The organism is Burkholderia sp. MSMB1835 (genome assembly GCF_001526365.1).
GTDB lineage: Bacteria > Pseudomonadota > Gammaproteobacteria > Burkholderiales > Burkholderiaceae > Burkholderia.
This window is the reverse complement of the sequence record NZ_LOYP01000052.1, coordinates 1-115,343: the sequence shown is the minus strand read 5'-3', so window position 1 is coordinate 115,343 and position 115,343 is coordinate 1. Positions and strand designations below refer to the sequence as shown.

Below are 115,343 nucleotides of genomic sequence, written 5' to 3'. Positions count from 1 at the left end.
GCCGCCCATCTGCGACAGCGTGGCCGGCGACAGCGCATCGCCGCCGGACAGCTGGCTCGCGGCCTGCTGCGCTTGCCCGGCCGCCCCCGTCAGCCCCATCGCCGACGCGAGCGACGACTGGCCGTTCAGCACCTGCTGGTTCGCACCGACATAGGCCTGCAGCAACTGAGCGACACCGCCCTGCGCAGGCGCCGCCTGCTGCTGCCCGCCGCCGAGCAGCGACGCGCCGATCGACTGCAGGTCGAGCTGCGCGTGCGCGGCGCCGCTCACCAGGATGCCGAACGCGATGCCTGCCGAGGCCAGATGCCGGCCCGTCGCGCGAATGTGCTTCATGTGTTTCCCTCGTGCCGAATTGTCGAGGCGATATTGTCGAAGCGCGTCGCGCGCCGCCGCAACGACTGAAACACATCGAAACGAAATCGGGCCGCGCCGCCGCTTGCAATTCGGCGGCCGACAGACCCCGTCGCGCACATTCCCGTGCGGTTGCCGCGCGATGCCGCGCACGTCCCGCGATTCTTTCTCCGGTTGCGTCAATGGATGCCGGCTCCGGCCTGCGCCGGCGACGCGACGCAATGCATTCGCCACGCGCTTCGCGTCGAGCGATGCAAACGAAACGGGCAGCCTGCTGCCGCCCGTCGTCGTCCGTCGCCGCCCGTTTCGTCGTCCGTTTCGTCGCCCGTTTCGTCGCCCGTTTCGCCGCCCGGCTTACCGGCTGCCTGCCGGCCGCGGTATTACGCTGCCATCCACGCCGGCACTCGCCGGGCCACCCAGTCGGCCGCCTGCTCGTAGCCGCGCGCAAGCTGCAGCACGGCGAGATCGGCGCGCGGACGACCGATCAGTTGCATCCCCATCGGCAAGCCCGCGTCGTTGAAACCGACCGGCACGTTGATCACCGGGCAGCCGGCCAACGTCCACGGCACGACCGTTTCCATCCAGCGGTGATAGGTGTCCATCGCGCGGCCCGCGATCTCCTTCGGCCAGCGCTGGTCGACGTCGAACGGGAAGACCTGCGCGGTCGGCGCCGCGATGAAGTCGTAACGGTCGAAGAAGCTCAGCACCGCCTGATGCCACGCGGTCCGTTCGACACTCGCGTCGAACACCGCCGCGCCCTGCATCGCGAGCAGCCCCTCGACCTCGTAGATCGCCTCGGGCTTCAGCAGCGCGCGGCGCGCCGGGTCGCGATAGTGCGCGAGCAGCCCGCCGCCCGACAACAGGTGCCGGTGCGCGAGCCACAGGCGCCAGATCCGGTCGGGCGCGAACGCCGGCAGCGCCGCATCGACGTCGCAGCCGATCTCACGCAGCGTCGCCAGCCCATGCTCGCACTGCGCGAGCACGCCGGCCTCGGTCGCGAGATAGCCGTTCCAGTCGCCGACCCACGCGACGCGCTTGCCGCGCAGATCCGCGTCGAGCGGCTGCGCGAACGCCGCCGGATCGTCCGCGAGCGACAGCGGATCGTTGCGATCGTAGCCGGCCTGGATCGCGAGCAGTTGCGCGACGTCGCCGACCGTGCGGCCCATCGGCCCTTCGATGCCGAGCTGCTGCATGAACACGTCGACGCCCGGCCAACGCGGCACGCGGCCCTGCGACGGACGGAAGCCGTAGATGTTGCAGAACGCCGCCGGATTACGCAGCGAACCGCCGAAATCGCTGCCGTCCGCCACCGGCAGCATCCGCGACGCGAGCGCCGCCGCCGTGCCGCCGCTGCTGCCGCCCGCGCTCCTGGTCAGGTCGTACGGGTTGCGCGTCGCGCCGTAGACTTCGTTGAACGTGTGCGAACCGAGCCCGAACTCGGGCGTATTGGTCTTGCCGATGAAGATCGCGCCGGCCGCGCGCATCCGCGCGACGCCGACGGAGTCCGCCTGCGGCACGTTCTCGCGGAAGATCGGCGAACCGTAGGTCGTGCGCAGCCCCTTCGTCATCGCCAGATCCTTCGGCGCTTGCGGCATCCCGTGCAGCCAGCCGCGGTACTCGCCGCGCGCCAGCTCCGCGTCCTTTTCCGCGGCTTCCGCCAGCAGCGCATCGCGCTCGCGCAGCGCGACGATCGCGTTGACCGCGCCATTCACACGCTCGATGTGGTCGAGATACGCCCGCATCGTCTCGACGCACGAAACCGCCTTGCCGCGGATCGCCGACGCGAGCTCGCCGGCCGACAGGCGCACGATCGGATCGACGGAAATGGAAGCGGGAGCGAGAAACTGCGGGGCGCCGTGCGGCATGCGGGTCTCCTGTGAGGCGGTATCGGATGGCGCGCCGCCGGGCGGCGGCCGACGCTCTACTCTACGCGACGCGCCCCGGACGACCTTCGATATTTTGCGGCGCAATTCATTGCGGATCCGACTGAATCGCGCTCGCGGCGAGAGTCCGCACCGGCCGGCCGGGGCCGACGCTATCGCTCGCTGCCGTTTATGCGCATAAACTTAAATTTCTTATATTTTTAATTGGTGCGTCACGGGACTGCGTGCGTTAACGACATTTTTATGCGGCCGGCCGATCTCTTTAGATCGTTTCGTCCGGCCGCCCGCTACGCTGGAAGCACTTCGTTTCCGGGTTCATCGTCCATGCTCAAGCTGCTGGTTCCGGTCGGCCATTCGCCGCGCTCGCTTCAGGCCGTTCGGCACGCGACGTTTCTGTATCGCGAGCGCTGCGCGTCGGAGGTCGTGCTGATCAACGTGCAGGCACCGCTCGAATCGACGCGGCTCGAAGCCTATTACCCGCTGTCGCGGTTGCGCGCGATCGAGACACGATTCGCGACCGACGATCTCGCGATGGCCGAGCGGCTCCTGCGCGATGCGGACGTGAAATACAGCGTCGTGATGAAGGTCGGGCCGGTAGCCGATACGATCGCGGCCACGGCAGCCGAAACCGGGTGCGACGAGATCGTCGTGACCGTGCCGGGACGCGATCCGCTGCACGCGTTGATGTCGGTGTTTCGGCGCAGCGTGACGGCCCGGCTGTTGCGGATTTCGAATGTGCCGGTGACGGCGGTGCAATGACGGGAACGGCGCGTCACGCGTGCGCATCGTGCGCGCGCGGTCGCGCGGCGCTCACTCGATGACCTTGCGCCAGAACACGAAATAGGCGGCTGCCGAAGACGCCAGCAGCAGGATGGCCCACATCGGAGCAAGACTGATCAGGACGGATGAGACGTTCAACATTTGGATTCCTCACTATTTCGACAGCGATCTTCAACACCTGCCTGCTTGCCGGCCCCGACGCGTCGACCCGCGTCAGGTTCCGTCAAATCATGCATCCATGCTATCGCTTTGAACGGCCGTGCGACCGCCGCCGCCGGCCCGCACCCTGACATTCGTCAAACTCGCGCGCATTGCCCGCCCCTCGCACGGCGACGGAAAAACAGGACAGGATCGTCCTGCCTCGCCGCCGCTTTCAGCAGACGTTTACCGGGGGAAGCCCCAAGTGCTTCGTCGAACGTGTCCGCGTTACGCTTGAGCAACGAGGAGACGAACCATGAGACGAGCCGTACATATCGCCGTTTTCGCCCTGCTGGCCTATCTCATCGGCGATCGCGCGATCCTGCACGCGCAGGGCCGCGACGCCAGCCCGCTCGCGTGCGAGCAAGGCGCCGCGCAGGTGAGGGCCGATGCGCTCGGTCGCGGCTTCGGCGAAACCGCCGCCGGCAGCCAGAGCGAGGCCTTCATGTCGGGCTGCCTGGTGACGGGACGGAGCGACCAGGACGTCGCGATGGCCGCCCGCTGACGCGTATCATCCGGCGGCGAGCCGGCTACGCCCGACGTCGCGAGCACGGGCGTCGGTTCGCGCTGCGTGCCCCACTGCCCCGATACGGACGTCACCGTCCACCTTCCCTGCCCCGTTAGCCCCGACATGACCGATCCGAACACCGCGTTGATCCAGCGCTTCTACACGGCCTTCCAGCAGCGCGACATCGACGCGATGCTCGCGTGCTATGCCGACGACGTCGTCTTCAGCGATCCCGCATTCGGCGAACTGCGCGGCGAACTCGCGCACGACATGTGGCGGATGCTGGTCGCACGGGCGCAGAAATTCTCGCTGACGTTCGGCGAAGTCGCCGCGGACGACCAGGCCGGGCGCGCGACGTGGAGCGCGCACTACCGGTTCGCCGCGACCGGACGGAGGGTGGTCAACCGGATCGACGCGCGTTTCCGGTTTCGCGACGGACGCATCGTCGAACATCGCGACCATTTCGACCTGTGGCGCTGGGCCCGTCAGGCGCTCGGGATGAAAGGCGCCCTGCTCGGCTGGACGCCTTTCATGCAGCACGCGATCCGCGCGCAGGCACGAAAAAATCTCGACGCGTATCGCGCCAAACGGACATGAACCACGGCCGCTCCGCTACGGCTTCATCGTCGCGTTGATCAGGTCGTAAGCCATGTCCGGCACCACGCCGTCCGGGTTCTCGAGGCCGTTCTGGCGATACCAGCTTTCATCGGCCTCCGGATGCGGGCCGGCCAGGCCGACGCGCCCATTGCCGTAGCGGTACGTGGCGGCCGCAATGTCCTTGTTCGGGTAGATCGCCAGCACGATCCCGCCGGAGCCGAGCGGCGCGACCGGGAGCCGCGCGCCGTCCTGATAGTAGATCCAGCGTTTTTTCCCGCGCCAGACGACCGGCGTCACCGTATCGGCGATGCCGTGAAGCGTCGAGCCCGGCCGGTCGACCTCGGAGTCGATATCGCCGGCAACCAGGCCGAAACCCTGCGTGCCGGCCAGGTAGGCGCCCATGCATAGTCCGAGATATCGGCCGCCGTTCGCTACGTAATGCCGCACGGCCGTGATGGCGGATCGGCCGATGCTGGCTGCCGCGCCGGGAATATCCTGCCCGCCGCCGGGCTGCACATAGAGCGACGCACCGGCCAGCGCGGCGGGCGTGATCTTGAGCTTTTCCGCCGGCCCCACGTAGATCACACGGAACCGGTAGTCCGATTCCCGCAGGCGTCTGGCGATGGTTTCGGGGCACCCGTCGCACGCGGCAGGCCCGCGATAGACCAGCGCGACCGGCTGGCTCGCCGCGTCGCGCGCCGCGTTGCGCGCTGGGTCGCCGGGCGTGGCCGCGTGAACGGCCGGCGACGCGACAAGCGCCACCATCAGGAAAATCGCGTCTCTCGAGCGCATGTCGTGGATCGCCGGAGTCAAGGAAATCGCTGCCGCCCGGGCCGATTCGACAGGCGCGCGACCGCTTCCGCCTGCCGTTCCGACACCCGATTGCACGTTGCATGACAGCGAGCGTAGCGGCCCGAACGCGCCCCGTGTGTACCGTTTCCTGCGGGCTTGTGCAGATATGTGCGACATCGGGACCTGAACCGACACCCGGCACCCGGCCGCCCGGCCGCACCCGACAAGGCCGGCTCCCGCCATGCAACCACGCCTTCGGTGTTTCACACCGCCAACTCTTATATAAGACATAAGACATTTGACGTTCCACCCCGTTGAGATTAGAATTCCGCTCAAAGCAGTGCCTGGAATCGCCCCGGAGTGCCGGCAAGGCCTTCCCCTCAAACGCAATATCAGCAGGTCTCCCCATGCTTGAAAACTTTCGTGCTCACGTGGCCGCCCGCGCCGCGCTCGGTATTCCTCCCCTGCCGCTGACGGCTCAGCAGACCGCCGAACTGGTCGAATTGCTGACGAACCCGCCCGCCGGCGAAGAGCAGACGCTGCTCGAGCTGATCACCCATCGCGTGCCCGCCGGCGTCGACGAAGCCGCCCGCGTGAAGGCCGGCTTCCTGGCCGCCGTGGCCAAGGGCGAGACCGCCTGCCCGCTGATCTCGCGCGAACGCGCGACCGAACTCCTCGGCACGATGCTCGGCGGCTACAACATCCAGCCGCTGATCGAGCTGCTGTCCGACGAATCCGTCGCCGCGGTGGCCGCCGACGCGCTGAAGAAAACCCTGCTGATGTTCGACCAGTTCCATGACGTGAAGGAACTCGCCGACAAGGGCAACGCGCACGCAAAGGCCGTGCTGCAGAGCTGGGCCGACGCCGAATGGTTCACGAGCCGTCCGGAAGTGCCGGAAAGCCTGACCATCACCGTGTTCAAGGTCACGGGCGAAACCAACACCGACGACCTGTCGCCGGCGCCGGACGCCACCACCCGCCCCGACATCCCGATGCACGCGCTGGCGATGCTGAAGAACGCACGTCCCGGCATCACGCCGGAAGAAGACGGCAAGCGCGGGCCGGTCAAGTTCATCGAATCGCTGAAGGAAAAGGGTCACCTGGTCGCGTACGTGGGCGACGTGGTCGGCACCGGCTCCTCGCGCAAGTCGGCCACCAACTCGGTGCTGTGGTTCACCGGCGAAGACATCCCGTTCGTCCCGAACAAGCGCTTCGGCGGCGTATGCCTCGGCGGCAAGATCGCCCCGATCTTCTACAACACGATGGAAGACGCCGGCGCGCTGCCGATCGAGCTCGACGTGTCGCAAATGAACATGGGCGACGTGGTCGAACTGCGCCCGTACGAAGGCAAGGCGCTGAAGGACGGCAAGGTCATCGCCGAATTCCAGGTGAAGTCCGACGTGCTGTTCGACGAAGTGCGCGCCGGCGGCCGCATTCCGCTGATCATCGGCCGCGGCCTGACCGCGAAGGCGCGTGAAGCGCTCGGCCTCGCGCCGTCGACGCTGTTCCGCCTGCCGCACCAGCCGGCCGACAGCGGCAAGGGCTTCTCGCTCGCGCAGAAGATGGTCGGCCGCGCGTGCGGTCTGCCGGAAGGCCAGGGCGTGCGCCCGGGCACGTACTGCGAACCGAAGATGACCTCGGTCGGCTCGCAGGACACCACGGGCCCGATGACCCGCGACGAACTGAAGGACCTCGCCTGCCTCGGCTTCTCGGCCGATCTCGTGATGCAGTCGTTCTGCCATACCGCCGCGTATCCGAAGCCGGTCGACGTGAAGACGCACCAGACGCTGCCGAACTTCATCAGCACGCGCGGCGGCATCGCGCTGCGCCCGGGCGACGGCGTGATCCACTCGTGGCTGAACCGCATGCTGCTGCCCGACACCGTCGGCACCGGCGGCGATTCGCACACGCGCTTCCCGATCGGCATCAGCTTCCCGGCAGGCTCGGGCCTCGTCGCGTTCGCGGCCGCCACCGGCACGATGCCGCTGGACATGCCGGAATCGGTGCTGGTCCGCTTCAAGGGCAAGATGCAGCCGGGCGTCACGCTGCGCGACCTTGTCAACGCGATTCCGCTGTACGCGATCAAGCAAGGCATGCTGACGGTCGCCAAGCAAGGCAAGAAGAACATCTTCTCGGGTCGCATTCTCGAAATCGAAGGCCTCCCCGACCTGAAGGTCGAGCAAGCGTTCGAGCTGTCGGATGCGTCCGCCGAGCGTTCGGCCGCCGGTTGCACGGTGCGCCTGAACAAGGAACCGATCATCGAGTACCTGAACAGCAACATCACGCTGCTCAAGTGGATGATCGCGCAGGGCTACCAGGATCCGCGCAGCCTGCAGCGCCGCATCGCGGCGATGGAACAGTGGCTGGCCGACCCGCAACTGCTCGCGCCGGATGCCGACGCCGAATACGCGGCCGTCATCGAGATCGACCTCGCCGACATCCACGAGCCGATCGTCGCGTGCCCGAACGATCCGGACGACGTGAAGACGCTGTCGGACGTCGCTGGCGCGAAGATCGACGAAGTGTTCATCGGCTCGTGCATGACCAACATCGGTCACTTCCGTGCCGCGTCGAAGCTGCTGGAAGGCAAGCGCGACATTCCGGTCAAGCTGTGGGTCGCGCCGCCGACCAAGATGGACCAGAAGCAGCTGACGGAAGAAGGTCACTACGGCGTGTTCGGCACGGCCGGCGCCCGCACCGAAATGCCGGGCTGCTCGCTGTGCATGGGCAACCAGGCACAGGTGCGCGAAGGCGCGACGGTGATGTCGACGTCGACCCGCAACTTCCCGAACCGCCTCGGCAAGAACACGAACGTGTACCTCGGCTCGGCGGAACTGGCGGCGATCTGCTCGCGTCTGGGCAAGATCCCGACCAAGGAAGAGTACATGGCCGACATGGGTGTGCTCACCGCCAACGGCGACAAGATCTACCAGTACATGAACTTCGACCAGATCGAAGACTTCAAGGAAGTGGCCGACACCGTGCAGCTGTAAGCACGCAGTCGGGCTGCGGCGGGTGGTCGACGTCGCAGCGCACCGAAAGGCGCCGCGGGCCGACAGGCCGCGGCGCTTTTTTTCATGGATGGCGTCTTGCGCAACGAGCGATAACCGGAAGCGCATCGATGACCGGCGATGCTAGCGCCGCGTCGCGACAGTCATGCGCCGCCGTCCGGCTCGCGACGGATCACCAGTTCGTTGAAGCCCGTGCCCGCATCGAACTCGCGCGAGAAGCGATGCGCGGGCAGCAGCGCGAGCAGGATCTCGGCCGTCGTGCGCACCACGCAGCCGCTCGCCACGTGGCCGCCCATCACGCGGCCGTCCGCGTCCGAGACCGACATATGCAGATGCGCGCCGTCCGGCGATACGGAGCCGGCCAGCGTCAGGATTTCGAGGTCGCCGCGCAGCTCGGTCGGTCGATCGACGCCGGCGAAGCGCAGCTGCGCGACGCTCAGGCTGCCGATGCCCTGGATCACGAAGGCCGCGTGCGCGTCATGCTGGTGGAGCGCTGCCTCGATAGCGCCGCGCAGATCGTCGCCGGGGGAAAGGCGCAAAGGATGGGCTTGCATGGTCAATACCTGCGTTCGGGCCGTGGATTCGGCCAAGGGTACGTTCGGGCGCGAAATCCGGCAAGTCGGCCACTTACGCACCGCGATCGCTCGCCAGCAACCCGTACAGCGCACTGTCCGACACTTCGTCGCCGACGATCCAGCGCTCGCGCAACACCCCTTCCCGGACGAAGCCGAGCCGTTCGAGCAACCGCGCCGACGCGACGTTGCGCGGATCGATATCGGCCTCGATCCGGTTCAGCCGCAGCGTGCCGAAGGCATGATCGATCAACGCCGACGCCGCTTCGCGCATGTATCCGCCGCGCCAGAACGCGCGCCGCAGGCAAAAGCCGATCTCGGCGCGCCGGCATTGCGCGTTCGCCTGGAACAGCACGCACTCGCCGAGCGCTTCGCCGGTTTCCCGCAGTTCGAGCACGCAGACGAGGCTCTCCCCGCTCGCGGACATCTGCACGTTGCGCGCGACGCGCGCCTCGGCCTGCTCGATTGCCGTCATCGGCGAGAACGAGAAATAGCGCATCGCTTGCGCATCGGACCAGATCTCGAAGAAGGTCGGTGCGTCGGCGTCGCGAAGCGGCCGCAGCACGAGGCGGGACGTATTCAGCGTGACGGGTTCGAACAGGGGCATGGCAGCGGTCTGACGAAAATCGGGACCGTGAATTAGAACACGCGAACCGTGCGCCAACCAGCGCGCCCGCTGCCGCGCCCGACATGGAACGGCCGACGGCCGTGAAACAAAAGGCCCGGGCAACGTCTCCCGGGCCTGAGCACTTCGTCCATGACTGCCGGTCACGCTTACGCCTCGAGCGCCTCCAGCACCTTCCCTTTCGTCTCGATCCCGACGAAGTGCACGGTCAGCGCCGCGATCAGCGGCACCACGGCGATCAGATAGAACGCCGGCGCGAGGTTCCCGCCGATGATCGCATGCGGCACGACCATCGGCGCGACGAACGACGCGATCTTCAGCCACGCGCTGCCGAGCCCGCAGCCCGACGCGCGGATGCTCGTCGGATACTGCTCGGGCGTATAGACGTACGCGGTGATGAACCCCGACGCCATCAGCCCGAGCGACAGCGAACAGAAGACCGCGACCACATACACCGACGACGCGTGATAGATGCCGGCGAGCGCCAGCGACAGCGCGCACAGCACGAACGACCACACGATCACCGGCTTGCGGCCGAGCTTGTCGACCAGCAGCGCGGAGGCCAGCGAGCCGAGCACGCCCATCACCGAGCCGATCACCGCGAGGTTCAGCGCGAGCTGCAGCGGCGCGTGATAGAAGTTCTTGTAGATCGTCGGCAGCCACGTGGACAGCCCGTACTGGATGAACCCGCAGGTCGCCCACAGCGTCGCCACCGCGAGCGTGCGCTTGCGATACGCGGCGCTGAACAGGTCGGTCATCCTGCGCTTCGGATGCTGGCGCACCATCTCGTCGAACGCGGCCGCCTGCGTGACCGGCGGCAGCTCGCCGCGCACCGATCCTTCGAACACGCCGACCGCGCGCCCGGCTTCCGCGAGCCGCCCGCGCGACGCGAGCCAGCGCGGCGATTCCGGCACGAGGCGCGTGAGCACGAGCGACAGGATCACCGGCAGCCCGCCGACGAAGTACATGATTTCCCAGCCGAAGCGCGGCACGAGCCACGCGCCGAGCGCCATCGACACGAGCAGGCCGATCGGGAACACGATCTCGTACAGCAGCACGAAGCGGCCGCGGCCATGCGCGCGCGTGATTTCGTTGATGTACGTGGCCGCGACCGGCAATTCGCCGCCGAGCCCGAGCCCCTGCAGGATCCGCAGCAGCACGAACACCTCGAACGTCGGCGCGAAGCCACACGCGATACTCGTGATGCCGATCACGGCCGAGCTCCACGCGATGGCTTTCACGCGGCCATGTTTTTCCGCGAGCGCGGGAAACAGGAATGCGCCGATCAGCTGGCCGATCGCGCCGGACGCGATCAGCATGCCGATCTGCGTCGGCGACAGCCCCCATTTGTGAATCAGCAGCGGCAGCGTCGCCGCGATCGTGATCACGTCGAAGCCGTCGAAAAACGTCGCGGTGCCGATCAGCACGCGTGCGCGGATCTGCATCGCGTTGGCCGGAAGCCGCTCGAGCCGGGCGATGATCGCGCCGGGCGTGGAGGCGGCAGCTTCCATCGTGGCCCTGCCGGCCACGACGTTGTCGAAAGTGCTCATGCGGGGTGTCTCCTGGGTCTCTTTCCGGTTGGGCCGGTCAGGCAAGCGCTTGGGTCGTGTCTGCCAGGGCTTCCGTATCCACTGCCCGGCCCTGGTTCATCCACTTGCGCGCGAGCTTCAGCTCGCGTGCGTTGTTCACGGCGATGACACCTCTCACATGTCCGTCGCCCACGAAAAACAGCGTCGCGCGACGCGCGGCGAGATCGCCGCGCACGACGAGCTGCGCATCGGCCGGCAGATCGCCGAGGATCTGCAGGTTCACGTCGTACTGATCGGACCAGAACCACGGAATCTCCGCGTACGGTTCGCGCACGCCGAGCACGGCTTTCGCGGCCGCGATCGCCTGGTTCTGCGCGTTCGCCCACGATTCGAGCCGCACGCGCCGCTTCAGCCAGCCGTTGTGATGGTTCGCGACGTCGCCGCACGCGAAGATCGCGGGGTCGCTGGTCGCGCCGTATTCGTCGACGACGATGCCGTCGTCGATCGCGAGCCCCGCGTCGCTCGCCAGCGACGCATTCAGCGCGAGGCCGATGCCGGCCACCGCGAAATCGGCGTCGATCGTCGTGCCGTCGGCGAGCGTCGCGCGCACCTTCGATGCGTCGCCGGGCTGCGCATCGAGCGATTCAAGCGCCGCGCCAAGTCGCACGTCGACGCCGTTCGAACGATGCAGGTCGAGCAGGAAGTCGGACACGATCTGCGGCACCGAACGCCCGCACAGCCGCGGCGCGCCTTCGACCACGACGGCGTCGACGCCGAGCTTGCGCGCGGTCGCCGCGACTTCGAGGCCGATCCAGCCGCCGCCGATCACGAGCACGCGCCGGCTCGCCCGCAGCTTCTCGCCGAGCGCGGCGGCTTCGTCGAGCGTGCGCAGGTAATGCAGGTTCGGCGTGTTGACGAGCGCAGCGGGCAAGCGGCGCGACGTGCCGCCGGTCGCGATCACGAGCCGGTCGTATTCGATCTCGCGGCCGCTTTCGGTCTTCACCACGCGGCGCGCGCGGTCGATCGACGCCGCGCGCTCCGGCTGCCATGCCTCGACGTTCAGCGCGTCGAATTCGTCCGGGCGCACGACGCGCACGGTCTCGATGTCGGCGTCGCCGGCCAGCACGGCCTTCGACAGCGGCGGGCGCTCGTACGGCAGGTGCGGCTCGTCGGCGATCATCACGAGACGGCCCGCATACCCTTGCGCGCGCAACGTCTTCAACACCCAGCCGGCAGCCTGGCCGCCGCCGATCACGACGACCGTGCCCGGCGCGGCCCGCGCGGGCGTATTCGCTTCGGTCATGATTTGCGCTCCGTCATGAACTTGCCTTCCGGCGCCTTCGCGTTCTTCTGCCGGCGCGTGTTGCCGTCCAGGCCGCCGTCGACGGCCCACTCGGCGAACACGGTCGGCCCCGGTTCGAATTCGCGCGGTTGCCAGTCGGGCGTCAGCACGTCTTCGTCCGCGTAGTACTCGATCAGCGCACCGGCCGGATTCTGGAAGTACCAGAAGTACGCGGACGACACCGGGTGACGCCCCGGGCCGAGCTGCGTTTCCCAGCCGCAGCGGTCGATGTGCATGCCGCCGCCGAATACTTCGTGGATGTCGCGCACGGTGAATGCGACGTGGTTCAGGCCGCGTTTGCCGTTCGGCAGCGCGAGCAGGAACAGGTCGTGATGGCCGCCGTGCGGTGCGCAGCGCATGAACGCACCGCGGCCCGGATAACGGTCCGACGTCTCGAAGCCGAGCAACTCGTGATAGAACCTTTCCTGCGCGTCGAGGCAGTTCGTGAAGAACACGACATGCCCGACCTCGACCGGCTCTGCACGCGCATAGATCGGGCTCGGCTGGTCCACGCGCAGCGTCCGGCCCCAGACGTTCGACGGCGAGCCCGCGATGTCGAGTGCGCGCTTGCGCGTGACTTCGATGCGGATCGCCATTCCGTTCGGGTCGATGCAGCCGAGCGCATCGTCCTGCGCGTAATAGCCGGGCTGGCCGGCCAGCTTGGTGCGCAGTGCGTCGAGTTCGCCCTGCGTCGCGACGCCCCACGTGACTTCCCGCAGCGTCGGGCCTGCTTCGAACGCGGGCGGCAGCGACGGATCGTCGGCTTTCACGACCAGCACGGTGCAACCGTTCAGCGTCTCGAAGCGCGCACGCGTGTCGTCGTGCGCGACTTCCTTCAGCCCCCAGTCGGCGAAAAAGCGCCGGCAGGTGGCGAGGTCGTCGACGCCGTACGTGATCTGCTCGATTCCCAAAATGCTCATTGCGTCATTCCCCTTCGCTCAGTTCGCCCACGGCAGCGGCGCGTCGTTCAAGCCCCAGTAGAGGCTCTTCTGCTGCATGTATTCGCGGATGCCGAGACGCCCCTTCTCGCGTCCCATCCCGCTCTCCTTCCAGCCCGAGAACGGCGTGGAGATCGAGAACAGCTTGTACGTGTTGATCCAGACGGTGCCCGTCTCCAGCGCGCGCGCGATGCGCCATGCGCGCTTGTAGTCGCGCGTCCAGATGCCGGCCGCGAGCCCGAATACACTGTCGTTCGCCTGTGCGATCAACGACGCTTCGTCGTCGAACGGCATCGCGACCAGCACCGGCCCGAAGATTTCCTCCTGGCAGATGCGCGCGCTGTTCGGCAAGCCTTCGAGAATCGTCGGCTGATAGAAGAAGCCGTTCTCGCGCCCGTCGCCCGCCGGCCGCTCGCCGCCGCACAGCAGACGGCCGCCTTCTTCCAGCCCGAGCGCCACGTAGCGTTCGACCGATTCGCGATGCTTCGCGGTGATCAGCGGGCCCATCTGCGTGTCGGGCCGCGTCGGGTCGCCCACGCGCAGCTTGCGTGCACCGGCCACCAGGCGCTTCATGAATTCGTCGTATATCGCGTGCTGCACGAACAGTCGCGAACCGGCGATGCACGCTTCGCCCGACGAACTGAAGATGCCGTACAGCACGCCGTTGACCGCGTGGTCGAGATCGGCGTCATCGCACACGATCGTCGGCGACTTGCCGCCGAGTTCGAGCGACACCGGCATCAGCTTCTCGGCCGCGATGCGCGCGATGCCGCGGCCCACTTCGGTGCCGCCGGTAAACGACACCTTCTTCACGAGCGGATGACGCACGAGCACGTCGCCGATCACCGAGCCCTTGCCCGGCAGCACGCTCAGCACGCCCTTCGGCACGCCGGCTTCCTCGCAGATGCGCGCCAGCGCGAGCGAGACGAGCGGCGTGACCTCGGCCGGCTTGAGCACCACCGCGTTGCCGCCGGCCAGCGCCGGCGCGAGCTTCTGCGCGTCGGACGCAATCGGCGAATTCCACGGGGTGATCGCCGCGATCACGCCGATCGGCTCGTACACGCTCATCGTCAGGTAGTCGCCGCGCGACGGCGTCAGCTCCTCGTCGAGCGTTTCGAGGCACGCCGCGAAATAGCGGAACGTGTTCGCGGCGCTGGCCACCAGCACGCGCGTCTCGCCGATCGGCTTGCCGTTGTCGCGGCGCTGCAGGTGCGCGAGCGCCTCGTGGCGCTGCATGATGAGATCCGCGATGCGGTACAGCACCTGCGCGCGCTGGTGCGGCTTCAGCCCGGCCCAGTCGGCGCGGCGCCATGCGGCGTCGGCCGCCACGACGGCGTCGGCCGCGTCTTCCGCGTTCGCCGTCGATACTTCCATGTTCAGCGACTGGTCGGCCGGATAGATGCTCGCGTAAGGCGCTCCGCGGCCGCGCCGCCACTCGCCGCCGATCAGGATGTCGCCGTCGGGTACGAGGCTCGTATCGAAAGGAGTCATGTCACAAGTCCCACAAATCTGTCTCTGCACATCCGCCCTCGCCGTGGCGCGGGCGGACGCTCGATGGTCCGGTCAGATCACGCAGCGGGCCGCGCGGTTGCGCAGCGCACGAATCGCGCTGTATGCCGTCAGCGCGGACGTCTTCGGGTTGTCCGGCAGCGGCTTGCCGCTCATTTCCAGCGACATCTCGCCGAATGCGCCGCGCGCGGTGATGCGGTGCACGTTGCGCGCGACCGCCGGATCGGCGATCAGGCGCACGTGCGTCGCGTCGAGGCCGAGGCCCGCGAGCGCGACCGTCGCCGCGACGTTCGCGTTCTTCGGGTACAGCCGCGCGGCGTCGCGCGCGGTGCCTTCGAAGATCACCTTTTCCTCGGTCATCGCGCGCAGGTCGCACAGCTCCTCGGCCGGCGTGCCGAGCCAGCCGAGCGGCGGCTTGCGGCCGACGTACAGCACGTCGTCGAGGCCGCCCTGCTTCGCGGACGCCAGCGCGTCGATGCCGCCGATCGCGCCGGACAGCAGCGTCACCGTCGTGCCGCCTTCGTCGGCCGCTTGCGACAGCGCGTCGAGCAGCGCGAGATCGGACAGCGCGCCGATCGACGCGACCGCGCAGTCGGTGCCGGCCTTCAGCAGCGGCACGACGTGATCGACGAGCGCGCTGTGGCCCGCGCATTCGAGCGCGAACTCGGGGCGGCGGGCCAGTGCGTCGACCGACGACACGACCTCCACCGCGCCGCCGAGCGCGTCCTGCACCGCCGCGCGCTGGTGTTCCGGCACGATCACGTGCGCGACGCGCAGCGACGCATCGTGCTCGACCGCGTGGTACACGGCCGCGCCGATCGCGCCGAAGCCGATCATCGCGACGTCGACGGGGGCATGCGCCCGCTGTTGCCCGTTACGCATACTGGCGCTCCGTCGGCGCTTCCTTCTTCACCGGCGGGCCCGCGAATGCCGACGCGAACGAGCCGACCGACAGCATGTCGACCTCGACCATCACCGGCCCTTCCTTCGCGAGCCCTTCGCGCACGATCGCTTCGGCCTGGTCGAGCGACGTGATCCGGTAGTGCGTGAGGCCGAAGCTCGCGCAGAACTGCGCGAAATCGGGCTGGTGCAGTTGCACGAAGCAGCGGCGGCCGCCGTAGTGCGCGTCCTGGATGTTGCGGATCACGCCGTAGCACTGGTCGTTCATCAGCACGATCATCACGTTCGCGTTTTCCTGCACGGCCGTGACGAGCTCGCCGACGTTGACCATCAGGCCGCCGTCGCCGACGAGGCAGACCGTCTTCGCCGCGGCGCCCGCGAGCGCGGCACCGATGCCCATCTGGATGCCCTGGCCGATGCCGCCGCCGAGCGCATGCACGCCCGAGCGCGGCTCGAAGATCTTCAGCAGGCGGTTGCCCCACGTGCTGTTCGAGATCGTCACGTCGCGCACCCAGTTGTAGTCGCGGCCGACGGCGGCCTGCAGCGTGTCGACGAGCTTCTTGTACGGCCCGAGGCCCTTCGTCACGTCGGCCACTGCCGCCTCGCGGGCCGCCGCGAGATCGGCCGCGAATTGCGGATCGACCGACAGGCGGCCTTCGAGGCGATCGGCCAGCTCGGCCAGCACGCGCTTCGAATCGCCGTGCACGAACAACGCGTTGCGGTAGCCGCGGTTGTCGGCGAGCGCATCGGCGTCGATACGGAACAGCGGCTGCGGCAGCGCGAGCTTGTACTTCAGCGTTTCGTTGCCGCGCAGGCGCGAGCCGACCACGACGAGCGCGTCGCAGGTCTTGTAGAACGCTTCGACCGACGCGTGCACGTTGAACGCGCCGAGCGTCGCCGGATGATCCTCGGGCAGCACGCCGCGGCCCTGCACGCTCGTCACGACGCCGAAGCCGAGCTTCACGAGGCGCTCGACTTCCGCGCGTGCGTGACGCGCGCCGCCGCCGAGCCACAGCAGCGGGCGGCGCTTGGCCGCGAGGGCGTCGGCGAGCTTCGCGACGCGGGCTTCGTCGTGCTCGCGCACCGCGACGTGTGCCGGTGCGAGATCTTCCGGCCATTCGATTTCGGCCGCCTGGATGTCGATCGGGATCTCGACGGACACGGGGCCCGTGGGCGCGGTCTGCGCGATGCGCACGGCTTCGCGAATCGTCGGCAGCACGGTTTCGACCGTGCGCACGCGGAACGCCGCCTTCGAGATCGAGTCGAGCATCGACAGCTGGTCCGGCGCTTCGTGGATGTACGCGAGATCCTGGTCGAGGTAAGGCGTCTCGATCTGCCCCGTCACGTGCAGCAGCGCGGTGCCGGCCGTCAGCGCCTCGACCATCGCACCGGCCGCGTTGCCCGCCGCCGTGCCCGTGCTCGTGAACGCGACGCCGAGGCCGCCCGACACACGGGCCAGCCCGTCGGCCATGTTCAACGCCCCCGCTTCGCCGCGCGCGCCGACATACCGGATGTTGCCGCGCGAGTGGATCGCGTCGAGGATCGGCATGTTGTGGATCGAGATGACACCGAATGCGGTTTTCACGCCGCACTGCTCGAGAAAGGCGGCAATCAGCTCGCCAACCGTGGTTTTTTCAGACATGGCGTGCAAAGCCTCCAGAAACGTCGATATGGCTGCCCGTCGTGTAGGACGACAGATACGTTGCGAGATAAAAAAGCGCCCAGGCGGCCTCGTCGGGCTTGCCGAAGCGATTCAGCGGAATGTTCTTCTTGCGGGCGAGCGCGCCCGTCCAGTCTTCCCAGCTTTCGCCGGGTTGCGCCTGCGTGTCGTAGCGGCGGCGCCACTGCCCCGACTCGACGATGCCGATCAGGATCGAGTTCACGCGGATGCGCTGCGGCGCCAGTTCGGTCGCGAGCGACTTCACGAGGCTCAGCACGCCGGCACGCGCCGACGACGTCGCGACCATGTGCGGCTCCGGCTGCAACGCGAGCAGCGAATTCACGCAGGTGATCGTCGGCGCCTGCGCGTCGCGCAGCAGCGGCAGGAACGCGCGCGTCGGACGGATGATGCTGAAGTACTTCAGTTCGAGTTCTTCGCGCCACGCGTCGTCGGTCGTGTCGGCGAAGGTCGATACGCGGCCCTGGCCGGCGTTGTTGACGAGCATGTCGGCGCGGCCGAAACGCGCGGACACCGCTTGCGCGAAGCCGGTCACGTCGGTTTCGTCGAGCACGTTGCAGCGCGTGGCCAGCAGTTGCGCATCGGCGTACTTGTCGCGCAGCATCGCGTCGGCACGTGCGAGACGGTCGCCGTCGCGGCCGCAAATCGCGACCGACGCGCCCGCCTGCAGGAACCGTTCGGCCGTCGCGAGGCCGATGCCGGACGAACCGCCCGTCACCACCGCCACCTGCCCGGTCAGATCGATCTGAATCATCGGAGTCCTAAAGCCTTGAGAAACGTGTGCTCGTCATCCGAGCGGTAATTGAGCCGACGCGACAATTCCGCCGCCGCGCGCTGCACCTTGTCGATCAGCCCGTCGGCGATCAGCGCCGCGTCGATCTCCGGACGCGGCACCGTCACCGTGATGCACGCGACGATCCGCTGCGTCTCGTTGCGCACCGGCGCCGTGACGACCGAGATCCCGCGCTCGAACGACGAATTGCTGACGCCGTAACCGCGCAGCGCATCCTCGCGGATCACTTCGTACAACGCATCGACCGTTTCCGGCGTCGCGCTCGTCATCCGGCTCAGCGCGCCTTCCGGATACAGCGCACGCAGCTCCTTCAGCGACAGGTCGCCCATCAGCACGTGGCCATGCGTCGTCGCGTGCGCGGGCAGCCGTGTGCCGACGTTCACGCGGATCGAGCTGAACACCGGCGACTGGCTCTGCGCCTTCGCGACGAACACCACGTCGCGGCCGTCGCGGATCACGATGTGCGTCGTGAAGCCGGTCGCATCGCGCAGGCTCTCGATCACCGGCAGGCCGAGATCGGTCAGCTCCAGCGAGCTCAGATATTCGAAGCCGAGCCGCAGCACGGCGACGCCGAGCTTGTAGTTGCGATCCTTGTCCGCGCGTTCGAGAAAGCCGAGCGATTCGAGCGTCTGCAGCAGACGGAACACCGTCGTGCGCGGAATGCCGAGCCGCTTCGACAACTCGGGCGCGCCGAGCACCGGCTCGCGCGGCGAGAATTCGGCGAGAATGCGCAGCCCGCGCTCGAGGCCCGGCACCACGTAGCTGGCTTCGGCCTTCGCGTTTTCGGATGCGTTTCGTTGCAGCGGTTCGCTCATGCCATTCCCCACTGCGTATCGCACTGACGGCAGAACGCATCGATCAGCGCCGAATAAGCGGCCGGCGCCTCCACGTAACCCGCATGCCCGGCCTGCGGAATCACCTGCAGCCCGACGTGCGCGGCCGCGGCGATCCGTTCGCACGCGGCGGGCGGCGTGATCGCGTCGTTCGCGCCGACGGCCACCGCCGCGCGGCCGCGGAAGCCGGCGAGATCGGCCGCGAGATCGGCGTTCGCGAGCAGGTGCGTGGCCTGCGCGTAGCCGGCCGGCACGATGCGCGCCATGTTCCAGCGCACCCACGCCCGTGCCTCCTCGTTCGCGAAACCGGACAGCATGTTGCCGCTGCGCTGCTCGGCGAGCCCGGCCGGGCCGAGTTCCGCGAGCATCGCGAGACGCGCGTCGCGGCGCGTGTCGCGCGTTTCGGCCGGTGCGCTGCCGTAACCGCCCGCGGGCGAGATCAGCAGCAGGCCGGCGATGCGCGCGGGCATCACGCGGACCAACCCGCCCGCGACGATCGCGCCGAGCGAATGACCGACCAGCACGCAGCGTTCGATGCCGAGTGCCTCGAGCCATGCGTTCAGCGATGCCGCGTAATCGGCGGCGGCCGGCGACGCGCCGTGCACGGGCGTCGACACGCCGTAACCGGGCGCATCCCACGCAAGCACGCGTCGCGACGCGCCGAGCGTGTCGAGCTGGCGGACCCACGATGCGGCGCCCGAACCGATCCCGTGCAGCAGCACGACGGGCAGCGCGCGGCCCGCATGCTGCGCGCCGGCCTCGCGGTAGCCGATCGTGCCCGCCGCGCCGGCTGCGCAACGCTGCTCGGGAAACTGCCCGAGCAGCGCGGCGAACGCCGCGGTGCGGTCGCGTTCACGTTTGTCGATGACACTCATTGCTTCACCCGCTCCGTCTCAACGCTTGATCTTCGCGAGCGGCGAATCGGGCGGATACGTCGGCGTGATCGGCTTCGGCGAACCGAGCATCACGCACATCAGCGCGTCTTCCTCGCCGATGTTGATTTCCGTGCGATACACGCCCGGCGGCACCGAGATCAGGTCGCGCTCGCCGAGGATCGCTTCCCACGTCTCGCCATCGCGCTCGCAGATCACCTTCATCTTGCCGCGCAGCACGAAGAAGATTTCCTCGACGTCGACATGGATGTGGCTCGGCCCGATGTTGCCGGCCGGGATGACCATCGTCGAGAACGTGAAGTTGCCGGCCGGCACCGTATTGACGTCCTTCGCGACGCCCGTGCCGCCCGTGCCGACATAGCGCATCTGCGCACGGCGGTACTTCGGGTCGTAGTCGGCCTGGAACTTCAGTGCGTCCCAGTCGTAGCGTCGCGTCGCGTAGCGCGCGACGCGCCCTTCCATCCAGTCGTTGAAGCTTGCGCCTTCCGGCTGGTCCCACGACTTGCGTTCGAGATCGGCGTCCGCCATCGTCCTCTCCTTCATTCCGAGTGAAAACTTCGATTCAATTCATCACGAAGCCGCCGTTCACCGGCAGCAGTTGACCCGTCACGAAGCGCGCGCCGTCCGACAGCAGGAACAGCACGGGGCCCGTCACGTCGTCGGGCACCTGCGCGCGTGCGAGCGCGCGGCCCTGCAGGTAGAACGCGTGGCGTTCCGCCGGCACGTACGCCGTCGCCTCGACTTCGGTCAGCCCCGGCGCGATCGCGTTGACCGTCACGCCGTGCGCGCCGAACTCGCGTGCCTGCGCATGCGTCATCGCGATCACCGCGCCCTTGCTGGCGACGTACGCGAGCAGCTTCGGCGCCCCCCACAACGCGGTGTCCGACGCCAGGTTCACAATCGCGCCGCGCCCCGACTGCGCAAGGTGCGGCAACGCCGCATTGCTGACGAGCCACACGCCGCGCACGTTCACGTTCATCACGGCGTCCCACGTCGACACGTCGAGCTCCGTCGACAGCTTGCCGCCCGAGTTCGTGATCGCCGCGTTGTTGATCAGCGCGTCGATACCGCCGAGCGCCGCCGCGCCCTGCGCGACGAATGCGTCGATGCTGGCCGGGTCGGCGAGATCCAGTGCGAAGAAATGCGCGGTGTGGCCGGCGCGTGCGAGCTGCGCGGCCAGCGCGCGGCCCTCTTGCGCCAGCACGTCGCCGAACGCGACCTGCGCGCCCGCTTCGACCAGCGCCTTCACGAACGCGGCGCCGAGACCGCGCGCGCCGCCCGTGACGAGCACGCGGCGACCGGGCAGCGCCACGACCGGAGCGAGCTCAGCCATTCGCGGGCTCCGAAGCGGCGTGTGCCGCGCGATGCGCGTCGAGCGCGGACAGATGCTCCTGCGCCCGCTGGCGCAGCATCCGGCGCACGCGCGTGATGCCGACGTCGTGCTGGTACAGGTATTCGTGATCGCGCGCATGCGGCGCGAGGCTTTCGAGGACGTAGCGGTCCTGTTCGAGCACGTCCCAGTGCAAGCCTTCGAGACGGTTGCGGTACATGAAGCGCCACACGTCGCGCTGCCAGCCGCTGACCTTGCGGGTACGCCAGAAATAGACCTGACAGTGATCGCCGTCGACCGGCGTCGCGAAGCCGATGATCCCGAAGTTGCCGCCGGGGCCGAACTTCTGCTTGTACGGAATCGCGAGGCGCATCCACAGGCAGCCGGTTTCGCCGAGCTCGACCCAGTCGAAGTTCACGTCGCGCTGACCGATCTTCTCGAACATCAGGCCCGTATCCGTCTTGCGCACGCGCATGTCGGCCTGCTTGTCGCCTTCGGCCATCGAGTGCGACGTCGCGTGCAGGTAAGCGCCGTGCATCGGGTCCATCACGTTGTCGATCGCGTACTGGTAATTGCACTTCCAGTTCGACACGCACAGGAAATGGCCGTACTCGTCGGCCACGAGCTCTTCCGGCAGGTTCAGCGGCGCCGGCTCGCCGTGCGCTTCGTCGCCGAACCACAGGAAGATCGCGCCGGCCTTTTCTTCGACCGGATACGACTTCACGCACTTCATGCCTTCGAGCGGACAGTTCGACACGGCCGGCACGCGGTTGACCGTGCCGCCGCCGTCGACTTCGATGCCGTGATACCAGCACGCGATGTTGCCGCCGAGGTTCCAGCCGAGCGACAGGCGCGCGCCGCGGTGCGGGCAGCGATCTTCCAGCGCATGGACTTTGCCTTCGTGATCGCGCCACAGCACGATCTGCTCGGACAGGCGCGTGAGGCCGACGGGTGCGTTCGACACCTGCCAGCTCGGCGCGACGGGATACCAGTAGTTCTTGATGCCGCGGTCGAGGTAATCGCGGACCGGGTCGCGTTGGGCTTCGTATTGTGCGGGGGACGTCATCAGTGTACTCCGGATGCGGTTGTCGTCGGGTCGGCGGTCACGCGGCGCGCGCGCTCATTCCGCCAGCGAGGCCATTTCGGCGCGAAAGCGCTCGGCAGTCCACGCGGTGCCGTCCGGCGCGCGAAAGCCGATGCGGTTCAGGCCCGCGACGACATCGTCCAGCTCGGTCGCGCCGCTCTCGAACACGCGTTCGAGCGCATCGCCGAGGTCGTTCTCGTACTGGGTCGGTTCGGCCTTGCGGTTCTGCCAGATCTGGTTCTCGACCTGGCCGGGGATCTCGATCTGCCCCTTGCCCGCGACGTTGTTCGGCTGCGGCGCCACCCACGGCTTCAGGAAGGGATTGAAGTTGACGGTCGCTTCTTTCATGTCATTCCACCTTGATCTGGATTTCCTCGCCGGCGAGGCGCACCGCGTACTGCTTCAGCGCACGTCCGCCCGGCCCCTTCAGGCATTCGCCCGTCTTGATGTCGAACACGGCCTCGTGCAGCGGGCATTCGACCGTGCCTTCGTCGACGAACCCCTGCGTCAGCAGCGCGTACGCATGCGGGCACACGTTCTCGAGCGCATACACGTCGTCGCCGACGCGGTAGATCCCGATTTCCACGCCGTCGGTCCGCTTGAACTCGATCGGCGTGTCTTCCGACAGCGCGCCGGCGTGACCGGCGCAAATCCATTGCTCAGACATCTCGCACCCTTCCTTCTGATCGACTCTCGATTTGTTCCATATCAGGAACAACAGTTTATGGATGGTGATTATAGGAGCGAGCTTCCTCGAGTAAAACAAAAAGCTGCATGTCCTAGGGAAAACACCGACCGGCAGGTCGACGATCGTCGAGACCTATCTCGTCAAATGTGATTTTTTGTTTTGCTGCGGGGATTTAAGTCCGTTTTTCTGGATTCTCGAGCCCCTGTTGCGGATCAGCGCTCACCTCATCCGGCCCGATAAATTTATTTTTGATCACGCACCGGACACCTCTATACTTCATTCCACTAGAGGTACGTTGTTCCTTATATGGAACATAAAAATGCCCGCTCGGCGATGAACATGCGCGACGGCCGGCCGTCCCTGCGCAGCCCCGTCACAACACGTTTTCATCAGGTTGGAGAGTCAGGAGACAAAATGGTCAAGCATGCGGTAGCAGCGGCAGTCATCGGAATGGGCGCCGCGTCGGGCGCGTGGGCGCAGAGCAGCGTGGTGCTGTACGGCAGCCTGGATGCGGGTGTCGCGTACGTGAACAACGTCGGCGGCCACGCGAAGTGGGCGATGATCCAGGGCAATACGCAGCCCGATCGCTGGGGCCTGAAAGGCAAGGAAGATCTCGGCAACGGGCTGTCGGCGATCTTCCAGCTGGAGAACGGCTTCTATACGAACAACGGCCAGTTCGCGACCGCGAACACGATCTGGAACCGCGCGGCGTTCGTCGGCCTCAGCGCCGAGCGCTACGGCACGCTGACGCTCGGCCGCCAGACGCCGCTGGCGTTCGACTATCTCGATCCGCTCAGCACCGCGTACCTCGCGATGAGCTGGTACGCGTTCCACCCGGGCAACATCGACGGGCTCGCCGCGACCGGCAACGTGCCGTACAACAACGCGATCAAGTACCGTTCGCCGAGCGTCGCGGGCTTCTCGGCCGCGGCGACGCTCGCGCTCGGCAACACGACGAATTTCTCGACCGGCAAATCGGTCGGCGTCGCGCTGAACTATGCGAACGGGCCGTTCAAGGCGTCGGCCGTCTACTCGAACGAGCACGACCGCTCGATCCTGATCGGCCAGACGGGCATCGCGTCGTTCCAGGGGCAGAACACCGCGAACGGCTACCTCGCGAACAAGGTCGAGAACATCGGCGCGGGCGCGTCGTACCAGATCGGCGACTTCCTCGTGCACGGCCTCTACACGCGCGTGAAGATGCAGTCGAACGGGTTTTCCGACACGTTCCAGAGCTACGACGCGGGCGTGAACTACCGCAGCAGCGCGTTCAACACGATCGCGGGCGGCGCGGCGACCACGACGCTGGCCGGCCGCCGCTGGACTCAGGTCGAACTCGGCGACATCTATGCGTTGTCGAAGCGCACGCAGTTGTATGCGAACGTGCTTTACGAACACGGTTCGGGTGGCGCCAAGGCCGCGTTCTTCACGGCCGGCACGTCGAGCACCGCGAACCAGGTGATCGTGCTGACCGGCATCCACCACTCGTTCTGAGCGACGGCGGACGCGGTTACCCCGATGCCGGAAACGAAAAGAGCAGCCCGCGGGCTGCTCTTTTGTCATTGGCGACGGACTGCGGGCGATTGGAGAAGCCGCGCGATGTGACGTGTCGGACGGATCAGAACATCGCGACGCGGTGGCGCGCATGCGCGAACGTCGGATCGCTTTCGAGCGGCCGATAGTTCAGCCGTTGCGACAGGTCGACCGCCGCGCCGCACACGGCTTCGACGAGCCGCTCCTTCTCGCCGGCGTCGCCGATCTCCGAGCGCGGCACCGTCGCGGTGATCGCCGCGACGATGGAGCCCGAGTGATCGCGCACGGGCGCGGTCACGGCCGAAATGCCGCTCTCGAACGCCGCCTCGCTGACCGCGTAGCCGAGCCGCGCGTAATGACGCACGCGTTCGTACAGTTCGTCCACGGTGCCGGGCGTGCGCTCGGTGAACTGTTCGAGTTTCTTCTCCGGATAGAGCTGCCGCAACGCGTCGCGCGTCAGGTCGCCCATCAGCACGTGGCCGTGCACGGTCGCATGCGCGGGCAGGCGCGTGCCGACGTGCACCTTCACCGAACCGAACATCGACGCATTGCTCTGCGCCTTCGCGACGAACACCACGTCACGCTGGTCGCGGATCAGCAGGTGCGTCGAGAGGCCGGTGGAATCGCGCAGCCGTTCGAGCACGGGCGCGCCGAGATCGGTCAGTTCGAGCGAATTCAGGTATTCGAAGCCGAGCCGCAGCACGCCGACGCCGAGCCGGAAATAACGATCGCCGTTCACGCGTTCGAGAAAACCGAGCGCTTCGAGCGTCTGCAGCAGGCGGAACGTGGTCGTGCGCGGAATGCCGATGCGCTTCGACAGCTCGGGCGCGCCGAGCACCGGCTCGCGCGCGGAGAATTCGGCGAGGATTCGCAGCCCGCGTTCGAGGCCGGGCACCAGATACGACGACGCGCCGCCGGACGGCTCGTCGTCGCCGGGCGCTGCCGGATCGGGTGCATCGCTCATCGTTGTCTTGACCATGTGGACATGGACGGAAGGAAGTCGGTCACGAAACAGGTCATCGATCGTCGTGGATATTCGGTCATGCTACCTCAGTGCGCGCATGGCTCGCACCGGTGCGCGGCGCCGCGAGGCGGCATGCGCGCCCACGCCGCGATGACGCGTCACTCAAGGTCGAGAGGATAGCAGCGTTGGACGGCGCGACGCCATGCGGATATCGCCGAACGGCGGGAAAGCGGCCGCGCGGCGCCGGCGCGCGGCCGCCGACGGGTCACGGCGGAAACGGCGCGAGATTCGACGCCCGACGGCCTACAGGCGCGACAGATAAACGCGAATGGTCGTGCGGTCGTACGTAAAGCCGCCGGCCGGATCCGGCTGCAGCACCCGTGCCAGATCGACCGGATGCAGCCATCCGGCGCCGAGCAGGCCGCCGTTGATCCCGCGGATCCGGGTGCCGCCCACGGCAATCGCGGCGTGAAAGACATTGGCGCCGCGGGCGAAGCCGACCGCGGTGCCCGCCGGAATGCTCGCGCGTCCGTCCCATTGATCGCCGGTCTCGAAGTTGAAGCGCGTCTTCCACAGCTGACCGATCGTGTCGAGCAGCACACCGGGCGCGATCATCGAGTCGGCGCGCAGCAGATACCGGACATACGCCGCAGCGTCGTAGCAAACGCCGCCGGATACGTACTCGTCGATGTTCGCCATCCCGAACATCAGCGCTTGCGCGTGTTTTTGCCGCTCGGCGATGCCGGATTGGGCGACATGCCCGCCTAACTGGGTCAGTTGCACGGATAGCTCCTCTCAGGAAAGCGGGACGTCATTGTCCCGCCGATGCGATCTCTTCATATCTTATTATGATATCCGCCGATCTCTACCCGGCCCGGCCCGGCCCGGCACGTCACGGCATGCGCGCCGCCGACGCCGGTGCGGCCGCTGCCGCGTCGGGATTGGGCGCGAGCCGCAGGCGCACGCGCAACGGCTGCAGCATGTCCGGCGGCGGCGGCTCGCTCAGCGGGCCGGCCGTCAGCAGTTGTCGCAGCGTCGCGTCCGCATCCGGATCGCCGAGCGACGCGAATTCGACGCGCGTGACGACGCCGTTCGCGCCAATCCACGCACGCACGACGATCGCGGGCGGCGGCGCATCGGCGCGCGCGTTCAGCACGCGCGTCTCGAGATAGCGGTGGAGCCGGTCGGCCGCGTCGCCATCCGCTTCGAGCCACGTCTGGAACTGCTGGCCGGCGAGCTGGCCGTAGCGGAGCCACGCTTGCGGCACGTCGGCCGTCTGCGCGACGGCCGGGGCCGCGCCCGCGGCCAGCGCCGACGCGACGACGATCGCACCCAGCCATCCCGATGCACCGCGCTTGCCCATGCGTTTCATCCCGCCTCCCGTTTCGACGACGAATCCGCCCGGCCGATCTCGATCGGCACGTACAGCCGCGTGCCGCCGCGCTGCACCAGCAGCGCGACGTTGCCGTGCGCGGCATCGATCCCGGCCATCAGCGCGCCGATGCTCGCGACCGGCACGCCGTTGACCGACAGCACGGCATCGCCGGGCTGCAACCCCGCGCGCGCCGCCTGGCCGCTCGCCTGTTCGACGACGAGGGCCTGGCCGACGCCGAGCCGCTGACGCTCCTGCTCCGTCGCGGCCCGCAGCGCGAGCCCGAACCGCGCGGGGCCCTGTTCGCCGCCGGCCGACGCCGTGCCGCTGTCGAACGCACCGACCGTCGCGATCACGTGCATCGCCCGGCCCGCGCGCCACACGAGCAGATCGGTTTGCCGGCCCGCCCGCATGGCCGCAACCATGCCGAGCAAATCCGCCGATTCCGCGACCGGCTTGCCGTCGACCGCGAGCACGACGTCGCCCGCCTTCAGGCCAGCGTGCGCGGCCGGGCCGTCCGGCTCGATCATCGTGATCAGCGCGCCGTCCGGGCTCGCGAGGCCGAACGAACGCGCGAGCGCCTGGCTCACTTCCTGCAAGGCCACGCCGAGCCGGCCGCGCGTGACCTTGCCGGTGCGCAGCAACTGATCCTTCACGTCGAGCGCGATGTCGATCGGAATCGCGAACGCGAGCCCCTGGTAGCCGCCCGTCTTCGAAAAAATCATCGAGTTGATCGCGATCACGCGGCCGCTCAGGTCGAACAGCGGGCCGCCCGAATTGCCGGGATTGATCGGCACGTCGGTCTGGATGAACGGAATCGCCTGCTCGCCAGGCAGGGAACGCGATTTCGCGCTGACGATGCCCTGCGTGACCGTATTCGCGAACCCGTACGGCGATCCGATGGCCATCACCCAGTCGCCGACTTCGGTGCGCGCCGGGTCGCCGGTCGCGACGACCGGCAGATCGTGCGCGTCGATGCGGATCACCGCGACGTCGGATACGGGATCGCTGCCGATCACGCGCCCCTTGAACTGGCGCTTGTCGGTCAGCTTCACGTCGATGGCGAGCGCGTCGCCGACCACGTGCCGGTTGGTCAGGATCACGCCGTCCGCGCTCACGATGAAGCCGGAGCCGAGGCTCACCTCCTCGCGGTTGCCGATCACGCGCCGCGCGAGAAACGGCGCGAGCGGATGATCGGGCGCGATGCCGGGCGGCAACTGGATCCCCATCTGCGTGACTTCGCGCGTGACGCTGATGTTGACGACCGCCGGCCCGACGCGCCGCACGAGCGCCGCGAAGTTCGGCAGCGCAACCGTGGGCGCGCCGGCCCCCTGCACCGCGCGCTCGGCGCCGGTGGCCGCGCCGCATGCGCACGCGAGCGTCACTGCGAGCCCGGCCGCGAGCGCCGCCCCGCTGCCGATGTGCTTGCCCGATTTCACGTTGCTGCTCCTCGTCGGTTCGCGCCGGTGCGCCACCGGCCCATGCCCGTTCCCCAACCGTTGGTCCGCCGCACCGTTCGCGCGCGGCGGCTGCGCAAGCGCTTCACTTCGGCGGCACGGCAACCGGCGCATTCGGCCGTTGCGGCGTCACGGATTTGCCCCAGTTCGCGCCGAAGCGATTCCGCTCGGTCGACAGGTTGAACGTGCCGAGACGGTTCGACGGCTGCTTCGACAGCCGCTCCGAATCCGTTTGCGACGCGCCCGCCTGCGGCTCGGCCTTCGGCTTCAGTTGCTCGCTCAGGCAGTCGTACGACAGCGCGCGCTTGCCGTCGACTTCCGCGTCGACGCACACCGGCTTCGCGGCCGAGCCGGGCTCGGTCGCCGCCGCGCGGCCGCCCTGCGCATGCGCGCCGGCCGCCAGCAGCAGGCAGACGATCGCCGCCGCGATGCCGTTTCGTCGCCGCTTCATCCGCGCCTCCATCGGTAACGACGCCATCGCGCGCATGCCGTCATGCTCCCGTGCCGGCCGCCGGCGCACGGGCCAGAAAGCGCCCGAACGCCGCGCGATCGGCTGCGTCGACGGCCGGTTCGCCCGCATCGACATGCCGCGCCCATGCCTCGCGCATGCCGTCGACCGGCTGCCACGCGTGCACCTGCGCGCCGGTCGGATACGGCGTGACGAGCGGCTCCCGGTAGTCGACGCGAAACAGCGGCGCCCCGTCGCTGCCGGCCGTCCACAGATCGCCGACGTCGCGCACGCTCGCGTCGAACCAGAAGCGCACCCAGCGAACGGCGGGCGGGCGCGCATCGTCGGCCGGCGTACCGGCGGCGGGCATACGGGCACCCGGCATACCGGCTCCGGGCATACCGGCTCCGGGCGTACCGGCTCCGGGCGTACCGGCTCCGGGCATACGGACGCCCGACGCAGCGGTGCCCGACGCATCCGGCACGCGCAGGAAACCGGCCAGGACGAGCAGCACGGCGGCGAGATCGTCGTCGCGCAACGTCCGGTACGACCAGAGATCCGCGACATCCGCGCACGAGATCACCGCGATGAAGCGCCCGATCGTGAGCGCGGGCCACGCGCGTCGCATCAGCGCGTAATGCCGCGGCCACTGCGCGATGAAGCGGTCCCGATGACGAGCCGCGACCTGCACATCGCGCGAGCCGCGAATCGTCGGCTCCTCCGGTTGATACTGGCGTGTGGTGAGCACGCACTGCGCGGAACATCGCGCGCTGCGGTGCCGCGCATAGCCGCCCGCGCCGGGCAGCGGCTCCAGCGCGCCGAAGCACAGCGGACAATGCGTCGGCCACTCGCCGGGCCGGCCCGGCCACGGGTTCGCCTTCGGCATGCGCGGACGGTCGGAGGCGGCGGCGGCGCGACGACGCCCCGGCGTACGCGCGTCGGGCGCCTCGACGCGCGGCGTCGAACGGAGCGTGGCCATGAGCGCGCCTACCGGGCCGACGCGAGCGCTTTCTTCAGCGCGTCTTCGTTGATCGGGGCGTTCGCGGCCAGCTTCGCGAGATACGCCTGTGCATTCTGCTGCGTGCGCTGGGCGCGCAGCATCGCGCGCAGTTGCTCCTTCACGTCGGCCAGCGGACGCGGCGCGGCCGCGCGTATCTCGATCAGCTTCACGACGTGAAAACCGGCCGGCGTCTGGATCGGCGCGGACACCTGGCCCGGCTTCAACGCGTCGGCGGCCTGACGGACCGCCGGCACCATCGACTGCTCGGGCACGAAACCGAGATCGCCGCCGTTCGCGGCGCTCGCCTTGTCCTGCGAATTCGCCTTCGCCAGCGCCGCGAAATCGCCGTTGCGCGCGCGGCTCGCGAGATCGGCGGCCTGCTTGCGCGCCTTGTCGAGCGTCGCGGCATCCGCGTTCGGCGGCACCGCAATATAGATCTGCGCGACGTGCAGCGCACGCGGCGCCGTGAACGCCGCGCGGTTCTTGTCGTAAGCGGACTGGAGCTCCGCGTCCGACGGGTAGTCGGCCGGCGGCGCATTCACCGACGCGAGATAGCTGCGCACGACGATTTCGCGCTGCGCCTGCTCGACGGCTGCCTGCACTTGCGGCTGCCGATCCCAGCCTTTCGACTTCGCCTCGGCCAGCACGGCCTTCTGCGCGAGCGTCGAACGCACGACCTGGTCCAGTGCCGCGGGATCGGCCGCGAGACGCTCGCGCCCTTCCGCGCTCACGGTCTTCAACAGCCCGGCGATGTCGGCCTGCGTGACCGACGCCTGCGCAGCATTCGCGATCACGTCGTCCTGCGCGCATGCCACGAGCGGTGCGCCCAGCGCGAGAGCGCCTGCCACCATCGCCAGCATCTTCATCTTCGTCATCATCGTTCGACTGCCCTCTCGATTGCTTCTTTCAAATACGGACGCCGTATCAGCGTGCGTCCGTCAGCGCCACACGCAGCACGAGCGGTTGCGCCATCCCGCGTGGCGGCGCCATGCCGATCTCCCTGCCGGCAAACGCGGCGTGCAGCGCGGCATCGAGCGCAGCCTGACCGGCCGCCGCGCTGTCGATCCGCGTCACCCGCCCGCGCCGGTCGAGCCACGCGCGCACCGGCAGCACGGGCCCGTCGTCGCCGGCATCGGCCCGCGCGTCGGCCCAGCGTTCGATGTCCGCGCGCAGACGGCCCGCGGCCGCATCGTCGCCATCGAGCGCCGCCTGCAGCCACTGCGCGACGTGTTGCGCGTACGTGCGCCACGCGGCAGGCGCGTCACTCGCGGCCGTCGCGTCGGCTCGCGTGCGGCCCGGCAGCAACGCGCGCAGCGCGGCACCGAGCCGATGCGCGACGATCACGATTGCGCGGCCGCTTCGATGGAGGCGGCCGTGGCGCGCGGCTCGCCGGCCGCCGCCCGCGCCGCCGCTTCCTGCTCGGCCATCGCGGGGCGGTTGCGCAGGTGCAGCAGGAATTCCTGGATCAGCCGATCCCACAGCTCGACCGTCGAGCGCAGATAGCGCTCGGACACGCCGCCCGCGACGACGACGTCCATCTCCAGCGCGAGAAACTGCCCGTGGCTCGCGAGACGCGCGAAGCGCTTGGTACGGTTCCAGTCCGCGACGAGTTCGGCCGGCAATTCGCCCTGCACTTGCAGCACGCACGACAGCGTGTAGTCGATGTACGGCAACGCGGCGAGCGGCGTGTCGGCGCCCTGCGGCGCGAGCGGCGCCGCAGGGTTGCCGAAGCGCACCGCGAAGCCGATGCCCTGGCTCGCGCTCATCAGTTGCACCGAGCCGTTCTGCTCGGCGGCCGTCACGCGATAGCCGGCACGGCGCAGCACGTCGGCCAGATGGTCCGCGCTGATCGCTTCGATCGGCGCGTCGTGTGCCGCGCGTTCGGCGCCGGCGTTCGGTTGCTGGTCTTGCATGTCGAGGTTCTCCCTGTTCGATGAATCGATGGATTCCAATGCGGCATCGGGCGGCACGCTCACGGCGCGCTCGCCGCCGATGCCGGCGCTGCTGCCGCGGCGGTCGCGCGCGCGGCCGGATCGTACTTTCCCGCATACAACGCATCGCCGTAGCGCTGCGCGAGATCGTCGTACTTCACGCGCGCCGACTGTGCGAACGGCTGCCTCGACGCGAGGAACGTGCCGATCCCGACATGCTCGTACGCATCGAGAATCTCGTGCCCGACGCGATACAGCTCGGCATTGTGTGCCTGGCAGGTTTTCAGTTGCGTGTCACGCGCGGCGACGTCCTTCTGAAGTTGCGCGTGCTGCGCATCGCGGGCGCGCGACACGGCGAGCAAGTCCTCATAGGACGCCTTGTATTTCGCGAGCGACCTCGCGTCCTGCTCGCGGCCGGCCCGCTCCTGCGCGAGCGCGCGCTTCGCGGCCGCCTCGGCGCCCGAGTCGCCGCGCGCCGCTGCAAGCTGGCCCTGCATCGCCTTCAGTTGTGCGAGCGCATCGTCGCGCTGCTTCTCGGCCGCCGCCTTGTCGCTCTGCAACTGCGCCTGGCTGTCCTGCAACTGGCGCAGCTCCTGCACGGTCGAGCGCAGCTGGCTGCGCAGCTTGTCCTCGATGCTCTGCGCGTGCGCGCCGACGGCCGCGAACAGCAGCGCGGCGGCGGCGGCCGCCGCCGGCATCGTGCGAGTGATCGTATTCATGCGCGGCTCCGGTCAGAAGCGAGCATTGAGCTCGATCTGCAGCACGTCGATCGACACCGGCGGCCCGTACACTTCCTTCGAGCTCAGGTAGCGGGCCGACACCCACGTGTCGCGCGCGACCGCATAGGCTGCGCCGATCACGTAGCCGCGTGCGTTGGTGCCGCCGAGATGGAAATCGGGATCGTTGAACGCGTCGAGCACGGCGTCCGGCTGCAGGTACTTGTACGCGATCGAGAAATTCCACTGGCCCTTCTCGCGCGGCTCCGGCTCGCCGACCGTCGCCTTCGCGAGGAAGCCGTTCGGGCCGCTGCGATAGTCGGCGCGCGTCGCATTCACCGACGTCGCTTCGTAGTTGTTGACCGGCAGCGACGCCGCCGCGAACGCCTTGTTGTCGTTGTACGCGAGGTTGCGCACGTATTCGCCGTCCAGACGCAGCTTGAAGCGGTCGGCCACGACGGTATCCCACTGCGCCTTCAGGTCGAGCAGCCGGTAGTTGTACGCGAGCCCGAAGAGCTGCGGCTGCGGCGTCATCCCCGGCGCGAGGTTCGGATTTTGCACGATGTTGCGCAGCGCGATCAGCGTGTTGCCGCCCTGCATGAACGCGGGCGCCTCGTTGTCGGTGCTGCAGTTGGTCGCGCCGAGATACAGCGCGCACGGCGACGACAGCGTGCCGCGCATGTTCTGGAAGTCGTAGTACGCGACCGCGCCGCGCAGCCGGTTCTTCGCGTCGATCTTCCAGTCGGCGCCGAACTGCGCGCCGAACATCCATTTCGTGTCGCTGCCGGCCTTGTCGGTGCTGTTCGACGGAAAGTTCTCGCTCGTGTACTGGATCGGGAACACGCCGAGCGTGCCGAACAGCGTGACGTCCGGATTCCACGGCAGCGCATGGCGCAGGTTCGCGGCGAGCCCGTCCATCATCAGGTCGTCGGCGAACACGAGATCCGACTTGAAGAATGGATTGTCGAAGCGGCCGGCCGTCACGTTCAGCCACGGCGTCGGCTTGTATGCGAAGAACGCCTTGTTCAGCCAGATGTTCTTCTTCGCGAAGCCGCCGCCGGCGGTGGCCGTGGTCGACACCGGCCCGTTGTCGTTGCCGCTCGCGAGCTGGATGCCGGCCGTCATTTCGTCGGACAGCGTCGCGGTCACGCCGAGCCGCGCACGGTAGCGCAGCAGGTTGTTGCGGTTCTGCGTGGTGTTCTGCGTCGGCAACTGCGTCGTGTTGGTGTTCGGGTTGATGTCGAACCCGTTGCCCTGGTTGATCGCCGCGAAGTTCGTGACGTTGTTCGCGTTGCGGCTGCCGTAGAAGTGATACTCGTCGCGCACGCGCAGGTCGCCGTCGAGCTTGATCCGCGACACCCAGTCGGGGAACGTGTTCGGCTGCGCCCAGTTCTCGGCCTTCGCCTGTGCGATCACTTCCTGCTTCACCTGGTCGCGGATCTGGTCGCGCACGAGTTGAGGCACGTACGGCACCGCGACGTCGCCCGGCTGCGTCGGCGGATTGACCACGCCGCCCGCGACGACCGGTGCGCCCGACCCGCGCGCGGCGCGCGCCTGCACGGCCTCGGTGCGCGCTTCGCTGATCAGCTCGTTCGCATTCTGCTGCGTGAGCACGCCGCGCTTGACGAGCAGGTTGATCAGGTTGATCACCACGCTTTCCGTCGGCGCGGCCTTCCCCGATGCCGCCTGCGCCTCGAGCGATTGCGCCTGTGCGACGGACGCGCACGTCAGCCCCAGCGTCAGCACCGCCGCGCCGACGCGCGACAGGCGCGCGGGCGGCGCGCCGTTGCAGGGCACCCCGCCCCGTCCGTTCATCTTCCGAATCATCGAAGCACTCCGAACAATTTTCGTTTCTTTTCCGGCAGCATCCGTGCGACGGACCTGCCCCATGATTCTTTCGTGGTCTCTCTCGCGCATCGTCATGCCGGCTTGCGACCCTGAAGCTTGACGAGCACCGGGTACGACGTCGCCGGCGGCGGCACTTCGTCGACCTTGCCGAGCGCCTCGACCGCCGCAACGACCGCCGCGTCGATCTTCGCGTCGCCGGTCGACTGCGCGACCGTCACCTTCGTGATCCGCCCCGACGCATCCATCCACAGGTTCAGGCTGCCGGCGAAGCGCGCGCCGCCGGCCTCCTGCACGCCCTTGTCCTGTTCGATCGCACGCTGCAGCACGTACACCATGTACTGCGCGTAGCTCGCGTTGCCGAACTTGCCGCCCCCGCCGCTGCCGACCATTCCCGAGCCGTCGCCCGCGCCGATGTTGAAGCTGTCGGTGCCGGCCTGCGCCGGCGCGTTCATCGTCATCTGCTTCGGCTGGTTGTCCGACGGCTTCGGCGCCTCGGACGGCTTCGGCGCGATCGTCGGCCGGTCGACCGGCGTCTTGACCTCTTCCTTCACCTTCTCGGGCGGCGGCTTCTGCTTCGGCGGCGGCGGGGGCGGCGGCAACGGGATCACCGTCGTCACCTGCGGCGCACTCGCGCGCTTCACGCCCGCGGTGTCCCCCGCGAAATGCCAGATCAGCGCGGCGAGCCCGGCGAGCACGAGCGCGATCGCAACCGGCTTCACGAAGCGGCCGGGGCCTTTCTGCGGCGGGCCGCCGTTGTAGGTCATTTCCATCGCGTCAGCCGCCCTGCTTCGCCTTGCCGGTCACGAGCCCGACCTGCGACAGGTCGAGCCGGCGCAGCAGGTCGAGCACGTCCATGACCTTCTGGTACTGCACGGCCGCGTCGCCCTTCAGCACGATCGGGAATTCCGGATTGGTCGCCTTCTCGGTGCGCAACCGGCTTTCGAGCTCGTCCATCGTCACCGGATACGCGTCGAGGAACACCTGCCCCGAATCGGCGACCGTGATCGCCTTCGTCTTCGGCTTCGCGAGGCTCGCGGACGAGCTCGCCTTCGGCAGGTCGACCTTGATGCCCTGCACCGACGCGGTCGTCATGATGATGAAGATGATCAGCAGCACGTACGCGAGGTCGAGCATCGGCGTGATGTTGATGTCGTCGTACGGCTTGTCGTCGTCCTGAACCTGCATGGTGGTCTCCTGCGTGCGGTCAGTCGGCCAGCACCGCGTGGTCGGGCGCGCGATGCGCTTCGGCCAGGCGCGTGACGAATTCGTCGACGAACACCTGCATGTTCGCGGTCACGTTCTTGTTGCGGATCAGCAGGTAGTTGTAGCCGAACAGCGCGGGAATCGCGACGAACAGGCCCGTGACGGTGGCGAGCAGCGCGGCCGCGATACCCGGTGCGATCGCGTTCACGTTCACGTCGCCGGCCGCCGCGATCGCCGCGAACGTGATCATCACGCCGACCACCGTGCCGAGCAGGCCGAGGAACGGGCCGCCCGAGATCGCGATCGTCAGCAATACCATCGATTTCGACAGCCGCTGGTTCTCGCGCACGAGCGTCGCGTCCATCGACGCGCGGATCGCCTCGATCGATTCGGACGTGATCACCGTGCGGCCGTTGCCGTCCACGCGGCTGTGAATTTCATGCACGCCGGCCTTGTACAGCCGGTACAGCGACGACTGGTACAGGCGCCGCCCTTCCGCGCTGCCTTCGTCGACGTGCGCGAGGCCGACCAGGTGACGCCCGGCCACTTCGCGGAAACGCTGCACGAAATACTGGTTCGCCTTGTCGACGGTGCCGACGTAGCGCGCCTTCGTCCACATCACGATCCACGACACGAGCGCCATCCCGAGCAGGATCGTGATCACGACCCACGCGTCGACGGTCACCGACTGCACGATCACGCCGAAGTAGCCGAAGCCGAAGCCCGACTGCTTCTCGTCGGCGCCGTACGCGACCAGCTTCGATTCCGAGCCCTGCGCGAGCGCGTCGACCGCGATCGCGGCGGGCGAACGCGCGATCTTCGACAGGCGCAGTTCGTCGAGCGCGCCCGCATACGCGGCGAAGCCGGCCGGTGCGCCGGGCGCATCCGCGCCGATCGTCGTCACGCCGTTCAGCGCGGGCAGCGTTGCCGCGACCTGCGACACCTGCTTGCCGTTCACGTAGACGGTCAGGTTCTTGCCGTCGGCCGTCACCGCGACATACGTCCACTGGTTCGCGGCGACCGGCGAGGCGGCCGGCGTGCGCACCGGCGCAGGATTGCCGGCCGCGCCCTGGACTTCCGCGAACGGCACGCCGTTGTCGAGGCCGATCAGCAGCGCGTTCGCGCCGTCGCGGCGGCCGTACAGCAGCGTGTTCGGCGCGAGCGCCGACGGCTTGACCCATGCGCTGAACGTGAAGCTGCCGCCGGCCGGCACGTTCAGCGACGGGCTCGCCGGCAGCGTCAGCGACCCCGTGCCGTCGAACCGCGCGCCCTTGCCGACGATGCCGTCCTCGATCGTGCGGAACGACGCGTTCTGCGCGTGGTTGCCGTACGCGGTCGCGTCCTTCGGCGGGGCGCCGGCCGCGCCGTTGAAGTGATAGACGAGCGTGTAGTCGGGGTCGAACGTCTCGGCCGGCTTGCCGCCGTCCGGCGCCTTCTTGTTGCCGTAGTACATCCAGATCGACTCCGCGGCGCCGGCCGGCATCTTCGGCACGTCGACCCAGATCAGCGCGACGCCGAGCACCGGATCGTATTGCTCGACATGGAAATTCAGCGGCGTCTTGTCGTCGGCCGCGACGAAGCGGATGTCGGCGCCGTTGTCGGCCAGCCCGTCGAACTGGAAGTTGCCCGAATGCAGGCGAATCAGCAGCGGCACGCGGCCGGCCGATTCCGCGAGGTTCGCGCCCTTCGGGCTCGCGTCGATCGTGATCGCCTTTCGGTACGACCAGTCGTTCTGCCACCATGCGTTCGCGATGCCGGGCAGCACGCCGAGCATCACCGCCAACAGGAAAAACAAGACTCGCTTCACGATCCACTCCCCGAATGGGCGGGCGCCGCGCTCGTCGCATCGCCCCGCCACGATCAAAAAATCCGTCAGAATCCCAGCCTTACGTAGAAATCGAACCGCGGGCTGTACTGCCGCGTGTAGACGCCGGCCTTCAACGGCCAGCCGGCCTCGAAATCCGCGCTCGCGTATTTCATGAGCTGCAGCCGCGTGCCGACGCCGACGCTCATCAGGTTGAAGCGCGACGTCTGCTCCGGCAGCGGGCTCAGCAGCCACAGGTGCGCCGCGTCGAAGAACGCATGGAAGCGCCATTCGTTCACCCGACTGCCGACCGCGCCGCCCAGCCACTTCGACAGCGACGGGCTGCGCAACTCCAGCGACGCGATCACGCCGCTGTCGGCCGTGTCCTCCGCCTGCATATAGCCGCGCACGCTGTTCATCCCGCCGGCGGCAAACTGCTCGCTCGACACGAGCGGCGAATTCGAGATCTGGCCGCTCACGTGCGCATTGGCCTGCATGTCGTTCGCGAAGCGCTGCGTGTGATTCACGTCGAACTTGCCGTACACGAAATCGGGCGTCGCGTTGTAGCGCTTGTTGTCCCACGCGCCCCAGTCGCTGCCGAGGCCGCGGATGTTCGTCGTCAGCGACGCGGAGAACGACGTCTGCGAGTTCTTCAGGCTCAGCTGGCCGTTGTACGACAGCGTCACCGGCACGTAAGTGAGCGGCGCCGTCGAGCCGCCCTGGCCCGGCAGCGACACGTCTTCGTCGTAGTGCTTGCGGTCGATCTCGATGCTGACCGTATGCGCGTAGGTCTCCGTCGCCGGCAGCGAATAGATCGCTGTGAAGCCGTAGGTAGTGCCCTTGCCGAGCACGTTGGTGTTGCCGACCGACGCGACGTTGCTGTCCGAATGCACGACCGTCGCGAGAAAGCTCCAGCGCGAATCCTTGATCGGCGCGAGATACGAGAACGCGTAGACGCGCGCATCGTTCGGATGCTGCGGCGCGATCACGTAGGTGCCGGAAATCACGTGGCCGAGCTGCCACAGATTCGAATAGCTGAGGCTCGCGGTCGTGCGCAGCGCCGACGTGCCGGGGCTGTTGTCGTTGTTCAGTTCGAGCGAGCCGTGCAGCGGGCTGTGATCGTCGACCTTCAGGTCGACGTCGACCGTCTGCGGCAGCGCACCCGGCTTCAGCACCGGAATCACCTGGCGGTCCGCCGAGCGGTTCAGGTCGGTGAGCTGCTGCTGGGCCTGGTTGAAATCGGGCACCTTGCCTTCGGCCAGCGCGGGCACCGCGTCGCGGATGTTCTGCGGCGAGTTGTATTGCGCGCCGTCCACGCGCAGACGACCGACCTTCGCCTCGGTCACCTGCAGCAGGATCACGCCGTTCTTCACCTGCTGCTGCGGCAACTCGACGACGACCGACTGGTAGCCGCGATCCTGATACGCCTTCTGCAACGCATCGCGGGCTGCGTTCACGTCGGCGAGCGTGCGGCCCGGCCCTTCGAACGGATACACGGCCTTCTCGATCTCGAGCGTCGGCAACGTCGTGTTGCCGCGCACCACGAAGGCATTCACGTCGAACGACTGCGGCGCGGCGGGCGCCGCCTTCGCGGCCGGCGCGGCAGCGTCCTGCGCATGAACGCCCGGCGCGACGCTCAAGCCCCCGGCCAGCACGGCACCGGCCAGGCATCGGCCATTCAGCCGCCATCGTTCGCGTGACTTGCGGTCTACTCTCGGCGGCATGCGCCATTCCCCTTTGTTGTTCCGGACCGCAGCGAAGCCGTCGCGACCCCGTCGCTCGCCCCGCTATCAGTTGCCTGTTTCACTTTGATGACGATTGATTCGTCATCCTTATCATGATCCGCGCAATGCTTTTCATGCCGTCGATCCGAACTCAGCCGCGATGCGTCGGCGTCGCCTGCGCATCCGCTTGACAACCGAACTGCGTCACGGCGAACTGCAACAGCGCATCGACGCACGTCGCGAGCGATGCGCGGCCGGTATCGAGCGTGAGATCGGCTTTCACCGGCGGTTCGTACGGCGCCGACACACCGGTGAATTCCGGCAGCGCGCCGCACCGTGCCTTCGCATACAGCCCCTTCGGATCTCGCGCCTCGCAGCACACCAGCGGCGTGCTCACATACACTTCGCGGAACGCCGGCCCCACGATCGCTCTCGCCGCATCGCGCATCGCCTCGAGCGGCGAAATGACCGCGACGATCGCCAGCGCGCCGGATTCGCTCGTCAATGCCGCGACTTCCGCGATGCGCCGCACGTTTTCGAAACGATCCTGCACCGTAAAACCGAGATCCCGATTCAGCCCCGTGCGCAGCCGGTCGCCGTCGAGCACCACCGGATGCATGCGTCGTTCGCGCAGTCGCGCCGCTACCGCGTCGGCCAGCGTCGTCTTGCCCGCGCCGGACAACCCGGTGAGCCACAACACCCCGCCGGCCCGCCGTGGCGACACGCGCCGCTCGTCGCGGGGCACGTCTACCGATAAGGACGAAACGACGTCGGGAAACCCGCAACGATCGATCTTCATCGCGCGCGCTCCGCCGCCTTCGCGGGTTCGTCGTCCTCGCGCGGACGCGTCTGCCAGAAGCCGCCCTGCATCGTCACGATCGACGGCGTCTCGGCCCATTGATGCGGGCTCAGGATTTCGGCACGCCGCACGTTCGGGATCACCTGCACGTCGAAGATCTCGTCGACGCCGTTGAAGAACTGCAGGATGCCGAGCACGTCGCCGGTGTTCGCGTCGAGCGCGGCGACCCCCGCGACCAGCGCATCCGATTCGCTTTCGATCGGCAGCCCCTGCGGGCCGCGTTTGTCGCGCAACTTCGACAGCCCGACGAACAGCACGCCCCCGTATTCGGCGAGACCGTGCGTGAAGCCCGGCAGTTTCGCGAGCACGCGCCGCGCGCCCGACTGCGGATCGATCTGCAGCACGTGGCCGCGGCCGCCTTCGAGCACGTGCAGGCGTCCGCCGATCACGCGCGGCGAATGCGGCATCGACAGCCCCGATGCGACGATCCGGCCGGACGGCACCTCCATCACGATGCCGCCGTCGGCCATCCCGCTGCGCCAGCCGAACGGCTCGTTGCTCATGCCGAGCGCCGTCGCGAACCGCACCTTGCCGTCGGCGAACGCCATGCCGTTCAGGTGGCAGCGATCGTCCGGCGTGGTCTCCGTCACGAACGGCGGCTGCCAGATCGGCGTGAAGTTGAAATAGCCGTCGATCACGCTGATGCAGGAATAGCGTGTGTTGACCGCGAGCACGACGTGCTTGTCGAACGCCATGTCGTGCAGGTCGAGATCGCCCGTGTAATAGGCCATGCGCGGCACGAACATCGCGTCGTAGTGATCCGGTCGGGCCGGATAGTGCGGCGCGAGCGTCGATACGTTCGCGAACACCATCAGCTCGTGCATCGTCGCGATCGCGAGCCGCTTGCCCGACACGGCCATCCCCATCGAGCGCGGCAACAGGCACGCGGACAGCGTCGGCACGCCGTCGTCGACGCCGATCACGGCCACGCCGGACGGGCGGCGGCTCACGGCCAGCGAGCACCCGAGCGCCTCGAGCACCTGCAGGAAGCGCCCGGTGTCGCGCAGGTTGATGACCGGCGACAACGCTTCCGCCTGCCGCGCCGATACGTCGTCCGTCGGCGCATCGGTTTCGCCCGCCGGCCGGGTTTTCTCGAACTGTTCCACTGTCATGCACCTGTCGGCTTCACGCCGCCTGATGAGAAAAAATGCCCGCTTGCCTGCCGGCCCGTCGCCCGGTGCACGCGCATCGGTCGCGAACGGTGCCGCGTACGGCGCACCAAGTCGCAGCTCCCACCTACCTAGACGGAATGAAGCGCGCATTGCCGCAATGTTTTTTGCGTGACGTCGACCGATCCGCCGGCACGGGCAGCGGTCGACGCAAGCGGCCTGCATGCGTGCAGCCGCTCGCCCGCGCGAGATGCGGCGCATGACCTTGCGTGGCCCCCATTTCGTATACATGTCGTTGCCAGGCCGACGCGCGGCGCGTCGGCGGCCCGCCGGCAAACGAGTCGCCGTCCGGCCGGCCCGCGAGCGAAAACGCGACGGCCAGCGTGCGGCCCGACAATCCTCCGGTTTCAACCGGGAAGTTTTTGTGACATTCGACTGAAGATATTCACGAAACACGCGCGAAACACGGGGTGTGATCGTCGGGACCGTTTACGCCGCACCGCAAGCCGCGAGCACGTACGAAATCCTGCGGCTTGCAGCCGCTCGATTCGTCCTAGCTATTGAGAACGGAACATGTCAACGACAGGACACTTCATGTCATTCGCCACGATGCTCGTCCGGTGGCTCGCCGGGCGGTTGGCCGGTGCCGCCGGCATGCCGGGCCAGCTGCATCCGCGCGCCGCCGCTCGTGCCGCGTCGAATCCGCCGCTGCGCTGGCGCTCGCCGTGGCTCGCGTGGCAACTGCTGTCGTGGTCCGTGCTCACGCTGCTCGCGCCGCCGGTCTGGACGATCGGCACGCTGCTGCTGATCAATCCGTCGAGCGATCAGCCGCTGTTCTGGGCGCTCGCGATGGCGATCGTGCCGGTCGCGAACGGGGTCGCGATCGTCGCGACGAACCAGCGGCATCACCGCACGCCGTTCACCCGCCGCCCCGCGGTTGCAGCCCACACGTTCGCGATTGCGATGACCGTCGGCTGCACGCTGTTCGTGCTGCTGCTGTGGCGCTCGCACGCGATCGCCGACCTGGTCGGCCCGCTTGCCGACGACGGCATGCGCCCCGCGACGCTCGCGTGCTGGGTCGCGGGGCTCGCCGCGCTGTTCGGCGTCACGTCATCCGCGCATGCGAGCATCGCGCATGCGTGGATGGCGTTCGAGGTGTGAGCGCGCCGCGCCGACACTGCGGAGGGGCACGCGGATGCATCGATACGGGACGGGAAGGACGGCATGCGCACCGCGCGAACGCGGCATCGCGATCGTGACGGTGCTGCTCGTCGTCGCGCTCGCGGCCACGCTCGCGGCCAGCGTGCTGTGGCGCCAGCAGGTCGCGACGCGCGACGTCGAGAACCAGCGGCTCGCGACCCAGACGATGTGGATCGAGCGCGCGGCGGTCGAATGGGCACGCGCGACGCTGCGCGCGCAAAGCGCGACGTCGAACGTCACGTTCGTCGGCCAGCCGTGGTCGGCGCCGGTCGCCGACGTGCAGCTCTCGGACCTGCTGCCGTCCGACGCGCTGGCGGTCAATGCGGAGCTGTCGCGCGCGTGGATCTCGGGCAGCGTCGAGGACGCGCAGGCACGCTTCAACCTGACGAACCTCGTGTCGCGCGCCGCGCCCGGCAAGCCGTGGCAGTCCAACGGCGAAGGCGTGCTGGCGTACCGGCGCCTGCTCGGCCAGTTGTCGCTCGATCCGGCGCTCGCGCAACCGACGGCCGACTACATGCTGCGCTCGCTGCGCGACGCGAACGGCCCGGGCGGCTGGCCGCTGCAGCTCGTGTCCGTCGACGATCTCGCACGCATTCCCGGCTACGACGCGCATGCGATCGAAGCGCTCGCGCCGTACGTCACGATCCTGCCCGACCTGACCGTCGTCAACGCGAACACCGCGACCGAACCCGTGCTCGTCGCCGCGATCCCGACGCTGTCGGCGAGCCAGGCCAAGCGGCTCGTCGACCGGCGCGCGACCGCCTACTTCGTGAGCACCGGCGACATCGCCGAATACCTGCTGCCCGCGCAGGGCGGCAACCCGACATTGCCGGACGGCGCGGCCGTCGGCGTGAACAGCGGCTACTTCATCGTGCATTGCCGCGTGCATTCGGCGCGGATCAACGCGCGCGTGGACACGCTGATCGCGCGCTACGGCAGCGGCAATTTCGCGTGGACGTCGGTGATCTGGGTGCGGCGGCTGACGAGTTGAAGCCGGATGCGGCAGAGACGGGCGCGGCGAACGGCGAGCCGGGCCGATCCTAGCCGGCAACGTGCGGGCGGCGCCGGCTAATTCAGCGACGACTCGCTCAACGTCACCGGTCGCGGGCCCGGCGACGCCGCCGCATCGAACGACAAGCGCGTGAAGCTCGTCTCGCGCACTTCGCCGAGCAGCCGGTTCCAGTCGTCGATCGACACGAGCAGCGCGATCGGCCGGTTGTACTTGGTGACCATCACCAGTGCCTCGCCGGCGTGCCGCAGCGCCTTCGACGGATTGCTGCTGAAGTCGCGCGTCGCCATCGCGATCGTGCGCAGGCTGAACACGTTTGCGGCCGGATCGTCGCCGTTGTCGTGCAGCAGGCACTCGAGCGTCGCGGCGCGCAGCAATGCCTGCGACTTCGACGACAACCGGCTGTCGCGGCGGCGCCGCCGTTCGCTGCGCGGGTCGACGTGCACGGCGAGCATCCGCACGATCTGGCCGAGCGTCGTCGCGGGCAACCGGTCGTAACGCTGCCACCAGTCGGGCGGCAGCGCGATCATCATGCCCGCATAGGTGGCCGTGACGCCGTCGGCGATCAGCGACGGCAGGCGCGCGGCGTCGCGCGCATCGAGATCGAGTGCGCCGCCGACGACGCGCGTCATCACACTGAACGCGTTGTAGGCGAACGCCGCGATCCCGCTCGCCAGCAGCGCCGCGCGCGCGGGCACGGCGCCGAACGGCGTGCCGCCCGTCACGGACTCGAGCGCGAGCGGCAACGCGTCGCGCCAGCGTCGACGCGACAGCGCCACGATCTGCGGCGCGTCGAACCGCTCGGCCGACAGGTCGGTCAGCAGCGTGACGCTTTCGCCGGGCGCCTCCGCGCGTTCCCATTCGATCTGCCGAAACGTGTCCGACGCGTCGCCTTCGCCAGCCATCGCGACGGATCGTTCGCGAACACGCCCGGCGCCGAACACGCCGGCGTCCCGCCAGTCGCCGAGCGGCCGGCAGGCGGCCGAACGGCCGTATTCGCGCAGCACGAACGCGCCGCCGCGGCGCGGCCAGCCGGACAGGATCGCATCCGTATCGAAGCGCCCGTCGACGATCCACAGCTCGCCGGGCCGGACCGCTTCGAGCAGCGCGCCGACGAATGCGCGCTCGTGCGACCGGCCGCGCTCGCAAGGCAGCAGGTCGACGATCATCCCGAGATCCGGGTCGTACACCGGCAGGACGCGCGCCCCGCCTGCCGCCGCATCGCGCGCCGGGTCGTCGCACGCGCGCCCGCAGTCGCAACCGTCGGCTCGCGGCGCACAGGCCTCGCCGGCCCCCTCGAGCACGCGCAGCCGCATCCCGTCGACGGCGCACGCACCGTCGACGCCACGTACCGACGCGACCGGCAGCAGCAGGTCGACGCTGTCCCTGGCGAGCGCACGCCCCCAGCCGGACCGCCACCGGCTCATGCAATCGTGCAGCGCCGTCACGGCCGCGCCGAACCCCGGCGCGACGGCGCCGGCCGCATCCGGCATCCGCCGCCACGCGGCAATCGCCGCGATCGCGTCGACGGCTGCGGCGAACAGCGCCTCGCGGATCGACTCGCCGTCGGGCTCGTCGCCGGCGCTCGCGGCGGCGTCGACCCAGTCGTCGTGCAGCGCGCATTGCAGGACGAGCCGCGCCATGATCGTCATCGGGCTCTGCTCGACGAAGCGTTCCACGATCGTGCGCATCATCGGGTTACCCCACACGGTCCGGTCGATCGTGCGGGCCGCGGCACCGGCAGGCGCTCGCGCGCATCGCCACGCGGTCGCACTTGACGCCGCGCGAGCGACCCCGCAGCATCGTGAGCGACCCGCTCCGCGCGACGCCGCGCCGTCGCGGCGGGCGACCCGCAATCAATGCACGAGGCACCGGCATGTACGTAGATCCCCGCGTGGCGCACGGCCGCGCCCGGTTCGACCTGAGCGGCTCCCCGCGGCTCATCGCCGACGAGCGCCGCTGGGAAATCAGCGATGTCGTCACGCGCGGCCTCGACGATTTCAAGGGCGTGCGCAATCGCCGCAACCTGCTCCGATTGCTCGAGCGTCAGATCGCGCCGAAGCTCGTGCGCCTCGGGCTCGAACCGTACGTCGGCGCGCTCGGTCATGCAGAAGGGCTGTTCGTCCATTTCTCGACGATGAGCGCCGAGCACGGCTTGCGCGAATTCCAGCTTCAATTGACGGTGCCCGACCTCGTGTTGCGCAGTTTCGCGTCGAACGCGATCCGGCCGCACGCGGTCGCGCGCTGCATGCAGCGCAACGGCGTGATGTCGCTTGCGGAAATCGAGCACGAGACGCGCATCGCGTTCGTCGCGGCGCGCGTGATGCGCTCGCTGGCGATCGCGGAAGGCTGGCAGCAGGTCGGCGTGCCGACGCCGCACGGGCTGTTCGTCGGCACGCTGACACCCGCGCGCGACGTCGCGATGAATACCTATTTCCGCCCCGGCGACAACGATCGCCCGTCGCGCTGGAGCGGCTTCTCCGCCCTCTTCTCGACGATGCCGGACTGGCGCCCGGAACAGGTCCGGCACGGCGGCGAACTGCTGCAATGGATGGTCAACCATATCGTGGCCCTGCAAGAATCCGCACCGTTCGTCGAACGCTTTCCGTTTCTGCGCGAGCCGCTGCGCGATGCCGACGATCCGCTCGACGCCGCGTGGACCGGCGCGCGCGCCGACCACCGTGCATGACGGGCGACACGGGGGCCCATTCCGGCCCCCCGTTCCCCGGTCTCCACGCCATCGCCCCTCTTCACGGCCCCTCGCTCTCTCATATACAAGGTCGCAGCAGCCTCGCCTAACCCGCAGACTTTCTTGCAACGACGATGCGGCGCGTCAATGCGTGCGCGTGGACCCACCCGGCTCGCCCGGCTCCGGGCGGCCGACCGTCTCCAGCACGGCCCACATCCAGATCAGCTCGCGCACCGTGCGTGCATGCTCGTCGCTCTGCGCGCGCCAGCGCCCGAAAGCGTCGCGTTCCCGTTCGGTCGTGTCGCCGGCGCGCAGCCACAGCAGCCAGCGCACCGCGCCCTCGCGGATCGCGTCGGCGCGCGTGTCCGCGTCGCCGGAATCCGTATCCCGTTGCGATTCGTTCATGATCACGCCACCGCCCGAAGCTCCCTCGACACACATTCCCCCACCGCGCATCGCTGCGCGGCCGGGGCGCTTGCCACCCACGCCTCGGGTCCGACGACGCCCCACCGGGCCGTCACGCGTGACGGCCCGGCGTTTGCCGGCCCTCATGGATAAGGTCGTATCGACGCGCCGTAACCCGCAGCGCGAGCAGCACCGCGGCAGGCGGAGCAACGGCCGGATGGAAACGGGAGAAAGGAAGGAAAGCGGAGCGCGGGGAAAGCAGGCTCAGCTCAGCAACACGATGTTGCCGGGCAGGCGCGTGATGTGCGCGCCGTACAGGCGGCCGACCATGTCGATCACGTCGTCGAGCCGCGTGATCGGAAACTGCGCCTGCATTCGGTTCGCGCCGAGCGACGCGCTGCGCAGGATGACCTTGCCGCGCCGGTAGCGGTTGATCTCGTCGACGACGTCCGACAGCGGCACGCCGTTGAACACCAGCATGCCGCGTCGCCACGCGCTGACGGTGCCCGGATCGGTCCGCGACACCGGCTGCACGCCGCGGTCGTCGTAGACGACCTGATCGTCGGCGCTCAGCGTCCGCGCGCCGCGCGGATGTTCGAGCGTGACCGTGCCGGACAGGCAGGTCACACAAACCTGCGAGCCCGTACGCCGCACGTTGAAACGCGCGACCAGCGCCCGCATGCGGCCGCCGCCCGCTACCACCGTGACCGGCTGGATCGGCGTCGCGCGGCCGGCCGGCGGCGCGACCGCGTCGATCTCCGCCTCGCCCGCGACGACTTCGACGCCATGCGCGGCATCGCTCGCCGGCAACACGTCGACGCGCGTTTGCGTATTCAGTTCGACCGTGACCCGCGACGACAGCGCGACGCTGCGCTGCTCGCCGGTACCCGTGTGGTAATCGGCCGCGATGTCGCCGAGCGACGGCCACAGCTGCAGCGGCGGTCGCACGGCGAGCCACGACGCGCCCGCGGCGACCGCGAAGCCGATGAACGCGCGCCGCCCGGTGCGCATCGTGCGTTCGCGCCTGGCGACCTGTGCCCAGGCCGCGGCCGTGCGCTCCTCGTGCGCGAGTTCGGTCGCGGCCGTGCGCAGCGCGCTCCAGGTGCCGCGCAGCAGATCGGCGGCTTGCGGACGATCCTTGCACCAGCGTTCGAACGCGTCGGCGTCGTCCTGGCTCGCGTCTCCCGAGCGCAGACGCAGCAGCCACGCACTCGCTTCGTCGAGTTCGTCGTGGGCAGGTTGGGCCTGGGCTTTCGTCATCGTCCGGATGCTCAAAATTTGCGCGGGCCGCCTCGCGTGCCCGCGTACGAATCGCCGTCTTCCTGCATCCGCTGCAGGCAGTACTTCATCGCCGCGCTCAGCTCGCTTTCGACGAGCCGCAGCGAAATGCCGAAATGCTCGGCGATCTCGCGATTCAGCAGGCCGTCCACGCGGGCGGCCAGCAAAATCGCGCGACGCCGCGGCGGCAGGCCGCGCAGCACGTCCTTCAGCGTCTCGACCTTGCGGCGCGCCGCGACGATGCGTTCGGGATCGGCCAGTTCGTCGGGCACCTCCAGCAGCGTCTCGACGTCGTCGTCGTGCAGATGCCGCCGTTCGCGCCGATGCTGGTCGATCGCGACATTGTTCGCCATCCCGAGTATATAGGCGTCCGCGTTCGTCACCTGCGTGGAGACGTTCGCGTTCTCGAGGCGCAGCCAGGTTTCATGCAGCGCATCGGCCGCGCCGTCCTTCGACCCCGTCACGCGTTCGAGCCGCCTGACCAGGTACGCGTAGCGCGTCGCCAGCAGATTCCGGAGCCCGGAGCGGTTGCTGTCGGACATGATGGCCTAGCCCCGAACGGCCGGCTGCGGCGCCGGACAACGGAAATGCACGCCGTTGCCGGCCGGGCGCAGCAGGATCGTGACCGGCTGCGGCAGGTCCGCAGGCGGCGCGTCGTCCAGCTTCAGCGCGCGCAGCGCGCGCATCACCGCCGCGTCGCGGGCGGCCGAACCGCTCGATGCCACCATGTTGACCGCCACCACCGCCCCCCTGTTGTCGATGCGCACCTGCGCGACGAGTCGATAGCTGCCCGGCACGGCCGCCGGCTGCGCGCACAGCGCATCGATCAGATGCGCCTGCAGCAGGCCCGCGAACGCGCGCCGATCGCCGGAATCGCCGATCCCGTCGATCGGCAGCGCCGCATCCGCCGGCGTGTCGACCGGTGCGGGCGGCGTCTCGGCGGCCGGCTGCGCGACGATGATCGCTTCGTCCGGACGCGAGAATTCCGCACGCAACCCCGTTCCGGCCAGCATCCGCTCGAGCGCGTCGCGCGGCGCGAAATCGCCCTGGACCGGCACACTCGTGCGCCCGTCGAGCAGCGGCGCCGGCGCGAGCACGATCATCTCGGTGAGCCGCGCGAAATCCTGCAAGGTCTTCGCGAGCGGCTGCGCGGGCAGATCGAAATGCACCGCGCTGCCCGGCTGGCGGCCGATGGAACCGGTCTCCTGCGCGTGTACGCCGCGCATCGACAGCACGGCGAACGCGAGCCACGCGACGAGCGCCAGGACACCGGTCGGCGCCCGTGAACGAGTCATGAATCCCTGGACGGAAGTGGAGTTGCACGCCGCGTGCCGAAGCGTGCATCCCCGTGAGCGGCTCCGTCGCAAGCGAACGACAGATTGTGAGCGGGCACTGTGACAGTCCGGTGAAGCGTATCGCCGCGCGATTCGATCGCGCCGCACCGCTTTCGTGCATCGCCGGATCGCACGCGAACCACGACGCCCGCCGCTCAGGGCCGGCGCACGACGAAGTTGCCGATGCCCGTGCCGACGACAGCCATCCGCACGTCGCCGGACCACAGCGTGATCGTCACCGGCACGTCGATGCTTTCGCTGCCGAGCACGATCCGCGACGGCGCTTCGCCGCCGCCCGTGTAACGCACCGATACGCCCGTCACTGCGCTGCCCCAGCGGCGGGCGCGATACAGGTCGTCGGTCATCGGCGCCCAGCCGCCGCTTTCGGTGCGCTGCACGAAGCGATAGCCGCCGCCGACCGGCTGCCATGCGATCGGCATCGCGCGCACCTGCGCTTCGTCGCCGGCCGATTCGAGCAGGTTCGCCAGGCGCTGCGCCTCCTCCGCCAGATCGGTGCGCCGGTTGCGCGACGGCGCGAGCGTCACGACCGCGACCAGCAGCCCGACGATCACGAGCACGACGAGCATCTCCAGCAGCGTGAAGCCGGCCGCCGTGCGACGTGCGGCGCCCGTGCGCCGTCCGCGCCCGTTCAGGATGCCCATCGTTCCGTCACTGCCACGAGCCGATGTCCGCATCGTTACCCTCGCCGCCCGGTTTGCCGTCCGCACCGTAACTGAACACGTCGATCGCGCCGTGCGCGCCCGGGTTCAGGTATTGATACGCGTTGCCCCATGGATCCTTCGGCAAGCGCTCCAGGTAACCGCCGTCCTTCCAGTTGTTCGGCACCGGATCGGTCGTCGGCTTCTGGATCAGCGCGGCGAGCCCCTGCTCCTGCGACGGATAACGGCCGTTGTCCAGGCGATACAGGTTCAGCGACTGCATCATCGTGCCGATGTCCTGCTTGGCCGCGATCCGACGCGCCTCGTCCGGACGGCTCATGATCTTCGGCACGATCAGCGCCGCGAGAATGCCGAGAATCGCGACCACCACCATGATCTCGATCAGCGTGAAGCCGCGTTGCGTACGGCGACGCTCACGTTCACGCACGTGGCCGGCGTACGACGTTCGGGTTTCGTTGAGGCCCGTCATCATGCATTCACCCTCGCGGCAAAGAATGGAAAACGTGTTCTGTCCATCGCATCGACCCGTCGCCATGAAACCATTCGACCTGCTTCGCATCGCGCCGTCCCGCACCGATCTCGTGCCGCTCGCGGCGACGCTCGCCGCCGCGGCAGCGCTCGCCGCCGTGTCGCTGTGGGCCGTGCGCGTATTGAGCGCCGCCGATGCGCCGGTCGCGGCGCTTGCACCGCCGCCCGCACCGATCGACGTTGCTGCCGGCGCGCGGCTGTTCGGCGCGAAACCCGACGACGGCCGCGATACCATCCAGTTGCTCGGCGTGCTCGCGTTCGATGCACGCCGAGCGGCCGCGATCGTCAGCGTCGGCGGCGAAGCATCGCGCGTCGTGTCGCTCGGCGCGGCGATCGGCGAAGCCGCGAAGCTTGCCGAGGTTCGCGCGCGCTCGATCGTCGTCGACCGCAGCGGACTGCAACGCGAAATCGCGCTGCCCGCCGCGGAGAAGGCCAACGCGTTCGTGCGCTGAGCCGCGCATCACTGCACCATGTTGTTCAGCTCGATGATCGGCATCATCACCGCCAGCACGATCACGAGCACCACGCCACCCATCGCGAGGATCAGCAGCGGTTCGAGCAGGCTCGTCAGGAACATCGTGCGGCGCTCCAGCTCGCGCGATTCGCCTTCGGATGCGCGGTCGAGCATCGTCGTCACGTCGCCCGTCGCCTCGCCCGAGCGAATCAGGTGCACGAGCACCGGCGGAAACGTCTTCGTATGCGCCAGTGCGCGCGACAGCGCCGAGCCTTCGCGCACGCGGACGATCGCGTCGTCGACGTTCGCGCGCATCGCGCGGTTCGACAACGTCTCGCCGGCCGCCTGCAACGCGCGCAGGATCGGTACGCCGGCCGCCGTGAGAATGCCGAGCGTGCTCGCGAAGCGCACCGTGTTGTAGCCGCGCACGAGCTTGCCCGCGAGCGGCGCGGTGAGCACCCACGTGTCGAACCTGAGCCGCGGCGCATCGCGCGACAGCACCTTGCGGATCGCATAGACGATCGCGACCGTCGCCGCGAGCGACGCCCACCACCAGTGCCGCACGAAGTCCGACAGCGCGAGCATCACGACCGTCAGCGTCGGCAGTTGCTGCTTGGTGCTGGTGAACACATTCGCGACCTGCGGCACCACGTAGCTCAGCAGGAACGTGACGATGCCGAACGCGATCAGCGTGACGATGCCCGGATACGTGAACGCCAGCAGGATCTTCTGCTTCAGCGCGTTGCTTTGTTCGATGTAGTCGGCCAGACGCGACAGCACGACGCCGAGCTTGCCCGTGTGCTCGCCGGCCGCGACGAGCGCGCGATAGATCTCGGGGAAATCGCGCGGATGCTGGCTCAGCGCGTTCGCGAACGAATGGCCGCCGACGACTTCCGCGCGGATCGACGCCACCAGCTCGCGCACGTATTCGCGCTCGGCCTGCTCACTCAATACCGACAGCGATTCATCGAGCGGCAGACCCGCGACCAGCAGGCTCGCGAGCTGGCGCGTGATGATCGCCTGCTCGCGCTGCGACAGCTTGCGGCCGAGCGACAACCGTTGACGGCGCTCGCCGTGCAGACGCTGCGCGGCCAGTTCAACGACGAGCGGCGTGAGTCCCTGCGTGCGCAGATGACTGCGGCCGGCGCGCGCGCTGTCGGCTTCGAGCACGCCTTTCAGCGTGCGGCCGGTGGGATCGATCGCTTCGTAGCGGAATGCCGACATGTCAGTGCCCTCGTGTCACGCGTGCGACTTTTTTCGGCGACGGCGCGCAATGTGTCGGACGGAGTCGCCCGGGAAGACTACGGAGCGAACCGGCGCAGATTTGTGACGGATGTTGGGCTACCTTTTTTGACGTGGCTTATTACCTGCCGTCGTTATTCTTATAACGTAAAAACGATTTCAAGCTTATCCGGACAATTAATCGACCACACATTAAATACAATGCGACCTTGCTCGACCTTCCATTTACAGATTCGTGCGACAAGCGAAAAAATACATCGAAGTGGAAGATATTCATCGACGTGCGCAATGTTCCGTAACATCCGCCACGAAACCGTCGTGAAGTTGGGGTAGCGCTGCCTGGACCCGCGTGCTACGTCAACAGCTTCCATCAAGCCTGACGCGGGTTCTCGTGCGCAATCCGTCGAGCGACTCCGGCCAAATCCCAGTATATGGGCGCTCCAACTCATGCCGAATGACGCTCCGATCGGCGCTTTATCAATTCGAATAACGTAATGGCTCGATCGATAAAAATGTTACGCACCATTCGTTATGAAAAATTCACACGCGCCATTCGAATTACCTCCTACATTTACCCGGCGGTCCATAAGCATTCCAACCGCAGTAGCAGGGGTTCCCGTTTATCTTCGTTCAAGGAAATTTCTCATGAAATCCAGCAAGCGCAAGATCTGTCAAGTCCTCGCTCTCGTTGTTTCCGGTCTGGGCGCCACGGCCGCGATGGCCGCGGACATCCACGGCGGCGGTTCGTCGCTCGTCGCCCCGACCATCGGCGCGATCGGCAACACCGCGACCGAAATCGGCCTGTTCGGCACCGCCGAAGGCTCGTTCACGTATTACTCGGTGGGTTCGGGCGCCGGCCAGAACGCGTTCCTGAACAACCAGCCGACGTTCTTCGGCGCAGGCGTCACGGGCACGGTCCACTTCGCGAACAGCGATGCGGCGCTGTCGACCGCCCAGCTCACGTCGTACAAGGCCGGCCTCGGCGCGACCAACGGCCCGCTGATCCAGATCCCGTACATCGTCACGCCGATCACGGTGCCGGTCGTCAACGGCCCGGCCGTGACGAGCACGACGACGCCGCAAACGACGCCGGGTCAAGCGCATAGCATCGCGCTGAACGACGACGATCTGTGCGGGATCTTCTCGGGCAAGCTGACCGACTGGAATCAGGTCATCAACCCGCAAACGGGTTCGACGTACCTCTCGTCGACCACGACGCCGACCAGCAGCCCGATCAAGGTCATCTACCGGACGGACGGCAGCGGCACGACCGAACTGCTGACCCGCCATCTGGCCGCTGTCTGCTCGGCCACCAACACGGCCACGGGCGTGACGTTCGTCGATTCGCTGACGTTCACGTCTTCGTTCCCGGGCGGCGTCGTGCCGTCGAACTTCACCGGCGCTTCGGGCAGCAGCGGCGTGCGCAATGCGCTGTCATCCTCCACCGGTGCCGCCGTTGCCTACCTGAGCCCGGACTACACGAACACGTTCCTCGCCCCGTCGAGCACGGTCGTGACGTCGGCCGGCGCGCTGCAACTGCCGGTGGCCAGCCTCGTGAACGCGAAGAACAGCACATACTACGCACCGACGTATGCGAATGCGTCGACGGCACTCGGTTCGGTCGCGCCGCCGACAACCAGCAAGCTCGCCGCGTCGAATCAGGCGAACTGGGTTCCGAATGCCGGCAACCCGGCTTCCGGCTATCCGGTTTCCGGCACGAGCCAGATTATTCTGAGCCAGTGCTACAAGGATGCGACCGTCAAGACGGCTATTCATGACTTCCTCAACAGCCACTACACGAACGCCAGCTTCGCGTCGATCGTTCACGGCAACGGTTTCGATACGGTTCCGTCGAACTATCAAACGGCCATCTCGAACAACTTCCTGAGCAACGCGAGCACGTGGAACCTCGACATCGGCAACGCGAGCGTCTGCACGGGTACGGTGGTCGGTCGATAAGTCGTCGACATACTGACTACCGGGATCCAAACTGCTGCGCCCCTCGGTTACCGGGGGCGCAGTTTTATTTGAAAGTCACCAACCTACTCATCAGGTACCCGTAACTTCCCGCCCCACGTCATTGCAATCGGAGAGGCCGCTTCGTCTCCCCGCGTGTAAAGAGCCAGGAGAACGACTGTCAATATGGCTCGCGCTTCCCACTACACGAACAGCAAGAATCCGAATCACGGGGGACACTCGTCCGTCTTTGATCGAACGATCCATGCGACGCCCGCATACAAAAACGCGGGTGCCGATACTACCGGCAGCCCGCGTCACCCTACGCTTCGCGTCGATCAGATCTTGCCCAACCTGTTACGCTCCTCCGATGTCAACGTGGCTCGTTGCGTAGCTCCGGGTTGACCGAAGCCAAGAATCGACACCGCGTTCGACGAATCGTAGCCAACCTGCTGCTTGTGCTTCTTCGCGCCGTCTCCGCCAGCATCGCCGAACCCTTCGACCTGCACCGAGATCGTCCAGCGCCGCACCGCGCCTCCGGACGCGTTGTTCTTCGCGATATCCTGCGCCACCTGCGTGGCAGCCGATGCGGCCGCACTCGCGGCCGTCAACGCACCGGTATTCACCGCCTGCACGAGCGGAATGCCGGTTGCCTTGCCGGTCACTTGAATGTTGTCGGCATTCACCACGCGCAATGCAGCGACGTTCAGGTTGCCCGCGCGAATCCCCGCATCGCCCGCATCGACCGTACCGCGCGGCGCAATCAGGTTGATCGTACCGATCGGCACGCCCGGCACGCTTTGCAACGTGGCAATGCCCGCGCCCGTGACCTGCCCGCGCGCATCGACCGTGCAATAGTGGTTCGCGTCGCATACGTATTGCGGCGCCGGCGTGTCGGCCGACGACTTCGCACCCTTGCCCGCGTTGATATCGCCGTTCGAACTCCAGATCGTCATATCGCCACCCTGCTCGGTGAAGATCCGGCTCTGGGCGAGCAGCACGCTGCGGTCCGTAAAGATGTTGATGTCACCCTTCTCGAGCGTGAGGACACCCATTGTTCCGGGCCCGGCAATCGTCTTGCCGGTACCATTGCTGACGATCTGAGGCGGTGCGGACGTACTCCCGATCAGCGCCTGCCCGCCCGGGCCAAGGATCGATACGTTACCGCCCTGCTGCGTCTGGATGGTCGTGCTGCGAATGTCCAGGTCGCCCGTATCGATCAACTTGTTCGCACCGTTGCTGCCGCCGCCGAGATTGTTGGCCGTGTAGCCCAGCGAAGCGGGAAACATCGTATTGAGCGCCTCGTAGCCGCGCGCGTATTTCTGATAGTACGGACTGGTGGGATTGTTGTAATCCTCGCCGACGCTGGTCAGGACCTTGAACAGCACCTGCTCGGCAAAGAGCTGCTGGACATACTGCGGCAGCGCCTTGAATTTCAACCAGGCCTCGTCCGCGCTCAACGGCTTGATAGCTGGCTGATCGTTGACCAGCCCCGTGTCGACCGAGAGTCCCGCCTCGTATTGCTCCATGAACGTAACGAGCGCGGGCGTCGCGCTGGAAACACCCGGCACGGACTTCGCCGGATCGACGTACGTGGAGACGAACGAGGCGGTGTCGATGCCCGGCCCAACACCGAACAGCACATTGATGCTCGCACTTTCATGGGGCAAATACGGGTTGTTTGCATTCCCGATTGCGTCAATCCCCGTCGGAATCCCCTCACGGGGGTAACTTCCGTCACCCAGCGCCGCATAAGCTTGCGCCTGACTCGTCAGCGGGCCGATGTTTCTGCCGGCTTCGACATCGAACGTACCGGGGCCACCGAGCACGAGCGCTGGCATGACCGATCCACCGAGCGGCGTATCGTAGATGTCTCGCCCTGCGACGATCCGCGTCACATCCGACTTGCGCAGGTTTTGCCCGAAAAACGACAGGTTTACGATGTCACGCCCTGCCTGAACCAAAGCGGGCTTGTCTATCGCGACGGGCACCGGATTGCTGTAGGAATCGGCGTTAACGCCGGTCGCCTGCAGGACACCATCGACAATATCGCCGTTCAAACTGTAGATTCGCGCCGGTACCGTATCGTCGCCATGCAGGGCAACCGGATCATGAGCCGCCGCCGATGGAACCGTCGGCCTCGCGATGGCAACATTCGGCTTCACCGGTGACGGCATCGCTGCCGGGTCGACATCGAGCATGCCGAACTCAGGAAACCCGCTAGGCCCCATTCCGTTGATACCCGACAGATTGACCGACTGGTCGGCGATCAGACTCAGGTCGCCAAACGCCGACGGATAGAGCATCCCGCTCGCCGCCACCGTGATGCCGCCGGAAAGCGCAGTCAGGCTCATCGACGCCGGCAGCACGGACGACAAGTCGTTCAGCCCCGGCACATTTGAATAGTTCGCTCCACCGCCGATCAGGCTAATGTTCGAGAGCGTGCCAATCGCGACGTCCCCGGTCGTCGACACGATATTGACGGCGGACGTCGACGAATAGCCCTTCATGTCGGCCTGCTGCTTGTACGCAGTCAACAGCGCGATGCTCTGCACATACGACGGATCAAACACACGCCCGATGCTGACGCCTTGTCGCGCGCTTACGTCGAGTACGCCATCCTGTGTCGCCAACAGCGTATCCATTGTTCCGGGAGGCTGGCCGTCGAATGACGAAGGCACCGCAATATCCGACCCGATCTTCCCGCCCGCCGTGATCGTTCCTGTTCCCTTCGCGACGAAATAGCCGCCGCTCAGAATGTCCCCTGCGGCTCGCACCGACAGGTTGCCGCCCCCGACCGTATTGACCGTGGGATTGTCTGTATTGGTACCGGTCAAATACCACGTGGTCGGCAGCGACACCGAGAGGTCGGAAATATTCCCGCCAGCCGACACGGACACGTTGCCACCCGCGCTCAACACGCCTTGATCGAATGCGCCGAAGTTGATCGACGTCTGAACGGTCTGCGATACGGGATTGGTCGCCCCGACCATCCCGGTCGGATTACCGATCTGCATCCATTGCCACCAGAATGGGCTGATGTTGGCGCCTTGCCGCCCGGTTACCGTCCCATTCACGTCGGTCAGATACTCCGCGCCCTCGATATCGCCCTGCGCATGAATCGTGATATCGCCGGCCGAGTCCGGATTGACGGCCGGCGTGACCAGAATATCCGGATTGTTGTTCAGGCCATGAATGATGGAAAGGCTCGTGCCGGCCGGCGCCCCCGCCGCAGGTGCGCCGCCGGTGTAAATCACGCCGGGAACGGTTATGTCGGGGCTGTTCGGCTGGATCGAACTGCTGTCGAATAGCGCGATGTCATTGCCAGCCGCGATATCGATCGAACCGGTACCGGTGCGTATCATCGTCGGCGCCAGAATTGCCTGACCGTTCCCGTCCACGAACGCAGTATGTCCGTCGAAGGTCACGCTCTTGCCGTTCGATCTCCCGCCCGTCGCCGGCGCCTGGAGCGCCAGCGGATTCGTGCTGTTCAGATCGGCCCCAGCCACCACACGGAACGAACTGCTCGATCCCCCCGTCAGCGAAGCCGACGCCAACGGAATCGGATTCGTCGCGACGGACGTCGGAGCTGGCGAATTGTCCGCCACGGCAGGCAAGCTGATCGTCGGGGTCGCGATCACCGAAACAGGCTGAACGACGGGAGCCACGGGAAGAACCAATAGCGGCCATTGATTGATGCGCTGGACGGCGTACTGGACGGAATCGGACAGATACTTCTGGTACTGATTCAGATAGATCAGATAGGAACCTGGATTCGATGCCTGCTCGGTTGCGGTCGGCACTGTCGGTGCAACGGGCTGCCCAGGTAGCATCCCTGTGCGATTCTGAATGTAAAGTACGTTGATGACCTGGAGAGTGTTGTCGTCCATCGGCCGTTGCAACGCCGACGAAAGACCTGGTGCGGTCGCTCCCAAGAAATTGGCATAGGCTGAATAGAGCGCGTAGTACTCGGCAATCTCATCCGGCGTACCGCCGACCGCCTGGCCAGGGCCGGACACCAGGCCGCTGCTCGCGTAATACGAAATTCCGTACCCCATATACGCGTAATGTCCCGACGGCGCGTCAAAAATTGCCTGTGCCGCGGCCAGCGTCGACAACGGCGGCACCGGAATCGTCCCCCCGCCACCCAACGGGTTCGCGATCTGGAAGAATCCGTCCGACAGACTCGCCTTCACCTTCACGTTGTTCTCGGCACGCAGCGTCACGACCGGCGCCTGCCCGTCGAACCGGAACGCGAGATTCGTCGGCGATGTACCCGCCCCCAGGTTCCAGTTCGTCAGCACCTGAATATCGCCGCCGTTGATCGCCGGGCTCGGGTTATCGAGCTCGATCCCCGGCACGATGCGCGTATTCGCGATGTTCCTGCCGGCAAACGGATCGACCAGCGTATCGAGCCCGTGTTGTACGAACCCCATCAGCGTGCCCGGCGCCGCGGTCGACGTATCGCCGTTCTGATATCCGTAGAAGGTCTGGTGATCCGTGTTCGCACCGCCGCTCGCGGGCGCGAAATACATGTTGTTCAGCCCGCCGAAACCAATGTCTTTATCGCCGCCTTGAAGCTGAACCTGCGTGACGGTCGACGATACGCCCGTCGCCTGGTTCGTCAGCGTGCCGCCACCCGAACCGTCCGGTACGAACGCGAACGTCGCCGGCGTGCCGGACGTGCCCTGCGCGGTAAACGTGCCGGCCAGCAGATGCCCGCTCTTGTCATACCAACCCGCCGGGTCGATGACGCCGTCGAAGTGCTGCGCGCCCGTCGTCGCGTCCGTCGTGCTCCACACCGCATACGCCTCGAGCGTCGTCGCGCGCGAGCCGACGATGCCCTTGCCGTCGTTGAACGTATCCGGCAGGTTGAGCTTCACGCCGTTGTCGGCCAATAGCGGCGCGCGGAAATTCACCGTGCCGCCGGACAACCCGCCGGCCGTCCCGCCCGACACGTCGATCAGCGCGTTCGCGCCGAGCGTGATCGCGCCCGCGTTCGCACGCAGGATGTTCTCGTAACCATAGGTTGCGTTGTACGCGACCGAGTTGCCGTTTGCATCGACGATCGTCGGATCGAACATTGCGGTCGTACCGATATTCACCTTGCCGCCGCGCTGGTTCGGATCGGAGCCGCGCGCCAGCAGCGAACCTTCGATGTCCACACCGTTGCGGCCGTACAGGTCGATCTCGCCGCCTGCCTTGCCGGACGCGTCGATCGTCCCAAGCACGTTCACGTTGCCGTTCGCCGTATCGGCCGAGCTTCCCGAACCGCCGTCGGCCGTCAGCAGCACCGAGTGCGCGGTCAGCGTGTTGCCCTGCGACAGCGTCAGGTTGCCCGTCTTCGTGTGGACGGTGATCGCCTGGTTCACGCCGCTCGATGCAAGCGTCTTCGACAGCGCATCGAGATCGGCCGCGCCGCCCGTATTGAGCGAGAACGACCCGCCCGCATAGCCGCTCGCCGCGCCGCCCTTGATCGCGCCGTTCAGGTTCACGACCTGTTGCGGCGCCGACAGCGAAAGGCTGCCAGCCGCGCCACCGCCAGTGGCCCCGGAGAAATCGAGCGTCGAGCCGGCCTGTACGTCGACGGTACCGGCATCGGCCGTCAGCGCAATCGAACCGGCCGGCGCGTAGCGCGTCACGTCGAAGAACTGCTTCGACACACCTGCCGAACTGACCGTCGATCCGCCGCCGATCGTCAGGCTGCCGGTCGTCGCTTCGAGCGTCACGTTGCCGGCCGGCGCGCTGATCGTCGCACCGTTGTCGACGACGGTACCGCCGATGAGGGTCCATGCGCCGCCGACCGCATCGCGCTTCAATGCCGTGCCCGACGCCCCGTTCAGCGTCAGTGCGCCCGTGGTTTTCACGGTGGCGGCCGAGCTCGTATCGGCAAGGTAGACCGGTGCATTGAGCGTCACCGGCAATGCGCCGAAATCGAACGTGCCCGTGCCCTGCCCGACGATGCCGCCCGTCGCGCTCATCACCGCCGAGCCGAAGCCGCTAATCGCCTTCGTGCCCGTGCCGAAGTCGATCTCTTTCGCGTTGACCGCCAGCGTGCCGTTTCCGGCCGTCGTCGTGCCGGGCGCGGCGCCCATCTCGTTCGTGAACGCGACCTGCTGCGCATTCAGCGTGACGTGGCCGCCATCGCTCGTGAACGTGCCCGCACTCAGATCGACGCTGTTGCCGAACGTCGCGTTCACGTCGCCGACGAAACCGATCGCGCCGTAGCTGCGCAGCGTCACCTGCTGCGCGTTCGCGAACTGTGCGAGGCCGGCCGGATCGACGACGAAGCCCGGCAGGCTCGCCGCCGACGCGCCGCTCGCGTTGGTGAACGTAATCGCGGAACCGTCCGCGGTGATCGCCTTGGCCGACAGCACGGCGGACGGATCGACCTTCAGATCGCCGGACGAATCGAGCAGCAGCGCCTGTCCGCCTGCGAGCGTCGCGCCTGCGCCGACCGACATCAGACCCTTGCCCGTGCCACCGGTGCGCGACAGCGGCGCCATCGCGCCGTTCGACACGCGCAGCAATGCGCCGTCGCCAACGATCGCGATCGGTTGATCCTTGGCGGCCGGATAATCACCCTGCGCGGCGATCGACGCACCGGCATCGACGCGCAACCCGGTTGCTGCATTGGGATCGGTGCCGCTGCCGTCGGTCTTCGTGACGAGCAGGATCTCGGGGCCCTTCAGCGCCGTGTTGCCGTCGTTGGACACGACGACGCTGTTCGCGATCGGCGTGATCGTGACGCCGCTCGTCGTCGCCGCGCGCGTGCCACCGATCAGCAGGCTGCCCGCGTTCAGCGAATCGAGCGCGTCGCTGCCGATCTGCAGATAGCCGGGCAGCGCCGCGCTGCCGTTACCGGTGATCTGGATCTCCTGCGACGCGAGGTCGACCTGGGCCGGCGCGCCGCCCGCGCCGGCGGCCGCATTCAGCGTCGCGCCGAGCGTCAGCGCCTTCGTCGCCGCCAGCACCAGCTGACCGCCGTCCACCGGCAGCGGCGGCGTCACGTTGCCCTTCGTCGCGGCGAGTTTCGTGAAATAGGCGTTCGCGCCCGTCAGCGTGTATTGCGAGTACTGCTGCCACACGCTGTTCGACTGCACGTTGAACAGCGTCGGCGTCGCGCTTCGGCTGCCCGTCAACGCGTCGGCGAAATAGCCGGCCGTCACGACGGTGCCGTCCTGCAGCACCTGGCTCGCGCCCGGCACGAGATTGCCGGCCGTGTTCGACACCGTGACGCGATACGCGCCCGGCAACGTCGCGTACTTGCCCGGCAGCAGCGTGTAGTAGCCGGGTGCCAGCCCCGGCACGCCCGACAGATACACGGCCTTGCCGACCGGGTCGCTCAGGCTCGCCTGCCCGACGCCCATCGTCGCCGTCGCGGTCGTTGCCGTGCCGTTTTCATTGGAGGAAGGCTGTACCGTCTGCGCGAGGATCGGGTCATACGCCGCGACCGGTGACTGCTTGCCCGGCACGATCGCATAAACGTTGCCGGCGCCGACATTGACCGGCACGGCCGTGCCGCCCTTGCCGCTCGCATAGCTCACGTTGTATTGCGACAGCACGTCGCGCGTGCCGCCGGTGCCCGGCACCCATTCGGCGGCCTGCAGGTCGCCGCCGCCGGACAGGTCGATCGTCGCGCCCTTGTCGAGCGCGACATTGCTGCCATTCACGCCCACGTATTTCGCGGGTGGCGCGCTCAGGTCGGGCGTCGCGTTGCCGGCAAGCGGATTGAACTGCCACTCGACCCCGTCGATCGTCGTGCCGTACGGAATCACCAAGCCGCCGTTCGAGACCGACGTCACGCTTCCGCTCGCCAATTTCACCGAATCCGTCGCGACCAGCGGCAACCCGCCAAACTGGGCCTGCGTCGCCGCATTCGACGGATCGCCCACGCCGAATACGATCGTGCCGGACGGCGCGCGCACCGTGCCGCCCTGCACGATGTTCGTCGCGTCCACGAGTAGCGCACTGCCCGCCGACAACGGCGTGTCCGATACGCCGTTCGACGCGAAGGTAACCGTCGTCGGCGCCGGTTGGCCGGTAGCCGAATCGGTCGGGCCGACCGCGTCGATAATGAAGGTGCTGCCGGTCGCCGGATACAAGTCCGCCGCCTTGAACGTCAGGTTGCCCGGCGTATAAAGCATCCCCGCCCCGGAGGCCGCCTGGGACTGGCCCGCGTTCGCCGAGCTCAGGCGTATATCGCCGCTGCTCGTGAAGTTCGCATGAGCGAAATTGTTGAGCTGAACCTGGTTCTTCAGATCGATGAACGACGCGTTCACGTTCAGCGTCGCATCGGACAGGGCCGCGACCGGCTTGAACTGGGGCGACTGTAACTGGATGCGCGGCCCCGACAACGCGAAGTACGGCGCATCGATCTCGACGGTCGTGCCCAACGACGGCTGCGGTTGCGCGAGCAAGCCGTCGACGGCGGCCGAGAGCGTCCCGTCGGCCTTGCGCGCGGGCGTCGACAACAGCGACGACAGTTGCCCCATGCCGATGGCGGCGACGCGCTCCGTGTTCAATGTCACGGATTCCGGCAACGACAGCGTGACGTTGCCGGCAAACAGGATCGGCGTTGCCTGCGCACCGTTGGGCGGCGTACCGCTGCCCAATACCAGATTCGCGATGCCGGATCCGTCGAGCCGATCGGCCGCGAACTGAATGACGCCGCTCGACTGCCCGATCGGCAAGCCGGTGGTCGAGTCGATCGCCGACGAGAAACTCTGCCCGGGCATCAGGCCCGCGGGCACGAATGTCCCGTCTTGCCGCACGACGAGCGCGGTAGCGGTCGAACCGTTACTTCGCGGGTTCGCCTGGCTCGGCAGGATCGTCAGCGTGCCGCCCCGCGCTTGCGCGGCACCCGGACGCCCGGCCAGCGTCGCATCCGCGAACAGGCCGTTCGCCGCCGACAGCGTGATCGAGCCGGCGTCGCTCCACGCCGGCTGCGACGCGTATGTGCCATTGGGCTGCAGTTGGTCGAATGTCGCCGATGTGCCCGACACGTCGATCTTCGAGCCCGACTGCGCCACCACGTAACCCGTATCGCTCGACATCGTGACGGAGCCGCCCGCCAGCACCTTGCCCGTGTTCGGCACGACCGTCGTCGCGCCGATCTTGACCGGCGCCGCAAGCGGATTGGCCAATGCCGTGCCCGATACGTCGAGCGAAGCCTCCGCGCCGAGCCAGACCGACTGGCTCGCGCTCATGAAACCGGTGCTGAGCTGCCCGGCCTGCGCATTCGTACCGCTCCCGTCCGCGCTCAGCGTGATCGACCCGCCCGGCACGACGATGGAGCCGAGTACCGTGACTTGCGCCGGCGACCCGAGGCCGATGCTCGCACCGGCATCCGCGTGGATCGATGCGCCTTCCGACAGCGTGACCGCACCGGTGACGCCCGGATACGACGGTGTGGTAGGACGCTGGCCCTGCCGCCACGACGTATCGTTGCCGGCCGTCAAAACGAGATCCGTTGCCTGCCGGTGATAGGCATCGAGCTGGCCGATCGTGGTCAGGCTGCCTGCCGCCAGGTTCGCCCCCGTGGCCGCCTGCTGAAGCGCGACCATGTCCGGAATGCGATTCAATTGCGTGACGACAACCGACGCGCCGGGCGCAACCGTCGTGTCGTAGTACGCATTCAGCACATACTTGCCGAAACCCTGCCGTGCAAAGAAGCTTTCCGGAAGATAGACGTCCCATGGCGACGCGGCGGCTTCGGCGCCGCCGATCCGGAATCCGAGCGCCTGCAGCGTCAGCGTGCCGCCGCCCGAAAACCCTTCGCTCAGGATCGTGCCGTCCAGAGCGACCGTGCCGGCCGTCGGTTGTGCGGTGGGCAGGGTCGGCGCGCCGTCCGCCCCGACAAACTGTTTCGTCGGTGTCGCGGAATACGTCTGCAACGTCACGTTTCCGCCGCGCCCGGCGGGCACGCCGTTCTGCATCAGCAGTTGGCCGTTGGACAGCATTTCGCCGCCGCCCGATACGTCCAGTACGCTACCTGGCTGCAGCAGCACCGAACCCGTGGTGTCGCCGACCAGCGCGCCGCCGATGACGTTCGATCCGAGCAACGCGGAGAGCGTGATGCTGCCGCCGTTGATGAACTGGCTGTTGCCGGGCGTCGTACCCGGTGCCGCCTGCACGTCGTTGTTCACCCACTGCCCCGCGGCACTGATCACACCCTGCGGGCCGACGATCACGTTGCCGCCGCTCGTGATCGAAATCACCCCGGACGGCACGGACAGGCGGCCGGCCACGTTGACGTCGGTACCGGCCACCGGGCTGTTGATCGTGATGGAGCCGCCTGGCTGCAAGTTCAGTTGCGTGCCTTGCGGCACCACGACACCCTTGCCGCCCGCCTTGTCCTCGGTCACGTTCAGGTTCGCGAAGCCGCCGTTGTTCAACGTCGCGACCGGCACCACGGTGGTCGTGAGCACATTGCGCGGATCCGTCGCGGGCAACGCCTGCAGCGCCGTCTGGTCGAGCGGCGTGTCGATCGAGAAACCCGGCACGATGTCGGCGAGTTGCGGCGCCTTGTCCTGCAGCACGACCAGGCCCGCGGTGCCCGACGCAACCTCGTTGTTGTTCGACGTCAGGTGCACCAGCGCGGCGCCGTCGAGTTTCGGATCGGCGCCGAGGTTGAACGTCCCGCCGCTCGGCAGGCTGTTGCCCTGCATCTGCTTCGCGCCGCCGAACGCCTGCGCGCTGATGTCGCCGTCGAGCACCGTGGACTGCAGCCCGTAGATATCGAGCGTGCCCGCGTTGCCGCCGACGATGTAGTCGCCCTGATACATGCCCGCCGTCTGCAGCGGGTTGTACCAGGACTTCGTCACGCCCCAGCGCGGGTGCGACTCAGTGAACTGGCCCGCGACGCCGACGTACGTGTCGTACGGGCTCGCCTTGTCGATCGGCACGATTGCGCCGTTGGCGTCGACCAGCCGCGTCGTGTTGACGATTCCGCCGTCGACGTGCACGTAGCCGCCGTTCAGGTTCATCGACGAACCGGTCGCGGTCATTACCTCGTTGCCCGACAACGTGATCGAGCCGCCATTGGTCAGTAACTGGTCGACGGTACGCGGAATCAGGTTCACATAGCCCGACAGGTTCAGGATCGGGCTGCCGACCCAGGACACGCCGTCGCTGCGCGTGCCCGTCAGCGTGCTGTCGAACACGAGATTCTTGTACCCGAACAGAAACCCGTTGCGCAGCAGCGGCGAATCGGCGAGTTCGTTCTGGCCGATGCGATCGACCGTTACGAGCGTCTGCGCGATCGGCACCTCGACGTTCGCGAGCCCCGACACGTCGATCGTCGCGCCGCTGTCGACATAGATCCGGCCCGGCACGGCGGTTTGACCGGCCGGCGCCTGGGCGCCCGATGCCGACGGCGCCAGTGCCCCGACCGATACCTTCGAACCGGGCGCCTCGATCAGCGAGCCGCCCTGGAACCACACCGAGCCGGCCGTCATCCCGATGCTGCCCGGCGTGAAGGTCGCGCCGGGTGTCGACGGCGTCGTCTGGCCGTTGCCGTCCGGCATCACGGCCGTCACCGAATCGGGACCGAAGCTCAGCAGGCCGGCGCGATTCGTGGTGCTGCCGGTGCTTTGCTGGCTCGTCGTCACGATCCCCTGCCCGAGATACCCGGCACCGGTCGGATTGTTGGACTGGTATTCGTCGACCGTGGAAATCGTGATCGTGCCCGGCGAGTTGACGCTCGTCGTCACGCCCACCACGCCGTTCTGCGCGACGCGGCTGCCGAGCAGGTTCACGTTGCCGCGCGCGGCTTCGACGATGCCGGTATTGGTCAGCGTGCCGGCCGGCGTGATGTCGGTCGTCTGGCCGTTCGGGCCGAGCAGCGCGATCTTTCCGCTGAGCTCCGGCAGCAGCACCTGCGGATTGATCTGCGGGCCGCCGGCGGGCCGCAGGCTCACCCCCACACCGGCCGCGAGCACCACCTGGCCGTCCGTCGCCTTGATATGCCCCGCGTTCGTCACGTTCGGCGCCGCGATCATCACGAAACCGCCATCGCTCACATTGCCGTTCGCGTGCGTGGTAATCGAGGCGCCCTGCTCGATGGTGACGTCGCCCCACGGCTGATACTGGCTGGCCGACGTGAGGTTGACCTGGTTGCCCAGCCCGAGCACTTCGTTCGGCACCGCGCTGTTGCCGTTCACCCCGGCCGAACTGCCCGACTCCGCATACGCGAGCCCGCCCGTCGTCCCGGCCGGCAAACTCAGGAACTGCTTGTTGCTCGCGACGATCCCCGCGGCGTCCTGCGCAAGACTGCTGTCCGTCACAACCGGCACCCTGTTCTGCATGGCCTGGTTGTAATTGTTCATGTTCAACACATCGAGCGACGACGCCACCAGCGAATGCACGTTCACCTGCGACCCGGCGCCGAACAGCACCCCGTTCCGGTTGATCACGTACACCGCCCCCTGCGCGGTGATGTTCCCCAGAATCTGGCTCGGCCGCCCGCTCGGATCGTTGACCCGGTTCAACACCGCCCAGTTGTTCGCCCCATTCGTCTGCGTGCCGCCCGACTGGTCGAAATTCAGCGTCGTCTGCCGCCCGACGTTCATCGTCTCCCACGTCAGCACCGCGTTCTGCCCGGTCTGCTTCACGTCCACGTTCACGTGGCCGTTCGCGTCGGTACTCTGCGTCGGCGCGTTCGCGTTGAACCACAGCACCGGATTGTTCGTATCGCCCGACGCGCCCGCCGCCACCTGCAGCCCGCCCGGCGCCAGCCCGTTCGGCACGGTCGACGGCAGCTTCGCCGCCGCGGCCGCCGCATTCTGCTGCGCGGCGATCTGCGCGGCGATCGCGTGCGCCGCATAACCGAGGTTGCGGATCGACGGCTGGCTCGCCTGCAGCGCCTGCTGCGGCGACACGCCGAGATTGGGCACGCCCGGCATGCCACTGGCACCGCCTGCGCCGCCGCCCGCCACGCGCGCGGTTGCCTGCCCGAGGTTCATGATGCCCGCCCCGTGCGCATGCGCCGACACGCCCGCCGCGAGCATCAGCACGACCGCCCGGTACAGCGGGCTCAGTTCCGATTTCAGGACCGACCGCGAGGCCGTTGCGCGAGGTTGCCGTTCCGTACGTGCGCGTGCTGCCATTCTTTCCACCCCGATGCTAGGAATTTGCATGCGGCGCCGGTCGGGCGCCGCACCTGTCGTTGCGCCTGAAACAGGCCGCTGGAATCCGAAGACCATACGAAGCGCGAATGGCAGCGACATGGCGACTGTTACGGACCATTCCGGCCGCCGTGAAAAGGTCCGTAGCTTTTGTCATGGAAGGCCGGTCACGCCGGTTGGGCGCGCGTGCGAGCCGCCTCGCCGAGCGCGGCAGCCACCCGCTCGACCACCGCCGGCCAGTCGCCGGGCCGCGCCTGCCGGAACAACCTCGCGGACGGATACCACGGGCAGTCGTCGCGTTCGAGCAGCCAGCGCCAGTCCGGCACGCGCGGCAGCAGCACCCAGACGGGCCGCCCGAGCGCGCCGGCCAGATGCGCGACCGACGTGTCGACGCTGATCACCAGATCCAGCGTGTCGACCAGCGCCGCCGTTTCGGCGAAATCCGTGAGCGCGTCCGCGAACGTGAGCACGCCGCTTGAGGCGAACGCATCGGCATCCCGAGCCCGCACCTGCGGCTGCAGGCTCACGAACGTCACGTCGAGCGCATCGCACCCGACGAGCGGCGCGAGCGCGGGGAACGGTATCGAGCGATTCTCGTCGTTCGCATGGCGCGGATTGCCGGACCACGCGAGCCCGACCCGCAATCGGTCCGACGGCGCAAGTGCATCGAGCCGCTGCACCCACGCAGCGCGCCGTCGCGCATCGGCGCGCAGGTACGGCACGTCGGCCGGCACCGTATCGAGCGTCGTGCGGAACGCGTACGGCAGGCTCATCAGCGGACACTGCAGGTCGAACGCCGGCATCGGCTGCCCTTCGGTGACGACCCGGCTCACGCCGCGCAGCGTGCCGAGCAGTTCGCCGAGCGCAGCAGGCGCCTCGACGATCACGGTCGCGCCAAGGTCATGTGCGAGGCTTGCGTAGCGGCAGAACTGCAGCGTGTCGCCGTACCCTTGCTCGGCATGCAGCAGCAGCGTGCGGCCCGCGAGCGGTTCGTCGCCGGTCCACAGCGGCCGGTCGGCATGACGCCGGTGCAGCATCACGTCGGCCGCCTCCCAGCGCGCCTCGTGCTGCCGCCAGCCTGCGTCGAAATCGCCCGTGAGCAGCCGGCAGAACGCCAGCGAGCGACGAGCGGCCCCATGATTAGGATCGCGTCGGCATGCGTGCGCATAGTCGGTCAGCGCCGCGTCGTCGTCGCCGATGTGCTGGCGCGCCAACGCACGCGTGAACAAAGCCTGCGCCGTGTCCGCGGGCGCGCCGGCCGCCGCCGCATGGCTCGCGAGCGCATCGTCGTAGCGGCCGAGCTGCTGCAGCGCGAGCGCGCGGTTGTAATGCAGCTCCGCATGCGGGCCCGTCAGCGCCAGCGCCGCGTCGTAATCGGCGAGCGCGTCGTCGAACCGGCCGAGCGCACGCAGCGCGGCCGCGCGGTTGCGGCGCGCGTCGATATGGTCGGGATCGCGCGCCAGCGCTTGCGCGTAGGCTTCGGCGGCTTGCGCATGACGCTCGAGACCGAGCAGCGCATTGCCGCGCCCGACCCACGCCGCGACGTGGCCGCGATTCAGCGCGAGCAGTCGGTCGCAGCGCTTCAGCAATTCGTCGCGGGCGTGCAGCAGATCCAGCGCGACGCAACTCGCGTACAGCAACTGCTCGTCCTTCGGCTGCCGCGCGAGCCCTTCGTCGAGACACGCGAGCGCGTCGGCCGGGCGGCCGAGTTCGGTCATCACGACGCCGCATGCGTAGACGAGCTCGGGTGTCTTGCCGCGCACGACCATCGCGAGCTGGTAGCTGTGCAGCGCCTGCTCGCGATGGCCGAGCGCGCGCAACGCATGCCCGCGCTCGATGTTCGCGGTCGCATCGTTCGGGTCGATCCGCAATGCGCGCTCGATGCTGATCAGCGCATCGGCAGGCCGTTCGAGCCGCCGCAGCGTCTCGCCGCGCTTGCGCCACGCGGTTGCGTGCGCCGGTTCGCGCACGAGCGCACGATCGTAGGCCGCGAGCGCCGCGTCGTATTGCCCGAGCCCGAGTAGCGCATCGCCGCGTGCCGCATGCGACGGTGCATGGTCCGGATCGGTCGCGAGCGCGCGATCGGCGAGTGTGAGTGCGTCGCGATGACGGCCGACACCGGTCAGCGCCGCCGCGTGGTTCGCCAGGTTCCACGGCTGGTTCAATCCGAACTTCATCGAGCGCGCGATCAGCGGCTCCGCCCGCGCGGGATCGCCGAGCTGCAGATGCACGAGGCCGAGCAGGTGCAGCGCCTCGACGTGATCCGGCGCCATCGTCAGCACGCCTTCGTAGAGCCGCCCGGCCCCCGCGAAGTCGCGCTGTTCGAGACGCGTGCGCGCATTGCGCAGCGCGTCGGCGAGCACCGCATGCAGCGGCGCCGCGGCGGCGCCGAGCACGGCGCCCGCCACCGGCGCGGCGTCGCGATGCGCACTCATCGCGCGCCTGCGCCGACGAGCGCCGGCAATTCGGCCGCGATCCGCTCGACGACGGGCGCCCACTGCCCGCCCTCGGGCTGGCGGAACAGCCGCGCCGACGGATACCACGGACTGTCGTCGCGATCGAGCAGCCAGCGGAAATCGGGCGTATGCGGAATCATCAGCGCGAGCGGCCGGCCGAGTGCGCCGGCAAGGTGCGCGACGGACGTATCGACGCTGACGATGCCGTCCATCAGCGCGGTCAGCGCCGCCGTATCGGCGAAGTCCTGGAGTGCGTCGCCGACGAAGCGCACCGCGCTCGCGTCGAGCACCGGCCGATCGTCGTCGCGGACCACCTTCTGCAGGCTGATCCACTCGTAACGGTCGTCGAACAGCGGCAGCAGATCCGCGAGCGTCATCGAGCGATTGCGGTCGTTCAGATGCAGCGGGTTGCCGGACCACACGACGCCGATGCGCGGCCGCGTCGCTGCGCCGAGCCGTTCGCGCCACTGCGCGACACGCACGGGGTCGGCGGCCAGATACGGTATGCCGGCCGGAATCGACGCGAGGTCCGTGCGAAATTCGAGCGGCAGGCTCAACAACGGGCAATGCAGGTCGAACGGCGGCAGCGGCTCGCCGCGCGCGACGAGCGTGTCGACGCCGTCGAGCGTCGCGAACAGCGTCTTCAGCTCGACCGGCGCTTCGAGCACGACGCGCGCGCCGAGCGCCTTCACGAGCGGGACGTAGCGGCAGAACTGCAGCGTGTCGCCGAGCCCCTGTTCCGGGTACAGCAGGATCGTCTTGCCGTCGAGCGGCATCCCGTGCGTCCAGCGCGGCTGCGCGAACGTGCGCCGGCTCGCGTCGAGCTGCGTGTCGCGCCAGCGCCATTCGTACTCGGCCCAGCCGGCTTCGAAATCGCCGATCGACAAACACAGGAACGCACGCATGCAGTGCGCGAGCACGTAGTCGGGATCGATGTCGATCGCATCCGCATACGCGTGCCGCGCGTCGTCGTGACGCCGCAGCGCGCGCAGCGCATTGCCCTTGTGGAAGTGCGCGAGCTTGTCGCGCGGCGTCGCGTCGATCACGCGCGCGAAATCGTCGAGCGCGGCCGCGTAGCGATGCGTTTCGAGCGCCGCGCGGCCGCGCGTGAACCACGCCGGCACATAGTTTTCTGCGAGCGCCAGCGCGCGGTCGCACATGTCGCGCGCGTCGTCGTGACGCTCGACGCGCATCAGCGCGCTCGCGTAGTTGCACAGCACGCCTGGGCTACCCGGTTCCACGTCGAGCGCGCGCGCATAGCTGTCGACCGCGTCGCGATAGCGCTCCAGATGACTGGCCGCATTGCCGCGGTTCGCCAGCGCCCGCGCATGGTGCGGATCGATCGCGAGCACGCGGTCGCAGCGCACGAGCGCCTCGTCGTGCCGGCCGAGTTGCTCGAGCGCGATCGAACTGTTGAAGATCGCATCGACGAAGGTCGGGCTCGCCGCGATCGCCGCGTTGAAATCCGCGAGCGCGCGTTCGGGCTCGTGCAGATCGAGATACGCGACGCCGCGCAGGAACAGCACCTCGGCGCTGCCGGGCGTCTGCGCGAGTGCGTGGCCGTAGCTGTCGACCGCATCGCGGAAGCGGCCGAGTTCGCGCAGCGCGAGCCCGCGCCCGCGCATCGCGTCGAACGAACGCCCGGCCAGCGCGATCGAGCGATCGCAGTCGGCGAGCGCGTCGTCGTGGCGGCCGAGCGCGCGCAGCATGTCGCTGCGCTTCACATAGCCGTCGGCAAAACCGGGCGTCAGCGCGAGCAGCCGATCGTAGACCGCACACGCGTCGTCGTACCGCGCGAGTTGCGCGAGCAGGCCCGCACGCTGAAACAGCACGCGCTGATGGACCGGATTGATCGCGAGCGCTTCGTCGAGCCGCGCGAGCGCGTCGTGCGCGCGCCCGAGCCCGGTCAGCACCGCCGCGTAATTCGCGAGCGCGAGCGGCGCCGGCTGACGCTCGATCGAGCGCCGCATCAGCGGTTCGGCATCGGCGAGCCGCCCTTGCTGGAAGCGCACCGCGCCGAGCAGGTGCAGCGCCTCCGGATGCTCGGGATCGAGCGTCAGCAATTCTTCATACGCGTGTTCCGCGTGCTGCAGCGCGCCGTCGTGGTGTGCCTTGCGCGCACGCAAGAGCAGCCGGTCGAGTTGCGCGGCGTCGGGCGGACGGCGATCCGGCGCGACCGGCGCGCTCGCGAGTGTCGTCCCTTCCCCGTTCGGTGTCATCGTGTGGCCCCCACTTGTCGCTGTTCGTGTCGCGTGTCGTGTCTAGCGTGTCATCGGCGCGATCGCGGCACGCACCGCGTCGATCGCGCTCGTCCAGTCGCCCGGCGCGGCCTGCCGGAACAACCGCGCGGACGGATACCACGGGCTGTCGCCGCGGGTCCGCAACCAGCGCCACTCCGCCGGATCGGGCAGCAGCACCCACACCGCACGGCCCAGCGCACCCGCCAGGTGCGCGACGGCGGAATCGACCGCGATCACGAGATCCAGTGCGGCGATCAGCGCGGCCGTGTCCGCGAAGTCGCCGAGTTCGTCGTCGACGCGCAGCACCGGCGCCTGCGCGAGCAGCGCCGCGTCGTGTTCGCGCACGGGTTTTTGCAGGCTGATCCAGTCGACGTCGAGATCGAACAGCGGCGCGAGCCGCGCGAAATCGATCGACCGGTTGTGATCGTTGCGATGCGCCGGATTGCCGGCCCAAGCGATCCCGATCCGCGGCCGGCGCCGTTCGCCGAGCAGCGCCTCCCATTGGCGCGTGCGCTGCGGGTCGGCATGCAGATAGGCGCCGTCATACGGAATCGTGGCTTCGTCGGTGCGGAACGCGTGCGGCAGGCTCAACAGCGGCGCCTGGCAGTCGAACGCCGGCAGCGGTTCGCCGCGCGCGATCACGTCGACCGCTCCGGGCAGCGACGCCATCAGCGTGCGCAACTGCGGCTGCACCTCGAACACGACCCGCGCACCGCGTGCGGCCACCAGCGGCACGTAGCGGCAGAAATGCAGCGTGTCGCCGAACCCTTGTTCCGCATGAATCAGCACCGTCCGGCCGTCGAGCGGCGTGTCGCCCTGCCATGCCGGCTGCGTGAACGGCCGGTAGTGCCGCGCCAGTTGCGCGTCGCGCAGCCGCCATTCGTATTCGGGCCAGCCGCGCGCGAAATCGCCTTCGATCAGATACAGCGACGCGCGCGCGAAATGCGCTTCGGCGTAGTCGGGACGCAGCGCGATCGCGCGGTCGTACGCGGCGAGCGCGTCGTCCGGGCGCGCCGTTTCGAAATACAGGTTGCCGCGGTTGAGCCAGTTCGTCGCGTGATCGGGACGCAGCGCGAGCGCACGGTCGAGCGACGCCATCGCTTCGTCGTAGCGATGCAGGTCCTGCAATACGTTGCTGCGGTTGGTCCAGGCTTCGGCGAAGCCCGCGTCGCGCGCGAGCGCGGCGTCGTAGCTGGCCAGCGCGTCGTCGTAGCGTTTCAGGTAACGCAACGCGGTGCCGCGGTTGCACAACGTCTCCACCGAATGCGGATCGAGCGCCAGCGCGCGCGCATAGGCCGCCAGCGCGTCGTCGTGGCGCTCGAGCTGCAGCAGCGCGTTGCCGCGGCTCGCATGGGCGCGGACATGGTCCGGATCGAACGCCAGCACACGCTCGCAGCGGGCCAGCGCCTCGTCCGCTCGGCCGAGCCGTTCGAGCGCGACCGCGCTGTTGTAGAGCACGTCGATCCGCGCGGGATCGGCCGCGATCGCTTCGTTGAACGCGTCGAGCGCCTCGCCCGGTCGATCGAGATCGATCAACGTACTGCCGCGCTCGGCCATGATCGCGGTCACGCCGGGCCGGATCGCGTTTGCGCGCTCGAAGCACTGCAGCGCATCGGCAGGCCGCTGCAGCTCGCGCAGCACGAGACCGCGGTTGAACCACGATTCGAACGAACGCGGATCGACCATCAGTGCGCGGTCGTAGGTATCGAGCGCCTCGTCGAAGCGGCGCAGCGCACGCAGCGCGCTGCCGCGATTGCACAGCGCATCGAGGACGAGCGGCGACACCGCGAGCGCACGGTCGAACGACGCGAGCGCGTCGTCGTAGCGTCGCAATCCGAGCAGCGTATTGCCGCGGCGCACGAGCGTCTGCACGTCGTCGGGCGTCGTGCGCAGCGCGGCCGCGAAATGCTCGAGCGCCTCGCCGACGCGGCCGCGCTCGCCGGCGATCGCGCCGAGATCCGACAGGACGCGCGTGCCGGGCGCGATCGCGATCGACTGGCGCAGCAACGCTTCGGCGGCGTCGGCCGCGCCGCGCTGGAACTGCAGCACGCCGTACAGGTGCAATGCCTGGGGGTTGTCGGGCTCCTTCTCGAGCACGGCGAGATAGTCGCTCGCCGCGTCGTCGAACCGTCCGGCGCTGTGCGAGTGTTGTGCGCGGCTCAGGATCGCCGCCGATTGCCGTTGACCGCGCGCATCGAGTCCCGACGCGCCCGCGTGTGCATCATGCCGGTGCTCGACCGTCACGTTCGCCCCCTTCCCGTTTGCCGATGCCGCCGCCGGCCCGGTTCGACGGAACCGGTTGCAGCGGTCATGCTCGTCACGAGACTAACGGACGGGTAATAACAGACGTATGACGAAAGTTACGGACCATTTTGTCCGGGGGACGGATCGCGTGGTGCGCCGCGAGCGCCCCGTGCCGCCATCACTGGCCGATCGGGATCGTCCGCACGTATTCGACTGCCGGTGCGCCCATCGTGACCGCGAAGCGCACGCCGCGCGGCAGCGGCATGCCGAGCGACGTGATGTTGCTGACGCCGTGCTGGGCGAGAAACTGCGCATAGCTCTGCTCGATGGCGGTCTGGCTCGTCGTCCATCCGCCCGGCGGAATCCACACGGAAAGCTGCATCGTCCGCGTATCGTTGCTGACCACGACGCGCGCGAACGCATCCATGTGCTTCAGTGCATCCTCCACGTCGGCCAGCGACGCGAGCGGCTGCGACGCGCTGCGCGCGAGCTCGCGCCCCTCGAGCTGGTAGCGCACGACCTGCATCTGCGCCGGTCCGCCGCCGACGCCGAGATGGCGCACCATCACGAGTTCGTTCTGGCGGATGCGCAGCGGCGGCCCGAACACTTCGTCGGCCGTCACGAGGTTGATCAGGTCGAACTGCAACTGGGAGAAATAACGGCCGAGCAGACGTGTTTGCGCCAGATTCGACGCGATATCGTCGCGCCCGCGAAGCGTCGCGTCGAGGCCGCGCCACGACAGCAGCGCGATCACGGCGAGCAGCGCGATCGCGACCAGCATCTCGATCAGCGTGAAGCCGCGGGCGCGGGCGCGCCCGGCACCGCGACGTTCAGCGGCGCGCTTCATTCTGGATCACCGTGACGACTTCGGCGAGCACGTTGCGGCTCGACGCGGACGGATAGACGCTCACCGTCACGCGCCGCACGAGCGGGCTCGGCAGCGCGGCCACCGACTGGCGGCACACGAAACGGTAGCGGCCCTGCGGGCACGCGAACGTGTTCGCGCCGACGGGCGGCCAGGTCGATGCGATGCGGATCTCGCCGAGCGCGTTGTCGGCGCTCCACAACGCGAGCAGACGCATGCGCGCCGTGTCGGTGTCCGACGCGAGCGCGCCGATCGCGCGCATCACGGCGCCCAGCGCCACGGCCACGATCGCCAGCGCGATCAGCACCTCGATCAGCGTGAATCCCCGTTCCGGCGCCCGCGTCGTGCGCGGTCCGCCGCGCGCAGGGTGGTGGTAGTCGGTTCTGTCGTCGCACATGACCTGCATCATTCTCGTCGATGGGTCGGCGTCCGGCGCCCAAGCCGCGGCGCAGGCCGCGCCGCCGGCGCGACGGACGCCGTGCCCGGACGTTAAGCGCGACGTATGGCACGCACGTGTCGAATGGTACGGACCATTTGGTGCGGCGGGCGCGAGCGCACAGACGCGCCCGCGCGATGCGCGCATCGCGCGGGGCACAAGACGGAAGATGGAAAACGATCGGGAAAGCTACCGCCCGGCAGCAAGCGGCCGACGATGAGGACGATCCTCGGGCGGGATCGCCGCGACGGCGTCAGGCCGTCACGGCGGCGTCATATTCGGCGCGGGCGAGCTGGCCGGCGGCGTATGCCTCGGCTTCGCCGCGAAAGCCTTCGCGGCTGAACGCCACGACTTTCACGCCGACGCCGGTCGCCCGCTTCACCGTCAGCGCCCATTGCCATCCGCCGTCTTGCTCGAAGACGTGCAGCGAGGGTGCGAAGGAAGGGTCGAGTACGGTCACGCGTTTTGCTCCTGCCCCGTTGCGCGCTGCGTCGGCAGCGCACGGAGGCATATCGAAAAGGTCGCGCCGGCACGCCGACGCGTTTCTGTCATTCGACAGTTTATTCAAGAATTGTTGCGACGCACCATCAGAGGTTTCACTCACCTATCGGAACCGGTCGGTTGATCGTATCTACCCGAAAGCCTTGCGGGACGGGCCTCAGCGGCACGCCGAGCCGCCCGGCATCGCGTTCGTGCGGCAACGTGCCGCACGCCGGGCCAATTGCTTGCATCGCCCTTTCGTGGATCGAGAAACGGGGCGCGATCTATCCGCCCATCATCGACACGCGCCGGAAGGTCAGGTTCACGCGTTCGCCCTGCACGGCCGGCGCCTTCGGCACGCGGTGCTGCCATTCGGCTTGCGTGCGTCCGCGCATCACGAGCAGGCTGCCGTGCACGAGGCGGTACGCATGCGTGACGCCGGTCGCGCGATGACGAAGATCGAACACGCGCATCGCGCCGAGGCTCACCGACGCGATCACCGGCGCGTCGCCGAGTTCGGGTTCGTTGTCCGCATGCCAGCCGAGGCTGTCGAGCCCGTTGCGATAGCGATTGAGCAGCACGCTGTTGAAGCGCACGCCGCACGTCGCCTCGACCGCGTGCTTCAGCCCGAGCGCGGCCGGCGTCCATGGCTCGGGGACGTTGCGGATGCCCGAGTACACGTACACGGCATCCGGTTCGCCTTGCCACGCGGTGAGCCGCGGCAACGGAATGCGCCCGCGCGGCGTACGAATCGTGTCCTGCCGCCACGCGACCTCGTCGATCAGCGCGGCCAGCGCGCGATCGGCGTCGGGCGACGCGAGCCAGTCCGGGTACCAGTCCACGTCGGGCACGGGCGTATCGGCGAAGAAATCGGGCGTGGACATGTCGGCAGGCACGGGTGAGGAACGAAGCGAACGACGCATGTCTGCATACTAGCCAACGGCGCCGCGCGCCGCCATGCGCTGTCATTCGCTGATATTTGCCGCCGAAAGGCCGAAAGGAAGCCGCGGTGCATCGCGATGCGCGTTCGTCTCGCGCGACGGCCGCCTCCCGGCCATCGGCTAGCCGCGCGTCAGTCGAATCAGCGCGATCTCGGACGGCACGCCGAAGCGGTTCGGCGGTCCCCAGTAGCCGGTGCCGCGGCTCGTATACAGCCACATGTCGCCGAAGCGGCTCAGCCCGCCGATCACCGGCTGCTGCAGTCGCACGAACGGCGGCCACGGCAGAAACTGGCCGCCATGCGTGTGCCCCGACAACTGCACAGTAAAGCCCGCGCGGTTCGCCGCTTCCGCGCTGCGCGGCTGGTGCGCGAGCAGGATCTTCGTGCCGACGTCGCGCGGCGCACCGGCCAGCGCCTGCGCGGGGTCGCTGCGATGGGCGGGATCGAATCCGCCCGCCGTGAAATCGGTGACGCCCGCGAGCACCGCCCGCGCGCCGCCGCGCTCGATCAGCACGTGCTCGTTCAGCAGCACCGTCAGCCCGATACGACGAAACTCGTCGATCCACGCATGCGCACCCGCGTAGTACTCGTGGTTGCCCGTCACGAGGAAGGTGCCGTGCCGCGAACGCATCTCGCCGAGCGGCGCCGTGTGGTCGCGCAGACGCTTGACCGAACCGTCCACCACATCGCCCGTCACGACCACGAGGTCGGCATCGAGCGCATTGACCGCACGCACGATCCGTTCGATGTAGGGCCGCTTGATCGTCGGCCCGACGTGGATGTCGGACAGTTGCACGATCGTCAATCCGTCGAGCGCGGCCGGCAGCCCCGCGACCGGAATCGACACGCGCTTGACCGCCGCCGTGCGGCGCGCGCCGACGAACCCGATCGCGGTCACGAGCACCGCGGCCGCCAGCACGCCGAGCGCCGTGTCGGGCGCGGCGGCGCTCCACGCGCCGTCATGGCCGAGATGCCGCCATGCGAGCACGCCGAGCAACACGATGTCGCGCAGGAACGTCAGCACCAGCAGCGACGAGAAGAAGCCCATCGCGAGCGCGCCGGCCCAGCCGACGAGCGTCGCCGCCCACCCTTCGTCGAAGCGGCGCGAGAACATGCCGACCGGAATCAACACGACGAAACTCGCCAGCACGAGCGCCGCGATCGTGCGCGCGAGCGGCGACACGAACGCATCGGGAATGATCCGCATCCCGACATACAAATGGAACAGCACGCCGATTGCAATGAACCGGACAAAGAAACTTCGCATGGAACGTTCGCCTTCGTTGCACTACCGCTTCCGCGACGCGCGTCGCACGGGCCGTGATGCCCGGTGCCGCGTGTCGCACCATACGCACGATGGTACACAGATCCCGGCCGCGACGACGGGTCGCGGCCGGCGGTGCAACGCCGTACGGCTTCGCGCGATGATCGGCCATCCACCCGGCGTCGCGGCCATGCATCGACGCCGTTCGTCGCGACGCTCGACCACGACGTCATCGGCCTGCACGACGCGAGCGCGATCCGCGCCTTCCCGAAACGCACGGCCGCCGACATGCAGCGCATGCTGCGTGGGCGTATCCAGGTCAGCAACTTCGAGACAGCCTGCAGGATGATCGTCGAGAACGTCGTCGTATTGCCCGAAGGCACCGCGCGCCGTCATGCGAAGACGATGGCGCTGCGCCTCGTCGCGCTCGAAGGCGACCGGGCCGAGCGCCGGTTGCCGATCCGCGTCGCCGATCGCGATGCGCTGCCGCGCTTCGCACGCGATCTCGTCGGCCTGCTCGTCGAGGATGCGCGCGGTCAGCCGGACCAACCGGATTCGCATGGGTTCGAGCAGCAATCGGCGATTCACGCGCCGATTCCGCTGCATCGACATGGCAAATTCCGCTGCGCGATTTTCGTCTGACGATCCTTTACAGTCCGTTAGCAACCCTACGCGAACGGCTGCTGGCAGAATCGCAGCGGTCCGGCCATCGCTGCCGACCCGCGCTGCCGGACCGTTCGGCATGACCGACGGCGCGGCCACGGCCGGCCGCGCCCCATGCCGTGAACGCATGCCGGATCGCTGGCGATCCGCATCGCGCTGATTTATGATCGGCTCCGTATCCCGGATCGTCGTCGCGGCCCGGCCGGTCGCGACGATCCGCATTGCGCCGCGCCCGGCATCCACCCTCAACGTCGAGCTCGTCACACCATGAGAAAAACAACGCCGCGCGCGCCGCTGCGCGTCGCCGCCGTCCTGGCGCCCGCCCTGCCGCTCGCGGGCTGCGCATCGCGTGGCGCGCCGTCCTACGTGCTGTTCGGCGCGTACTTCCCGCTGTGGCTCGTCAGCGCGATCGTCGGCATCGTCGGCGCCATCGTCGCGCACCGCGTATTCGTCGCGACCGGCTGGGCCGCGACGGTGCCCTACCAGCTTGCCGTCTGCACCGCGATCGGGCTCGTGGTCGCCGTGATCGTCTGGCTTACCGGCACGGGTCCGTTCGCATGAAGGCCGCCGGCATCGCCCGCCCCTCCGTCAAAGGCCGCGCGATCGCGCTCGCGATCGTCGCGCTCGGCATCGCGGCGCTCGCGTACGCGTACCACCGCACGACGGCCTACCCGTCCACCGACGACGCGTCGATCGACGCGGACGTCGTGCACGTCGCGTCGCCGGTCGGCGGCCGCATCGTGCAGCTCGCGGTGCATGAAAACCAGCGCGTCGCGAAAGGCGATCTGCTGTACGTGATCGATCCCGTGCCGTACCGGCTGAGCGTCGCGCAGGCGCAGGCCGATCTCGAGCTCGCGCGCGCGTCGCTCGACACGCGCCGCCGCTCGCTGATCGGCGAGCGCTCGAACGCGTCCGTCGCCGCCGAGCAAGTCAAGCGCGCGACGCAGAACTACGATCTCGCGACCCGCGACGTGAACCGGCTTGCACCGCTCGCCGCGCAGGGCTACGTCAGCGCGCAGCAGTTCGATCAGGCGAAGGTGCGCCAGCGCGACGCGTCCGTTTCGCTCGCGCAGGCGCAGGAGCAGCAGCGCGCGTCCGCGCAGACGATCGGCGACGACGCCGACGCGATCGCGACGCTGCATGCGCGCGAAGCCGCGCTGGCCCGCGCGCAGCATGCGCTCGACGATACGGTCGTGCGCGCGCCGCACGACGGGCTCGTGACGGGCCTGAGCGTGCTCCCCGGCGAAACCCTCGCGCCGAACCAGTCGATCTTCACGCTGATCGACGCGAGCGAATGGTTCGCCGTCGGCAATTTCCGCGAGACGTCGCTCAATCGCATCGCAGTCGGCGACTGCGCGACCGTCTATTCGATGATCGACCGCGGCCGCCCGATGACGGGCAAGGTCGTCGGCATCGGCGCCGGCATCGCGGACAGCGACCGCATCAACCTGCCGCGCTCGCTGCCGATCGTGCAGCGCTCGGTGAACTGGGTGCACGTCGCGCAGCGCTTCCCCGTGCGCGTGAAGCTCGACGAACCCGACGGCAAGCTCGTGCGTGTCGGCGCGAGCGCGATCGTCGAGGTCCGGCATGGCTCGGCCTGCCGCTGAGGTCCGCTCGCCGGGCCCGCGCGAAGTCCTGCGGCTGCTCGCGCCGTTTCCGGGGCGCGCGGTCATGGCCGTGCGCGTCGCGCTGATCTGCGCGCTCGTGGTACTCGTGACGAGCGGATACGGCACGCCGGAAGCCGCGATTTCCGCGTATGTCGTGTTCTTCCTGAACCGCGCCGATCGCGTGACGAGCGCCGTGCTCGCGGTCGCGATGCTGTTGCTCGTCACGCTCGTGATCGCGCTCGTGATCGGCGTCGCGATCTTCAGCATCGAGTATTCGGTGCTGCGCGTCGCGTGCATGGCCGTGCTGTCGGTCGGCCTGCTCTACCTGACGTCCGCCAGCAAGCTGCGCCCGGTCGGCGCGATCCTCGCGATGATCGTCGGCTTCGGGCTCGACCAGCTCGGCCTGGCGCCGGTCGGCGAAGCGGCAACGCGCGCGCTGCTTTATGCATGGCTGATGGTCGCGATCCCGGTCGGCGCGGCGATCGTCGTCAACCTGCTGATCGCGCCGTCGCCGCGCACGCTCGCGCATGCGCAGCTCGCGAAGCGGCTGCGGCTCGCCGCGCGGCGGCTGCGCGGCGACGACGACGCGCGCGCCGCGTTCGACGCAAGCCTGCGCGAAGGCGACCAGCAGTTGCTCACGTGGCTCAAGCTGTCGAAGCTCGAGGGCTCGTCGTCGGGCGCCGATGTCGTCGCGTTGCGGCAGGCCGTCGCGTCGAGCACCGCGCTGCTCGTCGCGGTCGCGCTTGCCGATCGCGAACCGGAGGCGCGACTGCCCGACGCATTCGCCACGCCGATCGCGACGACGCTCGACGAGATGGCCGCGATCCTCGAACAGGGCGGCTATCCGGTCGACGTGACGCTCGCGCTGCCGGCCGCCGATGCACTACCGCCGCTCGCACGCGTCGTCGCGACGGACCTGCACGCCGCGATCGCGCAGTTCGCGCAACCGCCCGCCATCGACGCATCGGCCGCGTCGACCGACACCGCCGACACGCGCGCCGCCAGCGAACCGGCGAAAGCCACCGCACCGCCCGCCCCGCGCGGCGGCTTCTTCGTGCCCGACGCGCGCACCAATCCCGACCACATCCGCTATGCGCTGAAGACGACGGCAGCCGCCATGTTCTGCTACCTGCTGTACTCGCAGCTCGACTGGTCCGGCATCCATACCTGCTTCATCACCTGCTACATGGTGTCGCTCGGCTCGACGGCCGAAACGGTCGAGAAGCTCACGCTGCGCATCGCCGGCTGCATCGTCGGCGCGCTGATCGGCACCGCCGCGCTCGTGTTCGTCGTCCCGTCGCTATCGTCGATCGGCGAGCTGATGGCGCTCGTCTTCGCCGGCGCGTGGCTGTCCGCGTGGGTCGCGTTCGGTTCGCCGCGCATCGCGTACGCGGGCTTCCAGGTCGCGTTCGCGTTCTTCCTGTGCGTCATCCAGGGTGCGGGTCCCGGCTTCGACCTGACGCTCGCGCGCGATCGCACGATCGGCATCCTGCTCGGCAACGTGGTCGTGTATCTCGTGTTCACGCGCATCTGGCCGGTCAGCATCGGCAAGCAGATCGACACGGCGCTCGCGGCGCTGCTCGACCAGTGGCGGCGCGTGGCGCAGATCGCGCAGCCGGCCGAACGGCGCGCGCTGGCCGCCGAAGCGTTCGCCCGCCACGGCGCGATCTCGCAGGAGCTCGGCCTGATCCATTACGAACCGTCGTGGGTGCGGCCGGCCGCGACGTGGCTCGCCACACGGCGGCGCACGCTCGCGGAACTCGGCGCGATCGAAGGCCCGCTGTTCCTGCTCGCCGAACGCAAGCCCGGGGACGCGGCGATCGGCGCGCAACTCGCGCGCGTGACCGCGCCGGGCGACGACGAAACCGCGCCCCGCACGGATGCCCCGCCGCGACCGCCGGGCGCCGCCCCCACCGACCCCGCGCGCGACGCGCTGCTGAACCTGATCGACACGCGGCTCGCCCATCTCGCCGACGCCGCCCGTCAAGCCACACCGAAGGAGCCTGCCCCTCATGCGTCTACCTGAACCGCCGGCCGCCTCGATCGCCGCCGCCGCCGCCGCGCTCGCGACCGCGCTCGCGCTGACCGGCTGCGCGACGTCGTCGATCGATCTGGCGCCGGAGGCGTCCGACCGCCCGTGGCAGCCGCAAACGTCGGCCGCGGGCGACATCGTGGCGGCGCCGCCGCGCGCTTCCGCACAAGGTACACACGACTACACGCTGCCCGCATCGCCGGCGCTCGCGTCGGTTCCGGCGCCGGCCGCGCTCGATGCCGCGCATGCGTACACGCTGCCCGAGCTGATCGATCTCGCGGAATCCGCGAACCCGCTGACCCGCATCGCATGGAACGACGCGCGCAACGCGGCGCTCGCGGTCGGCCTCGCCAAGTCCGCGTATCTGCCGCGCCTGTCGGCGACGGCAATGGGCGCGTACCAGGCGAACCACGGCTCGACGTCGACGATCCTCGGCGATTCGTCCAGCAACACCACCGTGCACGGCACGATTTCGGCGCTGTCGCTGCAATGGCTGCTGTTCGATTTCGGCGGCCGCGCGGCGCGCGTCGAAGCGGCCGAACAGGCGTCGATCGCGTCGAACGTCGCGTTCACGGCCGTGCACCAGCAGGTCATCCACGACGTGACGGTCTCCTACTACCGCTACGAAGCCGCACGCTCGCGCGTGCTCAGCGCAAGACAGGGCCTCGCGAACGCGGATGCGATTCTCGCGGCGTCGCGCGCGCGGCTCCAGCACGGCGTCGGGACCGTCGTCGAGCTCGCGCAGGCGACGCAGAACCGCGCGCAGGCGAACCTCGCGCTCGTGCAGGCGAACGGCGCCGAAAGCGACGGCTACCTCGCCCTCGTCTCCGCGCTCGGCATCTCGCCGCTGTCGAAGCCGACGATCGCCGCGCTGCCGAAACGGCCGCTGCCGCCCGCGCTCGGTTCGTCGGTCGACGCGATCGTGTCGGACGCGATCGCGCGCCGTCCCGACCTGCAGGGTGCGTTCGCGGTCGAAAAGGCCAATCGCGCGAAGATCAAGGCCGCGCAAGCCGCGTTCATGCCGAAGATTTTCCTGTCCGCGTCGACGTCGTATGCGAGCGGCGGCACGTCCATCTCCGCACTGCCCGCGATCGGCGACCAGGCGCCGACCGTCAACCTGAACGGCAGCCGCTACGGCGGCGGCGTATTCCTCGGCGTGACGATCCCGCTGTACGACGGCGGCCTGCGCTCGGCCGTGCTGATGCAGGCGCGCAACGACGCGGAAAGCGCGTCCGCGCGCCTCACGCGGACCAAGGAGGAAGCGGTGCGCCAGGTCGTCGCCGCGCAGAACGCGGTGCAGACGAGCCTGGCGTCGCACGACGCCGCGAAGGCGCTCGTCGATGCCGCGCAAACGAGCTACGACGCCGCGCTGACCGCGTACCGGAACGGCGTCGGCTCGGTCACCGACGCGACGATCGCGCAAAGCCAGTTGCTCGCCGCGCGCAACGCGGAGGTCGACAGCTATGCCGGCGCATTGTCGGCCGCCGCCGCGCTCGCGCTCGCGACGGGCACGATCGGCTCGGCGCAGTAGCGCCGTCAGGCGGTTGACGCGGGCGCGCGCCGCCCACTAGAATGCCGCCCATTCTTCCTTCAGGAACCATCGTGGACAGTTGCAGCACTCCGTTGCGTGCGCCGCTTGCCGCCTGAACGCCTGTCCGCCGCAGTTCTCCTGCCCCGGCTCGCGTTCCGCGAGCCGCACGCCATCCGTTTCACATTGAACGACGCATTCGCGCGGTACAGTACCGCGCGATGACGGCTATCGCCGCGTCGCCTCCGGCCTTGCGTCGCGGCGACGCCAGCCGGCATGCGCTTCTTGCACGGCAGGACAACCATGACTTTCGATTTCGCACTCCGTCTTTTCACCGCGTTCGCCTGCGGCGTCGCCATCGGCCTTGAACGCCAGATGCGCCAGCGCACGGCCGGCCTGCGCACCATCACGCTCGTCGCGAGCGGCGCGTGCCTGTTCGTCACGCTCGGCGTGCTGACCGGCAACGGCGTCGCGGGCGTCACGCAGATCGCCGCGTACGTCGTGTCGGGCGTCGGCTTTCTCGGCGGCGGCGTGATCATGCGCGACAAGGGTTCGATCCAGGGCATCAACACGGCGGCGACGCTGTGGTGCTCGGCTGCCGTCGGCGTGTTGTCCGGCTCCGGTCACTACGTGCCCGCGCTCGCCGGCACGGGCGTCGTGCTGCTCACCAATACGGTGCTGCGCGGCGTCAGCCAGGCCATCAACGCGACGCCCGTCTCGAATGCCGATCTCGTGCGCGAATACCAGATCACCGTGATTTGCCTCGCCGCCGACGAAGTGCACATCCGCACGCTGCTGTCGAACGCGATGTATGCGAAGCCGCTGTCGTTCCAGAGCCTCACGAGCGAGGACGTGCCCGAGCAGCCGGACCGGCTGAAGGTGACCGCAACGCTGAAGCTGCATCCGAAGGATCAGCAGAAGCTCGAGCAGATCGCGAGCCGGATGAGCATGGAGAAAAGCATTTCCAGCGTGAGCTGGACCGCGAAGGAAGCGGAGCCGATGATGGAATGAGCCGCGCGGCGGCCGCCGCATCCGGCGCCGCCGTCGCGTCAGGGCGCTTCGATGAGCCCGGCCGAGATCGCCTTGACGACCGCCTGGACCTTGTTCGTCGCGCCGAGCTTCTCGAGGATGTTGTTCACGTGGAAGTTGACCGTCCGCTCCGAGATGCTGAGGATCTGGCCGATTTCGCACGCAGTCTTGCCCTCTGCCGTCCAGCACAGTACCTCGCGCTCGCGCGCGGTCAGCGTGACGCCCGCCGCGGGCGACAACTTCGGCACCATGAAGCGGCTCATCAGCGAATGCGACAGGTTCGCGAGCCAGTTCGTCTGCAGCGTCAGCATGTTGATCTCGGCCGGCGTCAGCCGGTCGGCATGACGGGCGATGCTCAGCAGGCCGAACGCGCCGCGCGCCGCCCAACTCGACTGCGCGACGCCCACCGACAGCCCGAAATCGCGCGCGTCCTGCCACAGCGGGCAAGGCTCGATGTGGTCGACGTCGGGCCAGACGATCATGTTGGTGCTGAGCGCGCCATCGCGAACCGTCGAGTCGATCTCGATATAGTTCTGCGCCTGATAGTGCGCCATCCAGCCGTCCGGATAGGTATCGAAGATGGCGACCGCCGGCTTCGAGACAGGCAGCGGTACGCGAATGCCGTAACAGCAGTATTCGAATCCCAGCCGCTTGGAATAGGCGGCGATCCGCTGGAAGAGCTGCTGCTCGTCTTCCGCGGCGCTGAATTGTTGGTAGGCATCCTGCCAGCGCAGTTCCATTCTTTCTCCGACAACGTCACGCTGTCATACTTGTCAGGTTCCAGCACCCGTTCGAGGCTGATACATTCCGCGCATGACTTCACCCTTGCTGCACCCTGTCCCCGGCCCGTCCCCGGACGGCTACGTACGCCTGTCAGAAGGCGCACTGGCCGCACTTGTGCTCGACCATGTCGCGAGCGGCCTCGACCCCTCGCTGCTGGCCGAATTGCGCGACAACGCGATCGACGCCCGCCTCGCCGGTTATACCGAATGGCATCGCGCCGCCGGTGCCGGCGTCGCGTACGTGACGGTCGGCTGGGACTGGTACCTCGAACGCGCGACGGGCACGTTCGTGATCGCGGGCGGCGACGTCCGCAGCAACGTGATGGCCACCGACGCCAAAGGCGCCGACATCGGCATGGTCCGCACGGCAGCCGCGCTCGCCGCGCGGCTCGCCGCCATCGACTGGCCTGCCGCGGTCGCGTCGGCCCTGCTCGCGCACAACGACGCCTATCATGCCGGTCCGACGCTCCAGTGACAACCGGCCGCACATTCTTCTGACGATTCTGCGCGACTGGCGGTCTTTATAAGCAAAAGTTGCCTGGTTTTCAATCCCGGCGATCAAGAAACCGTTACCACCACGCAAATGGCGTCTTTACGCCGTCACCCTGTAAGAGTTACCAGTTACAGGCTCCTCGTGCCGCGCGCTGTAATGGATGCATACCAAAGCACAGATCCGAGGACATCCATGCAGACCTTCGTTCACGAGGAAGGGCGGTTGCCACACGAACTCGCGGCGGATCTCGGGCGCTATCGGCGCCGCGTGTTCGTCGAACAGCTCGGTTGGGCGCTCCCGTCGGCGAACGAAAGTTTCGAGCGTGACCAGTTCGATCGCGACGATACCGTCTACGTGTTCGCGCGAAACGCCGACGGCGACATGTGCGGATGCGCGCGCCTGCTGCCGACGACGCGCCCGTATCTGCTGAAGTCGCTGTTCGCCGATCTGGTCGCCGAGGACATGCCGCTGCCGCAATCGGCCGCCGTCTGGGAGTTGTCCCGATTCGCGGCGACCGACGCCGAAGGCGGGCCGGGCAATGCCGAATGGGCCGTGCGCCCGATGCTCGCGGCCGTCGTCGAATGCGCGGCGCAGCTCGGCGCGCGCCAGCTGATCGGCGTGACGTTCGCGAGCATGGAGCGGCTGTTCCGCCGGATCGGCATACACGCGCACCGTGCAGGCCCGCCGAAGCAGGTGGACGGACGTCTGGTGGTCGCGTGCTGGATCGACATCGATCCGCAAACGTTTGCTGCGCTAGGAATCGAGCCGGGGCAGGCCGCCCGGCAAGCTATCGCCGCCTGAGCCGGAACGCGCGTTCCCGTCCGGGCGGCATCGTAACGAAGGAGAACCAACGTGGACCAGTCCCAGGTCTTTCGCGCGATGATGCCCGGATTGACGAGCGCCGACGGCGCCCGCATCGCGGTCGCCTACCCGTCGTTTCCGAGGCCGTTGCCGCTCGTGCGGCTCGATCGCCGTGGGCTCGTGTTTCGTGCCGCCGGCGCCGCGCCGCTCGTGTGCGGGCTGCCGCGCCCGGCCACCCTGCTGGTCGCGGACGAGCCGCTGTGCTCGCTGCGCCTCGTGATCCGCGACATCGTCGCGACCGGCGACGGCCGGCACGACCTGACGATGCAGCCGTCCGGCGCCGCCGGCGACGAATTGCTGTGGCACGCGTTGCGCGATCGCGAGCCGTACCGGCGGATCCAGCATCCGCTTGCGCCGGTCGATCTGCCCGCCGCCATCGACCGCGAACAAGCGCCGGCCGGCGAAACCGCCGCGCGCCCGTCGCGCAGCACGGCTTTCCGCCTGCCGTGCCACAGCGACGCGCTGTTCTTCGCGGACTGGCTCGAATATCACTTCGACGAATTGCGCGCGCTGTCGCAACAGCACGGGCCGCAACTGCAGCTCAATCAGCTCGAACGACAGGTTGACGATGACGAGGTCGGCGTGCGTTTCGTGTACGACATCGACGGGCATGCGACGCGGCACGCATTGACCGACTGCGCACGCGAGGCGTGTGCATGGATCGAGACGGAGATGCGCAGCAAATACGCGCTACCCGTCGCGCAAGAGCGGTTCGGCGCATTCGCGGCGCACGCACGGGCCGCCGGCATGTGAACGAGGCCATGCCGCGCGGCGGCAAGTTGTGCGGATACAACGAGCGCTTGCAAACGTTCGGGTTTTCCCTTAAATTTACGTCTATCTCCTCCATGTCTCCAAACATGGATTCAGCCCGCTCAAGCAGCGGGCTTTTTTATTGCCGGCGTGGATTGCGGGGCCACATCATTTTCCATTCCGGCTAGCCGGCCAGGTGCACGCCAGCCGGGCGCAGCCAGTAGTGATGCACCGCAAATATCAGCGCGACCGCCACGACCACTACCAGCAGCAGATACAACCAGCCCTTCCTGGTCGACGGCAGGTCCGTCAGGGCCCCGACGTCGCCCGTCAGCGCCGCCAACGCGACCACCGCCAGCCCGGCCAGTACCAACGTCCCCTTCGCCACCCATCCGAAAGCGGCCTCCAGTCCGGCCACCCATCGCGACTGACGATACGGTCCGGCAATCGGCCGACGAAGATCGGGCTTATCCATTCGTCACCGCCCTGCCGGCATGCGCCTATCCGTGCGTCGTACGGCAGGCACGGCGAACACACGAATTCGACTGGTTTGCGAATGAGTCGCCGCTGCGACGCGGAGTGCGTATAAGGGATCGAGAAGCGTCATGTTTTTCCTTTCGCGAGACGAGGCTGGACAATTCGACCCGTTTGCTCAGGCCGGATCGATATCGTTCGATACGGCGAGTATCGCCGGAAACACGATCCGCTCGCATCGCCCAATCCGGATCGGCCGGCTTATCATTGACCGCCCGCCACTTCCCGCCGAGGCCATCTTGCACGCCCATCTGCGCATTGCCCGCCCGGTCGCCAACCTCGCCCGCACCGAGCGCATGTATCGCGACGCCCTCGATCTGTCGGTACTGGCGCGCTTCGAAGATCACGACGGCTTTTCCGGCGTGATGCTCGGACGCGCGGGCCTCGACTATCACTTCGAGTTCACGCACTGCCCCGATCATCCGATCGCGCCGTCGCCGACGCCCGAGGATCTGATCGTGTTCTACCTGCCCGATCGTCCGGAATGGGAAGCCGCGTGCGCACGCGCGACCGCACACGGCTTCATGCCGGTGACGTCGTTCAATCCGTACTGGGAAATATCAGGCCAGACTTTCGAGGATGCCGATGGCTATCGGATCGTGTTGCAGAACGGCACGTGGCGCTGACAGGCACACGCGCGCGAGCCGTTACGCGGCGGCGCGGCCGTCGAGGCGGACATGCCTCCGCGTCCGCCGGCCTCCAGCGACGTAGCGTCAGGCATTCGGTTTCGATTCGACGGCATGATCGCCACGCGAGATTGGTGAACAGGTGCCGCCCTTCGTTTCCATGCTCCGTGCCAAGGCCGGATTGCTTATGTCCTCCGAACGGAATGTCCATGCCTTGGGTGTGAATTTCATTCACCCATCGTTGGGACTCGGCAATCTTGGGGGTAAACGAAACCGCAGCACGGCGCACCGCGGCTCGAACGCGAAAGCAGACGTCCACAAACATCGAATTCAATCGGATGTCCCGCTCAGCGCCGAGAATGCCGGCTGGTTTCTTACGCTGGGGCGCTCCTTCATCCTCGCGTACCACGCATGCAGCGCCACGTATTCGGCAGGCACCGGCAGCTTCACGATCGACGCAAAGATCAAACCACCGATCACCGTGATGTCGGCCATCGAGAAGGCTTCTCCGGCGACGAACGGCTGTCTTTGCAAAACCTCGTCGAAGTAGCGCATGCCCCTCAGGGCTTTGTCGCGTTGACGGAATCCCCACTCGGCGTTCTGATAGGTTTCGACGTCCGGCCCCAGCCCCGGCGTGCCGTGGTGGAAATAGACGCTGATGGCGTCGAGCAGCTCCAGCTCGGCGCGCTTGCTCATCATGTGGATCAAGCCCTGTTCGAGCGGTGTCCTGCCGGTGAGCGTGGGCGCACCATCGAGCGCGTCCAGGTATTGGGTGATGGCCGTGCACTCGGCAATGAGCGTCCCGTCGTCGAGTTCGAGCACCGGCAGCGTGCCCGAGTAGTTCTTCTGCGCAATGAATTCCGGCCTTTTGTGCTCCCCTTTATAAAGGTCGACCATCGCAAACTCGACACGCGATTGAAGGTTCTTCTCGGCCACGGCGATGCGCACGCGTGTCGGATAGGGTCCCGTCGGAAAATCGTGGATCTTCATCAAGGGAAACTTGGTTGCATCGAAATCGAGGATGTCGGAACTCATCGTTAAGCCTCTACAGTGCGGTTGCGTCGGAATAGACGGTATCGGAGCCCGTGGCGTTACCGCCCTACCTGCCACATGGTAGGTTTACTGTAGAAGGTATAATCGCCTCCGTCAACACTCATTTTTTTGAATCGCGAGGCCGTAGCAGTGAAGAACGAGACAAGCTCAAACTCCAAGGAGAACATCCTGGCGGCCGCCACAAAAGTCGCGCAGGCGCATGGCTACGGCGGGCTGAATTTTCGCGACCTCGCGGACGTCGTCGGCATCAAGGCTGCCAGCGTCTACCATCACTTCCCGAGCAAGGCCGATCTGGGCGCGGCGGTCGCGAGGCGCTATTGGGAGGATTCGGCTGCTACGCTGGAAGCACTGTTGGCCGAATCCTCGGATCCGCTCCAGTGTCTTCGCCAGTATCCCGACACGTTCCGCAAGGCGCTCGAGAACGGTAACCGCATGTGCCTCTGCAGCTTCATGGCCGCCGAAAGCGACGACCTGCCGGCGGCGGTGATGAAAGAGGTCCAGGCGTTTGCCGATGTCAATGTCGCGTGGCTGAGTAAAGTGCTGTCCGCGGCGGCAGTGGGTAGCGCCGAAGCGTGCGAACAACGGGCTCGCGCCATCTTCGCCGCCGTTGCCGGCGCTCAGCTCATTGCCAGAAGCCGTTCGGATATCGCGCTATACGACACCTTGATAGAGACTTACCGCGTGGCAGGTCTCCTGCCGGCATAGGGGCGTGCGTGCGCGACGTAATCACCCGCAAAACCGACGAATGCACGACCGGGCTCTTCGTCGCGTGGGGGACCCGGCCTTCCATTGGTATCGGAGCGTTGACAACGACGTTGTCCATCGTCCAACCGCGTTAATCGTGCCGCGCGAAATGAGTAGGCAAGCGCTGCGCGGCGATGGGCGACGTCGGTGCTCCAGCAATCGGCGAGTATTTCAGGACCTCGGCCGACAGCAGGAGATGTAGCCGGGAAGGCAGCAATGCGGACACCGGTCCGGGGCAATCAGCAGGAGAGCATCAAGCGTGACGAGGCTGATCGTCAACGAGCCCCCAGGAGGGATGCCCAAATCACAAGACCTTTTTATTGGTTCCGCGCGATCGTGAGACGAGAGGATCACAGCATGTTCGCACCACGAAAGACGACTTCCGGTCGCCTTCGGGCGTAGCCCGGGAAAGCCGTCAAAGGCCAGGTGCTGGCCCGAGTCCGGCTTGCTTGCAGTGCGCGCGCAAATCTCATCGGGAAGTGGCGTAGCTTTTTGAAAAAGCTGAGCCCTGAACGCCAAGTTTCCCGATGTTCGGAAGTGTCGATACGATTTGCGACCAACCTGACTTTCGGTCAAAACCCACTACCAGAAAGCCTCTCCAGGACAAATCGCTTGCCAGACGAGCGTCCCGAAGACTCCCGAATTTCCATCACTCGTTTTCTTCGAAGTAGTGTCCGAACTTCGCCTGCTTCGTGCGGATATAACGCTCGTTTTCCTCGCGCACGGGCACCGCGAGCGCCACGCGTTCGCAGACGGGAATACCGTGCTTCACGAGCGTATCGAACTTCTTCGGATTGTTGCTCATCAACCGCACCGACGTCACGCCGAGGATGCGCAGGATCGCAGCGGCCGAGTCGTATTCGCGGGCGTCGTCGGGCAGGCCGAGATCGAGGTTCGCCTCGACGGTATCGCGCCCCTGCTCCTGCAGCGCGTAGGCGCGGATCTTGTTGCTCAGGCCGATGCCGCGGCCTTCATGGCCGCGCAGATACAGCAGCACGCCGCGGTCTTCGGCCGCGATGTAACGCAACGCGAGATCGAGTTGCTCGCCGCAATCGCAGCGGTACGAACCGAACACGTCACCGGTCAGGCATTCGGAATGCAGCCGGGTCAGCACCGACTGCTCGCCGGTCACGTCGCCCATCACGAGCGCGAGATGTTCGGCATCGCTGCCCGAGACGCGAAATGCGTACGACGTGAACGTACCGTAGCGCGTGGGCAGCGACGCCGTGGCGACGAGCGTCACGCACTCGTCGGCCTGGCCATTGCCCGGCATGGGCGATTGGGGACGCGAAGACATCATGAATTCAATCGAAACGTTCAGGAATGTAGGAGTTGTGTGGATGGCGCGTGACGGGAGTTTACCGCTAATCTGGAAACGTCACGCGACTGCCGCCGCCCGCCCGGCTATACTGGGCTCATCGGGTGATGCGCATCACGCCCCGCCTGCCCTGCATCGACCTGCACACGGAGAAAGCGAATGAGCACGACTGTCGCGCAGATTCTCAAGGCCAAGCCGGATTCGGGCCGTACCATCTACACCGTCACGAAGAGCGATCTCGTCTACGACGCCATCAAGCTGATGGCGGAAAAGGGGATCGGCGCGCTGCTCGTCCTGGACGGCGACGACATCGCAGGCATCGTCACCGAGCGCGACTACGCGCGCAAGGTCGTGCTGCAGGACCGCTCGTCGAAAGCCACCCGCGTCGAGGAAATCATGACGGCGAAGGTGCGCTACGTCGAACCGTCGCAATCCACCGACGAGTGCATGGCGCTGATGACCCAGCACCGGATGCGCCACCTGCCCGTGCTCGACGGCGGCAAGCTGGTCGGCCTCATCTCGATCGGCGACCTCGTGAAGAGCGTGATTGCCGATCAGCAGTTCACGATCAGCCAGCTCGAACACTATATCCACGGCACGCCCACCGTCACGTCCGCCTGATCCGCCCCAGCAAAAAAGGCCCAAACGCGTCAGCGTCTGGGCGGAAAGCCGCCGACACGCGGCGACGGAGGTTCTGCTCCTGCGGGCGAACGACGCGCGCGACTGGCGCGCGTCTCGTCGATTCGGCGGTGCGCCCGGGCAGACCCGCGGGATGCTCGCTCAGTTACCGAAGTAGACCGAATTCACGGGATTCGGCGCTTCCCGCGTCACGCGGCGGCCGGCTTGCGCGGCACCCGTTGCCACGGCACCGTAACCGCTCGTGTCGGCGTGCGCGAGCATCGGCTGGTTCGGCTGAACCCGTTGCTCGGCCGCCTGGATGTCGCTCGGATATTGCGAATCGCTCGCCAGCGGCTTGTAGCCGTTCTGCTCGAGTTGCACGAGTTCGGCCTTGACCTCAGCGCGGGTCAACCCCTGTTCGGACTGCGCGAACGATGCAATCGGAGCGGCAAGGACGGATGCGGCGATGGCTGCGTAGATGATCGACTTCATGATTTACCTCCGGAATATGTTCTCTTTTGGCGTCGCCTCGGCAGGACTGTCTGAAGCGATTGAATTCAGTGTAGTGCGCACGCCTCCAAGGGGAAACCCTTAGTTTGAACATACAGCGTTGCATTTCTGGAAAAAATCGCCCACTGTTTCCGGACAGGGTCGTTGCAACTTGCTTCATCTACACAACAATCGCTGACGAAAGGCCGACAGCCGGGTCACATGGCCGGAAGGTTGTGTTGTAGAATCGTAAGGTTTCCTTCGCCAGTCGATATTCCATCCACCATGTACGCGCTCACGCCCCTTTTGGTTTCGCCGTCCGGCTTGGCCGGCGTGCGCGTGCGCGCCGGCCAGCCGGCGCATCCCCTCGTTCGACGCACGGCCCAGGCACCGCTCGCCCCTGCCCGGCGCCTGATCTGACCGCTCGGTCTCCACCCCGGAGCCAGGTTAGACAGGCTCCGGGCGATCCTCATAGGCACGCCACGCCTGCCCTCTGCCGATCATTTGGAGAACCACCATGAAACAACGCCTTTACCAGTTGACCGAACTCGACGTCGCTCGCCTCGAAAAGCATGCCGAGCACAATCCGCGCTTTCAGGCGATGCTCGACACGCTGCTGGAGCGCGCCGATATCGTCCAGCCCGACGCCATCAAGGCGAACGTCGTCACGATGAACTCGCAAATCACGCTGCTCGACGAAGCAACCCAGGAACAGGCCACCTGGACGATCGTTTATCCGGACGCCGCCAATCTCGAACTCGGCCGCCTGAACGTCTTCTCGCCCGTCGGCATGGCGCTGCTGGGCACGCAACGCGGCCAGATGGTCAAGGTGATGCAACCGAGCGGCGCCGAAAAGCTGATGAAGGTTGCGGCGATCGTGTTCCAGCCGGAAGCCAACGGCGAATACACGCGTTGAGCCCTCGGCGACCAGCGCCGCGCCACACGGGCGCAGCACGAAAAAAGCGCCCGCATGAACTGCACCCCAAAAGTTGGATACCGATCCAACCTTTGGGGTGTTTTTCATGAACCGCTTGGATTTCCTGGACAGTGCCGAGCGTTAGTGTTCGGCCTTTCCCGCGCTTTTTTGTATCCGGACGATCAGGGTTGCCGTCATCGCGTTCCGCAGACGAAAAAAAGGCGCCCGAAGGCGCCTTTTCGATGCTGCGAAGCGGGTTACCCCGCCCGTCACGCTTAGAAGCGGTGACGCAGACCAACCGTTGCTGCGGTTTGGTTGATCGACGAGCTCGGCAGGTTGTTGGCGAAGGTGTCGCCGTTGTAGATCGACGCGCCGATGCCGTTCTTCGCTGCACGCTGGTACACAGCTTGTGCGTAGACGTCCGTGCGCTTCGACAGTGCGTAGTCAGCTTGCAGACCGAACTGGTTCCAGTGCGTGCTGCCGTTGTTGATCTTCGCGTTCGTGTACGTGTAAGCAGCACCCAGGCCGAGAGCCGGCGTCAGGTTGTACTTTGCGTTGACTTCGTAGTTGTCGGTGCGCAGCGTGCCTGCAGCAACTGCGTTGTTGTCGAGACGCGCTTGCGTCCATGCAGCGCCGACTTGCGCCGGGCCGAATGCGTACGCAGCAGCAGCACCGTACGTACGGACGCGGCCTTGGCTAGCGATGCCACCGATTGCCGACGACGTCGCGCCGTTTGCGTTCGTACCGTCACCCAGGTTTGCTTGCGAGTATGCTGCACCCAGCTTCAGGCCTTGGAACTGGTACGACAGACCGCCGCTGTATGCACGGTTGTTGCCGAAGTTCGTGCTGTTCGAGAACGAGTACGTGCCGCCGAATTGCAGACCAGCGTAGTTAGCGCTCGTGTACTTGATCGTGTTGTTCTGCGCGACGTCGCCGTTCGTGCTCAGGCGGTCGAGGTTCAGCGGGTGCGCGAAGTACGTGCCGCCCCACGAGCCCGTTGCCGTCAGCGGCGCCAGGTAGTCTTGCGTTGCGTCATACTGCTTACCCAGCGTGACCGTGCCGTACTGGCTCGACAGGCCAACGAAAGCCTGGCGGTTGAACATGCCGCCGTTGCCGTTTGCGAAGCGGCCGTTACCGATGTTGAAGCCGCTTTCCAACGTGAAGATTGCCTTCAGGCCGCCACCCAGGTCTTCCGAGCCACGCAGGCCGAAACGGCTCTGGTCAATGCCCGAACCCATTGCCCAACGCGACTTGCCAGCTTGGCCGAGTGCCGGCTGGACGTTGCTCGTGTAGGTGATGCCTGCGTCCAGCACGCCGTACAGCGTGACGCTGCTTTGCGCGTGAGCGACGGTAGCGAACGATGCTGCAGCTGCTGCAACGATCAGAGTCTTGTTCATTCGTGGAGCTCCCTTCTAAAAAGAGGCAGGTCTCGCGACCTTGTTCATAAACGGTCTTCAACCGCCCGGGAGCGCCATCGATCCTGCTGGCGGCGCCCGGATAGTTGCCCGTTTGGGAACCGTGAGTTTAGGGGTGTACCCTAGGGGAGCGATCCGCAAATAAAGAAATAAGCTTTTCCAGAACTAGAAATAATGAAAGTGGGGCCGCGTCATAAGTATTTGTTTTAACGTTTGTTTTTGACCTCTTGACGCCGGCTTTTTGGACGCTTTCATCGCACCATTCTTTCATGTCATCGGCTTGACGGTTGCATAGAAACAACAAACGGATTCGGTTCGGCACACCAAAACCGGCAATTATTACCTGCCTCAATCTCAAATATTGGTCTTTCCGCTTCTAAAACGTCCCGTCGGCACCCTAAACAAGGGGTCGATACCTGTGCCATGGCGAGATTCCGTCAGCCGTTGGAAAGGAAACAGCGGCTCGACCCTGCCGTGACACGCGGTAACAGCCTTAACCGGCCCCGTAACGCGGCGGGCAGGCCGGCAGGCTAATGTAAGGCAGCCTCGCATACAGAACAGGAACCGCCATGAATCGACGCTCGTTGCTGCGCGCCATCGGATTGACTGCCGCCTTCGTCGGCACCGGCTGGCTGCGCGCCGCCTCGGCCCAGCCTTCCCCGCCCGTGTATCGGCCCTCGGGCCCGAATCGTGTACCCGGCGGGCCGCCCTATGCAGACCGGCCGAGCTTCGCGCCGCCGGCGGCGCGCCACGACCGTCGACCGCCCCCGCCACGGCCGCATGGCTATATATGGACGGACGGCTATTGGCGCTGGCAGCGCGGCCGCTATATATGGGTACCCGGTCGCTGGGTCGCGCGACGCCCCGGGCGCCGCTGGGTACCCGGCTACTGGCGCCGTCAAGGGGCGGTGTGGGTCTACGTCGACGGCTCGTGGCGGTGAGCGGCGGCTCGGCGCCGGCCGATGAAGGGCCGGAGCCGGACCGCGCGCGAGAACCGACGCGGTCCACGCCACGGAATCGTGCGTTACGGCAGCCGCGCTGCAGTCGACATATCGTCGGTCGCCATTCCGGCGGCATCATTCCGATAACGAAGTCATACGATGTGGCGATGCGAATGCATCCGACGATGCTTCAAGCCATCGAAATCGTCTACCGCACATCGCCGGTCGACGAACCGATGCGCGCATCGTCCGCAGCGCGGCCGACGGCGATCTCGTCTACCTGCACGTGCATGCGACCGAGCATCCGGGCGATCGCGGCGAAGCGGTGGTCGACATCTTCCGCGTGAAGGACGGCAAGATCGTCGAACACTGGGACGTGATTCAGCCGGTACCCGAAACGTCCGCGAACCGGAACACGATGTTCTGATGCACGACGCCGGACGCGACCGGCCGCCCCCTATGCCGGCCGAATCGACGCTGCTTCGCGAGCTTCGACGGCAATCGGTTCGGCCCTTCCGTAGCGACGCTCGCGCCGCCCCGTGCGATCGAGACGTGCATTTGCATTTGCGTTCGCAGCGAAGCACGTCCGGCGCGCCGGGCTCCGGGCGATCGGCGCGCGAACCGGCGCCGTCACGCGACGCCGAGCGCCAGCACCTGCTCGGTGGTCAGCACGTCGCCGAACGTGTCCGACAATGCGGCCAGCGTCGCACGATGGAGGTCGCGGTGCGGCACCGTGCCGCCGTCCGCGACGTCGAGATCGCGCGTCGCACAGGCATCGTCGACGACGATCACCGCATAGCCGAGCGGCACCGCATCGCGTGCCGCGCCGGCCACGCACGCATGCGTCATCAGGCCGGTGACGATCAGCGTGTCGATGCCGGCCGCCTTCAGCCGCGCATCGAGGTCGGTCGTCGGGAAGACGCTCACCGACGTTTTCTTCACGACCGTGTGAGCGGGCGCCGGCTGCAGGTCCGCATGAAAGCGGAAGCCGTCGCTGCCGTCGGCGAAGATCGGGCTGTCGGCCGACCCGACGTGCTGGACGTGGAACACCGGAATGCCCGCGCGGTCGGCGAACGCGATCACGCGCCGCGCATTGCCCAGCGCACGCGGCCCGTCCGGAATCGGCAGACGGCCGCTGAAGTATTCGTTCTGGAAATCGATCACCGGCAGCGCGGTGCGCGCGGCGGCGATCGACGTCGGCGCGCTCGCGCCGGCCAGGGTACGGATGGTCGGATGTTGCATGGGATGTCCTGTCGGTCGATACATTGGCGGAACGGCGCGCCGGCCTTGCGGCGTCGCCGGACGCGGCCCGGAACCTCTCCGGCCGCGACGCGCCAGTGTCGGGCCGCGCGGCGTGTCGCGACAGCGGCGCGCGGGACAACGTCCGACAGAATCGGGCCAACGTGCGCGAGCGCCGCCTACGACAGCACGGCCGTTCGCGCGCCCGGCCGCGTACGGCCGTAAGCGACCATCATCGCGAAGCTGAGCAGGAAACCCGCGCCGCCGATCAGCAGCAGGCCGATTTCGCCGAATACGGGCAGCAGGTTCGTCAGCGCACCCGTCACGACCCACGCGACCGCCATCACCGAGCCTGCGACGCCGAGCGCCCAGCCCTGTCGATCGTCGCTCACGGCATCGGAAAACGCGGTATACATCGTTGTGTACGCAACCATGTCGAAACAGCCGACGACCATCGCGAGCACCCACAGCACCGGTTCGTGCGGAAACAACGCGGACAGGATCTGGCCAAGGCCGGCCACCAGCAGGCCCGTCTTCGCGATCTCGATCACGCCCCACACGCGCAGCATCAGCCGCACGACGCACACCAGGCCGAACACGAAGCAGATGCCGATCACGCCGCTGAACAGCCCGAGCCGCGCGCTCGTATAGCCGAATTTCGCCTGCAACAGCAGCATGATGGTCTGCAGATAAAGCCCGTAGCCGACCTGCATCAGGAAGAACACCACCGACAGGAACGCGACGTTGCGCTGGCGCGCGGCCTCCCGGATGATCCGCAACGGCAGCAGCGGATCGATGCGCGTATCGCCGCGCGGCGCGGCGCAATCGCGATACGACGCCCAGGTCCAGCACGCGCAGATCAGCGACAGCGCCGCGACCAGCACGAACGGCGTGCCGTAGTCGAACAGCGGCGAGATCGTCCGGTCGGACGCGACGCCGCCGAGCACCGGGCCGACGATCACGCCCGCGCTGAACGCGAGCGACATGATGCTCATGTCGTACGCCTTCGTATCGGGCGTGCCGAGATCGGCGACGGCCGCCTGCGCGATACCCTGGCACCCGGCCATCAGGCCGGTGAGCCCGCGGCCGGCGAGCAGCAGCGCGACGCTGCCCTGCCACGCACCGACCGCCATCGTCGCGTAGCCGATCGCGAGGCCCAGCAAGCACAGCAGCAGGATCCGACGGCGGCCGTAGCGATCGGACAGCTCGCCCATCAGCGACTAGCCGAAGAACATGCACAGCGGGTAGATCCCGTAGCCGAGACCGAGATAGAAATTGCGTGCGTGTGCGCTGGCGCCGGCCGGCAGGATGCCCGCGTGCGGATCGCTGAAGATGGCGGACATCATCGGATAAACGAGCCCGAACCCCATCGCGTCGAGCGCGATGGCGAGCAGGCAGGGGCCGAGCAGTTTGTAATCGAACCGGGACATGGCGACCTTCCGGACAGAGTGGACGATCGCCCAAGCGTAATGATCGGGCGGCCGCCGCGGTAGGCCGCCGCCGGCGATGCTAAGCATCGGTTCGTGCGATACCCCGCATGCGGCCCGCGCCGATGGGCACGCCGGTCCCGCTGCCGGCGCTCGCGGCCGACATCGATCTCGGCACGCCGGGCGACTCGACGCACGGCGGCCCGCCCTGAACCAAGTCGGCCCGCGACCATGCACGGCGCGCCGACGTGCACGAACACGCTGGAGAGGAGCCCGAACGATCCCGCGAACGGCACGTACCCCGCAGGTGCGACGGGCGACCCGCTCGCACGCGTCGGCCACGTGACGACGAACGTCGTGACGCGGTGAGCGACATCTTCTCGCCGACCAACCTCGTATCGGGCAACGTCGGCTGCTCGCTGCTGCCCCGGCCGTGCGCGCGAGCTGTTCGCGCACCGCATCGCGCTCGTGCCGCTCGCCGGAGCCACGACCCGTCAGACCTTCGGCCTGAGCTTCCCGCATCGCCGCGAGCAAGACCCGAACCCTGCCCGCGCTACTTCCCCAACCGAGCGAGCGGGCCTTGCACGCCCTGCCCCGTGCCCGACGGCCAGCCGCCTGCGAGCGCCTTGTACAGCGCGACCGTCGATGCCGCGCTGCGAATCCGTCCGTCGGCCGCCGCGTCCTGCGCCTGCAGCAGCGTGCGCTGCGCGTCGAGCACTTCGTAGTAGTCGATCGCGCCGGCCGAGAAACGCGCCTGCGCAAGCTGCGCGGCGCGTGCGCTGTCGTCGGCCGCGCGCACGAGATGCGCGGTCTCGTCACGCGTTCGGGCGACACGCAGCAGCGCGTTCTCGGTTTCCTCCAGCGCGCCGAGTACGGTCTGCCGGTACTGCGCAAGCTGGCCGGCCGCTTCCGCGTCGCTCGCCGCGATCCGTGCACGCACGCGGCCGACGTCGAGGAACGACCAGTCGATGCCGAGCGCGATCAGGTTCGTGTCGCTGCCCGCGCGGAAGAACCCGTAGCTGCTCGTCGCGCTGCCGAGCAACCCGGACAGCGTGAAGCGCGGGAACAGGTCGGCGGTCGCGACGCCGACACGCGCGGTCGCCGCATGCAGCCGCGCCTCGGCGGCCGCGACATCGGGACGGCGGCGCAGCAGGTCGCCCGGCGTGCCGGGATCGAGGTCGGCCGCGAGCGCCGGCAGCGGGACCGGCGTGCCCGTCGGCGCGGCCGCCTTCGGCAGGTCGAACCGGCCGATCAGCGCATCCGGCGTCTGCCCGGTCAACACCGCGAGCCGATGCTCGTCGACGCCGATCGCGGCTTCGTACACGGCGATCCGCGACGTCGTCGATTCGTACTGCGCGCGTGCGCGCGCCGCGTCGAGGTCGGAGCCGCGTCCCGCGCCGACGCGCGCATTGATCAGCGCGAGCGTCTGCTTCTGGTTGTCGGCGTTCTCGCGGGCGATCCGCAACCGCTCCTGCGAGCCGCGCAGGTCGACGTACGTACTCGCGACCTCCGCCGCGATCGCGACCCGCACCGCGCGTACGTCGGCCGCGCTCGCCGCCGTTTCCGCGCGTTGCGACTCGATCGAGCGGCGTACGCGGCCGAACAGGTCGAGTTCCCACGCGGCATTGATGCCGACGCTCGACGTCGGCGTGTCGCGCTGGCTGCGCGGCGCGCCGAACGCCTGATCCTTGCTCATCAATTGATGGCCGATCCGGCCGCTCGCGGTGATCGTCGGATAGCGGTCGAACGTTGCCTGAGACAACAGCGCATTCGACGCGTCGTAACGCGACACCGCGACCTGCAGGTCCTGGTTCGCCGCGAGCGCCGCATCGATCAACTGCGTCAGCACCGGATCGCCGAACCCGCGCCAGAACGCGGCATCGGCCTCCGCCGACGCGTCGGGCGGCATATCGGGCTGCGTATCGGCCTGCGACGCGCCGCGCTGCGTCGCAGGATGGTCGTCGCGCGCGAACCGCGCCGCCGTGATCGTATCGGGCCGTTCGAAATCGGGGCCGACCGCGCAGGCAGCGAGCATCACCGACATCGCCAGCGCGGAAAGACGGAAAGCGGCGCTCATCGGTTTTCTCCTTCGAGGGTGCCGTGCTGTTCGCGCCAGACGGCCGGCGTGCCGCCCGCGAGCTTGCGGATCGCCACATAGAACACGGGCGTCAGGAACAGCCCGAACAGCGTGACGCCCAGCATCCCGGCGAACACGGTGACGCCGGTGGCCGCCCGCACCTCGCTGCCCGCGCCGCTGCCGATCAGCAGCGGCACCGAGCCCGCGATGAACGCGACCGACGTCATCACGATCGGACGCAGCCGCAGCCTGCACGCTTCGAGCGCCGCTTCGACCGCGCCCTTGCCCTGGATCTCGAGCTCGCGCGCGAATTCGACGATCAGGATCGCGTTCTTGCACGCCAGCCCCATCAGCACGACCAGGCCGACCTGCACGAACACGTTGTTGTCGCCGCCGGACAGCCACACGCCGAACAGCGCCGCGCACATGCACACGGGCACGATCAGGATCACCGCGAGCGGCAGCGTCCAGCTCTCGTACAGCGACGCGAGCACCAGGAACACCAGCATCACGGCCAGCGGAAAGACGACGATCGCCGCGTTGCGCTGCGTGACCTGCTGGTAGCTGAGGTCGGTCCATTCGAGCGTGATGCCCGGCGGCAGCACGTCCTTCGCGATCTGCTGCAGCTTCGCGATCGCCTGCGACGACGACATCGTCTTCGGATCGGCGTCGCCGATCAGATCGGCGGCCGGATAACCGTTGTAGCGGACGACCGGGTCGGGGCCGTACGCGGGCCCGACCGTCACCATCGAGCCGATCGGCACCATCTCGCCCTTCGCGTTGCGCGTGCGCAGGTTCGCGATGTCGGCGGCCGTCTGCCGGTGACCGGCATCCGCTTGCGCCATCACGCGATACACGCGGCCGAACACGTTGAAGTCGTTCACGTACATCGAGCCGAGATAGACCTGCAACGTATTGAACAGATCGGTCAGCGCGACGCCCTGCGCCTTCGCCTTGAGCCGGTCGACCTTCACCTCGAGCTGCGGGATGTTCGCCTGGTACGAGCTGACGGGATAGCTCATCCCCGGCGTCTTCGCGACCGCGGCCTGAAACGCGCCGAGCGCCTTCTGCAATTCGCCGTAGCCGAGCCCGCCGCGATCCTCCAGGTACAGCGAGTAGCCGGAACCGTTGCCGAGACCCTGGATCGGCGGCGGCATCAGCGCATAGGTGATGCCGCCGCCGATCGCCGCGAAGCGCGCGTTCAGGTCCGCGTTGATCTGCGCGGCGCTGCGATGACGCCGGTCGAACGGCTTCAGGATCACGTACGAGTTCGTGATGTTCGGCGTGTTCACGCCCTGCAACGCGTTCAGCCCGGCGAACGCCGGCACCATCTCGACGCCGTCGGTGCCGAGCGCGATCTTCGTCATCTGCTCGGTCACCGCGCTGGTGCGCGCGAGCGACGCGCCTTCCGGCAGCTTCGCGCCCGCGAACAGGTACAGCTTGTCCTGCACCGGGATGAAGCCGCCCGGCACCGCGTCGAACAGCAGCGCGGTCGCCGCGAGCAGCGCCGCATAGACGGCGAACACCATACCGCGCCGCTTCAACGTGCGCCCGACGACGCCGTGATAACGATCGGAGCTGCGTTCGAAGAACCGGTTGAACGGACGGAACAGCCAGCCGAATGCGCGATCGAGCGCACGCGTCAGCGCATCCTTCGGCGCGCCGTGCGGACGCAGCAGCTTCGCGGCGAGCGCGGGCGACAGCGTCAACGAGTTGATCGCGGAGATCACCGTCGAGATCGCGATCGTCACCGCGAACTGCTTGTAGAACTGGCCGGTCACGCCCGACATGAACGCCATCGGCACGAACACCGCGCACAGCACGAGCGCGATCGCGACGATCGGCCCCGACACCTCGCGCATCGCCTGGTGTGCGGCGTCGCGCGGGCTCAGCCCCCGGGCGATGTTGCGCTCGACGTTCTCGACGACGACGATCGCATCGTCGACGACGATCCCGATCGCGAGCACAAGCCCGAACAGCGTCAGCGTGTTGATCGAGTAGCCGAGCAGATAGAGCCATGCGAACGTACCGACCACCGACACCGGCACCGCGACGAGCGGAATGATCGACGCGCGCCACGTTTGCAGGAACAGGATCACGACGAGCACGACCAGCACGACGGCCTCGATCAGCGTGTGCTGCACCGCGCGGATCGATTCGCGCACGAACACCGTCGGGTCCCACACGGGGCGGTATGCGACGCCGGGCGGGAAGCGCTTCGACAGCTCGTCGAGCTTCGCATACACGGCCTTCGCGACGTCGAGCGCGTTCGCGCCCGGCGACAGGAAGATGCCGACCACGGCCGAATGCTTGTCGTTGAAATACGAACGCAGCGTGTAGTCGCCCGCGCCGAGCTCGATGCGTGCGACGTCGGACAGCTTCACGACCTGGCCGTCGTCGCCGTTGCGCAGCACGATGTCGCCGAATTCCTGCACCGTGCGCAAGCGGCCGCGCACGTTGATCGACACGAGGAAGTCGTTTTTCTTCGGCGACGGCTCCGCGCCGAGCTGACCGGCCGACACCTGCACGTTCTGCTCGCGCACGGCCGCGATCACGTCGCTCGCGGTCAAGCCGCGCGACGCGAGCCGGTTCGGGTCGAGCCACAGCCGCATCGCGTAATCGCCGGAGCCGTACACGCCGACGTCGCCGATGCCGGTGAGCCGCGACAGTTCGTCCTTCACGTGCAGCGTCAGGTAGTTGCGCAGGTACAGCGAATCGCGGCTGTTGTCCGGCGAATAGAGGCTCACGTACATCAGCGGCGTCGGCGACTGCTTCTGCGTGGTCACGCCGTACTGGCGCACCTCGTCGGGCAGGCGCGACAGCGCCTGGCTCACGCGGTTCTGCACGCGCACGGCGGCCGTGTCGGGGTCGACGCCCTGCAGGAACGTGACGACGACCTGCAGGCTGCCGTCCGAACCGGCGACCGACTTCATGTACATGATGCCTTCGACGCCGTTGATCGCTTCTTCCAGCGGCTCGGCCACCGACTCGGCGATTTCCTTCGGGTTCGCGCCCGGGTACGTCGCACGCACGACGACGCTCGGCGGCACGACTTCCGGATATTCGCCGGCCGGCAGCATCGGGATCGAGATCAGGCCGATCGCGAAGATGACGATCGACAGCACGACCGCGAAGATCGGCCGGTCGATGAAGAATCGGGAGAAATCCATCGTATCGCTCCCGTCATTGCGCGGCAGGCGCGCCGGCATCGGCGACCGCCTGCGTCGCGCTGCCCGCATCGGCGCGCGCGGGCAGCGCCTTCGGCTTCACCTGCGCGCCCGGATAGTAGATGCGCTGCACGCCGTCGACGACCACGCGGTCGCCCGCCTGCAGCCCCTTCTCGACGATCCGCTCGCCGTCGAGTTCGCGGCCGATCGTCACGTCGCGGCGCAGCGCCTTGTCGCCCGCGCCGATCACGTACACGTACTTGCGGTCCTGGTCGGTCAGCACGGCCTTGTCGTCGACCAGCAATGCGCTCTGGTCGCGGCCGCTGACGAGCTGCACGCGCGCATACAGGCCCGGCGTAAACGCATGGTCCGCATTCGGCAGCCGCACGCGTGCGCGGATCGTGCCGGTCTGCGGATCGAGCCGGTTGTCGAGGAAATCGACGGTGCCCGCATGCGGGAAGCCCGTCTCGTTCGCGAGGCCGATGCGCACCGGATCGGCGCCGATCGCGCGATGTTTCGGATCGGCGCGCCGCGCGTTGTAGCGCAGGTAGCTCTGCTCGTCGCAATCGAAATACACGTAGACCGGATCCTGCGACACGACGGTCGTCAGCAGCGTGTCGTCCGCACGCGCGAGATTGCCGACGGTAGCGACCGCGCGGCCGACGCGGCCCGCGATCGGTGCGCGCACTTCGGTGAAACCGAGATTGAGCTTCGCGTCGGCAACGGCCGCATCGGCCGCCTGCAGATCGGCGCGGGCCTGTTCGGCAGTCGCGCGCGCGTTGTCGAGTTCTTCCTGCGACGTCGCATGCGCATCGATCAGCGTCTGCACGCGCTTGAGTTGCACGTTCGCGAGGCTCGCGGCCGCACGGGCGCGCTGTTGCTGCGCATTCGCACGGTCGAGCGCGATCCGGTACGGGCGCGGATCGATCTCGAACAGCAGCGCGCCCTGCGCGACCACGTCGCCCTCCTTGTATGCGACACGCTGCAGATAGCCGCTCACGCGCGGCCGCAGCTCGACCGCGTCGACCGCTTCGACGCGTCCGTTGAATTCGTCCGCGAGGCGGACGGTACGCGGCGCGACGGTGGCGACGCCGACTTCGGGAAGAGGATGGGCCGACGATGCGCCTTTGCCGTCGTGACAACCCGACAACACCAGCAACAGGGCGCAGGCGGCGCCCAAAGGCGACGTCCTGCGTAGGGAAAAGGAGAACATGATGCCTCGCGACGGGTTAAACTGCCGCGTAGCATAAAAGTTCAAGTTAACTTCAAGTCAAGCTTTCCCGGAGGGTGTCATGGGTATCCAGGAAACCCCGCAGTGGCCGCTGATGTCGATCCGCGAAGTGGCCGCGCGCAGCGGGGTGCCGGCGTCGACGCTGCGCTTCTACGAGATGCGCGGGTTGATCAAGTCGCACCGCAACGGCTCGAGTCATCGCCACTATTCGCGCGCGGTGCTGCGGCTGATCGCATTCATCGTGTTCGCGCAGAAGATCGGCTATTCGCTCGACGAAATCGCCGAACAGCTCGTCAGCCTGCCCGAGGACACCGCGCCGACCAACAAGGACTGGCAGGGGCTGTCGCGCGGCTGGAAGCAGCGCGTCGCGAGCCGGATCGAGGAGCTGCAGCGGCTCTACATCAATCTCGACGAATGCATCGGCTGCGGCTGCCTGTCGCTGAAACGCTGCAAGCTGACCAACCCGGACGATCGCGCGGGCCGCAACGGGCCCGGCGCGCGACGCTGGCTCGGCGACAAGCCGCCGACCGATTCCGAATGACGCGCGCGCCGCGCGCGTCCCGCATCACCCGACGCGCCAGCCGCCGTTCACCGCGATCGTCGCGCCCGTGACGAACGACGCGCGCGGCCCGGCGAGCCAGGCGACCGCATCGGCGATGTCGTCCGGCTGCCCGGCGCGGCCGACCGGCGTCTGCTCGCGGATCGTCGCCGCGACGGCCGGCGCGACCCCGCTGTCGCCGAACAAACGCGTGTCGGCGATATAGCCGGGCGCGACCGTATTGACCGTCGCCCCGCGCGGCCCGAGTTCGCGCGCCAGCGCGACGGTGAAGCCTTCGACGCCGGCCTTCGCGGCCGCATACGCGAGGCCGCCCGGCAGCAGGCTGCCGGCACGCGCCGCGATCGAACCGATGTTGACGATGCGCGCGGCATGGTCGGCCAGGTGCGGCAGCACGGCCATCGTCGTCAGAAACAGGCTTTTCAGGTTCGCATGGAGCACCGCGTCCCATACGGCCTCGGCCTCCGCCGCTTCGGTATCCGCGCCGACGCGCCCGGTCAGCCCCGCGTTGTTGACCAGCACGTCGATGCGCGGCCATCGCGCGACGATCGCGGCGACGGCCGCTTGCGCGTCGCGCCGCACGCCGAGGTCGCCGGCCTGCCCGATCGCCGCGCCGCCCAGACGCTCGACGGCCGCCGTCAGCCGCGCCGCGTCGCGCCCGACGATCGCGACGCGATACCCGTCCTGCACCAGCCGGCGCGCGATCGCGAAGCCGATCCCGCTCGATCCGCCCGTGACGATCGCCGTGCGTTGTCGTTCGTTGCCCGTCATGACCTGCCCTCCTTTCCTCGGTGTTGACGATTGGTGACGTTTGCAGTGTGGGCAACGGAAGGCGATAGGTAAAATACGAATTCGATGACATCTTGATACGCAGAAGGTATCGCCATGATCGATCTGCGCCAGTTCCGGCAATTCATCGCGGTCGCCGAAACGCTCAGCTTCCGGCGCGCTGCCGAGCGGCTGCACATGGCCCAGCCGCCGCTCAGCGCGGCGATCCGCAAGCTCGAGGACGAACTGGGCGTCGCGTTGCTCGACCGCGACACGCGCGGCTCGCGGCTCACGCCGGCCGGCGAAGCATTCCTGCTCGAAGCGCGGCGCGCGCTCGAACAGGCCGAGCGCGCGGTGGCCGCGGCGCGCCGCGCGGGCGCCGGCCTCGGCGGCACGCTGCGGCTGCGCTTCGTCGACAGCACGGTCAATGCGCTGTTGCCGCTGATCCTGCGCGCGTTCCAGGAACGGCATCCGGGCGTCGATTTCCAGCTCGAGGAAGGCACGACGGCCGAACAGGTGCTCGCGCTGCGTCACGATCGCACGGACGTCGGCCTCGTCGTGCTGCCGGTGGCCGACGCCGGCGACGTGCGTGTCGAACCGCTGCTGCGCGACCGGATGGTGGCCGCGCTGCCCGACGGCCATCGGCTCGCGCGCCGCCGCCGCATCGCGCTGGCCGAACTGGCGGACGAACCGTGGGTCATGTTTGCCGCGCATCACGGGCCCGGCATGCATGCGCTGATCGTGACGGCATGCGCGCAGGCGGGCTTCGCGCCGCGCGTGGTCCAGCAACCGCGCCAGATGCAGACGACGGCCGGGCTCGTCGCGGGCGGCATCGGCATCGCGCTGATGCCGCGCCTGTTCGTGCCGATGCAGCCGCAAGGCATTACGTTCTGCGAACTGAAGGATGCGGGCAGCCCGCTCGCGTACGAACTGGCGCTCGCGTACCGGACGCCGTCGCCGCTCGTCGATGCGCTGCGCGAGAGCGCGCGCGACGCGGTGCGCGAACTGGGGCTGGTTGCCGCGACGTGACCGCGCGCATCGCGCGCGCGGCGTTCAGTCGCCGAGGAAGTTGAGCGCGACGCCGAGCACGGCCTGCCGGAATGCTTCCGGCCGCGTCGGCAGCGACGTGAACTCCAGCATCATGTGGCTGTACGACACCGTCGTGCCCACCGCGCTCGCGATCATGAAAAACAGCACGTTCGGATCGACCGGACGGATCGCGCCGGCCTCGACCGCGTCCGCCAAGAGCGGCAACATCGCGTCGTGATACGGGCGCACGATCCGCTCCTGCAGCCGGTCGAGCCGCCCGCCCTCCTCGGTCGCCGCCGTCGAGAAGAACATGGCGATATCCGGCTCCGCGAACTCGTGATCGACGCACAGCTCGAGCGCGCGCCGCACGCGATCGCGATGCGGCAGCGACGACGTGCGCAACGCGCGCAGCGCGTCGAACATCGGTTCGGCCAACTCGGCGATCTGCTCGACGACCGCCAGCCACAACGTTTCCTTCGTACCGAAGTGATGGGCGATCAGCGCCGCATCGATGCCCAGCTCGCGCGCGACTTCGCGCACGCTCGTCGCGTCGTAGCCGCGCTTCGCGAACGTGCGGCGCGCGGCCCGCAATATCACGTCCGGACCGACGGACGCATCCGCCAGCGGCCGTCCGCGCGTACGCCGCTTCGACGGCGCGCGCTCAGTGACTTCTGCCACGTTTTTCCTGCTCCTTGAACGATTCGAATGCCCGTGCCCGGTACCCGGCTTCGCGTACCGGAAGCGGGCGGCCTGCCCCGCTGCGTTGACACGCCGAGCCGGGAAGCGCTAGGATCATACCTTATTCATCACGTGATGATTTATACATGACAACCCCTACACGCATCGTCATCGTCGGCGGCGGGATCGCCGGACTGCAGCTCGCGACCCGTCTGGGCGAGCGTCTCGGCCGATCCGGGCGGGCGCAGATCACGGTCGTCGACCGCAGTCCGACGCACATCTGGAAGCCGATGCTGCACACGATCGCGGCCGGCACGCGCGACGTCCAGCAGCAACAGGTGATCTTTCTCGCCCACGCCCGCGATCACGGCTACGCGTACCAGCCCGGCGAACTGAAGGGGCTCGATCGCGCACGCCGCCGCGTGCAGCTCGGCGAGATCCGCTCGCAGGACGGCGACGTAGTGATCGACGCACGCGAACTCGAATACGACGTGCTGATCCTCGCGCTCGGCAGCCAGGCCAACGATTTCGGCGTGCCCGGCGTGCGCGAGCACTGCTACTTCATCGACAGCCAGCAGCAAGCGGAAACCTTCAACGAAGCGTTGCGGATGCGCGTGTTCCGCAGCATCGCGCGCGACGAGCCGTTTCGCGTCGCGATCGTCGGCGCGGGCGCGACGGGCGTGGAGCTCGCAGCGGAGTTGAGCCGGTTGCTGGAAGTGGCGCAGGCGTACGGTGACGAAACGGTGCGCGAGCGGCTGCAGCTCACGCTGCTCGAAAGCGGCCCGCGCATCCTCAACGCGTTTCCGGCACGGATTTCCGCGTCGGCCCAGCGGCGGCTCGAACAGATCGGCTTTCACGTACTGACGTCGACGCGCGTCACGTCGGCCGACGCGAACGGCTTCCATTACGGCGACGGTTCGTTCACCGAAGCGGACCTGATGGTCTGGGCGGCCGGCGTGAAGGCGCCCGATTTCATGCAGGCGCTGGGCGGGCTCGACACGAACCGCGCGAACCAGATCGTGGTCGGCCCCACGCTGCAGGCAACCGGCGACGAGCACGTGTTCGCGATCGGCGATTGCGGGAGCCTGCTGCCCGACGGCCACGAACGGCCGCTGCCGCCGACCGCGCAGGTCGCGACGCAGCAGGCCGAGCATCTCGCGAAGCACCTGCCCGCGTGGCTCGACGGCACGCCGATTCCGCCGTTCGCGTTCCGCGATTTCGGCGCGCTGGTGTCGATCAGCGATTACGACGCGTTCGGCACGCTCGGGCAGTTCGGGTTCTTCCGCGGCGGCTTCATCCAGGGGCGCTTCGCGCAGTTCAGCCACCTGATGCTCTACCGGCGGCACCAGCAGGCGCTGCACGGTTTCCCCAAGGCCACCTTGCTGTGGATCGCCGAACGGATCAACGGCTGGGTACAGCCGCGCATCCGCCTGTCGTGATGCCGCGCGTCGCGGCACCGCGTAACGTTTCGAGGAACAGAGACATGAACAACCGCGCAGCGCCCTGGCTCATGACCGTCGCCGCAATCGGCCGCTTCGACATGCCGTCCGTCTCGTGGGGCGGCCCGCGGCGGCGCAGCGTCACGCGCGACCGGCTGCCGGCGTGGGACGCGACGAGCAAGCCGACCATCAGCGTGCTCGAACGGCCCACGGCCGACACCGTGATGATCTCGTGGTGCGACGCGTGCACCGGGCACTACGGCTACCAGAAGTGGCGCCTGTTCACGACGCGCAAGCGCGGCGTGTGCGCGCTGTCGGGGCGATCGATCGAGATCGGCGACAGCGTCTATGCGCCGCAACTGCTCGGCTCGACGCCGGGCAACGCCGCCGCGATGGTGCTCGCGGCGTGCATCGACGACGCCCTGGCGGCCTGACCGTCAGGTCGACGTGGTCTGACCGGCGCCATAGGCCGGCGCATCGTTCTGCCGTTCGAGCTCCGCGTCGAGATGCGCGGCATGCGCATTCGCTTCGGACTCCGACATCAGCTCGCCTTCCCACTTCGCGACCACCGCGCTGGCGATCGAGTTGCCCACCGCGTTCGTGGCCGAGCGGCCCATGTCGAGGAACGTATCGACGCCGAGAATCAGCAGCAGCCCGGCTTCCGGGATGTTGAACTGGTGCAGCGTCGCCGCGATCACGACGAGCGATGCGCGCGGCACGCCGGCCATCCCCTTCGACGTCAGCATCAGGATCAGCAGCATCGTGACTTGCGTGCCGAACGACAGGTGGATGTCGTACGCCTGCGCGATGAACAGCGACGCGAACGTGCAGTACATCATCGACCCGTCGAGGTTGAACGAATAGCCCATCGGCATCACGAAGCTCGAGATCTTGCGCCGCACGCCGAAACGGTCGAGCGCGTCGAGGATCTTCGGATACGCTGCTTCGGAGCTGGCCGTCGCGAACGACAGCATGAACGCTTCCTTGATCAGCACGAGCAGCTTGAACACGCGGCGACCGAGGAACAGCAGCCCGGCCGCGACGAGCGTGGCCCACAGCAGCACGAGGCTCACGTAGAAGTCGCCCATGAACACCGCGAACTTCAGCAGGATCGACAACCCGTTGACCGCGACGGTCGACGCCATCGCCGCCATCACCGCGAGCGGCGCGAGCTTCATCACGTAGCCGGTGATCTTCAGCATCACGTGCGCGAGCTGGTCGATCGCCGCGACGAGGATCTTGCCGCGCTCGCCGAGCGCGGCGAGCGCGACGCCGAAGAACATCGAGAACACGACGATCTGGAGGATCTCGTTGTTCGCCATCGCCTCGGCGATCGACTTCGGCACCATGTGCCCGACGAAATCCTTCAGCGTGAACTTGGACGTCGCGAGATGCGCGGACGCGCCGATGTCCGGCAGCGGCAGGCCGAGGTTCTCGCCGGGCCGCAGCAGGTTCGCCATCAGCAGGCCCAGCAGCAGCGAGACCAGCGACGCGGTGACGAACCAGCCGAGCGCCTTCACGAACACGCGCCCGACCGACGACGCATCGCCCATGTGCGCGATGCCGACCACCAGCGTCGAGAACACCAGCGGGCCGATCACCATCTTGATCAGCCGCAGGAACACGTCGGACACGAGCGAGATGTAGCCGGCAATTTCGGCGGCCGACTGCTTGTCCGGAAGCTGCGTGTAGATCAGGTAGCCGATCAGGATGCCGGCTGCCATCGCGAGCAGGATCCAGCCTGCCGCAGACATTCGTTTGTTCATGATGGAATTCGCCGCACGGCGATGGAGTTGACGGAAGAAGGTGGCGCGTGCCGTGCCAGGGCGCGCGCGGGGCGCGCCGCGCGGGCCGACATGGAGATCCGCGAACGGACGCGCTGCCGCCGCACCGGCATTCGCAGCAACGCGAACGCCGGCGGCAGCGGTCCGGCATGAAGCGACCGGGTCAATAGCCGATCGCGGAGCCCGCCGGACGGCGCGGGTCGTTGTAGCCGTAGATGAAGCCGACACGCACGTTGCCGGACACGGACGAATCGTTCCCGGAACTCTGGCGGCTCGCGGCTTCGGTGCCCGGCAGGCCGACCATGATCAGCTCGGCGGCGCCCCACGGCGTCTGCTCGACCATCTTGTAGCCCATGTTGCGAAGGATCGCGAGCGTGTCGGGCGACAGGCCGTAGGTTTCGTAATAGACCGCGTCGGGCAGCCACTGATGATGGATGCGCGGCGCGGCGACCGCGTCCTGCGGCGTCATCCCGTAGTCGATCACGTTCAGCACGGTCTGCAGCGTGATCGTGATGATGCGCGAGCCGCCCGGCGAACCGACCACCATGAACACCTTGCCGTCCTTCTTCACGATGGTCGGCGCCATCGACGACAGCGGACGCTTGCCCGGCGCGATCGAGTTGCGCGTGCCCTGCACGAGGCCGAACAGGTTCTGCGCGCCGACCTTCACGGTGAAGTCGTCCATCTCGTCGTTCAGGAAGAAGCCCGTGCCCGGCGCGATGACCACGGCGCCGAAGCGGCCGTTGACCGTATAGGTCGTCGACACCGCATTGCCGTCATGGTCGACGATCGAGTAATGCGTCGTTTCCGGCTTCTCGTGCACGCCGACGCCGGGCTGCACGTCGACCGACGGCGTCGCCGTGTCGGCATGGATGCTCTTGCGGATCTGCGCCGCGTATTCCTTGCTCGTCAGCTTCGCGACCGGGTTGTCGATGAAGTCCGGATCGCCGAGCAGCGTGTTGCGGTCTTCGTATGCATGGCGCATCGCTTCGGTCATATAGTGGACCGCTGCGGCCGAGTGGTAGCCGAGCTTGCGCAGGTCATACCCTTCGAGGATGTTCAGCGTCTCGCACATCGTCACGCCGCCCGAACTCGGCGGCGGCGCCGACACGAACTCGTAGCCGCGATACGTGCACGTCAGCGGCGCCATGTCCTGCGCGCGATAGGACGCGAAATCGGCCGCCGCGATCACGCCGCCGCCGCGCCTGGCCGCCGCTTCGACGATCTTCGGAATCTCGCCGTGATAGAACGCGTCCGGCCCCTCCTCCGCGATGCGCTCGAGCGTGCGCGCCAGATCCTTCTGCACCAGACGATCGCCCGGCTGCAACGCCGTGCCGTCCGGGCGCAGGAAAATGCGCGCGGCTTCCGGATCCTTCCTGAAGCGCTCGACCGTCGTGTCGAGGATGTCGGTATCGCCGCGCGTCAGCACGAAGCCGTCGCGCGCGAGCCGGATCGCCGGCGCCATCACCTGCTTGCGCGTCAGTTTCCCGTACTTGCGCTGCGCGAGATCGAGCCCGGCCACCGTGCCCGGCACGCCGACCGCGCGATAGCCGTACAGGCTCTGGTCCGGGATGACGTTGCCGGCCGCATCGAGATACATGTTCGCGGACGCCGCGGCCGGCGCGGTCTCGCGGAAATTGATGAAGCGGTCGCGACCGTCGGCCAGGTGGAGGGTCATGAAGCCGCCGCCGCCGATGTTGCCGCAGCACGGGTTGGTCACGGCCTGCGCATAGCCGACGGCCACCGCCGCGTCCACCGCGTTGCCGCCTGCCTTCAGGATGTCGACGCCGATCTGCGACGCGAAGTGCTGCGACGACACGACCATGCCGTTCTTCGCTTCGACCGCCGGGTCCGACGCGGCGAACGCGCACACGCTCATCGCGGACAACAGGGTGAGTACTACGAGCCGCCTCATGACGGAATCCTCCAGACGAATAAACCGGCGCATGCCGGGATGCGCGGCCGCACCGCCGCGTATCGACGCCGCCTATTCGACGTGTAATAAACGGTACATTTCCGCAAGGCCGCGATCATAACATCCGCTTTTTTGCGTCAAAAACTAGGGTAATCACTGAATTAAAAGCGGGCATGCGGGACTATCTTTGTCGAAGCATGTTCGATTTATTACATATATGAACGTATCCGTGGGCCAAGCGATACGTCCCTCTAATTTCGAACCGTACGCGGCCTGCCGCACGTCGATCGGCTAACATGCGTGCAGTTACCGGCAGACGCACGTCTGCCGTTCGATCGTTCAATTCAGATAGAGAGCCGGAGTGCCGATGGGGACGAGCATCAGGGCGTTGCTGTTATCCCAGATGGATAGCTTCACGCCGTCGGAACAAAAGGTCGCGCAGGCGTTGCTGGATCGCTATCCCAGTCTCGGGCTGGGCCCCATCGCGCAGTTCGCGAAGCAGGCGGAAGTCAGCGACCCGACCGTGTTCCGCTTCGTCGTCCGGATCGGCTTTCCGAACTATTCGTCGTTCCAGCAGGCGCTGCACGACGAAATAGACACCGCGATGAATTCGCCGCTCGCGCGCATGGATGCCTTTCATTCGGAAACGGGCATGCGCGACAGCCACGCGGCGATTTTCCAGCGGCTGTCCGAATCGCTTGCGACCACGATCGAAGGGCTCGACGCGGCCGCGTTCGACGCAGCAGTGGCGATGCTGGCCGACCCGGACGTACGCATCTTCTGCGGCGGCGGGCGCTATACGGCGCCGCTCGCGTCGTTGTTCTCGTTCACGCTGGCGTATGCGCGGCCGCACGTGCAGTACGTCGAGCCGAACGTGAATCTCGCGTCCGTCGCGCTGGCCGACATGGGGCGCAACGACCTGCTCGTGATCTTCGACTTTCGCCGCTACCAGAAGGACAGCATCCGCTTCGCGCAGGCCGCGCACCGGCTCGGCGCGCGGATCCTGCTGATCACCGACGAATGGCGCTCGCCGATCGGCGAATTCGCGGAGATCGTGCTGCGGATCCAGGGGCGCCCTTTCGCGATGCTGCAGACCAACGTGCCGGCGCTGGCGCTCGCCGAAGCGCTGGTGATCGGCGTGACGAACCGGCTGCCGGAACTGGCGCGGCAGCGGATGGAGAAGATCGAGCAGCTCAACGCGGGCGGGATCGAATGGGATACCACCCAGCGCGATTTGCCCGAATGACACGCGCTCGCCATTCGGGCACGGCACTCAACTCTCGACGTCCTCCAGACTGAACACTTCCGTCTTGTCGTTGTACGAGAAGACCTCGCCGTAACGGCCCCAGTCGATCACCGCGTCGAGCGTTTCCTCGGCCGCTTCGTCGGACAGAAAATCCTCCAGTTCCTGCTCGAAGCGCACGCGCGGCGCACGGTGGCCCGGACGCTCGTTCAGCACCTTCCTGATCCGCGCGGCGAGCGGCACGTGCTTCAGCAGGTGATCCGCGAACATCAGCTTGCGCTCCTGCGTGCCGAATTCCGCGAACACGCGTGCGGGCGGCGTCAGGAACACGTCGCCTTCGCGTACGTCCGCGAAGCCGAGGTACTGCAGCACTTCCGCGATCGGGAACAGTTCGTCGACTTCGAGATGCAGCGTGCGCGCGATTTCCGGCATGTCGGCGCGACCGTGGTACGGCGCCATCGCGAGCGTCTCGATCAGGCCGGCCATCAGGTTGGTCGACACTTGCGGCAGCCAGCTGCCGAGCTCGAGCCCCTTCTTCGTCGCCTCGCCGGTCTGGCGTGCGGTCATCTTCGCGTAGATGTCGTCGACCAGCTTGCGGAAATCGGTATCGAGCCGATTGCGCGGATGCTTGAACGGCACCTTGATCTCGGCGATCACGCGGCCCGGGTTCGACGACAGCACGAGAATCCGGTCGCACATGAACACCGCTTCCTCGATGTTGTGCGTGACGATCAGCACCGACTTGATCGGCATGCGGCCCTG

The 115,343-nt window shown here is 67.7% G+C and carries 98 protein-coding genes and 2 pseudogenes (1 of these 100 running past the window's edge); 30 read left to right on the top strand and 70 right to left on the bottom strand.

Annotation, left to right across the window (positions count from 1 at the left end; translation table 11 throughout):
- Positions 1–333, bottom strand: partial view of a hypothetical protein gene (locus WS96_RS24620; protein WP_059836062.1) — the beginning only. Its footprint begins 354 nt before the window's first position; the window shows 333 of its 687 coding nt (coding positions 1–333); its start codon is at positions 331–333; the stop codon falls past the left edge of the window.
- 398 nt (positions 334–731) lie between these two features.
- A complete protein-coding gene (locus WS96_RS24615; protein ID WP_059836060.1) occupies positions 732–2,216 on the bottom strand; it encodes an amidase in 1,485 nt (494 codons plus the stop codon).
- 342 nt (positions 2,217–2,558) lie between these two features.
- Here WS96_RS24615 and WS96_RS24610 point away from each other — a divergent pair, with 342 nt between their 5' ends.
- The 3 genes from WS96_RS24610 to WS96_RS24600 all read left to right on the top strand — a co-directional run bounded on the left by WS96_RS24610 (position 2,559) and on the right by WS96_RS24600 (position 4,317).
- The gene (locus tag WS96_RS24610) at positions 2,559–2,993 is read left to right on the top strand and encodes a universal stress protein (protein WP_059836059.1); all 435 of its coding nucleotides are present in this window, start codon (positions 2,559–2,561) and stop codon (positions 2,991–2,993) included.
- A 475-nt stretch (positions 2,994–3,468) separates the two neighbouring features.
- Positions 3,469–3,717, top strand: coding sequence for a hypothetical protein (locus WS96_RS24605; protein WP_034204596.1), 249 nt, complete (start codon positions 3,469–3,471; stop codon positions 3,715–3,717).
- A gap of 126 nt (positions 3,718–3,843) precedes the next feature.
- On the top strand, positions 3,844–4,317 hold the full coding sequence (locus WS96_RS24600; protein WP_059836057.1) for a nuclear transport factor 2 family protein: 474 nt from the start codon (positions 3,844–3,846) through the stop codon (positions 4,315–4,317).
- A 15-nt stretch (positions 4,318–4,332) separates the two neighbouring features.
- Here the strand turns inward: WS96_RS24600 and WS96_RS24595 are convergent, their stop codons facing one another.
- The gene (locus WS96_RS24595; protein ID WP_257128055.1) at positions 4,333–5,205 is read right to left on the bottom strand and encodes a BPL-N domain-containing protein; all 873 of its coding nucleotides are present in this window, start codon (positions 5,203–5,205) and stop codon (positions 4,333–4,335) included.
- Positions 5,206–5,516: 311 nt separating this feature from the next.
- Here WS96_RS24595 and acnB point away from each other — a divergent pair, with 311 nt between their 5' ends.
- On the top strand, positions 5,517–8,102 hold the full coding sequence (gene acnB / locus WS96_RS24590) for a bifunctional aconitate hydratase 2/2-methylisocitrate dehydratase (protein WP_059836053.1): 2,586 nt from the start codon (positions 5,517–5,519) through the stop codon (positions 8,100–8,102).
- 161 nt (positions 8,103–8,263) lie between these two features.
- Here the strand turns inward: acnB and WS96_RS24585 are convergent, their stop codons facing one another.
- The 16 genes from WS96_RS24585 to WS96_RS24510 form a co-directional block, all read right to left on the bottom strand.
- Positions 8,264–8,674, bottom strand: a complete 411-nt coding sequence (locus WS96_RS24585; RefSeq protein ID WP_059836051.1) for a PPC domain-containing DNA-binding protein — start codon at positions 8,672–8,674, stop codon at positions 8,264–8,266.
- Positions 8,675–8,747: 73 nt separating this feature from the next.
- Positions 8,748–9,299, bottom strand: coding sequence for a GNAT family N-acetyltransferase (locus tag WS96_RS24580; protein ID WP_059836049.1), 552 nt, complete (start codon positions 9,297–9,299; stop codon positions 8,748–8,750).
- Between the two features lie 167 nt (positions 9,300–9,466).
- Positions 9,467–10,867, bottom strand: a complete 1,401-nt coding sequence (locus WS96_RS24575; RefSeq protein WP_059836047.1) for an MFS transporter — start codon at positions 10,865–10,867, stop codon at positions 9,467–9,469.
- Between the two features lie 37 nt (positions 10,868–10,904).
- Positions 10,905–12,149 (bottom strand): NAD(P)/FAD-dependent oxidoreductase, encoded by a 1,245-nt coding sequence (locus WS96_RS24570; RefSeq protein WP_059836046.1) that lies wholly within the window; start codon positions 12,147–12,149, stop codon positions 10,905–10,907.
- Entirely contained in the window at positions 12,146–13,108 is a 963-nt protein-coding gene (locus tag WS96_RS24565; RefSeq protein WP_059836044.1) for a VOC family protein, read from the bottom strand. The genes WS96_RS24570 and WS96_RS24565 overlap by 4 nt, the downstream gene beginning before the upstream one ends.
- A gap of 18 nt (positions 13,109–13,126) precedes the next feature.
- Positions 13,127–14,617, bottom strand: coding sequence for an aldehyde dehydrogenase (locus WS96_RS24560; RefSeq protein ID WP_059836042.1), 1,491 nt, complete (start codon positions 14,615–14,617; stop codon positions 13,127–13,129).
- Positions 14,618–14,689: 72 nt separating this feature from the next.
- Positions 14,690–15,517 (bottom strand): aspartate dehydrogenase, encoded by an 828-nt coding sequence (locus WS96_RS24555; protein ID WP_059836040.1) that lies wholly within the window; start codon positions 15,515–15,517, stop codon positions 14,690–14,692.
- The gene (locus WS96_RS24550; RefSeq protein WP_059836038.1) at positions 15,510–17,177 is read right to left on the bottom strand and encodes a thiamine pyrophosphate-binding protein; all 1,668 of its coding nucleotides are present in this window, start codon (positions 17,175–17,177) and stop codon (positions 15,510–15,512) included. Before WS96_RS24550 ends, WS96_RS24555 begins: the two co-directional genes overlap by 8 nt.
- The gene (locus WS96_RS24545; RefSeq protein WP_059822080.1) at positions 17,170–17,967 is read right to left on the bottom strand and encodes an SDR family oxidoreductase; all 798 of its coding nucleotides are present in this window, start codon (positions 17,965–17,967) and stop codon (positions 17,170–17,172) included. The genes WS96_RS24550 and WS96_RS24545 overlap by 8 nt, the downstream gene beginning before the upstream one ends.
- Positions 17,964–18,821: an IclR family transcriptional regulator gene (locus WS96_RS24540; protein ID WP_059822078.1), complete on the bottom strand. Its 858-nt coding sequence runs from the start codon at positions 18,819–18,821 to the stop codon at positions 17,964–17,966. Before WS96_RS24540 ends, WS96_RS24545 begins: the two co-directional genes overlap by 4 nt.
- On the bottom strand, positions 18,818–19,714 hold the full coding sequence (locus WS96_RS24535) for an alpha/beta fold hydrolase (protein WP_059836035.1): 897 nt from the start codon (positions 19,712–19,714) through the stop codon (positions 18,818–18,820). Before WS96_RS24535 ends, WS96_RS24540 begins: the two co-directional genes overlap by 4 nt.
- An 18-nt stretch (positions 19,715–19,732) precedes the next feature.
- Complete coding sequence (locus WS96_RS24530; protein ID WP_034204576.1) at positions 19,733–20,260, bottom strand: cupin domain-containing protein; 528 nt, start codon at positions 20,258–20,260, stop codon at positions 19,733–19,735.
- Positions 20,261–20,294: 34 nt separating this feature from the next.
- Complete coding sequence (locus WS96_RS24525) at positions 20,295–21,065, bottom strand: SDR family oxidoreductase (RefSeq protein ID WP_059836033.1); 771 nt, start codon at positions 21,063–21,065, stop codon at positions 20,295–20,297.
- On the bottom strand, positions 21,058–22,128 hold the full coding sequence (locus WS96_RS24520; protein WP_059783040.1) for an aromatic ring-hydroxylating dioxygenase subunit alpha: 1,071 nt from the start codon (positions 22,126–22,128) through the stop codon (positions 21,058–21,060). The genes WS96_RS24525 and WS96_RS24520 overlap by 8 nt, the downstream gene beginning before the upstream one ends.
- Before the next feature lie 54 nt (positions 22,129–22,182).
- Positions 22,183–22,494, bottom strand: a complete 312-nt coding sequence (locus tag WS96_RS24515; RefSeq protein ID WP_059509035.1) for a recombinase-like helix-turn-helix domain-containing protein — start codon at positions 22,492–22,494, stop codon at positions 22,183–22,185.
- Between the two features lies 1 nt (position 22,495).
- Positions 22,496–22,813, bottom strand: coding sequence for a non-heme iron oxygenase ferredoxin subunit (locus WS96_RS24510; RefSeq protein ID WP_006489883.1), 318 nt, complete (start codon positions 22,811–22,813; stop codon positions 22,496–22,498).
- A gap of 435 nt (positions 22,814–23,248) precedes the next feature.
- Between WS96_RS24510 and WS96_RS24505 the strand changes: the two genes are divergently transcribed.
- Complete coding sequence (locus WS96_RS24505) at positions 23,249–24,328, top strand: porin (protein ID WP_059836031.1); 1,080 nt, start codon at positions 23,249–23,251, stop codon at positions 24,326–24,328.
- A 124-nt stretch (positions 24,329–24,452) separates the two neighbouring features.
- Here the strand turns inward: WS96_RS24505 and WS96_RS24500 are convergent, their stop codons facing one another.
- The 17 genes from WS96_RS24500 to WS96_RS24420 all read right to left on the bottom strand — a co-directional run bounded on the left by WS96_RS24500 (position 24,453) and on the right by WS96_RS24420 (position 40,805).
- A complete protein-coding gene (locus tag WS96_RS24500) occupies positions 24,453–25,346 on the bottom strand; it encodes an IclR family transcriptional regulator (RefSeq protein WP_059836029.1) in 894 nt (297 codons plus the stop codon).
- 288 nt (positions 25,347–25,634) lie between these two features.
- Positions 25,635–26,114 carry a type 6 secretion system effector deamidase TecA gene (gene tecA, locus WS96_RS24495; RefSeq protein WP_059836027.1) on the bottom strand — a complete coding sequence of 160 codons (480 nt, stop codon included), beginning with the start codon at positions 26,112–26,114 and terminating at the stop codon, positions 25,635–25,637.
- A gap of 109 nt (positions 26,115–26,223) precedes the next feature.
- A complete protein-coding gene (locus tag WS96_RS24490) occupies positions 26,224–26,703 on the bottom strand; it encodes a hypothetical protein (protein ID WP_059836025.1) in 480 nt (159 codons plus the stop codon).
- Positions 26,700–28,142 (bottom strand): Do family serine endopeptidase, encoded by a 1,443-nt coding sequence (locus WS96_RS24485; RefSeq protein WP_059836475.1) that lies wholly within the window; start codon positions 28,140–28,142, stop codon positions 26,700–26,702. Before WS96_RS24485 ends, WS96_RS24490 begins: the two co-directional genes overlap by 4 nt.
- 103 nt (positions 28,143–28,245) lie before the next feature.
- Complete coding sequence (locus WS96_RS24480) at positions 28,246–28,611, bottom strand: hypothetical protein (protein ID WP_059784953.1); 366 nt, start codon at positions 28,609–28,611, stop codon at positions 28,246–28,248.
- 40 nt (positions 28,612–28,651) lie between these two features.
- The gene (locus WS96_RS24475; protein ID WP_059836023.1) at positions 28,652–29,587 is read right to left on the bottom strand and encodes a hypothetical protein; all 936 of its coding nucleotides are present in this window, start codon (positions 29,585–29,587) and stop codon (positions 28,652–28,654) included.
- Positions 29,588–29,595: 8 nt separating this feature from the next.
- Positions 29,596–30,486, bottom strand: a complete 891-nt coding sequence (locus WS96_RS24470; protein ID WP_059836021.1) for a peptidylprolyl isomerase — start codon at positions 30,484–30,486, stop codon at positions 29,596–29,598.
- Positions 30,487–30,532: 46 nt separating this feature from the next.
- Positions 30,533–30,952, bottom strand: coding sequence for a hypothetical protein (locus WS96_RS24465; RefSeq protein WP_257128054.1), 420 nt, complete (start codon positions 30,950–30,952; stop codon positions 30,533–30,535).
- A complete protein-coding gene (locus tag WS96_RS24460) occupies positions 30,949–31,521 on the bottom strand; it encodes a YbjN domain-containing protein (protein WP_059836020.1) in 573 nt (190 codons plus the stop codon). The genes WS96_RS24465 and WS96_RS24460 overlap by 4 nt, the downstream gene beginning before the upstream one ends.
- A gap of 59 nt (positions 31,522–31,580) precedes the next feature.
- Entirely contained in the window at positions 31,581–32,258 is a 678-nt protein-coding gene (locus tag WS96_RS24455; RefSeq protein ID WP_059836018.1) for a hypothetical protein, read from the bottom strand.
- A 12-nt stretch (positions 32,259–32,270) separates the two neighbouring features.
- Entirely contained in the window at positions 32,271–34,082 is a 1,812-nt protein-coding gene (locus WS96_RS24450) for a putative porin (protein ID WP_059836016.1), read from the bottom strand.
- Positions 34,083–34,174: 92 nt separating this feature from the next.
- On the bottom strand, positions 34,175–34,873 hold the full coding sequence (locus tag WS96_RS24445) for a TonB family protein (protein ID WP_059822071.1): 699 nt from the start codon (positions 34,871–34,873) through the stop codon (positions 34,175–34,177).
- A gap of 4 nt (positions 34,874–34,877) precedes the next feature.
- Entirely contained in the window at positions 34,878–35,288 is a 411-nt protein-coding gene (locus WS96_RS24440) for an ExbD/TolR family protein (RefSeq protein WP_027780971.1), read from the bottom strand.
- A 19-nt stretch (positions 35,289–35,307) separates the two neighbouring features.
- Positions 35,308–37,113 (bottom strand): DUF2341 domain-containing protein, encoded by a 1,806-nt coding sequence (locus WS96_RS24435; protein WP_059836471.1) that lies wholly within the window; start codon positions 37,111–37,113, stop codon positions 35,308–35,310.
- A gap of 65 nt (positions 37,114–37,178) precedes the next feature.
- On the bottom strand, positions 37,179–38,834 hold the full coding sequence (locus WS96_RS24430; RefSeq protein WP_257128053.1) for a ShlB/FhaC/HecB family hemolysin secretion/activation protein: 1,656 nt from the start codon (positions 38,832–38,834) through the stop codon (positions 37,179–37,181).
- A gap of 151 nt (positions 38,835–38,985) precedes the next feature.
- On the bottom strand, positions 38,986–39,633 hold the full coding sequence (gene cysC, locus WS96_RS24425; protein ID WP_059836014.1) for an adenylyl-sulfate kinase: 648 nt from the start codon (positions 39,631–39,633) through the stop codon (positions 38,986–38,988).
- Positions 39,630–40,805, bottom strand: a complete 1,176-nt coding sequence (locus tag WS96_RS24420; protein ID WP_059836012.1) for a TIGR03032 family protein — start codon at positions 40,803–40,805, stop codon at positions 39,630–39,632. The genes cysC and WS96_RS24420 overlap by 4 nt, the downstream gene beginning before the upstream one ends.
- Before the next feature lie 591 nt (positions 40,806–41,396).
- Here WS96_RS24420 and WS96_RS24415 point away from each other — a divergent pair.
- Complete coding sequence (locus tag WS96_RS24415) at positions 41,397–41,963, top strand: hypothetical protein (protein ID WP_059836010.1); 567 nt, start codon at positions 41,397–41,399, stop codon at positions 41,961–41,963.
- Positions 41,964–41,997: 34 nt separating this feature from the next.
- Positions 41,998–42,993: a type II secretion system minor pseudopilin GspK gene (gene gspK / locus WS96_RS24410; protein ID WP_059836008.1), complete on the top strand. Its 996-nt coding sequence runs from the start codon at positions 41,998–42,000 to the stop codon at positions 42,991–42,993.
- Positions 42,994–43,070: 77 nt separating this feature from the next.
- Here the strand turns inward: gspK and WS96_RS24405 are convergent, their stop codons facing one another.
- On the bottom strand, positions 43,071–44,705 hold the full coding sequence (locus WS96_RS24405) for a transposase (RefSeq protein WP_059836006.1): 1,635 nt from the start codon (positions 44,703–44,705) through the stop codon (positions 43,071–43,073).
- Between the two features lie 182 nt (positions 44,706–44,887).
- Here WS96_RS24405 and WS96_RS24400 point away from each other — a divergent pair, with 182 nt between their 5' ends.
- Positions 44,888–45,700, top strand: coding sequence for a hypothetical protein (locus WS96_RS24400; RefSeq protein WP_034204557.1), 813 nt, complete (start codon positions 44,888–44,890; stop codon positions 45,698–45,700).
- Between the two features lie 144 nt (positions 45,701–45,844).
- On the opposite strand, the gene WS96_RS24395 is transcribed toward WS96_RS24400, so the two are convergent.
- The 6 genes from WS96_RS24395 to gspG form a co-directional block, all read right to left on the bottom strand.
- Positions 45,845–46,105: a FecR/PupR family sigma factor regulator gene (locus WS96_RS24395; RefSeq protein WP_257128052.1), complete on the bottom strand. Its 261-nt coding sequence runs from the start codon at positions 46,103–46,105 to the stop codon at positions 45,845–45,847.
- 264 nt (positions 46,106–46,369) lie between these two features.
- Positions 46,370–47,365, bottom strand: a complete 996-nt coding sequence (locus WS96_RS24390) for a FecR family protein (RefSeq protein WP_059836468.1) — start codon at positions 47,363–47,365, stop codon at positions 46,370–46,372.
- A gap of 11 nt (positions 47,366–47,376) precedes the next feature.
- Entirely contained in the window at positions 47,377–47,925 is a 549-nt protein-coding gene (locus WS96_RS24385; protein ID WP_059789679.1) for an RNA polymerase sigma factor, read from the bottom strand.
- A 6-nt stretch (positions 47,926–47,931) separates the two neighbouring features.
- Positions 47,932–48,678, bottom strand: a complete 747-nt coding sequence (locus WS96_RS24380) for a secretin and TonB N-terminal domain-containing protein (protein WP_059836002.1) — start codon at positions 48,676–48,678, stop codon at positions 47,932–47,934.
- Positions 48,679–48,872: 194 nt separating this feature from the next.
- Positions 48,873–49,412 carry a GspH/FimT family pseudopilin gene (locus tag WS96_RS24375; protein WP_082720348.1) on the bottom strand — a complete coding sequence of 180 codons (540 nt, stop codon included), beginning with the start codon at positions 49,410–49,412 and terminating at the stop codon, positions 48,873–48,875.
- On the bottom strand, positions 49,387–49,869 hold the full coding sequence (gene gspG / locus WS96_RS24370; protein ID WP_082720347.1) for a type II secretion system major pseudopilin GspG: 483 nt from the start codon (positions 49,867–49,869) through the stop codon (positions 49,387–49,389). The genes WS96_RS24375 and gspG overlap by 26 nt, the downstream gene beginning before the upstream one ends.
- A 61-nt stretch (positions 49,870–49,930) precedes the next feature.
- Here gspG and WS96_RS24365 point away from each other — a divergent pair, with 61 nt between their 5' ends.
- Positions 49,931–50,377, top strand: a complete 447-nt coding sequence (locus WS96_RS24365) for a type II secretion system protein N (protein ID WP_059835997.1) — start codon at positions 49,931–49,933, stop codon at positions 50,375–50,377.
- A gap of 8 nt (positions 50,378–50,385) precedes the next feature.
- Here the strand turns inward: WS96_RS24365 and gspF are convergent, their stop codons facing one another.
- Positions 50,386–51,603: a type II secretion system inner membrane protein GspF gene (gene gspF, locus WS96_RS24360; RefSeq protein WP_059835995.1), complete on the bottom strand. Its 1,218-nt coding sequence runs from the start codon at positions 51,601–51,603 to the stop codon at positions 50,386–50,388.
- A 663-nt stretch (positions 51,604–52,266) separates the two neighbouring features.
- Between gspF and WS96_RS24355 the strand changes: the two genes are divergently transcribed.
- On the top strand, positions 52,267–53,580 hold the full coding sequence (locus WS96_RS24355) for a substrate-binding domain-containing protein (protein ID WP_059835994.1): 1,314 nt from the start codon (positions 52,267–52,269) through the stop codon (positions 53,578–53,580).
- A gap of 335 nt (positions 53,581–53,915) precedes the next feature.
- On the opposite strand, the gene WS96_RS24350 is transcribed toward WS96_RS24355, so the two are convergent.
- From WS96_RS24350 to WS96_RS24310, 9 genes are all read right to left on the bottom strand, one after another.
- Entirely contained in the window at positions 53,916–66,686 is a 12,771-nt protein-coding gene (locus WS96_RS24350; RefSeq protein ID WP_082720346.1) for a filamentous haemagglutinin family protein, read from the bottom strand.
- 185 nt (positions 66,687–66,871) lie between these two features.
- Positions 66,872–69,139, bottom strand: a complete 2,268-nt coding sequence (locus WS96_RS24345) for a tetratricopeptide repeat protein (RefSeq protein ID WP_059835992.1) — start codon at positions 69,137–69,139, stop codon at positions 66,872–66,874.
- Positions 69,136–71,379, bottom strand: coding sequence for a tetratricopeptide repeat protein (locus WS96_RS24340; RefSeq protein WP_059835990.1), 2,244 nt, complete (start codon positions 71,377–71,379; stop codon positions 69,136–69,138). Before WS96_RS24340 ends, WS96_RS24345 begins: the two co-directional genes overlap by 4 nt.
- A gap of 42 nt (positions 71,380–71,421) precedes the next feature.
- Positions 71,422–73,644, bottom strand: coding sequence for a tetratricopeptide repeat protein (locus WS96_RS24335; protein ID WP_059835988.1), 2,223 nt, complete (start codon positions 73,642–73,644; stop codon positions 71,422–71,424).
- 178 nt (positions 73,645–73,822) lie between these two features.
- Positions 73,823–74,491: a PulJ/GspJ family protein gene (locus WS96_RS24330; protein ID WP_059835986.1), complete on the bottom strand. Its 669-nt coding sequence runs from the start codon at positions 74,489–74,491 to the stop codon at positions 73,823–73,825.
- The gene (gene gspI, locus WS96_RS24325) at positions 74,475–74,906 is read right to left on the bottom strand and encodes a type II secretion system minor pseudopilin GspI (protein WP_059836464.1); all 432 of its coding nucleotides are present in this window, start codon (positions 74,904–74,906) and stop codon (positions 74,475–74,477) included. Before gspI ends, WS96_RS24330 begins: the two co-directional genes overlap by 17 nt.
- 292 nt (positions 74,907–75,198) lie before the next feature.
- Complete coding sequence (locus tag WS96_RS24320) at positions 75,199–75,405, bottom strand: hypothetical protein (protein WP_034204546.1); 207 nt, start codon at positions 75,403–75,405, stop codon at positions 75,199–75,201.
- 304 nt (positions 75,406–75,709) lie between these two features.
- Positions 75,710–76,309, bottom strand: coding sequence for an alpha-ketoglutarate-dependent dioxygenase AlkB family protein (locus tag WS96_RS24315; protein ID WP_179949980.1), 600 nt, complete (start codon positions 76,307–76,309; stop codon positions 75,710–75,712).
- 177 nt (positions 76,310–76,486) lie between these two features.
- Positions 76,487–77,632, bottom strand: coding sequence for a metallophosphoesterase (locus WS96_RS24310; RefSeq protein ID WP_059835982.1), 1,146 nt, complete (start codon positions 77,630–77,632; stop codon positions 76,487–76,489).
- A 132-nt stretch (positions 77,633–77,764) separates the two neighbouring features.
- On the opposite strand from WS96_RS24310, the gene WS96_RS24305 reads away from it, so the two are divergent.
- The 6 genes from WS96_RS24305 (at position 77,765) to WS96_RS24280 (ending at position 84,470) form a co-directional block, all read left to right on the top strand.
- The gene (locus tag WS96_RS24305; protein ID WP_257128051.1) at positions 77,765–78,271 is read left to right on the top strand and encodes a hypothetical protein; all 507 of its coding nucleotides are present in this window, start codon (positions 77,765–77,767) and stop codon (positions 78,269–78,271) included.
- Positions 78,272–78,559: 288 nt separating this feature from the next.
- Positions 78,560–78,853, top strand: a complete 294-nt coding sequence (locus tag WS96_RS24300; protein ID WP_012339766.1) for a hypothetical protein — start codon at positions 78,560–78,562, stop codon at positions 78,851–78,853.
- Positions 78,850–79,899, top strand: a complete 1,050-nt coding sequence (gene mdtN / locus WS96_RS24295) for a multidrug transporter subunit MdtN (RefSeq protein WP_034204542.1) — start codon at positions 78,850–78,852, stop codon at positions 79,897–79,899. Before WS96_RS24300 ends, mdtN begins: the two co-directional genes overlap by 4 nt.
- Positions 79,880–81,925, top strand: coding sequence for an FUSC family protein (locus tag WS96_RS24290; RefSeq protein ID WP_059835980.1), 2,046 nt, complete (start codon positions 79,880–79,882; stop codon positions 81,923–81,925). The genes mdtN and WS96_RS24290 overlap by 20 nt, the downstream gene beginning before the upstream one ends.
- Complete coding sequence (locus tag WS96_RS24285) at positions 81,912–83,462, top strand: TolC family protein (RefSeq protein WP_059835978.1); 1,551 nt, start codon at positions 81,912–81,914, stop codon at positions 83,460–83,462. Before WS96_RS24290 ends, WS96_RS24285 begins: the two co-directional genes overlap by 14 nt.
- 300 nt (positions 83,463–83,762) lie before the next feature.
- Positions 83,763–84,470, top strand: a complete 708-nt coding sequence (locus WS96_RS24280; RefSeq protein WP_027780999.1) for an MgtC/SapB family protein — start codon at positions 83,763–83,765, stop codon at positions 84,468–84,470.
- A 38-nt stretch (positions 84,471–84,508) separates the two neighbouring features.
- On the opposite strand, the gene WS96_RS24275 is transcribed toward WS96_RS24280, so the two are convergent.
- The gene (locus tag WS96_RS24275) at positions 84,509–85,228 is read right to left on the bottom strand and encodes an autoinducer binding domain-containing protein (RefSeq protein ID WP_059835976.1); all 720 of its coding nucleotides are present in this window, start codon (positions 85,226–85,228) and stop codon (positions 84,509–84,511) included.
- Positions 85,229–85,301: 73 nt separating this feature from the next.
- Here WS96_RS24275 and WS96_RS24270 point away from each other — a divergent pair, with 73 nt between their 5' ends.
- The 3 genes from WS96_RS24270 to WS96_RS24260 all read left to right on the top strand — a co-directional run bounded on the left by WS96_RS24270 (position 85,302) and on the right by WS96_RS24260 (position 87,377).
- Positions 85,302–85,745 (top strand): DUF4902 domain-containing protein, encoded by a 444-nt coding sequence (locus WS96_RS24270; protein WP_059782995.1) that lies wholly within the window; start codon positions 85,302–85,304, stop codon positions 85,743–85,745.
- Positions 85,746–85,955: 210 nt separating this feature from the next.
- Positions 85,956–86,564 (top strand): acyl-homoserine-lactone synthase, encoded by a 609-nt coding sequence (locus tag WS96_RS24265; RefSeq protein ID WP_034204537.1) that lies wholly within the window; start codon positions 85,956–85,958, stop codon positions 86,562–86,564.
- Positions 86,565–86,615: 51 nt separating this feature from the next.
- Entirely contained in the window at positions 86,616–87,377 is a 762-nt protein-coding gene (locus tag WS96_RS24260) for a hypothetical protein (protein WP_179949979.1), read from the top strand.
- 181 nt (positions 87,378–87,558) lie between these two features.
- Here the strand turns inward: WS96_RS24260 and WS96_RS24255 are convergent, their stop codons facing one another.
- Positions 87,559–87,849, bottom strand: a complete 291-nt coding sequence (locus WS96_RS24255; RefSeq protein ID WP_059835972.1) for a hypothetical protein — start codon at positions 87,847–87,849, stop codon at positions 87,559–87,561.
- Positions 87,850–88,147: 298 nt separating this feature from the next.
- Between WS96_RS24255 and WS96_RS24250 the strand changes: the two genes are divergently transcribed.
- Positions 88,148–88,534 (top strand): VOC family protein, encoded by a 387-nt coding sequence (locus WS96_RS24250; RefSeq protein ID WP_059782989.1) that lies wholly within the window; start codon positions 88,148–88,150, stop codon positions 88,532–88,534.
- Here WS96_RS24250 and WS96_RS34605 read toward each other — a convergent pair.
- Positions 88,449–88,859, bottom strand: coding sequence for an aldehyde dehydrogenase family protein (locus tag WS96_RS34605; RefSeq protein WP_082720345.1), 411 nt, complete (start codon positions 88,857–88,859; stop codon positions 88,449–88,451). The genes WS96_RS24250 and WS96_RS34605 overlap by 86 nt on opposite strands.
- A 5-nt stretch (positions 88,860–88,864) precedes the next feature.
- Positions 88,865–89,569 carry a glutathione S-transferase gene (locus WS96_RS24245; protein WP_059835970.1) on the bottom strand — a complete coding sequence of 235 codons (705 nt, stop codon included), beginning with the start codon at positions 89,567–89,569 and terminating at the stop codon, positions 88,865–88,867.
- Between the two features lie 147 nt (positions 89,570–89,716).
- Between WS96_RS24245 and WS96_RS24240 the strand changes: the two genes are divergently transcribed.
- The gene (locus WS96_RS24240) at positions 89,717–90,292 is read left to right on the top strand and encodes a TetR/AcrR family transcriptional regulator (RefSeq protein ID WP_059782987.1); all 576 of its coding nucleotides are present in this window, start codon (positions 89,717–89,719) and stop codon (positions 90,290–90,292) included.
- A 688-nt stretch (positions 90,293–90,980) separates the two neighbouring features.
- Here the strand turns inward: WS96_RS24240 and ribA are convergent.
- Complete coding sequence (gene ribA, locus WS96_RS24235; protein WP_059835968.1) at positions 90,981–91,631, bottom strand: GTP cyclohydrolase II; 651 nt, start codon at positions 91,629–91,631, stop codon at positions 90,981–90,983.
- A gap of 177 nt (positions 91,632–91,808) precedes the next feature.
- Between ribA and WS96_RS24230 the strand changes: the two genes are divergently transcribed.
- Positions 91,809–92,270, top strand: a complete 462-nt coding sequence (locus WS96_RS24230) for a CBS domain-containing protein (protein WP_034204531.1) — start codon at positions 91,809–91,811, stop codon at positions 92,268–92,270.
- Positions 92,271–92,429: 159 nt separating this feature from the next.
- Here the strand turns inward: WS96_RS24230 and WS96_RS24225 are convergent, their stop codons facing one another.
- Positions 92,430–92,759, bottom strand: a complete 330-nt coding sequence (locus WS96_RS24225; RefSeq protein WP_059835964.1) for a DUF4148 domain-containing protein — start codon at positions 92,757–92,759, stop codon at positions 92,430–92,432.
- A gap of 514 nt (positions 92,760–93,273) precedes the next feature.
- Between WS96_RS24225 and WS96_RS24220 the strand changes: the two genes are divergently transcribed.
- Positions 93,274–93,672, top strand: coding sequence for a GreA/GreB family elongation factor (locus tag WS96_RS24220; protein WP_059500187.1), 399 nt, complete (start codon positions 93,274–93,276; stop codon positions 93,670–93,672).
- Between the two features lie 275 nt (positions 93,673–93,947).
- On the opposite strand, the gene WS96_RS24215 is transcribed toward WS96_RS24220, so the two are convergent.
- Positions 93,948–95,069 carry a porin gene (locus tag WS96_RS24215; RefSeq protein WP_034204528.1) on the bottom strand — a complete coding sequence of 374 codons (1,122 nt, stop codon included), beginning with the start codon at positions 95,067–95,069 and terminating at the stop codon, positions 93,948–93,950.
- A gap of 587 nt (positions 95,070–95,656) precedes the next feature.
- On the opposite strand from WS96_RS24215, the gene WS96_RS32940 reads away from it, so the two are divergent.
- Together WS96_RS32940 and WS96_RS24210 are read left to right on the top strand one after the other, a co-directional pair.
- A complete protein-coding gene (locus WS96_RS32940) occupies positions 95,657–96,028 on the top strand; it encodes a YXWGXW repeat-containing protein (protein WP_082720344.1) in 372 nt (123 codons plus the stop codon).
- A 238-nt stretch (positions 96,029–96,266) separates the two neighbouring features.
- A pseudogene (locus WS96_RS24210) lies at positions 96,267–96,455 on the top strand (nuclear transport factor 2 family protein); the annotation flags it as partial.
- 203 nt (positions 96,456–96,658) lie between these two features.
- On the opposite strand, the gene WS96_RS24205 reads toward WS96_RS24210, so the two are convergent.
- The 5 genes and pseudogenes from WS96_RS24205 to WS96_RS24185 form a co-directional block, all read right to left on the bottom strand.
- Positions 96,659–97,270 carry a cysteine hydrolase family protein gene (locus WS96_RS24205; RefSeq protein ID WP_059835962.1) on the bottom strand — a complete coding sequence of 204 codons (612 nt, stop codon included), beginning with the start codon at positions 97,268–97,270 and terminating at the stop codon, positions 96,659–96,661.
- 176 nt (positions 97,271–97,446) lie between these two features.
- Positions 97,447–98,697, bottom strand: a pseudogene (locus WS96_RS24200) (MFS transporter).
- 550 nt (positions 98,698–99,247) lie between these two features.
- Complete coding sequence (locus WS96_RS24195; protein ID WP_059835960.1) at positions 99,248–100,771, bottom strand: efflux transporter outer membrane subunit; 1,524 nt, start codon at positions 100,769–100,771, stop codon at positions 99,248–99,250.
- Positions 100,768–103,941: an efflux RND transporter permease subunit gene (locus WS96_RS24190; protein ID WP_059836462.1), complete on the bottom strand. Its 3,174-nt coding sequence runs from the start codon at positions 103,939–103,941 to the stop codon at positions 100,768–100,770. Before WS96_RS24190 ends, WS96_RS24195 begins: the two co-directional genes overlap by 4 nt.
- Positions 103,942–103,954: 13 nt before the next feature.
- Entirely contained in the window at positions 103,955–105,151 is a 1,197-nt protein-coding gene (locus WS96_RS24185) for an efflux RND transporter periplasmic adaptor subunit (protein ID WP_059835959.1), read from the bottom strand.
- Between the two features lie 79 nt (positions 105,152–105,230).
- Between WS96_RS24185 and soxR the strand changes: the two genes are divergently transcribed.
- Positions 105,231–105,710 carry a redox-sensitive transcriptional activator SoxR gene (soxR, locus tag WS96_RS24180; RefSeq protein WP_059835957.1) on the top strand — a complete coding sequence of 160 codons (480 nt, stop codon included), beginning with the start codon at positions 105,231–105,233 and terminating at the stop codon, positions 105,708–105,710.
- 24 nt (positions 105,711–105,734) lie between these two features.
- On the opposite strand, the gene WS96_RS24175 is transcribed toward soxR, so the two are convergent.
- Entirely contained in the window at positions 105,735–106,496 is a 762-nt protein-coding gene (locus tag WS96_RS24175) for an SDR family NAD(P)-dependent oxidoreductase (RefSeq protein ID WP_059835955.1), read from the bottom strand.
- 114 nt (positions 106,497–106,610) lie between these two features.
- Here WS96_RS24175 and WS96_RS24170 point away from each other — a divergent pair, with 114 nt between their 5' ends.
- Positions 106,611–107,522, top strand: coding sequence for a LysR family transcriptional regulator (locus tag WS96_RS24170; RefSeq protein ID WP_034204520.1), 912 nt, complete (start codon positions 106,611–106,613; stop codon positions 107,520–107,522).
- Positions 107,523–107,546: 24 nt separating this feature from the next.
- Here WS96_RS24170 and WS96_RS24165 read toward each other — a convergent pair whose 3' ends face one another.
- Positions 107,547–108,200, bottom strand: coding sequence for a TetR/AcrR family transcriptional regulator (locus WS96_RS24165; RefSeq protein WP_034204519.1), 654 nt, complete (start codon positions 108,198–108,200; stop codon positions 107,547–107,549).
- Positions 108,201–108,346: 146 nt separating this feature from the next.
- Here WS96_RS24165 and WS96_RS24160 point away from each other — a divergent pair, with 146 nt between their 5' ends.
- Both WS96_RS24160 and WS96_RS24155 read left to right on the top strand, forming a co-directional pair.
- Complete coding sequence (locus WS96_RS24160) at positions 108,347–109,639, top strand: NAD(P)/FAD-dependent oxidoreductase (protein WP_059835953.1); 1,293 nt, start codon at positions 108,347–108,349, stop codon at positions 109,637–109,639.
- A 44-nt stretch (positions 109,640–109,683) separates the two neighbouring features.
- Positions 109,684–110,073, top strand: a complete 390-nt coding sequence (locus WS96_RS24155) for a DUF3331 domain-containing protein (protein ID WP_059782969.1) — start codon at positions 109,684–109,686, stop codon at positions 110,071–110,073.
- A gap of 3 nt (positions 110,074–110,076) precedes the next feature.
- Here the strand turns inward: WS96_RS24155 and WS96_RS24150 are convergent, their stop codons facing one another.
- Entirely contained in the window at positions 110,077–111,405 is a 1,329-nt protein-coding gene (locus WS96_RS24150; RefSeq protein ID WP_059823086.1) for a dicarboxylate/amino acid:cation symporter, read from the bottom strand.
- Between the two features lie 181 nt (positions 111,406–111,586).
- The gene (gene ggt, locus WS96_RS24145; protein ID WP_059835952.1) at positions 111,587–113,338 is read right to left on the bottom strand and encodes a gamma-glutamyltransferase; all 1,752 of its coding nucleotides are present in this window, start codon (positions 113,336–113,338) and stop codon (positions 111,587–111,589) included.
- A gap of 367 nt (positions 113,339–113,705) precedes the next feature.
- On the opposite strand from ggt, the gene WS96_RS24140 reads away from it, so the two are divergent.
- A complete protein-coding gene (locus tag WS96_RS24140) occupies positions 113,706–114,584 on the top strand; it encodes a MurR/RpiR family transcriptional regulator (protein ID WP_059835950.1) in 879 nt (292 codons plus the stop codon).
- A gap of 27 nt (positions 114,585–114,611) precedes the next feature.
- On the opposite strand, the gene WS96_RS24135 is transcribed toward WS96_RS24140, so the two are convergent.
- Positions 114,612–115,343: ABC transporter ATP-binding protein (locus WS96_RS24135; protein ID WP_179949978.1), on the bottom strand; the 732-nt coding region annotated here is incomplete at its 5' end.

Bases quoted from the DNA above. Each gene is read 5' to 3' on its own strand.
- WS96_RS24300 (WP_012339766.1), top strand. From the start codon at position 78,560: ATGAGAAAAACAACGCCGCGCGCGCCGCTGCGCGTCGCCGCCGTCCTG.
- WS96_RS24270 (WP_059782995.1), top strand. From the start codon at position 85,302: ATGACTTCACCCTTGCTGCACCCTGTCCCCGGCCCGTCCCCGGACGGC.
- WS96_RS24175 (WP_059835955.1), bottom strand. From the start codon at position 106,496: ATGACGGGCAACGAACGACAACGCACGGCGATCGTCACGGGCGGATCG.
- WS96_RS24285 (WP_059835978.1), top strand. From the start codon at position 81,912: ATGCGTCTACCTGAACCGCCGGCCGCCTCGATCGCCGCCGCCGCCGCC.
- WS96_RS24515 (WP_059509035.1), bottom strand. From the start codon at position 22,494: ATGAAAGAAGCGACCGTCAACTTCAATCCCTTCCTGAAGCCGTGGGTG.
- ggt (WP_059835952.1), bottom strand. From the start codon at position 113,338: ATGAGGCGGCTCGTAGTACTCACCCTGTTGTCCGCGATGAGCGTGTGC.
- WS96_RS24385 (WP_059789679.1), bottom strand. From the start codon at position 47,925: ATGTCCGACAGCAACCGCTCCGGGCTCCGGAATCTGCTGGCGACGCGC.
- WS96_RS24170 (WP_034204520.1), top strand. From the start codon at position 106,611: ATGATCGATCTGCGCCAGTTCCGGCAATTCATCGCGGTCGCCGAAACG.
- WS96_RS24185 (WP_059835959.1), bottom strand. From the start codon at position 105,151: ATGTTCTCCTTTTCCCTACGCAGGACGTCGCCTTTGGGCGCCGCCTGC.
- WS96_RS24400 (WP_034204557.1), top strand. From the start codon at position 44,888: ATGTACGTAGATCCCCGCGTGGCGCACGGCCGCGCCCGGTTCGACCTG.
- WS96_RS24445 (WP_059822071.1), bottom strand. From the start codon at position 34,873: ATGGAAATGACCTACAACGGCGGCCCGCCGCAGAAAGGCCCCGGCCGC.
- WS96_RS24560 (WP_059836042.1), bottom strand. From the start codon at position 14,617: ATGACTCCTTTCGATACGAGCCTCGTACCCGACGGCGACATCCTGATC.
- WS96_RS24205 (WP_059835962.1), bottom strand. From the start codon at position 97,270: ATGCAACATCCGACCATCCGTACCCTGGCCGGCGCGAGCGCGCCGACG.
- soxR (WP_059835957.1), top strand. From the start codon at position 105,231: ATGGGTATCCAGGAAACCCCGCAGTGGCCGCTGATGTCGATCCGCGAA.
- WS96_RS24350 (WP_082720346.1), bottom strand. From the start codon at position 66,686: ATGGCAGCACGCGCACGTACGGAACGGCAACCTCGCGCAACGGCCTCG.
- gspI (WP_059836464.1), bottom strand. From the start codon at position 74,906: ATGTGCGACGACAGAACCGACTACCACCACCCTGCGCGCGGCGGACCG.
- acnB (WP_059836053.1), top strand. From the start codon at position 5,517: ATGCTTGAAAACTTTCGTGCTCACGTGGCCGCCCGCGCCGCGCTCGGT.
- WS96_RS24190 (WP_059836462.1), bottom strand. From the start codon at position 103,941: ATGGATTTCTCCCGATTCTTCATCGACCGGCCGATCTTCGCGGTCGTG.
- WS96_RS24230 (WP_034204531.1), top strand. From the start codon at position 91,809: ATGAGCACGACTGTCGCGCAGATTCTCAAGGCCAAGCCGGATTCGGGC.
- WS96_RS24430 (WP_257128053.1), bottom strand. From the start codon at position 38,834: ATGCCGCCGAGAGTAGACCGCAAGTCACGCGAACGATGGCGGCTGAAT.
- WS96_RS24615 (WP_059836060.1), bottom strand. From the start codon at position 2,216: ATGCCGCACGGCGCCCCGCAGTTTCTCGCTCCCGCTTCCATTTCCGTC.
- WS96_RS24255 (WP_059835972.1), bottom strand. From the start codon at position 87,849: ATGGATAAGCCCGATCTTCGTCGGCCGATTGCCGGACCGTATCGTCAG.
- WS96_RS24540 (WP_059822078.1), bottom strand. From the start codon at position 18,821: ATGAGCGAACCGCTGCAACGAAACGCATCCGAAAACGCGAAGGCCGAA.
- WS96_RS24365 (WP_059835997.1), top strand. From the start codon at position 49,931: ATGAAACCATTCGACCTGCTTCGCATCGCGCCGTCCCGCACCGATCTC.
- gspF (WP_059835995.1), bottom strand. From the start codon at position 51,603: ATGTCGGCATTCCGCTACGAAGCGATCGATCCCACCGGCCGCACGCTG.
- WS96_RS24330 (WP_059835986.1), bottom strand. From the start codon at position 74,491: ATGAAGCGCGCCGCTGAACGTCGCGGTGCCGGGCGCGCCCGCGCCCGC.
- WS96_RS24280 (WP_027780999.1), top strand. From the start codon at position 83,763: ATGACTTTCGATTTCGCACTCCGTCTTTTCACCGCGTTCGCCTGCGGC.
- WS96_RS24340 (WP_059835990.1), bottom strand. From the start codon at position 71,379: ATGACACCGAACGGGGAAGGGACGACACTCGCGAGCGCGCCGGTCGCG.
- WS96_RS24380 (WP_059836002.1), bottom strand. From the start codon at position 48,678: ATGACTCGTTCACGGGCGCCGACCGGTGTCCTGGCGCTCGTCGCGTGG.
- WS96_RS24315 (WP_179949980.1), bottom strand. From the start codon at position 76,309: ATGTCCACGCCCGATTTCTTCGCCGATACGCCCGTGCCCGACGTGGAC.
- WS96_RS24480 (WP_059784953.1), bottom strand. From the start codon at position 28,611: ATGAAGCGGCGACGAAACGGCATCGCGGCGGCGATCGTCTGCCTGCTG.
- WS96_RS24375 (WP_082720348.1), bottom strand. From the start codon at position 49,412: ATGCGGACATCGGCTCGTGGCAGTGACGGAACGATGGGCATCCTGAAC.
- WS96_RS24155 (WP_059782969.1), top strand. From the start codon at position 109,684: ATGAACAACCGCGCAGCGCCCTGGCTCATGACCGTCGCCGCAATCGGC.
- WS96_RS24535 (WP_059836035.1), bottom strand. From the start codon at position 19,714: ATGAGTGTCATCGACAAACGTGAACGCGACCGCACCGCGGCGTTCGCC.
- WS96_RS24585 (WP_059836051.1), bottom strand. From the start codon at position 8,674: ATGCAAGCCCATCCTTTGCGCCTTTCCCCCGGCGACGATCTGCGCGGC.
- WS96_RS24450 (WP_059836016.1), bottom strand. From the start codon at position 34,082: ATGATTCGGAAGATGAACGGACGGGGCGGGGTGCCCTGCAACGGCGCG.
- WS96_RS24215 (WP_034204528.1), bottom strand. From the start codon at position 95,069: ATGAACAAGACTCTGATCGTTGCAGCAGCTGCAGCATCGTTCGCTACC.
- WS96_RS24570 (WP_059836046.1), bottom strand. From the start codon at position 12,149: ATGACCGAAGCGAATACGCCCGCGCGGGCCGCGCCGGGCACGGTCGTC.
- WS96_RS24345 (WP_059835992.1), bottom strand. From the start codon at position 69,139: ATGAGTGCGCATCGCGACGCCGCGCCGGTGGCGGGCGCCGTGCTCGGC.
- WS96_RS24140 (WP_059835950.1), top strand. From the start codon at position 113,706: ATGGGGACGAGCATCAGGGCGTTGCTGTTATCCCAGATGGATAGCTTC.
- WS96_RS24290 (WP_059835980.1), top strand. From the start codon at position 79,880: ATGGCTCGGCCTGCCGCTGAGGTCCGCTCGCCGGGCCCGCGCGAAGTC.
- WS96_RS24505 (WP_059836031.1), top strand. From the start codon at position 23,249: ATGGTCAAGCATGCGGTAGCAGCGGCAGTCATCGGAATGGGCGCCGCG.
- WS96_RS24500 (WP_059836029.1), bottom strand. From the start codon at position 25,346: ATGGTCAAGACAACGATGAGCGATGCACCCGATCCGGCAGCGCCCGGC.
- WS96_RS24390 (WP_059836468.1), bottom strand. From the start codon at position 47,365: ATGACGAAAGCCCAGGCCCAACCTGCCCACGACGAACTCGACGAAGCG.
- WS96_RS24310 (WP_059835982.1), bottom strand. From the start codon at position 77,632: ATGCGAAGTTTCTTTGTCCGGTTCATTGCAATCGGCGTGCTGTTCCAT.
- WS96_RS24415 (WP_059836010.1), top strand. From the start codon at position 41,397: ATGTCATTCGCCACGATGCTCGTCCGGTGGCTCGCCGGGCGGTTGGCC.
- gspK (WP_059836008.1), top strand. From the start codon at position 41,998: ATGCATCGATACGGGACGGGAAGGACGGCATGCGCACCGCGCGAACGC.
- WS96_RS24605 (WP_034204596.1), top strand. From the start codon at position 3,469: ATGAGACGAGCCGTACATATCGCCGTTTTCGCCCTGCTGGCCTATCTC.
- gspG (WP_082720347.1), bottom strand. From the start codon at position 49,869: ATGATGACGGGCCTCAACGAAACCCGAACGTCGTACGCCGGCCACGTG.
- WS96_RS24160 (WP_059835953.1), top strand. From the start codon at position 108,347: ATGACAACCCCTACACGCATCGTCATCGTCGGCGGCGGGATCGCCGGA.
- WS96_RS24600 (WP_059836057.1), top strand. From the start codon at position 3,844: ATGACCGATCCGAACACCGCGTTGATCCAGCGCTTCTACACGGCCTTC.
- WS96_RS24550 (WP_059836038.1), bottom strand. From the start codon at position 17,177: ATGTCTGAAAAAACCACGGTTGGCGAGCTGATTGCCGCCTTTCTCGAG.
- WS96_RS32940 (WP_082720344.1), top strand. From the start codon at position 95,657: ATGAATCGACGCTCGTTGCTGCGCGCCATCGGATTGACTGCCGCCTTC.
- WS96_RS24555 (WP_059836040.1), bottom strand. From the start codon at position 15,517: ATGCGTAACGGGCAACAGCGGGCGCATGCCCCCGTCGACGTCGCGATG.
- WS96_RS24510 (WP_006489883.1), bottom strand. From the start codon at position 22,813: ATGTCTGAGCAATGGATTTGCGCCGGTCACGCCGGCGCGCTGTCGGAA.
- WS96_RS24265 (WP_034204537.1), top strand. From the start codon at position 85,956: ATGCAGACCTTCGTTCACGAGGAAGGGCGGTTGCCACACGAACTCGCG.
- WS96_RS24545 (WP_059822080.1), bottom strand. From the start codon at position 17,967: ATGATTCAGATCGATCTGACCGGGCAGGTGGCGGTGGTGACGGGCGGT.
- WS96_RS24225 (WP_059835964.1), bottom strand. From the start codon at position 92,759: ATGAAGTCGATCATCTACGCAGCCATCGCCGCATCCGTCCTTGCCGCT.
- WS96_RS24440 (WP_027780971.1), bottom strand. From the start codon at position 35,288: ATGCAGGTTCAGGACGACGACAAGCCGTACGACGACATCAACATCACG.
- WS96_RS24580 (WP_059836049.1), bottom strand. From the start codon at position 9,299: ATGCCCCTGTTCGAACCCGTCACGCTGAATACGTCCCGCCTCGTGCTG.
- WS96_RS24470 (WP_059836021.1), bottom strand. From the start codon at position 30,486: ATGATGACGAAGATGAAGATGCTGGCGATGGTGGCAGGCGCTCTCGCG.
- WS96_RS24195 (WP_059835960.1), bottom strand. From the start codon at position 100,771: ATGAGCGCCGCTTTCCGTCTTTCCGCGCTGGCGATGTCGGTGATGCTC.
- WS96_RS24405 (WP_059836006.1), bottom strand. From the start codon at position 44,705: ATGATGCGCACGATCGTGGAACGCTTCGTCGAGCAGAGCCCGATGACG.
- WS96_RS24460 (WP_059836020.1), bottom strand. From the start codon at position 31,521: ATGCAAGACCAGCAACCGAACGCCGGCGCCGAACGCGCGGCACACGAC.
- mdtN (WP_034204542.1), top strand. From the start codon at position 78,850: ATGAAGGCCGCCGGCATCGCCCGCCCCTCCGTCAAAGGCCGCGCGATC.
- WS96_RS24520 (WP_059783040.1), bottom strand. From the start codon at position 22,128: ATGACGTCCCCCGCACAATACGAAGCCCAACGCGACCCGGTCCGCGAT.
- WS96_RS24355 (WP_059835994.1), top strand. From the start codon at position 52,267: ATGAAATCCAGCAAGCGCAAGATCTGTCAAGTCCTCGCTCTCGTTGTT.
- WS96_RS24610 (WP_059836059.1), top strand. From the start codon at position 2,559: ATGCTCAAGCTGCTGGTTCCGGTCGGCCATTCGCCGCGCTCGCTTCAG.
- WS96_RS24475 (WP_059836023.1), bottom strand. From the start codon at position 29,587: ATGGCCACGCTCCGTTCGACGCCGCGCGTCGAGGCGCCCGACGCGCGT.
- WS96_RS24530 (WP_034204576.1), bottom strand. From the start codon at position 20,260: ATGGCGGACGCCGATCTCGAACGCAAGTCGTGGGACCAGCCGGAAGGC.
- WS96_RS24565 (WP_059836044.1), bottom strand. From the start codon at position 13,108: ATGAGCATTTTGGGAATCGAGCAGATCACGTACGGCGTCGACGACCTC.
- WS96_RS24245 (WP_059835970.1), bottom strand. From the start codon at position 89,569: ATGAGTTCCGACATCCTCGATTTCGATGCAACCAAGTTTCCCTTGATG.
- WS96_RS24575 (WP_059836047.1), bottom strand. From the start codon at position 10,867: ATGAGCACTTTCGACAACGTCGTGGCCGGCAGGGCCACGATGGAAGCT.
- WS96_RS24420 (WP_059836012.1), bottom strand. From the start codon at position 40,805: ATGACAGTGGAACAGTTCGAGAAAACCCGGCCGGCGGGCGAAACCGAT.
- WS96_RS34605 (WP_082720345.1), bottom strand. From the start codon at position 88,859: ATGTTTGTGGACGTCTGCTTTCGCGTTCGAGCCGCGGTGCGCCGTGCT.
- WS96_RS24275 (WP_059835976.1), bottom strand. From the start codon at position 85,228: ATGGAACTGCGCTGGCAGGATGCCTACCAACAATTCAGCGCCGCGGAA.
- cysC (WP_059836014.1), bottom strand. From the start codon at position 39,633: ATGAAGATCGATCGTTGCGGGTTTCCCGACGTCGTTTCGTCCTTATCG.
- WS96_RS24395 (WP_257128052.1), bottom strand. From the start codon at position 46,105: ATGAACGAATCGCAACGGGATACGGATTCCGGCGACGCGGACACGCGC.
- WS96_RS24455 (WP_059836018.1), bottom strand. From the start codon at position 32,258: ATGAATACGATCACTCGCACGATGCCGGCGGCGGCCGCCGCCGCCGCG.
- WS96_RS24150 (WP_059823086.1), bottom strand. From the start codon at position 111,405: ATGAACAAACGAATGTCTGCGGCAGGCTGGATCCTGCTCGCGATGGCA.
- WS96_RS24490 (WP_059836025.1), bottom strand. From the start codon at position 26,703: ATGAAACGCATGGGCAAGCGCGGTGCATCGGGATGGCTGGGTGCGATC.
- ribA (WP_059835968.1), bottom strand. From the start codon at position 91,631: ATGATGTCTTCGCGTCCCCAATCGCCCATGCCGGGCAATGGCCAGGCC.
- WS96_RS24220 (WP_059500187.1), top strand. From the start codon at position 93,274: ATGAAACAACGCCTTTACCAGTTGACCGAACTCGACGTCGCTCGCCTC.
- WS96_RS24525 (WP_059836033.1), bottom strand. From the start codon at position 21,065: ATGGCTGAGCTCGCTCCGGTCGTGGCGCTGCCCGGTCGCCGCGTGCTC.